At 36.4% G+C, this 115343-nt stretch carries 123 protein-coding genes, 3 rRNA genes, 2 pseudogenes and 3 riboswitches (2 of these 131 running past the window's edge); of the genes and pseudogenes, 100 read left to right on the forward strand and 28 right to left on the reverse strand.

What is annotated here, in order from left to right; translation table 11 throughout:
* The 15 genes from PSR14_RS01790 to purD form a co-directional block, all read left to right on the forward strand.
* Nucleotides 1–124 (forward strand): 16S ribosomal RNA (locus PSR14_RS01790); it begins 1428 nt to the left of the window's first position.
* Between the two features lie 145 nt (nt 125–269).
* A 23S ribosomal RNA gene (locus tag PSR14_RS01795) occupies nt 270–3192 on the forward strand.
* A gap of 49 nt (nt 3193–3241) precedes the next feature.
* A 5S ribosomal RNA gene (rrf, locus tag PSR14_RS01800) occupies nt 3242–3357 on the forward strand.
* Together the 16S, 23S and 5S rRNA genes form the textbook arrangement of a ribosomal RNA operon.
* Nucleotides 3358–3937: 580 nt before the next feature.
* Nucleotides 3938–4039: riboswitch (purine riboswitch) on the forward strand.
* Between the two features lie 110 nt (nt 4040–4149).
* Nucleotides 4150–4635, forward strand: coding sequence for a 5-(carboxyamino)imidazole ribonucleotide mutase (purE, locus tag PSR14_RS01805; RefSeq protein WP_000839371.1), 486 nt, complete (start codon nt 4150–4152; stop codon nt 4633–4635).
* The gene (purK, locus tag PSR14_RS01810) at nt 4632–5783 is read left to right on the forward strand and encodes a 5-(carboxyamino)imidazole ribonucleotide synthase (protein ID WP_098487273.1); all 1152 of its coding nucleotides are present in this window, start codon (nt 4632–4634) and stop codon (nt 5781–5783) included. The genes purE and purK overlap by 4 nt, the downstream gene beginning before the upstream one ends.
* Entirely contained in the window at nt 5780–7087 is a 1308-nt protein-coding gene (gene purB / locus PSR14_RS01815) for an adenylosuccinate lyase (protein ID WP_000625677.1), read from the forward strand. The genes purK and purB overlap by 4 nt, the downstream gene beginning before the upstream one ends.
* Before the next feature lie 88 nt (nt 7088–7175).
* Complete coding sequence (gene purC / locus PSR14_RS01820; protein WP_098487272.1) at nt 7176–7895, forward strand: phosphoribosylaminoimidazolesuccinocarboxamide synthase; 720 nt, start codon at nt 7176–7178, stop codon at nt 7893–7895.
* Entirely contained in the window at nt 7888–8142 is a 255-nt protein-coding gene (gene purS, locus PSR14_RS01825) for a phosphoribosylformylglycinamidine synthase subunit PurS (protein WP_000278826.1), read from the forward strand. The genes purC and purS overlap by 8 nt, the downstream gene beginning before the upstream one ends.
* On the forward strand, nt 8139–8822 hold the full coding sequence (gene purQ, locus PSR14_RS01830; RefSeq protein ID WP_000666779.1) for a phosphoribosylformylglycinamidine synthase subunit PurQ: 684 nt from the start codon (nt 8139–8141) through the stop codon (nt 8820–8822). Before purS ends, purQ begins: the two co-directional genes overlap by 4 nt.
* Nucleotides 8806–11025, forward strand: a complete 2220-nt coding sequence (gene purL / locus PSR14_RS01835) for a phosphoribosylformylglycinamidine synthase II (RefSeq protein WP_000055583.1) — start codon at nt 8806–8808, stop codon at nt 11023–11025. The genes purQ and purL overlap by 17 nt, the downstream gene beginning before the upstream one ends.
* Nucleotides 11010–12425 (forward strand): amidophosphoribosyltransferase, encoded by a 1416-nt coding sequence (gene purF / locus PSR14_RS01840; RefSeq protein ID WP_000879021.1) that lies wholly within the window; start codon nt 11010–11012, stop codon nt 12423–12425. Before purL ends, purF begins: the two co-directional genes overlap by 16 nt.
* A 101-nt stretch (nt 12426–12526) precedes the next feature.
* On the forward strand, nt 12527–13567 hold the full coding sequence (purM, locus tag PSR14_RS01845; RefSeq protein WP_001262431.1) for a phosphoribosylformylglycinamidine cyclo-ligase: 1041 nt from the start codon (nt 12527–12529) through the stop codon (nt 13565–13567).
* Complete coding sequence (gene purN / locus PSR14_RS01850) at nt 13564–14151, forward strand: phosphoribosylglycinamide formyltransferase (RefSeq protein ID WP_000088580.1); 588 nt, start codon at nt 13564–13566, stop codon at nt 14149–14151. Before purM ends, purN begins: the two co-directional genes overlap by 4 nt.
* A gap of 24 nt (nt 14152–14175) precedes the next feature.
* A complete protein-coding gene (gene purH / locus PSR14_RS01855; RefSeq protein WP_000745403.1) occupies nt 14176–15711 on the forward strand; it encodes a bifunctional phosphoribosylaminoimidazolecarboxamide formyltransferase/IMP cyclohydrolase in 1536 nt (511 codons plus the stop codon).
* Nucleotides 15712–15934: 223 nt separating this feature from the next.
* Nucleotides 15935–17206 (forward strand): phosphoribosylamine--glycine ligase, encoded by a 1272-nt coding sequence (gene purD, locus PSR14_RS01860; RefSeq protein ID WP_001101951.1) that lies wholly within the window; start codon nt 15935–15937, stop codon nt 17204–17206.
* Nucleotides 17207–17243: 37 nt separating this feature from the next.
* On the opposite strand, the gene PSR14_RS01865 is transcribed toward purD, so the two are convergent.
* From PSR14_RS01865 to PSR14_RS01875, 3 genes are all read right to left on the reverse strand, one after another.
* Nucleotides 17244–17408: a toxin-antitoxin system HicB family antitoxin gene (locus PSR14_RS01865; protein ID WP_001085171.1), complete on the reverse strand. Its 165-nt coding sequence runs from the start codon at nt 17406–17408 to the stop codon at nt 17244–17246.
* 16 nt (nt 17409–17424) lie between these two features.
* A complete protein-coding gene (locus PSR14_RS01870; RefSeq protein ID WP_000660683.1) occupies nt 17425–18270 on the reverse strand; it encodes an SPFH domain-containing protein in 846 nt (281 codons plus the stop codon).
* A gap of 209 nt (nt 18271–18479) precedes the next feature.
* On the reverse strand, nt 18480–18857 hold the full coding sequence (locus PSR14_RS01875; protein ID WP_000812349.1) for a DUF2892 domain-containing protein: 378 nt from the start codon (nt 18855–18857) through the stop codon (nt 18480–18482).
* Nucleotides 18858–19194: 337 nt separating this feature from the next.
* Here PSR14_RS01875 and PSR14_RS01880 point away from each other — a divergent pair, with 337 nt between their 5' ends.
* The 7 genes from PSR14_RS01880 (at nt 19195) to PSR14_RS01910 (ending at nt 28277) form a co-directional block, all read left to right on the forward strand.
* On the forward strand, nt 19195–19884 hold the full coding sequence (locus tag PSR14_RS01880; protein ID WP_000272089.1) for a heptaprenylglyceryl phosphate synthase: 690 nt from the start codon (nt 19195–19197) through the stop codon (nt 19882–19884).
* Between the two features lie 12 nt (nt 19885–19896).
* Nucleotides 19897–22140 carry a DNA helicase PcrA gene (gene pcrA / locus PSR14_RS01885; RefSeq protein ID WP_220779458.1) on the forward strand — a complete coding sequence of 748 codons (2244 nt, stop codon included), beginning with the start codon at nt 19897–19899 and terminating at the stop codon, nt 22138–22140.
* 15 nt (nt 22141–22155) lie between these two features.
* A complete protein-coding gene (ligA, locus tag PSR14_RS01890; protein WP_000031440.1) occupies nt 22156–24165 on the forward strand; it encodes an NAD-dependent DNA ligase LigA in 2010 nt (669 codons plus the stop codon).
* Nucleotides 24166–24181: 16 nt separating this feature from the next.
* On the forward strand, nt 24182–25375 hold the full coding sequence (locus PSR14_RS01895; protein WP_000717043.1) for a CamS family sex pheromone protein: 1194 nt from the start codon (nt 24182–24184) through the stop codon (nt 25373–25375).
* A 95-nt stretch (nt 25376–25470) separates the two neighbouring features.
* A complete protein-coding gene (locus PSR14_RS01900) occupies nt 25471–26241 on the forward strand; it encodes a TSUP family transporter (RefSeq protein ID WP_000343966.1) in 771 nt (256 codons plus the stop codon).
* A 153-nt stretch (nt 26242–26394) separates the two neighbouring features.
* On the forward strand, nt 26395–27942 hold the full coding sequence (gene pruA / locus PSR14_RS01905) for an L-glutamate gamma-semialdehyde dehydrogenase (protein WP_000259550.1): 1548 nt from the start codon (nt 26395–26397) through the stop codon (nt 27940–27942).
* Between the two features lie 176 nt (nt 27943–28118).
* Complete coding sequence (locus PSR14_RS01910) at nt 28119–28277, forward strand: hypothetical protein (protein WP_001045034.1); 159 nt, start codon at nt 28119–28121, stop codon at nt 28275–28277.
* 222 nt (nt 28278–28499) lie between these two features.
* Here PSR14_RS01910 and PSR14_RS01915 read toward each other — a convergent pair whose 3' ends face one another.
* Nucleotides 28500–29063, reverse strand: a complete 564-nt coding sequence (locus PSR14_RS01915) for a cysteine hydrolase family protein (protein WP_000844901.1) — start codon at nt 29061–29063, stop codon at nt 28500–28502.
* A gap of 242 nt (nt 29064–29305) precedes the next feature.
* A riboswitch (SAM riboswitch) is annotated at nt 29306–29411 on the forward strand.
* A 123-nt stretch (nt 29412–29534) separates the two neighbouring features.
* Here PSR14_RS01915 and PSR14_RS01920 point away from each other — a divergent pair.
* From PSR14_RS01920 to PSR14_RS01930, 3 genes are read left to right on the forward strand one after another with little or no spacing between them, the layout of a single operon-like run.
* Nucleotides 29535–30554: a methionine ABC transporter ATP-binding protein gene (locus PSR14_RS01920; RefSeq protein WP_000622978.1), complete on the forward strand. Its 1020-nt coding sequence runs from the start codon at nt 29535–29537 to the stop codon at nt 30552–30554.
* Nucleotides 30544–31209 carry a methionine ABC transporter permease gene (locus tag PSR14_RS01925; RefSeq protein ID WP_001261859.1) on the forward strand — a complete coding sequence of 222 codons (666 nt, stop codon included), beginning with the start codon at nt 30544–30546 and terminating at the stop codon, nt 31207–31209. Before PSR14_RS01920 ends, PSR14_RS01925 begins: the two co-directional genes overlap by 11 nt.
* A gap of 21 nt (nt 31210–31230) precedes the next feature.
* A complete protein-coding gene (locus tag PSR14_RS01930; RefSeq protein ID WP_000721603.1) occupies nt 31231–32085 on the forward strand; it encodes a MetQ/NlpA family ABC transporter substrate-binding protein in 855 nt (284 codons plus the stop codon).
* 170 nt (nt 32086–32255) lie between these two features.
* Here PSR14_RS01930 and PSR14_RS01935 read toward each other — a convergent pair whose 3' ends face one another.
* The 4 genes from PSR14_RS01935 to PSR14_RS01950 all read right to left on the reverse strand — a co-directional run bounded on the left by PSR14_RS01935 (nt 32256) and on the right by PSR14_RS01950 (nt 34709).
* Nucleotides 32256–32726: an HXXEE domain-containing protein gene (locus PSR14_RS01935; RefSeq protein ID WP_002163768.1), complete on the reverse strand. Its 471-nt coding sequence runs from the start codon at nt 32724–32726 to the stop codon at nt 32256–32258.
* A 58-nt stretch (nt 32727–32784) separates the two neighbouring features.
* On the reverse strand, nt 32785–32976 hold the full coding sequence (locus PSR14_RS01940) for a DUF3926 domain-containing protein (protein WP_000544090.1): 192 nt from the start codon (nt 32974–32976) through the stop codon (nt 32785–32787).
* Nucleotides 32969–34150, reverse strand: coding sequence for an ArsA family ATPase (locus PSR14_RS01945; RefSeq protein WP_098487271.1), 1182 nt, complete (start codon nt 34148–34150; stop codon nt 32969–32971). The genes PSR14_RS01940 and PSR14_RS01945 overlap by 8 nt, the downstream gene beginning before the upstream one ends.
* Nucleotides 34151–34226: 76 nt before the next feature.
* Nucleotides 34227–34709 (reverse strand): MarR family winged helix-turn-helix transcriptional regulator, encoded by a 483-nt coding sequence (locus PSR14_RS01950; RefSeq protein WP_000942473.1) that lies wholly within the window; start codon nt 34707–34709, stop codon nt 34227–34229.
* Nucleotides 34710–34940: 231 nt separating this feature from the next.
* Between PSR14_RS01950 and PSR14_RS01955 the strand changes: the two genes are divergently transcribed.
* The 5 genes from PSR14_RS01955 to PSR14_RS01975 all read left to right on the forward strand — a co-directional run bounded on the left by PSR14_RS01955 (nt 34941) and on the right by PSR14_RS01975 (nt 39899).
* On the forward strand, nt 34941–35177 hold the full coding sequence (locus tag PSR14_RS01955; RefSeq protein ID WP_001254393.1) for a YiaA/YiaB family inner membrane protein: 237 nt from the start codon (nt 34941–34943) through the stop codon (nt 35175–35177).
* A gap of 141 nt (nt 35178–35318) precedes the next feature.
* Nucleotides 35319–35609, forward strand: a complete 291-nt coding sequence (gene gatC / locus PSR14_RS01960) for an Asp-tRNA(Asn)/Glu-tRNA(Gln) amidotransferase subunit GatC (RefSeq protein WP_000087000.1) — start codon at nt 35319–35321, stop codon at nt 35607–35609.
* 15 nt (nt 35610–35624) lie between these two features.
* Entirely contained in the window at nt 35625–37082 is a 1458-nt protein-coding gene (gene gatA / locus PSR14_RS01965) for an Asp-tRNA(Asn)/Glu-tRNA(Gln) amidotransferase subunit GatA (RefSeq protein WP_000051445.1), read from the forward strand.
* A gap of 14 nt (nt 37083–37096) precedes the next feature.
* A complete protein-coding gene (gene gatB / locus PSR14_RS01970; RefSeq protein WP_001047674.1) occupies nt 37097–38524 on the forward strand; it encodes an Asp-tRNA(Asn)/Glu-tRNA(Gln) amidotransferase subunit GatB in 1428 nt (475 codons plus the stop codon).
* Between the two features lie 469 nt (nt 38525–38993).
* Entirely contained in the window at nt 38994–39899 is a 906-nt protein-coding gene (locus tag PSR14_RS01975; protein WP_000977677.1) for a diacylglycerol kinase, read from the forward strand.
* A gap of 12 nt (nt 39900–39911) precedes the next feature.
* Here the strand turns inward: PSR14_RS01975 and PSR14_RS01980 are convergent, their stop codons facing one another.
* Entirely contained in the window at nt 39912–41081 is a 1170-nt protein-coding gene (locus PSR14_RS01980) for a cyclopropane-fatty-acyl-phospholipid synthase family protein (RefSeq protein ID WP_061536380.1), read from the reverse strand.
* Between the two features lie 248 nt (nt 41082–41329).
* Here PSR14_RS01980 and PSR14_RS01985 point away from each other — a divergent pair, with 248 nt between their 5' ends.
* The 5 genes from PSR14_RS01985 (at nt 41330) to PSR14_RS02005 (ending at nt 46879) form a co-directional block, all read left to right on the forward strand.
* Nucleotides 41330–42073: an HAD family hydrolase gene (locus PSR14_RS01985; protein ID WP_061185503.1), complete on the forward strand. Its 744-nt coding sequence runs from the start codon at nt 41330–41332 to the stop codon at nt 42071–42073.
* A gap of 142 nt (nt 42074–42215) precedes the next feature.
* Entirely contained in the window at nt 42216–43580 is a 1365-nt protein-coding gene (gene gabT, locus PSR14_RS01990; protein ID WP_074533296.1) for a 4-aminobutyrate--2-oxoglutarate transaminase, read from the forward strand.
* 116 nt (nt 43581–43696) lie between these two features.
* Entirely contained in the window at nt 43697–45064 is a 1368-nt protein-coding gene (locus tag PSR14_RS01995) for a sigma-54-dependent Fis family transcriptional regulator (RefSeq protein WP_000225162.1), read from the forward strand.
* Entirely contained in the window at nt 45057–46508 is a 1452-nt protein-coding gene (gene gabD / locus PSR14_RS02000) for an NADP-dependent succinate-semialdehyde dehydrogenase (protein ID WP_000358101.1), read from the forward strand. Before PSR14_RS01995 ends, gabD begins: the two co-directional genes overlap by 8 nt.
* 47 nt (nt 46509–46555) lie before the next feature.
* Complete coding sequence (locus tag PSR14_RS02005; protein ID WP_000263254.1) at nt 46556–46879, forward strand: multidrug efflux SMR transporter; 324 nt, start codon at nt 46556–46558, stop codon at nt 46877–46879.
* Nucleotides 46880–46919: 40 nt separating this feature from the next.
* Here the strand turns inward: PSR14_RS02005 and PSR14_RS02010 are convergent, their stop codons facing one another.
* Nucleotides 46920–48149 carry an aminopeptidase gene (locus PSR14_RS02010; protein WP_061536379.1) on the reverse strand — a complete coding sequence of 410 codons (1230 nt, stop codon included), beginning with the start codon at nt 48147–48149 and terminating at the stop codon, nt 46920–46922.
* A 116-nt stretch (nt 48150–48265) separates the two neighbouring features.
* On the reverse strand, nt 48266–49348 hold the full coding sequence (locus PSR14_RS02015; RefSeq protein WP_073541571.1) for a polysaccharide deacetylase family protein: 1083 nt from the start codon (nt 49346–49348) through the stop codon (nt 48266–48268).
* A 536-nt stretch (nt 49349–49884) separates the two neighbouring features.
* Here PSR14_RS02015 and PSR14_RS02020 point away from each other — a divergent pair.
* Complete coding sequence (locus PSR14_RS02020) at nt 49885–50592, forward strand: hypothetical protein (RefSeq protein ID WP_000875618.1); 708 nt, start codon at nt 49885–49887, stop codon at nt 50590–50592.
* Nucleotides 50593–50644: 52 nt separating this feature from the next.
* Here PSR14_RS02020 and PSR14_RS02025 read toward each other — a convergent pair whose 3' ends face one another.
* Entirely contained in the window at nt 50645–51841 is a 1197-nt protein-coding gene (locus PSR14_RS02025) for a NupC/NupG family nucleoside CNT transporter (RefSeq protein ID WP_001200498.1), read from the reverse strand.
* Between the two features lie 201 nt (nt 51842–52042).
* Nucleotides 52043–52144: riboswitch (purine riboswitch) on the reverse strand.
* A gap of 100 nt (nt 52145–52244) precedes the next feature.
* Between PSR14_RS02025 and rlmD the strand changes: the two genes are divergently transcribed.
* Entirely contained in the window at nt 52245–53645 is a 1401-nt protein-coding gene (gene rlmD, locus PSR14_RS02030) for a 23S rRNA (uracil(1939)-C(5))-methyltransferase RlmD (protein ID WP_406644117.1), read from the forward strand.
* 58 nt (nt 53646–53703) lie between these two features.
* On the opposite strand, the gene PSR14_RS02035 is transcribed toward rlmD, so the two are convergent.
* On the reverse strand, nt 53704–54828 hold the full coding sequence (locus PSR14_RS02035) for a tyrosine-type recombinase/integrase (RefSeq protein WP_327946824.1): 1125 nt from the start codon (nt 54826–54828) through the stop codon (nt 53704–53706).
* Nucleotides 54829–55002: 174 nt separating this feature from the next.
* Between PSR14_RS02035 and PSR14_RS02040 the strand changes: the two genes are divergently transcribed.
* Nucleotides 55003–55161 carry a hypothetical protein gene (locus PSR14_RS02040; RefSeq protein WP_000970855.1) on the forward strand — a complete coding sequence of 53 codons (159 nt, stop codon included), beginning with the start codon at nt 55003–55005 and terminating at the stop codon, nt 55159–55161.
* A gap of 526 nt (nt 55162–55687) precedes the next feature.
* Here PSR14_RS02040 and PSR14_RS02045 read toward each other — a convergent pair.
* The 4 genes from PSR14_RS02045 to PSR14_RS02060 form a co-directional block, all read right to left on the reverse strand.
* Nucleotides 55688–56251 (reverse strand): DUF4352 domain-containing protein, encoded by a 564-nt coding sequence (locus PSR14_RS02045; protein ID WP_327946823.1) that lies wholly within the window; start codon nt 56249–56251, stop codon nt 55688–55690.
* A 134-nt stretch (nt 56252–56385) separates the two neighbouring features.
* Nucleotides 56386–56730 (reverse strand): DUF4064 domain-containing protein, encoded by a 345-nt coding sequence (locus tag PSR14_RS02050; RefSeq protein WP_069354838.1) that lies wholly within the window; start codon nt 56728–56730, stop codon nt 56386–56388.
* A gap of 19 nt (nt 56731–56749) precedes the next feature.
* Nucleotides 56750–57277 (reverse strand): DUF4352 domain-containing protein, encoded by a 528-nt coding sequence (locus PSR14_RS02055; RefSeq protein ID WP_327946822.1) that lies wholly within the window; start codon nt 57275–57277, stop codon nt 56750–56752.
* A 190-nt stretch (nt 57278–57467) separates the two neighbouring features.
* A complete protein-coding gene (locus PSR14_RS02060; protein ID WP_136999448.1) occupies nt 57468–57815 on the reverse strand; it encodes a helix-turn-helix transcriptional regulator in 348 nt (115 codons plus the stop codon).
* A gap of 523 nt (nt 57816–58338) precedes the next feature.
* Here PSR14_RS02060 and PSR14_RS02065 point away from each other — a divergent pair.
* Together PSR14_RS02065 and PSR14_RS02070 are read left to right on the forward strand one after the other, a co-directional pair.
* A complete protein-coding gene (locus PSR14_RS02065) occupies nt 58339–59478 on the forward strand; it encodes an AimR family lysis-lysogeny pheromone receptor (protein WP_078187260.1) in 1140 nt (379 codons plus the stop codon).
* A 285-nt stretch (nt 59479–59763) separates the two neighbouring features.
* Nucleotides 59764–59913 (forward strand): hypothetical protein, encoded by a 150-nt coding sequence (locus PSR14_RS02070; protein ID WP_170962924.1) that lies wholly within the window; start codon nt 59764–59766, stop codon nt 59911–59913.
* A 5-nt stretch (nt 59914–59918) separates the two neighbouring features.
* Here PSR14_RS02070 and PSR14_RS02075 read toward each other — a convergent pair whose 3' ends face one another.
* Nucleotides 59919–60266 carry a helix-turn-helix domain-containing protein gene (locus tag PSR14_RS02075; RefSeq protein WP_078187261.1) on the reverse strand — a complete coding sequence of 116 codons (348 nt, stop codon included), beginning with the start codon at nt 60264–60266 and terminating at the stop codon, nt 59919–59921.
* A 197-nt stretch (nt 60267–60463) separates the two neighbouring features.
* On the opposite strand from PSR14_RS02075, the gene PSR14_RS02080 reads away from it, so the two are divergent.
* The 12 genes from PSR14_RS02080 (at nt 60464) to PSR14_RS02135 (ending at nt 65156) form a co-directional block, all read left to right on the forward strand.
* Nucleotides 60464–60667: a helix-turn-helix domain-containing protein gene (locus PSR14_RS02080; RefSeq protein WP_078187262.1), complete on the forward strand. Its 204-nt coding sequence runs from the start codon at nt 60464–60466 to the stop codon at nt 60665–60667.
* 65 nt (nt 60668–60732) lie between these two features.
* On the forward strand, nt 60733–61464 hold the full coding sequence (locus PSR14_RS02085) for an ORF6C domain-containing protein (protein ID WP_327946821.1): 732 nt from the start codon (nt 60733–60735) through the stop codon (nt 61462–61464).
* Between the two features lie 44 nt (nt 61465–61508).
* Nucleotides 61509–61859: a helix-turn-helix domain-containing protein gene (locus PSR14_RS02090; protein ID WP_151619351.1), complete on the forward strand. Its 351-nt coding sequence runs from the start codon at nt 61509–61511 to the stop codon at nt 61857–61859.
* Nucleotides 61859–62023: a hypothetical protein gene (locus tag PSR14_RS02095; protein ID WP_327946820.1), complete on the forward strand. Its 165-nt coding sequence runs from the start codon at nt 61859–61861 to the stop codon at nt 62021–62023. The genes PSR14_RS02090 and PSR14_RS02095 overlap by 1 nt, the downstream gene beginning before the upstream one ends.
* Nucleotides 62024–62052: 29 nt before the next feature.
* Complete coding sequence (locus PSR14_RS02100) at nt 62053–62229, forward strand: hypothetical protein (RefSeq protein WP_192797833.1); 177 nt, start codon at nt 62053–62055, stop codon at nt 62227–62229.
* A gap of 4 nt (nt 62230–62233) precedes the next feature.
* Nucleotides 62234–63025, forward strand: a complete 792-nt coding sequence (locus PSR14_RS02105; protein WP_327946819.1) for a DnaD domain protein — start codon at nt 62234–62236, stop codon at nt 63023–63025.
* Nucleotides 62964–63839 (forward strand): ATP-binding protein, encoded by an 876-nt coding sequence (locus PSR14_RS02110; protein WP_327946818.1) that lies wholly within the window; start codon nt 62964–62966, stop codon nt 63837–63839. Before PSR14_RS02105 ends, PSR14_RS02110 begins: the two co-directional genes overlap by 62 nt.
* Nucleotides 63840–63854: 15 nt before the next feature.
* Complete coding sequence (locus tag PSR14_RS02115; protein ID WP_327946817.1) at nt 63855–64049, forward strand: hypothetical protein; 195 nt, start codon at nt 63855–63857, stop codon at nt 64047–64049.
* Nucleotides 64050–64065: 16 nt separating this feature from the next.
* On the forward strand, nt 64066–64344 hold the full coding sequence (locus tag PSR14_RS02120) for an AbrB/MazE/SpoVT family DNA-binding domain-containing protein (protein WP_327946816.1): 279 nt from the start codon (nt 64066–64068) through the stop codon (nt 64342–64344).
* Nucleotides 64337–64696 (forward strand): cell division protein SepF, encoded by a 360-nt coding sequence (locus PSR14_RS02125; RefSeq protein ID WP_327946815.1) that lies wholly within the window; start codon nt 64337–64339, stop codon nt 64694–64696. Before PSR14_RS02120 ends, PSR14_RS02125 begins: the two co-directional genes overlap by 8 nt.
* 18 nt (nt 64697–64714) lie before the next feature.
* On the forward strand, nt 64715–64882 hold the full coding sequence (locus PSR14_RS02130) for a DUF3954 domain-containing protein (RefSeq protein WP_042596972.1): 168 nt from the start codon (nt 64715–64717) through the stop codon (nt 64880–64882).
* Between the two features lie 25 nt (nt 64883–64907).
* Entirely contained in the window at nt 64908–65156 is a 249-nt protein-coding gene (locus PSR14_RS02135; RefSeq protein WP_327946814.1) for a helix-turn-helix domain containing protein, read from the forward strand.
* Nucleotides 65157–65164: 8 nt separating this feature from the next.
* Here PSR14_RS02135 and PSR14_RS02140 read toward each other — a convergent pair whose 3' ends face one another.
* The gene (locus PSR14_RS02140) at nt 65165–65431 is read right to left on the reverse strand and encodes a hypothetical protein (RefSeq protein ID WP_046940954.1); all 267 of its coding nucleotides are present in this window, start codon (nt 65429–65431) and stop codon (nt 65165–65167) included.
* 123 nt (nt 65432–65554) lie between these two features.
* Here PSR14_RS02140 and PSR14_RS02145 point away from each other — a divergent pair, with 123 nt between their 5' ends.
* From PSR14_RS02145 to PSR14_RS02330, 38 genes and pseudogenes are all read left to right on the forward strand, one after another.
* Complete coding sequence (locus tag PSR14_RS02145) at nt 65555–66064, forward strand: dUTP diphosphatase (RefSeq protein ID WP_327946813.1); 510 nt, start codon at nt 65555–65557, stop codon at nt 66062–66064.
* 39 nt (nt 66065–66103) lie between these two features.
* The gene (locus tag PSR14_RS02150) at nt 66104–66280 is read left to right on the forward strand and encodes a hypothetical protein (RefSeq protein ID WP_257147355.1); all 177 of its coding nucleotides are present in this window, start codon (nt 66104–66106) and stop codon (nt 66278–66280) included.
* A 40-nt stretch (nt 66281–66320) separates the two neighbouring features.
* Nucleotides 66321–66920 (forward strand): hypothetical protein, encoded by a 600-nt coding sequence (locus tag PSR14_RS02155; RefSeq protein ID WP_098487045.1) that lies wholly within the window; start codon nt 66321–66323, stop codon nt 66918–66920.
* 35 nt (nt 66921–66955) lie between these two features.
* Nucleotides 66956–67327, forward strand: coding sequence for a hypothetical protein (locus PSR14_RS02160; RefSeq protein ID WP_098487864.1), 372 nt, complete (start codon nt 66956–66958; stop codon nt 67325–67327).
* A gap of 293 nt (nt 67328–67620) precedes the next feature.
* The gene (locus tag PSR14_RS02165) at nt 67621–67800 is read left to right on the forward strand and encodes a hypothetical protein (RefSeq protein ID WP_046648233.1); all 180 of its coding nucleotides are present in this window, start codon (nt 67621–67623) and stop codon (nt 67798–67800) included.
* Nucleotides 67787–68188, forward strand: coding sequence for a YopX family protein (locus tag PSR14_RS02170; RefSeq protein ID WP_046648231.1), 402 nt, complete (start codon nt 67787–67789; stop codon nt 68186–68188). Before PSR14_RS02165 ends, PSR14_RS02170 begins: the two co-directional genes overlap by 14 nt.
* Nucleotides 68189–68221: 33 nt before the next feature.
* Nucleotides 68222–68443 (forward strand): hypothetical protein, encoded by a 222-nt coding sequence (locus PSR14_RS02175; RefSeq protein WP_098487860.1) that lies wholly within the window; start codon nt 68222–68224, stop codon nt 68441–68443.
* A gap of 35 nt (nt 68444–68478) precedes the next feature.
* Nucleotides 68479–68655 (forward strand): hypothetical protein, encoded by a 177-nt coding sequence (locus PSR14_RS02180; protein ID WP_169509508.1) that lies wholly within the window; start codon nt 68479–68481, stop codon nt 68653–68655.
* A gap of 178 nt (nt 68656–68833) precedes the next feature.
* Nucleotides 68834–69142 (forward strand): hypothetical protein, encoded by a 309-nt coding sequence (locus tag PSR14_RS02185; RefSeq protein ID WP_257147418.1) that lies wholly within the window; start codon nt 68834–68836, stop codon nt 69140–69142.
* 235 nt (nt 69143–69377) lie between these two features.
* Entirely contained in the window at nt 69378–69503 is a 126-nt protein-coding gene (locus PSR14_RS02190; RefSeq protein WP_257147419.1) for a hypothetical protein, read from the forward strand.
* A gap of 339 nt (nt 69504–69842) precedes the next feature.
* On the forward strand, nt 69843–69965 hold the full coding sequence (locus tag PSR14_RS02195) for a DUF3983 domain-containing protein (RefSeq protein WP_098487827.1): 123 nt from the start codon (nt 69843–69845) through the stop codon (nt 69963–69965).
* A 19-nt stretch (nt 69966–69984) separates the two neighbouring features.
* On the forward strand, nt 69985–70167 hold the full coding sequence (locus tag PSR14_RS02200; protein ID WP_098487822.1) for a hypothetical protein: 183 nt from the start codon (nt 69985–69987) through the stop codon (nt 70165–70167).
* Between the two features lie 105 nt (nt 70168–70272).
* Entirely contained in the window at nt 70273–70443 is a 171-nt protein-coding gene (locus PSR14_RS02205) for a hypothetical protein (protein ID WP_098487823.1), read from the forward strand.
* Nucleotides 70444–70470: 27 nt separating this feature from the next.
* Nucleotides 70471–70953 (forward strand): ArpU family phage packaging/lysis transcriptional regulator, encoded by a 483-nt coding sequence (locus tag PSR14_RS02210; RefSeq protein WP_098487824.1) that lies wholly within the window; start codon nt 70471–70473, stop codon nt 70951–70953.
* The gene (locus PSR14_RS02215) at nt 70953–71495 is read left to right on the forward strand and encodes a site-specific integrase (protein WP_071679576.1); all 543 of its coding nucleotides are present in this window, start codon (nt 70953–70955) and stop codon (nt 71493–71495) included. The genes PSR14_RS02210 and PSR14_RS02215 overlap by 1 nt, the downstream gene beginning before the upstream one ends.
* Before the next feature lie 566 nt (nt 71496–72061).
* On the forward strand, nt 72062–72232 hold the full coding sequence (locus tag PSR14_RS02220; RefSeq protein ID WP_000398645.1) for a hypothetical protein: 171 nt from the start codon (nt 72062–72064) through the stop codon (nt 72230–72232).
* Entirely contained in the window at nt 72232–72450 is a 219-nt protein-coding gene (locus PSR14_RS02225; RefSeq protein ID WP_000778981.1) for a hypothetical protein, read from the forward strand. Before PSR14_RS02220 ends, PSR14_RS02225 begins: the two co-directional genes overlap by 1 nt.
* 6 nt (nt 72451–72456) lie before the next feature.
* On the forward strand, nt 72457–72729 hold the full coding sequence (locus PSR14_RS02230; protein ID WP_001014577.1) for a hypothetical protein: 273 nt from the start codon (nt 72457–72459) through the stop codon (nt 72727–72729).
* Nucleotides 72725–73060 (forward strand): HNH endonuclease, encoded by a 336-nt coding sequence (locus tag PSR14_RS02235; RefSeq protein ID WP_098487828.1) that lies wholly within the window; start codon nt 72725–72727, stop codon nt 73058–73060. Before PSR14_RS02230 ends, PSR14_RS02235 begins: the two co-directional genes overlap by 5 nt.
* A 152-nt stretch (nt 73061–73212) precedes the next feature.
* A complete protein-coding gene (locus PSR14_RS02240; RefSeq protein ID WP_127814311.1) occupies nt 73213–73548 on the forward strand; it encodes a P27 family phage terminase small subunit in 336 nt (111 codons plus the stop codon).
* Entirely contained in the window at nt 73545–75203 is a 1659-nt protein-coding gene (locus PSR14_RS02245) for a terminase TerL endonuclease subunit (protein ID WP_406644120.1), read from the forward strand. Before PSR14_RS02240 ends, PSR14_RS02245 begins: the two co-directional genes overlap by 4 nt.
* A gap of 5 nt (nt 75204–75208) precedes the next feature.
* Nucleotides 75209–76354: a phage portal protein gene (locus PSR14_RS02250; RefSeq protein ID WP_406644122.1), complete on the forward strand. Its 1146-nt coding sequence runs from the start codon at nt 75209–75211 to the stop codon at nt 76352–76354.
* Complete coding sequence (locus tag PSR14_RS02255) at nt 76354–77097, forward strand: head maturation protease, ClpP-related (protein ID WP_086421921.1); 744 nt, start codon at nt 76354–76356, stop codon at nt 77095–77097. Before PSR14_RS02250 ends, PSR14_RS02255 begins: the two co-directional genes overlap by 1 nt.
* A gap of 3 nt (nt 77098–77100) precedes the next feature.
* Nucleotides 77101–78255 carry a phage major capsid protein gene (locus tag PSR14_RS02260; RefSeq protein ID WP_406644123.1) on the forward strand — a complete coding sequence of 385 codons (1155 nt, stop codon included), beginning with the start codon at nt 77101–77103 and terminating at the stop codon, nt 78253–78255.
* Nucleotides 78256–78260: 5 nt separating this feature from the next.
* Complete coding sequence (locus PSR14_RS02265; RefSeq protein WP_406644124.1) at nt 78261–78554, forward strand: hypothetical protein; 294 nt, start codon at nt 78261–78263, stop codon at nt 78552–78554.
* 1 nt (nt 78555) lies between these two features.
* Nucleotides 78556–78909: a phage head closure protein gene (locus PSR14_RS02270; RefSeq protein WP_406644125.1), complete on the forward strand. Its 354-nt coding sequence runs from the start codon at nt 78556–78558 to the stop codon at nt 78907–78909.
* Nucleotide 78910: 1 nt separating this feature from the next.
* Complete coding sequence (locus PSR14_RS02275; RefSeq protein ID WP_406644127.1) at nt 78911–79252, forward strand: HK97 gp10 family phage protein; 342 nt, start codon at nt 78911–78913, stop codon at nt 79250–79252.
* Nucleotides 79252–79581, forward strand: a complete 330-nt coding sequence (locus PSR14_RS02280) for a hypothetical protein (protein WP_406644128.1) — start codon at nt 79252–79254, stop codon at nt 79579–79581. The genes PSR14_RS02275 and PSR14_RS02280 overlap by 1 nt, the downstream gene beginning before the upstream one ends.
* Entirely contained in the window at nt 79582–80175 is a 594-nt protein-coding gene (locus PSR14_RS02285; RefSeq protein ID WP_406644129.1) for a major tail protein, read from the forward strand. It abuts the gene before it with no gap.
* 6 nt (nt 80176–80181) lie between these two features.
* Nucleotides 80182–80538, forward strand: coding sequence for a hypothetical protein (locus PSR14_RS02290; RefSeq protein WP_406644130.1), 357 nt, complete (start codon nt 80182–80184; stop codon nt 80536–80538).
* 230 nt (nt 80539–80768) lie between these two features.
* Nucleotides 80769–84401, forward strand: coding sequence for a DUF2207 domain-containing protein (locus tag PSR14_RS02295; protein ID WP_406644131.1), 3633 nt, complete (start codon nt 80769–80771; stop codon nt 84399–84401).
* Nucleotides 84402–84442: 41 nt separating this feature from the next.
* Nucleotides 84443–85924: a distal tail protein Dit gene (locus PSR14_RS02300; protein ID WP_406644133.1), complete on the forward strand. Its 1482-nt coding sequence runs from the start codon at nt 84443–84445 to the stop codon at nt 85922–85924.
* A pseudogene (locus PSR14_RS02305) lies at nt 85921–87708 on the forward strand (phage tail spike protein); the annotation flags it as partial. The gene PSR14_RS02300 and the pseudogene PSR14_RS02305, both read left to right, overlap by 4 nt.
* Before the next feature lie 215 nt (nt 87709–87923).
* On the forward strand, nt 87924–90596 hold the full coding sequence (locus PSR14_RS02310) for a tail fiber domain-containing protein (RefSeq protein WP_406644134.1): 2673 nt from the start codon (nt 87924–87926) through the stop codon (nt 90594–90596).
* A 105-nt stretch (nt 90597–90701) separates the two neighbouring features.
* Entirely contained in the window at nt 90702–91661 is a 960-nt protein-coding gene (locus tag PSR14_RS02315; RefSeq protein ID WP_406644135.1) for a tyrosine-type recombinase/integrase, read from the forward strand.
* A gap of 14 nt (nt 91662–91675) precedes the next feature.
* A complete protein-coding gene (locus PSR14_RS02320; RefSeq protein WP_406644136.1) occupies nt 91676–91957 on the forward strand; it encodes a hypothetical protein in 282 nt (93 codons plus the stop codon).
* A 2-nt stretch (nt 91958–91959) separates the two neighbouring features.
* The gene (locus PSR14_RS02325; protein WP_000159645.1) at nt 91960–92166 is read left to right on the forward strand and encodes a hypothetical protein; all 207 of its coding nucleotides are present in this window, start codon (nt 91960–91962) and stop codon (nt 92164–92166) included.
* Nucleotides 92166–92987 carry a GH25 family lysozyme gene (locus PSR14_RS02330; RefSeq protein ID WP_406644137.1) on the forward strand — a complete coding sequence of 274 codons (822 nt, stop codon included), beginning with the start codon at nt 92166–92168 and terminating at the stop codon, nt 92985–92987. The genes PSR14_RS02325 and PSR14_RS02330 overlap by 1 nt, the downstream gene beginning before the upstream one ends.
* A 551-nt stretch (nt 92988–93538) precedes the next feature.
* On the opposite strand, the gene PSR14_RS02335 is transcribed toward PSR14_RS02330, so the two are convergent.
* Complete coding sequence (locus PSR14_RS02335; RefSeq protein WP_406644138.1) at nt 93539–94174, reverse strand: hypothetical protein; 636 nt, start codon at nt 94172–94174, stop codon at nt 93539–93541.
* Between the two features lie 813 nt (nt 94175–94987).
* Here PSR14_RS02335 and PSR14_RS02340 point away from each other — a divergent pair.
* From PSR14_RS02340 to PSR14_RS02355, 4 genes and pseudogenes are all read left to right on the forward strand, one after another.
* On the forward strand, nt 94988–95977 hold the full coding sequence (locus PSR14_RS02340) for a tRNA-dihydrouridine synthase (RefSeq protein ID WP_000566689.1): 990 nt from the start codon (nt 94988–94990) through the stop codon (nt 95975–95977).
* A gap of 314 nt (nt 95978–96291) precedes the next feature.
* Nucleotides 96292–98310: a GAF domain-containing sensor histidine kinase gene (locus tag PSR14_RS02345; RefSeq protein ID WP_098487270.1), complete on the forward strand. Its 2019-nt coding sequence runs from the start codon at nt 96292–96294 to the stop codon at nt 98308–98310.
* A 77-nt stretch (nt 98311–98387) separates the two neighbouring features.
* Entirely contained in the window at nt 98388–98906 is a 519-nt protein-coding gene (locus PSR14_RS02350) for a DUF1456 family protein (RefSeq protein WP_001251709.1), read from the forward strand.
* 95 nt (nt 98907–99001) lie between these two features.
* Nucleotides 99002–99710: pseudogene (locus tag PSR14_RS02355) on the forward strand (M48 family metallopeptidase).
* Nucleotides 99711–99934: 224 nt separating this feature from the next.
* Here PSR14_RS02355 and PSR14_RS02360 read toward each other — a convergent pair.
* Both PSR14_RS02360 and PSR14_RS02365 read right to left on the reverse strand, forming a co-directional pair.
* The gene (locus tag PSR14_RS02360; RefSeq protein WP_000217514.1) at nt 99935–100630 is read right to left on the reverse strand and encodes a hypothetical protein; all 696 of its coding nucleotides are present in this window, start codon (nt 100628–100630) and stop codon (nt 99935–99937) included.
* A gap of 14 nt (nt 100631–100644) precedes the next feature.
* Nucleotides 100645–101754 (reverse strand): mandelate racemase/muconate lactonizing enzyme family protein, encoded by a 1110-nt coding sequence (locus PSR14_RS02365; protein WP_061536374.1) that lies wholly within the window; start codon nt 101752–101754, stop codon nt 100645–100647.
* Nucleotides 101755–101846: 92 nt separating this feature from the next.
* Between PSR14_RS02365 and PSR14_RS02370 the strand changes: the two genes are divergently transcribed.
* Nucleotides 101847–103118, forward strand: a complete 1272-nt coding sequence (locus tag PSR14_RS02370; protein ID WP_048557693.1) for a hypothetical protein — start codon at nt 101847–101849, stop codon at nt 103116–103118.
* Here the strand turns inward: PSR14_RS02370 and nhaC are convergent.
* The gene (gene nhaC / locus PSR14_RS02375; RefSeq protein ID WP_000711545.1) at nt 103107–104528 is read right to left on the reverse strand and encodes a Na+/H+ antiporter NhaC; all 1422 of its coding nucleotides are present in this window, start codon (nt 104526–104528) and stop codon (nt 103107–103109) included. The genes PSR14_RS02370 and nhaC overlap by 12 nt on opposite strands.
* A 293-nt stretch (nt 104529–104821) precedes the next feature.
* On the opposite strand from nhaC, the gene PSR14_RS02380 reads away from it, so the two are divergent.
* Nucleotides 104822–105937, forward strand: a complete 1116-nt coding sequence (locus tag PSR14_RS02380; RefSeq protein WP_000853529.1) for a M20 peptidase aminoacylase family protein — start codon at nt 104822–104824, stop codon at nt 105935–105937.
* Nucleotides 105938–106150: 213 nt separating this feature from the next.
* Nucleotides 106151–106759: a cyclopropane-fatty-acyl-phospholipid synthase family protein gene (locus tag PSR14_RS02385; protein WP_001005629.1), complete on the forward strand. Its 609-nt coding sequence runs from the start codon at nt 106151–106153 to the stop codon at nt 106757–106759.
* 47 nt (nt 106760–106806) lie between these two features.
* Here the strand turns inward: PSR14_RS02385 and ahpF are convergent, their stop codons facing one another.
* Both ahpF and ahpC read right to left on the reverse strand, forming a co-directional pair.
* Complete coding sequence (gene ahpF / locus PSR14_RS02390; RefSeq protein ID WP_000599492.1) at nt 106807–108333, reverse strand: alkyl hydroperoxide reductase subunit F; 1527 nt, start codon at nt 108331–108333, stop codon at nt 106807–106809.
* A 14-nt stretch (nt 108334–108347) separates the two neighbouring features.
* The gene (gene ahpC, locus PSR14_RS02395; protein ID WP_000924422.1) at nt 108348–108911 is read right to left on the reverse strand and encodes an alkyl hydroperoxide reductase subunit C; all 564 of its coding nucleotides are present in this window, start codon (nt 108909–108911) and stop codon (nt 108348–108350) included.
* Nucleotides 108912–109499: 588 nt separating this feature from the next.
* On the opposite strand from ahpC, the gene mtnK reads away from it, so the two are divergent.
* Genes mtnK through PSR14_RS02410 form a run of 3 tightly spaced genes read left to right on the forward strand, consistent with a single transcriptional unit; the run spans nt 109500 to nt 112479 of the window.
* Nucleotides 109500–110729 carry an S-methyl-5-thioribose kinase gene (mtnK, locus tag PSR14_RS02400; protein ID WP_073541575.1) on the forward strand — a complete coding sequence of 410 codons (1230 nt, stop codon included), beginning with the start codon at nt 109500–109502 and terminating at the stop codon, nt 110727–110729.
* A gap of 12 nt (nt 110730–110741) precedes the next feature.
* Nucleotides 110742–111785: an S-methyl-5-thioribose-1-phosphate isomerase gene (gene mtnA, locus PSR14_RS02405; RefSeq protein WP_000392482.1), complete on the forward strand. Its 1044-nt coding sequence runs from the start codon at nt 110742–110744 to the stop codon at nt 111783–111785.
* Nucleotides 111786–111837: 52 nt separating this feature from the next.
* Nucleotides 111838–112479: an L-fuculose-phosphate aldolase gene (locus tag PSR14_RS02410; protein ID WP_000926545.1), complete on the forward strand. Its 642-nt coding sequence runs from the start codon at nt 111838–111840 to the stop codon at nt 112477–112479.
* Nucleotides 112480–112518: 39 nt separating this feature from the next.
* Here PSR14_RS02410 and PSR14_RS02415 read toward each other — a convergent pair whose 3' ends face one another.
* The 3 genes in view from PSR14_RS02415 to PSR14_RS02425 are tightly spaced (at most 48 nt apart) and all read right to left on the reverse strand, a layout consistent with a single transcriptional unit that may run on beyond the window.
* The gene (locus PSR14_RS02415) at nt 112519–113526 is read right to left on the reverse strand and encodes an iron ABC transporter permease (protein ID WP_073541577.1); all 1008 of its coding nucleotides are present in this window, start codon (nt 113524–113526) and stop codon (nt 112519–112521) included.
* Nucleotides 113523–114563, reverse strand: a complete 1041-nt coding sequence (locus PSR14_RS02420) for an iron ABC transporter permease (protein WP_000823048.1) — start codon at nt 114561–114563, stop codon at nt 113523–113525. Before PSR14_RS02420 ends, PSR14_RS02415 begins: the two co-directional genes overlap by 4 nt.
* A gap of 48 nt (nt 114564–114611) precedes the next feature.
* Nucleotides 114612–115343 carry the 3' portion of an iron-hydroxamate ABC transporter substrate-binding protein gene (locus tag PSR14_RS02425; RefSeq protein WP_000732578.1) on the reverse strand. The gene runs 186 nt beyond the window's last position, so only the last 732 of its 918 coding nucleotides appear in the window; its start codon lies off the right edge, out of view; it ends in the stop codon at nt 114612–114614.

Consider the following 115343-nt stretch of genomic DNA (forward strand, 5'->3'; position numbering starts at 1 on the left):
TTTGTAACACCCGAAGTCGGTGGGGTAACCTTTTTGGAGCCAGCCGCCTAAGGTGGGACAGATGATTGGGGTGAAGTCGTAACAAGGTAGCCGTATCGGAAGGTGCGGCTGGATCACCTCCTTTCTATGGAGAATTGATGAACGCTGTTCATCAATATAAGTTTCCGTGTTTCGTTTTGTTCAGTTTTGAGAGAACTATCTCTCATATATAAATGTATGTTCTTTGAAAACTAGATAACAGTGTAGCTCATATTTTTTAATTTTAGTTTGGTTAAGTTAGAAAGGGCGCACGGTGGATGCCTTGACACTAGGAGTCGATGAAGGACGGGACTAACGCCGATATGCTTCGGGGAGCTGTAAGTAAGCTTTGATCCGAAGATTTCCGAATGGGGAAACCCACCATACGTAATGGTATGGTATCCTTATCTGAATACATAGGGTAAGGAAGACAGACCCAGGGAACTGAAACATCTAAGTACCTGGAGGAAGAGAAAGCAAATGCGATTTCCTGAGTAGCGGCGAGCGAAACGGAACATAGCCCAAACCAAGAGGCTTGCCTCTTGGGGTTGTAGGACATTCTATACGGAGTTACAAAGGAACGAGGTAGACGAAGCGACCTGGAAAGGTCCGTCGTAGAGGGTAACAACCCCGTAGTCGAAACTTCGTTCTCTCTTGAATGTATCCTGAGTACGGCGGAACACGTGAAATTCCGTCGGAATCTGGGAGGACCATCTCCCAAGGCTAAATACTCCCTAGTGATCGATAGTGAACCAGTACCGTGAGGGAAAGGTGAAAAGCACCCCGGAAGGGGAGTGAAAGAGATCCTGAAACCGTGTGCCTACAAATAGTCAGAGCCCGTTAACGGGTGATGGCGTGCCTTTTGTAGAATGAACCGGCGAGTTACGATCCCGTGCGAGGTTAAGCTGAAGAGGCGGAGCCGCAGCGAAAGCGAGTCTGAATAGGGCGTTTAGTACGTGGTCGTAGACCCGAAACCAGGTGATCTACCCATGTCCAGGGTGAAGTTCAGGTAACACTGAATGGAGGCCCGAACCCACGCACGTTGAAAAGTGCGGGGATGAGGTGTGGGTAGCGGAGAAATTCCAATCGAACCTGGAGATAGCTGGTTCTCCCCGAAATAGCTTTAGGGCTAGCCTTAAGTGTAAGAGTCTTGGAGGTAGAGCACTGATTGGACTAGGGGTCCTCATCGGATTACCGAATTCAGTCAAACTCCGAATGCCAATGACTTATCCTTAGGAGTCAGACTGCGAGTGATAAGATCCGTAGTCAAAAGGGAAACAGCCCAGACCGCCAGCTAAGGTCCCAAAGTGTGTATTAAGTGGAAAAGGATGTGGAGTTGCTTAGACAACTAGGATGTTGGCTTAGAAGCAGCCACCATTTAAAGAGTGCGTAATAGCTCACTAGTCGAGTGACTCTGCGCCGAAAATGTACCGGGGCTAAATACACCACCGAAGCTGCGGATTGATACCGAATGGTATCAGTGGTAGGGGAGCGTTCTAAGGACAGTGAAGTCAGACCGGAAGGACTGGTGGAGTGCTTAGAAGTGAGAATGCCGGTATGAGTAGCGAAAGACGGGTGAGAATCCCGTCCACCGAATGCCTAAGGTTTCCTGAGGAAGGCTCGTCCGCTCAGGGTTAGTCAGGACCTAAGCCGAGGCCGACAGGCGTAGGCGATGGACAACAGGTTGATATTCCTGTACCACCTCTTTATCGTTTGAGCAATGGAGGGACGCAGAAGGATAGAAGAAGCGTGCGATTGGTTGTGCACGTCCAAGCAGTTAGGCTGATAAGTAGGCAAATCCGCTTATCGTAAAGGCTGAGCTGTGATGGGGAAGCTCCTTATGGAGCGAAGTCTTTGATTCCCCGCTGCCAAGAAAAGCTTCTAGCGAGATAAAAGGTGCCTGTACCGCAAACCGACACAGGTAGGCGAGGAGAGAATCCTAAGGTGTGCGAGAGAACTCTGGTTAAGGAACTCGGCAAAATGACCCCGTAACTTCGGGAGAAGGGGTGCTTTCTTAACGGAAAGCCGCAGTGAATAGGCCCAAGCGACTGTTTAGCAAAAACACAGCTCTCTGCGAAGCCGTAAGGCGAAGTATAGGGGGTGACACCTGCCCGGTGCTGGAAGGTTAAGGAGAGGGGTTAGCGTAAGCGAAGCTCTGAACTGAAGCCCCAGTAAACGGCGGCCGTAACTATAACGGTCCTAAGGTAGCGAAATTCCTTGTCGGGTAAGTTCCGACCCGCACGAAAGGTGTAACGATTTGGGCACTGTCTCAACCAGAGACTCGGTGAAATTATAGTACCTGTGAAGATGCAGGTTACCCGCGACAGGACGGAAAGACCCCGTGGAGCTTTACTGTAGCCTGATATTGAATTTTGGTACAGTTTGTACAGGATAGGCGGGAGCCTTTGAAACCGGAGCGCTAGCTTCGGTGGAGGCGCTGGTGGGATACCGCCCTGACTGTATTGAAATTCTAACCTACGGGTCTTATCGACCCGGGAGACAGTGTCAGGTGGGCAGTTTGACTGGGGCGGTCGCCTCCTAAAGTGTAACGGAGGCGCCCAAAGGTTCCCTCAGAATGGTTGGAAATCATTCGTAGAGTGCAAAGGCATAAGGGAGCTTGACTGCGAGACCTACAAGTCGAGCAGGGACGAAAGTCGGGCTTAGTGATCCGGTGGTTCCGCATGGAAGGGCCATCGCTCAACGGATAAAAGCTACCCCGGGGATAACAGGCTTATCTCCCCCAAGAGTCCACATCGACGGGGAGGTTTGGCACCTCGATGTCGGCTCATCGCATCCTGGGGCTGTAGTCGGTCCCAAGGGTTGGGCTGTTCGCCCATTAAAGCGGTACGCGAGCTGGGTTCAGAACGTCGTGAGACAGTTCGGTCCCTATCCGTCGTGGGCGTAGGAAATTTGAGAGGAGCTGTCCTTAGTACGAGAGGACCGGGATGGACGCACCGCTGGTGTACCAGTTGTTCTGCCAAGGGCATAGCTGGGTAGCTATGTGCGGAAGGGATAAGTGCTGAAAGCATCTAAGCATGAAGCCCCCCTCAAGATGAGATTTCCCATAGCGTAAGCTAGTAAGATCCCTGAAAGATGATCAGGTTGATAGGTTCGAGGTGGAAGCATGGTGACATGTGGAGCTGACGAATACTAATAGATCGAGGACTTAACCATATAATATGTAGCAATGTTATCTAGTTTTGAAGGAATATGCCTTCAATAGTTTGGTGATGATGGCAGAGAGGTCACACCCGTTCCCATACCGAACACGGAAGTTAAGCTCTCTAGCGCCGATGGTAGTTGGGACCTTGTCCCTGTGAGAGTAGGACGTCGCCAAGCAAAAACCTAAGTCGTTTCGACTTAGGTTTTTTTGTGTTTATTTATATATATCAAATGACATAATCCGTAAATTTAGTAATCTTAATGAGAGAAAAGAATGAAAATGAGGCTATTGAGGGTAACTGTTATTTCTTACTACAAGTATATATTTTACATAATGAGAGTAAGAAAAGCGGGATGATATAAGAATGAAAATAAGTATTCAATCATTACAGTAATGAATGCGATACAAAGGAATAGAAACGATATGCTTTATTCCGCATTAACGGGCAGTAAGACCCCCACCTCAAATTTCAGCGGAAGCAAAGAAGCTAGGTGGGGGTCTTACTGCCCGTAAAAGCCCGATTGGTGAGGGTTGATTAAAGTTTCACTTTATATAAAAGCATACAGAATTAATATACAAACCGTTTTATGTATGGTAGATCTCTAGAAATATATATTCTAATTGCTTATCCTTCTTGTATATAGTTACAATTATTCTTTTGAATATAACTAAAACACGAACGTTATTGGTTAGTAATAAAAAAACATTCGATTATTTGTTGACATTGTTTATAAAATATTGTTAATATAGCCATAGAAAGAATAATATATAAGACCTCATATAATCGCGGGGATATGGCCTGCAAGTCTCTACCTAACGACCGTTATTCGTTAGACTATGAGGGAAAGTCACTCGGTATTTTTCTATTCACAAGGGATACGTATGCCTGAGTAGAGCGCTTTCTCTCATAGTAAAAGAGAAAATGTTCTATTTCAGGCTTTTTTTATTTGAATCGGGGGGATTCTAATATGAAATCACTAGTTGGAGTCATAATGGGAAGCACGTCAGACTGGGAAACAATGAAATATGCTTGTGACATTTTAGATGAATTAAATATACCGTATGAGAAAAAAGTTGTATCCGCTCATCGGACTCCGGATTATATGTTTGAATATGCAGAGACGGCTCGTGAACGTGGATTGAAGGTTATTATTGCTGGAGCTGGTGGAGCAGCGCATTTACCAGGAATGGTTGCAGCGAAGACGAATCTTCCTGTAATCGGAGTGCCAGTTCAATCAAAAGCGTTAAACGGCTTAGATTCATTATTATCCATCGTCCAAATGCCAGGAGGGGTTCCAGTTGCAACTGTTGCAATTGGTAAGGCTGGTTCAACAAATGCTGGTTTACTTGCTGCACAAATACTTGGATCATTCCATGATGACATATATGATGCATTAGAATTGAGAAGAGAAGCAATTGAAAAAGATGTGCGCGAAGGTAGTGAGCTAGTATGACGAGAATCATTTTACCTGGAAAAACAATCGGTATTATTGGAGGCGGCCAGCTAGGAAGAATGATGGCATTGGCAGCTAAGGAGATGGGATATAAAATTGCTGTTTTAGATCCTACAAAAAACTCACCATGTGCACAAGTTGCTGATATTGAAATTGTTGCATCATATGACGATTTAAAAGCAATTCAGCATTTAGCGGAGATCAGTGATGTTGTCACATATGAATTTGAGAATATTGATTATAGATGTTTACAATGGCTTGAAAAACATGCTTACTTACCGCAAGGCAGTCAGTTGTTAAGTAAAACACAAAATCGTTTTACAGAAAAGAATGCGATTGAGAAAGCAGGATTACCAGTAGCAACGTATAGATTAGTTCAAAATCAAGATCAGCTTACTGAAGCAATCGCTGAATTATCATATCCTTCCGTCTTAAAAACGACGACAGGCGGATATGATGGGAAAGGGCAAGTTGTTTTAAGAAGTGAGGATGACGTTGATACAGCGCGAGAGCTTGCGAATGCAGCAGAGTGTATTTTAGAGAAATGGGTGCCTTTTGAAAAAGAAGTATCAGTTATTGTCATTCGTAGTGTAAGTGGTGAAACGAAAGTATTTCCGGTAGCGGAAAATATTCATGTAAATAACATTTTGCATGAATCCATCGTTCCGGCTCACATTACAGAAGAACTTTCTCAAAAAGCTATTGCTTATGCAAAAGTGCTTGCGGATGAACTAGAACTTGTGGGAACACTAGCGGTAGAGATGTTTGTTACAGCTGATGGTAAGATTTACATTAATGAATTAGCACCAAGACCTCACAATTCAGGACACTATACACAGGATGCATGTGAAACGAGTCAATTCGGTCAACATATTCGAGCAATCTGTAATTTACCTCTTGGAGAAACAAATTTGTTAAAACCAGTTGTCATGGTAAACATTTTAGGCGAACATATAGAAGGGGTCCTAAGACAAGTGAATAGATTAACCGGGTGCTATTTACACTTGTATGGAAAAGAAGAAGCAAAAGCACAGCGGAAGATGGGGCATGTTAATATTTTAAATGATAATATTGAAGTCGCTCTAGAAAAAGCGAAGAGTTTGCATATTTGGGACCATCAAGAACAACTGTTGGAGGGAAAAAGATGATTAGTCGTTATACACGCCCAGAAATGGGTGCAATTTGGACGGAAGAGAACAAATTTAAAGCGTGGTTAGAAGTTGAGATTTTAGCTTGTGAAGCATGGGCTGAGCTTGGCGATATTCCGAAAGAAGATGTTAAGAAAATTCGTGAGCATGCATCATTTGATATTGATCGTATTTATGAAATTGAAAAAGAGACACGTCATGACGTAGTTGCATTCACTCGTGCTGTATCAGAAACACCAGCATTAGGCGAGGAACGTAAATGGATTCATTACGGTTTAACATCTACAGACGTAGTAGATACAGCGTTATCTTACATCTTAAAACAAGCGAATGAAATCATATTAAAAGACTTAGAAAACTTCGTAAGTATTTTAGCTAATAAAGCAAAAGAGCATAAATACACGATCATGATGGGAAGAACACACGGTGTTCATGCAGAACCAACAACATTCGGTTTAAAACTTGGTCTTTGGTATGAAGAAATGAAACGTAACGTAGAGCGTTTCAAACAAGCTGCTAATACAGTTCGTGTTGGTAAATTATCTGGTGCGGTTGGTACATATGCAAATATCGATCCATTCGTAGAAAAGTATGTTTGTGAAAACTTAGGATTAGAAGCAGCACCAATTTCAACACAAACATTGCAACGTGATCGCCATGCTCATTACATGTCAACACTTGCATTAATCGCAACATCTATTGAAAAGATGGCAGTTGAGATTCGTGGTTTACAAAAGAGTGAAACACGTGAAGTTGAAGAAGCTTTCGCAAAAGGTCAAAAAGGTTCTTCTGCAATGCCGCATAAGCGTAATCCAATTGGATCTGAAAATATGACTGGTTTAGCTCGTGTTATCCGCGGTTATATGATGACAGCTTATGAGAATGTTCCATTATGGCATGAGCGTGATATTTCTCATTCTTCAGCAGAACGCGTAATTTTACCAGATGCTACAATCGCGTTAAATTACATGCTAAATCGCTTTGGTAATATCGTTAAAAACTTAACTGTATACCCAGAGAATATGAAACGCAATATGACAAGAACATACGGCTTAATTTATTCTCAGCGCGTAATGCTTACATTAATCGATAAAGGTATGGTGCGTGAAGAAGCTTACGATATCGTACAACCTAAAGCGATGGAAGCTTGGGAAACACAAGTACAATTTAAAGAGCTTGTAGAAGCTGATGAGCGTATTACGAGCAAGTTAACACAAGAAGAAATTAATGAATGCTTCAACTATGAGCATCATATGCAACACGTTGATACAATCTTTGAACGCCTAGGATTAAACGAAGCGTAAAATTTCATATGGCACAGAATAGAGTCATTCTGTGCCATTCTTTATAAAAACATTATTCACATTTTTCAAACTACAGGGGGCTTGCGAAATGCAAAAGCTAGAATTGCTGTATGAAGGTAAGGCAAAAAGAATTTATCGTACAGAATCAGCAGATATGGTTTGGGTAGAGTACAAAGATAGTGCGACTGCTTTCAATGGGGAGAAAAAAGAGACGATTACAGGGAAAGGTCGTTTGAACAATGAGATTACAACTTTATTGTTCAGAAAGTTACAAGAAGTAGGAATTAAAACACACTTTGTTGAGAAGCTATCTGAAACAGAACAACTTGTTAAGAAAGTGAGTATTATTCCTTTAGAAGTTGTCACAAGAAATGTAATTGCAGGAAGTCTTTCAAAACGATTCGGAATGGAAGAGGGAACTGTACTTGCAGAACCAATCGTAGAATTTTACTTCAAAGATGATGATTTAGGAGATCCGCTTGTAACGGAAGATCATATTCGTGTATTAAACGTTGCATCGCCAGAGCAAGTAAGCGTATTACGAGATATGGCTCTACAAATCAATCAAGTGTTGATTGATCATTTCGCAAGCTGTCGTGTAAGATTAGTAGATTTCAAATTAGAGTTTGGTGTAACGGATGAAGGAGAAATCATTTTAGCAGATGAAATTTCACCAGATACTTGCCGTTTATGGGATGAAACGAGCAATGAGAAGTTTGATAAAGACGTATTCCGTCGTGATCTTGGAAATTTAACAGATGCTTATGAAGAGATTTTAAAACGTTTAGGGGGAATTTCACATGTATAAAGTTAAGGTATATGTAACATTAAGAGAAAGCGTATTAGATCCACAAGGAACAGCAGTAAAAGGAGCACTTCATAGCCTTTCATTCACAGAAGTACAAGATGTTCGAATTGGAAAGTACATGGAACTAACAATTGATAAATCGGTAACTGACTTAGATAGTAAGGTAAAGGAAATGTGTGAAAAACTATTAGCAAACGTTGTAATGGAAGACTTCCGTTATGAAGTTGAGGAGGTTGTCGCACAGTGAAATTTGCCGTAATAGTATTTCCAGGTTCGAACTGTGATGTCGATATGTTCCATGCAATTAAAGATGAGCTTGGCGAAGAAGTAGATTACGTTTGGCACGATACAGAGAATTTAGATGAATATGATGCAATTCTACTACCAGGTGGTTTCTCTTACGGTGACTACTTACGCTGCGGTGCTATTTCTCGCTTTGCAAATGCAATGAAAGCAGTACAAAAAGCTGCTGAGCAAGGAAAGCCAATTTTAGGTGTATGTAATGGATTCCAGATTCTTGTTGAATCAGGATTATTACCAGGAGCATTAATGAGAAATGAAAACTTAAAATTTATGTGTCGAACAGTTCAGTTACGTGTTGAAAATAATGAAACGATGTTTACATCACAATATGAAAAAGATGAAGTAATCAATATTCCAATTGCACATGGTGAGGGGAATTACTATTGTGATGAAGAGACTCTTAAACAATTAGAAGAGAATAATCAAATCGCATTCCGTTACGTAGAAAACCCGAACGGAAGCGTTTCAGATATTGCTGGTATTGTAAACGAAAAAGGAAATGTACTTGGTATGATGCCACACCCAGAGCGTGCTGTAGATGAATTACTTGGCGGTGCTGAAGGGTTAAAAGTCTTTCAATCTATCTTAAAACAGTGGAGGGAAACATATGTCGTTAATGCTTGAACCAAATCCAACACAAATTAAAGAAGAGCGCATATATGCGGAAATGGGGCTAACAGACGAAGAGTTTGCCATGGTTGAAAAGATTTTAGGCCGTCTGCCAAATTATACAGAAACAGGATTATTCTCTGTTATGTGGTCTGAACATTGTAGTTATAAAAATTCAAAACCAGTACTTCGAAAATTCCCAACAACAGGTGAGCGCGTCTTGCAAGGGCCTGGGGAAGGTGCTGGCATTGTAGACATCGGTGATAATCAAGCGGTTGTATTTAAAATGGAAAGTCATAACCACCCTTCTGCTATTGAGCCATATCAAGGAGCAGCAACAGGTGTTGGCGGTATTATTCGTGACGTATTCTCTATGGGAGCACGTCCAGTAGCTCTATTAAACTCACTTCGATTTGGAGAATTACAATCACCACGTGTGAAATACTTATTCGAAGAAGTAGTAGCAGGAATTGCAGGATACGGTAACTGTATCGGTATTCCAACGGTTGGCGGCGAAGTACAGTTTGATCCATGTTATGAAGGAAATCCACTTGTAAATGCAATGTGCGTAGGCTTAATTAACCACGAGGACATTAAAAAAGGGCAAGCGCACGGTGCTGGAAATACAGTAATGTACGTAGGAGCATCAACTGGTCGTGATGGTATCCACGGTGCAACATTCGCATCTGAAGAGTTATCTGAAAGCTCAGAAGCGAAGCGTCCAGCAGTTCAAGTAGGAGATCCATTTATGGAGAAACTTCTTATCGAAGCTTGCTTAGAACTTATTCAATCGGATGCACTTGTTGGAATTCAAGATATGGGTGCAGCTGGTTTAACATCATCTTCTGCAGAAATGGCAAGTAAAGCAGGCATGGGTATTGAAATGTACTTAGATGATGTACCACAGCGTGAAACAGGAATGACACCATATGAAATGATGCTATCTGAATCACAAGAGCGTATGTTAATTGTTGTGAAAAAAGGTAGAGAACAAGAGATAGTAGATTTATTTGAGAAGTATGGTCTTGCAGCCGTTACGATGGGGAAAGTAACGGAAGACAAAATGCTTCGTTTATTCCATAAAGGTGAAATGGTAGCTGAAGTACCAGCAGATGCTCTTGCAGAAGAAGCACCAATTTACCATAAACCATCACAAGAAGCAGCATATTTTGCTGAGTTCCAAGAAATGAAAATGGAAACGCCGAAAGTAGAAAACTATAAAGAAACGTTATTCGCTCTATTACAACAACCGACGATTGCAAGTAAAGAGTGGGTTTATGATCAATATGATTATCAAGTTCGCACAAGCACAGTTGTTACACCAGGTTCAGATGCAGCAGTTGTACGTGTACGCGGTACAGAAAAAGGATTAGCAATGACGACAGATTGTAACTCTCGCTACATTTATTTAGATCCAGAAGTGGGCGGTAAAATTGCAGTAGCAGAGGCAGCACGTAATATCGTATGTTCTGGCGGGGAGCCACTTGCAATTACAGATTGCTTAAACTTCGGTAACCCAGAAAAACCAGAAATCTTCTGGCAAATTGAGAAATCAGTAGATGGTATGAGTGAAGCTTGTCGCACATTACAAACACCAGTTATTGGCGGAAATGTATCAATGTATAACGAACGTAGTGGTGAAGCGGTATACCCAACACCGACAGTTGGGATGGTTGGACTTGTACACGATTTAAAACATGTAACAACACAAGAGTTTAAGCAAGCTGGCGATTTAGTTTATGTTATCGGAGAGACGAAAGCTGAGTTTGGTGGAAGTGAATTACAGAAAATGCTTCACGGCAAAATTTTCGGTCAATCACCAAGTATCGATCTAGACGTAGAATTAAAACGTCAAAAACAAGTATTAGCAGCCATTCAAGCTGGCCTTGTTCAATCTGCACATGACGTTGCTGAAGGTGGTTTAGCAGTTGCAATTTCAGAAAGTGCAATTGGTGCTAACGGCTTAGGTGCTACTGTGAAATTAGACGGGGAAGCAACAGCGGCATTATTTGCGGAATCACAATCCCGCTTCGTAATAACTGTAAAACGTGAAAATAAAGAAGCGTTCGAAAAAGCGGTAGAAGCAATTCAAGTTGGAGAAGTAACAAATACAAATGAAGTAACAATTCATAATGAAGAAAATGAAGTATTACTTACAGCAAATGTAGATGAAATGAGAAAGGCTTGGAAAGGGGCAATCCCATGCTTGCTGAAATAAAGGGGTTAAACGAAGAATGTGGCGTTTTCGGAATTTGGGGGCATGAAAATGCGGCACAAGTTTCATACTACGGATTGCACAGTTTACAGCACCGTGGACAAGAAGGCGCAGGCATTGTCGTAAATAATGGAGAAAAAATCGTCGGTCACAAGGGGTTAGGCTTAATATCAGAAGTGTTTTCAAGAGGAGAGCTAGAAGGATTGAACGGAAAATCAGCAATCGGACACGTACGATACGCGACGGCTGGTGGAAGTGAAGTGGCTAACGTTCAACCATTACTATTCCGTTTTTCTGATCATAGTATGGCATTAGCTCATAACGGGAATTTAATTAATGCCAAAATGCTTCGTCGTGAATTAGAGGCAGAGGGAAGTATTTTTCAAACAAGTTCAGATACAGAAGTACTTTTACATCTTATTAAACGTAGTACGAAAGATTCGTTAATTGAAAGTGTAAAAGAAGCTTTAAATAAAGTGAAAGGTGCGTTTGCATATCTTTTACTAACTGGAAATGAAATGATTGTTGCGCTAGATCCAAATGGATTCCGTCCCCTTTCAATTGGAAAGATGGGAGATGCTTACGTTGTAGCATCAGAAACATGTGCTTTTGATGTAGTAGGTGCAACATACATTCGTGATGTAGAACCGGGTGAATTACTTATCATTAATGATGATGGAATTCACGTAGATCGTTTTACAAATGATGTAGAACATGCAATTTGCAGTATGGAATACATTTACTTCGCACGCCCAGATTCAAATATCGCTGGTGTTAATGTCCATGCAGCACGTAAAAACATGGGGAAACGTCTGGCGGCAGAAGCTCCTATTGAAGCTGATGTTGTTACTGGTGTACCAGACTCTAGCATTTCAGCAGCAATTGGTTATGCGGAGGCGACAGGCATTCCATATGAGTTAGGATTAATTAAAAATCGTTACGTTGGACGTACGTTTATTCAACCTTCTCAGGAACTGCGAGAGCAAGGGGTTAAGATGAAGCTTTCAGCAGTAAGAGGTGTGGTTGAGGGGAAACGAGTTGTTATGATTGATGATTCTATCGTACGAGGAACAACGAGTAAACGAATTGTTCGTATGCTTCGCGAGGCTGGAGCGACAGAAGTTCACGTAAGAATAGCTTCACCACCTTTGAAATATCCATGTTTCTATGGCATTGATATTCAAACGAGAAAAGAATTAATTGCAGCAAATCATACGGTAGAAGAAATTCGTGAAATGATCGGTGCAGACTCATTAACATTTTTAAGTGAAGATGGATTAGTAGATGCAATTGGACGTCCATATGAAGGGAAATACGGTGGCCTTTGTATGGCGTACTTCAATGGAGATTATCCAACAGCTCTTTATGATTATGAGCAAGAGCTTTTAGAAAGTATGAAATAAGAAGAAAAAAGCTTCTACTTCTTTTGATGTAGAAGCTAGCTTCTTTCTTAAAACGGCCCGCACAGGATAGGGAGAAATTAAAAGACGAGGTGTAAATAACGATGGCGAATGCATATAAGCAAGCAGGAGTAGATATTGAAGCTGGATATGAAGCGGTATCTCGCATGAAAAAACACGTACAAACAACAATGAGAAAAGAAGTACTAGGCGGTTTAGGCGGTTTTGGAGGTATGTTTGATCTATCAAAATTTGCATTAGAAGAACCTGTATTAGTATCTGGAACAGATGGCGTGGGAACGAAATTGATGCTCGCTTTTATGGCAGATAAACATGACACAATTGGTATTGATGCAGTAGCAATGTGTGTAAATGATATTGTTGTCCAAGGAGCAGAGCCGCTTTTCTTCCTTGATTATATTGCTTGTGGTAAAGCTGAACCTAGTAAAATTGAAAACATCGTCAAAGGTATATCAGAGGGCTGTCGCCAAGCAGGTTGTGCTTTAATTGGTGGAGAAACAGCTGAAATGCCAGGAATGTATTCTACAGAAGAATACGATTTAGCTGGTTTTACAGTTGGGATCGTTGATAAAAAGAAAATTGTAACAGGTGAAAAAATTGAAGCTGGTCACGTATTAATTGGCTTGGCATCTAGCGGTATTCATAGTAACGGTTATTCTTTAGTACGAAAAGTATTACTAGAAGATGGAGAGCTATCTTTAGATCGCATTTACGGACGCTTAGAGCTACCTCTTGGTGAAGAATTATTAAAACCAACGAAAATTTATGTCAAACCTATTTTAGAACTATTGAAGAAATATGAAGTATACGGTATGGCACATATTACAGGTGGCGGATTCATTGAAAATATTCCACGTATGTTACCAGAAGAAATCGGTGCAGAAATTGAATTAGGATCTTGGGAAATTCAGCCGATCTTTAGTTTACTTCAAGAAGTTGGCAAGCTGGAAGAGAAAGAAATGTTCAATATTTTTAACATGGGTATTGGTATGGTAGTAGCGGTGAAGGAAGAAGATGCAAAAGATGTTGTTCGTCTTCTTGAAGAGCAAGGAGAAACTGCTCGTATTATTGGACGCACTGTACAAGGAGCTGGCGTTACTTTTAATGGAGGCACAGCGCTATGAGTAGATTAGCAGTTTTTGCTTCTGGAAGCGGATCTAACTTTCAATCTCTCGTTAATGCAGTAGAAGAAAAAAGATTGGATGCAGAAATTAGTTTATTAGTATGTGATAAACCAGAAGCACGCGCTGTTGGGCGAGCACATTATCATCATATCCCGTGTTTCGCTTTTTCAGCGAAAGCATATGAGTCAAAAGAAGCGTTTGAAAAAGAGATATTAAAGAAGCTAGAAGAGTATGAAATTGATTATGTTATTTTAGCTGGATATATGCGTTTAATTGGACCAACTTTACTAGAAGCTTACGGCGGAAGGATTATTAATATTCATCCATCACTATTACCGAGTTTTCCAGGGAAAGATGCTGTTGGTCAAGCGTTAGAAGCAGGTGTGAAAGTAACTGGAGTAACGATTCATTATGTAGACGCAGGTATGGATACAGGGCCAATTATTGCACAAGAAGCAGTAGTTGTTTCTGAAGGGGATACGAGAGAAAGCTTACAAAAGAAAATTCAACAAGTTGAACATAAATTATACGTAAATACAGTGAATCAAATTGTTCAATCTACGAAAGAACCAACTGTTAACTAACATACAACCAGGGGTGAAGGGTAAATGAAAAAGCGTGCATTAGTAAGTGTTTCAGATAAAACAGGAGTAGTAGAATTTGTTAAAGGTTTACTAGAACAAGGGATCGAAGTTATATCAACAGGTGGTACGAAAAAATTACTAGAAGAAAACGGCTTACAAGTAATCGGTATTTCTGAAGTAACTGGTTTCCCAGAAATTATGGATGGTCGTGTGAAAACATTACATCCAAATATTCATGGTGGTCTATTAGCAGTTCGTGATAATGAAACGCATGTAGCACAAATGAATGAGTTAGGTATAGAGCCAATTGATTTTGTTGTCGTTAACTTATACCCATTCAAAGAAACAATCGCTAAGCCTGATGTAACATTTGCTGATGCAATTGAAAATATTGATATCGGTGGCCCGACAATGATTCGCTCTGCTGCGAAAAATCATAAATTCGTATCTGTAATTGTAGATCCAGTAGATTATGATGTTGTATTAGCTGAATTAAAAGAGAACGGTGAAGTAGCAGAGGAAACAAAACGTAAACTAGCAGCAAAAGTATTCCGTCATACAGCAGCATATGATGCACTAATTTCTAATTACTTAACAGAGCAAATGGGTGAAGAAAGTCCTGAAACATTAACTGTGACATTTGAGAAAAAGCAAGACTTACGTTATGGCGAGAACCCACATCAAAAAGCAACTTTCTATAAAGCGCCATTCGCAGCAACTTCTTCTGTTGCATACGCAGAACAATTACACGGTAAGGAATTATCGTATAACAATATTAATGATGCAGACGCAGCGCTTAGCATCGTGAAAGAATTTACAGAACCAGCAGTAGTAGCGGTAAAACATATGAATCCATGTGGTGTTGGAGTAGGTACGGATATTCATGAAGCATACACACGTGCTTATGAAGCGGATCCAGTATCCATTTTTGGAGGCATTATTGCAGCGAATCGTGAAATTGATAAAGCTACAGCTGAAAAGTTACATGAAATTTTCTTAGAAATTATTATTGCACCTTCTTTCTCAAAAGAAGCTTTGGAAGTATTGCAAAGTAAGAAAAACTTACGTTTACTAACTGTAAATATTGAAAAATCGACAAGCGCGAGCAAAAAACTAACTTCTGTACAAGGTGGCCTTCTCGTTCAAGAGGAAGATACGTTATCATTAGATGAAAGTACAATTTCAATTCCAACAAAACGTGAACCTTCAGAGCAAGAATGGAAAGATTTAAAATTAGCTTGGAAAGTTGTAAAACATGTGAAGTCAAATGCAATTGTTTTAGCGAAAGATGATATGACAATTGGTGTCGGTGCGGGACAGATGAACCGTGTAGGTTCTGCAAAAATCGCAATTACACAAGCTGGTGAAAAAGCACAAGGTAGCGCGCTTGCATCTGATGCTTTCTTCCCAATGCCAGATACATTAGAAGAAGCAGCAAAAGCAGGAATTACAGCAATCATTCAACCAGGCGGATCAATCCGTGATGAAGATTCTATTAAAGTGGCGGATACATATGGGATTGCTATGGTGTTCACTGGCGTACGTCATTTCAAACACTAATAGAGGATATTTAAAAAGTCCGGTTAAGATCACCTTCGCATGTCGTCGTTGCAATGCCAGTGCGGTACTCATGTAGGAAAACTACACTCCGTGTCCTCCTGGCAAATGCGCCTCGACCTGCTCGGTTCTCTTAATCCTCCTTTTTAAACTTTGATTGATATGAAAAAACAAACTAGGAGCATAGCTTCTAGTTTGTACTTATTTAAATATTGGGGGATGAAATATGAATGTTTTAGTAATTGGCCGCGGTGGGCGTGAGCATGCTTTAGCTTGGAAGTTTGCACAATCTGAAAAAGTAGAAAAGGTATATGTAGCACCAGGTAATGAAGGTATGCGTGATGTTGCAACACCAATTGATATTGATGAAAATGATTTTGATGCATTAGTTTTATTTGCGAAAGAGAATCATGTTGAGTTAACTTTCGTTGGACCAGAAATTCCACTTATGAATGGAATTGTTGATCGTTTTAAAGAAGAGGGACTTCGCGTATTTGGTCCGAATCAAGCGGCTGCTGTTATTGAAGGTAGTAAAGCTTTTACAAAAGAGCTTATGAAAAAATATAATATTCCAACTGCAGCGTACGAAACTTTTACAGACTATGAAGAAGCAGTAAAGTACATTGAAAAGGTTGGTGCACCAATTGTTATTAAGGCAGACGGTTTAGCGGCTGGTAAAGGTGTAACGGTAGCAATGACACTTGAAGAGGCATTACAAGCTGTGAAAGAAATGCTGCAAGATGTAAAGTTCGGGGAAGCGAGTAAGAAAGTTGTTATTGAAGAGTTTTTAGATGGACAAGAATTTTCATTAATGGCATTTGTGAATGGAACAACTGTACATCCGATGGTAATTGCACAAGATCATAAACGAGCTTTTGATGGTGATAAAGGTCCAAATACTGGCGGAATGGGTGCATATTCTCCAGTACCACAAATTTCGGAGTCAGCAGTTCAAGAGGCGATTGAAACGGTGTTACATCCAACTGCTAAAGCGATGATCCAAGAAAATCGATCGTTTACAGGAATTTTATATGCGGGACTTATTTTAACAAATGATGGTCCAAAGGTAATTGAATTTAATGCACGTTTTGGCGATCCTGAAACTGAAGTTGTATTACCCCGTTTAGAAAATGATTTAGTGGATGTATGTAACGCTGTATTAGATGAAAGTGAGTTAACGTTACAATGGTCAGAGGAATCGGTAATTGGTGTTGTGCTTGCTTCGAAAGGATACCCGGAAGCATATAAAAAAGGTGAAATTATTAAAGGGCTAGATGCATTGCAAGATGTAATTGTTTTCCATGCGGGTACAGCAATGAAACATGGTGACTTTGTGACAAACGGTGGCCGTGTACTATTTGTTGCTTGTAAGGCGAATAGTTTACAAGAAGCAAAAGATAAAGTATATAAAGAAATCGGTAAAATTGAGAGTGATGGTCTATTTTACCGAAGTGATATAGGATATCGTGCAATTGGGCATGAGATGACGAGAAATTAATATGTGAAAAATCCCGCTGATTCCTCAGCGGGATTTTTTATGCATCTTTATCCTTTTTTAATTTCCCTTTTTGCTTTGCCATTTCTCGAAGTAAATATTCGATGTGTGCATTGACGCTACGAAACTCATCATTCGCCCATTTTTCGATGACTGCGTGTAATTCAGGATCAATACGTAATGGAAAGCTTTTCTTTTTAGCCATAAGGATTTACAACCTTTTAGTATAGGCTTCCTGTATTAATAACTGGTTGCGCACCTTTGTCTGAAACGATGGCAACTAATAAGTTGTTCACCATATTTGCTTTACGCTCGTCATCGAGTTCTAGTACGCCTTCTTCATCTAACATATGGATTGAATCTTTTGCCATCTTCACAGCACCTTCAACAATCTCTTTTCTAGCAGCTAATACTGCTTTTGCTTGTTGACGTTGTAGCATTGCATGGGCAATTTCTGTTGCGTAAGCTAAATGTGTTAAACGAGTTTCTAATACTTCTACGCCAGCAATTTCAAGGCGTGCTTCTAACTCGCGTTTTAATTCTTCAGAGATTTCTTCAGTGTTTCCACGTAACGTAATGCAAGTTTCATCTTGAAAATTGTCATAAGGATATTTCGTTGCAACGTGGCGGATTGCCGTTTCGCTTTGAATTTCTACAAATCGATCATAATGTTCAACGCCGAACATTGCTTTTGCAGAATCAACAACCTTATATACGATAACAGCTGCAATTTCAATTGGGTTGCCGTCGACATCATTTACTTTTAATTTTTTACTATTAAAGTTTTCAACACGTAACGATACAGTTTGACGGAACGCGAACGGAATCGTTAAAAATAAACCGTTTTGACGAATTGTTCCTAAATAATTACCGAAAAACGTAATGACTTTTGCTTGATTTGGCTGAACAATCCCGATACCTGTAGCAAGAACTGCAGCTAAAATAATAGTTAATGCTGCTCCTATGAAAATTTCTTGTACAAGGAAAAATACACCGATAGCGGCTAAAATTAAAATTCCAATAATCCCAAGAAAACCATTAACGTAAAATACTTGTTTTTCTTTCATATGATCGCCTCCTGATATAAAAATGATATCACTTTTATATCATTTTAAGCAAGGGGTTTACACCTAATTTTCTGAATTTTATTGATTATGTATATTTAAATACTTAAAATAAGAATGTATGTTCTGTTTCGTGGTAAAATAAAGAAGACTTAACCGCCCACTGCAGCAGCTAAGTCCCTTTGAGAGCATCTTACATCGTGACAAATGATTCAAAGCGGTTTTGCCAGGATTATATCTTCAATCGCTGACTCAATCTCTTTGTCAGAAGCGTCATAACTTCCATTTGACTGTGGTTTGTCGTGATTGGAGGTTTGATTCGCTTCTTCTTTAGTATGTCCCTTTTTAGCAAAATCCATGCTAGGCATTTTAAATGCCCCCATATTCATGTATTTTCCGAATTTCCACATCTCAACAATAGGGCAGAAACGAACAATTCCCTCTGCAACTTTCATTGCACCAATCCATAGCAAAATGTTAGACCAAGTGCACCAAGGTTTGCGCACGAGTTTCGTTGCACTACAACCAAAGAGGACAAGTCCGAGTGTAATTCGAATTAGGGCATTTATTGTACCGATATTTTGCTTCATTAGAAAAACACTCCTTTTTATGAAAGTTGAAATAGATAATACTATTTCTTTTATTAGTATCCCTTTTGATTTTTCGGATATGTAATCCAACATTTGACGTGGAAAAAGATGTTGGAATGTGCGTGTGTGTAAGTAACTTTTTTTGTTATAATGAAAGAATGCATAAAAGGAACTTCAAAATTAAATCCTCTAGTTTAAAAAATATGGAAGAGGTAATTCCAAACTTAATTCTCCGTTTTAAACAAATATTTAAGATGAAGTTAAAACAATAATGATGAAAATAAACTGTTATTTTAAACAGAAATATATACAACTTGAGAAAAGAAAGGGTGTTTTCATGTACGATATTTCCGGATGGAAACATGTATTTAAGCTTGATCCGAATAAGGAATTAAGTGACGAACATTTAGAAATGATTTGTGAGTCTGGAACAGATGCTGTTATTGTAGGCGGAAGTGATGGGGTGACAATTGATAATGTACTACACATGCTAGTTAGCATTCGTAGATATGCAGTTCCTTGTGTGTTAGAGGTTTCTGATGTGGAAGCAATTACACCAGGATTCGATTTTTATTATATCCCAAGCGTTTTAAATAGCCGAAAGGTGGAATGGGTAACAGGCGTTCATCATGAGGCTTTGAAAGAATTTGGGGATATTATGGATTGGGACGAAATTTTTATGGAAGGATATTGTGTTTTAAATCCTGAAGCGAAAGTAGCCCAGCTTACAGATGCAAAGTGTGATGTAACAGAAGATGATGTGATTGCATACGCGCGTTTAGCAGACAAGCTATTACGTTTACCGATATTTTATTTAGAATATAGCGGTACGTATGGAGATGTTGAACTTGTTAAAAATGTGAAAGCAGAATTGAAACAAGCTAAGTTATATTATGGCGGCGGTATTTCTAATGCTGAACAGGCGAAGGAAATGGCGCAGCATGCTGATACAGTAGTTGTCGGAAATATTATTTATGATGATATAAAAGCAGCGTTAAAAACGGTTAAAGCAGTAAAAGGAGAGTAGGTGCAGGCGTATATGAGTATGACAGATAGATTATTAAATGGTTTAAATCCGCAGCAACAAAAAGCAGTACAAACAACGAACGGACCACTTCTATTAATGGCAGGCGCAGGTAGTGGTAAAACACGCGTGTTAACACATCGTATTGCGTATTTACTCGGTGAAAAAGGAGTAGCGCCATGGAATGTACTAGCTATTACCTTTACAAATAAAGCCGCTCGTGAAATGCGCGAGCGTATTGATACACTTGTCGGACCAGAAGCTGAAGATATTTGGATTTCTACGTTCCACTCTATGTGTGTACGTATTTTACGACGTGATATCGATCGCATTGGTATTAATCGTAACTTTACAATTTTAGATTCAGGTGATCAGTTAACTGTAGTCAAAAAAATTATGAAAGAGCGCAATATTGATCCGAAGAAATTTGAACCGCGCTCTATTTTAGCTGGTATTAGTAATGCGAAAAATGAATTGTTATCTGCGGATAAATATGCGAAGAAAATTACAATTGCTGATCCGTATGAAAAATTAACGAGCGATGTATATACAGAATATCAAAAACGTCTTTTGAAAAATAACTCATTAGACTTTGATGATTTAATTATGACGACGATTCAACTATTTGAACGTGTTCCAGAAGTACTAGAGTTTTATCAGCGCAAATTCCAGTATATTCACGTGGATGAGTATCAAGATACGAACAAAGCGCAGTACCTTCTTGTTAAACATTTAGCAGCACGTTTTAAAAATTTATGTGTTGTAGGTGACTCAGATCAGTCAATTTATCGCTGGCGTGGTGCGGACATTTCCAACATTTTGTCATTCGAAAAAGACTATGAGAATGCGCAAGTTATCCTGTTAGAACAAAATTATCGTTCGTCACAAAATATTTTAAATGCAGCGAATGCGGTTATTGAAAGAAATACGAATCGTAAACCGAAGAAATTATGGACAGATAATGAAGTTGGAAACAAAATTTCGTATTATCGTGCTGCAACCGAAAAGGACGAAGCATACTTTGTTGCGAAAAAAATTCGCGACGATATTCAAATGGGAAAACGAAAATATACTGATTTTGCAGTGTTATATCGTACAAATGCGCAGTCTCGTATGGTCGAGGAGATTTTCCTGAAATCTAATATTCCTTACAAAATTGTCGGCGGTACGAAGTTCTACGACCGTAAAGAGATTAAAGACATTTTGGCGTATTTACGCTTAATTGGGAATCCAGATGATGAGATTAGTTTCGCACGTATTATTAACGTGCCAAAGCGTGGAATTGGTGCGACTTCTATCGACAAAATTATTAATTACGGTGTACAAAATGGAATTTCATTAACAGCTGTATTCGATGAGATTGAGCATGTTGGAGTAAGTGCAAAGGTTACAAAGGCAGTAAAGGAATTCGCAGGTTTATTACACAACTGGGTAAATATGCAAGAGTATTTATCTGTTACAGAATTGGTAGAAGAAGTCATTGAGAAAACAGGCTATCGCGACATGTTGAAAAACGAGCGTACGTTAGAAGCAGAAGGTCGTCTAGAGAACTTAGATGAGTTTTTATCTGTTACGCAAACATTTGAATCTCAAAGCGAAGATAAGAGTCTTGTTGCATTCTTAACAGACTTAGCACTTGTTGCAGATATTGATCGTGTAGATGAAGACCCAACTGCTGGTGAGGAAGTTATTTTAATGACGATGCATTCAGCGAAAGGACTAGAATTCCCAGTTGTCTTTATTGTTGGTTTAGAGGAAGGAATATTCCCGCATACTCGTTCTCTAATGGAAGAAGATGAAATGCAAGAAGAGCGTCGTCTTGCTTATGTCGGTATTACTCGTGCAGAAGAAGAGTTGTATTTATCCAATGCACAAATGCGTACATTATTTGGTAGAACAAGTATGAATGCCGCATCTCGATTTATTACAGAAATCCCGACAGAACTAGTGGAATCATTAAATGAAACAGCGCCGAAGCGTGAAACTTCGTTTGGTGCAAAAGGAAGAGTGGCAAGTAGCAGTAAAACGACAACTACAACACGTTCTCGTTCAGCTTTCGCGCGTCCTGCAGCTAAGACGACAGGCGGCGAACAAATCGGCTGGGCAGTAGGCGATAAAGCTTCCCACCAAAAATGGGGAATCGGTACAGTTGTAAGTGTAAAAGGTGAAGGTGATGCAAAAGAATTAGATATTGCGTTCCCAAGCCCAATTGGTGTTAAACGCTTGTTAGCAAAATTTGCACCTGTGACGAAACAATAGGAAAGGAATGAGGATATGTCAAAAGAGATAGCAAAAAAACGTATAGAAGAACTACGTGATTTGTTAAATACATTTAACTATCAATATCACGTGTTAGACAATCCTTCTGTTTCTGATGCGGAGTATGACCGTAATATGCAGGAGCTTATAAAATTAGAAGCAGAGAACCCAGAGTTTATGAGTGAAGATTCTCCCTCCGTTCGCGTTGGGGGAACGGTTCTTGATATATTTGAAAAAGTAACACACAAGTCACCGATGTTAAGTTTAGGAAATGCATTTAACGAAGGAGATTTACGTGATTTTGACCGACGAGTACGTCAAGGAATTGATGATGCGAATGTAAGATATATATGCGAATTAAAAATTGACGGACTTGCTGTTTCACTTCATTATGAAAAAGGACGCTTCATTCAAGGGGCAACACGTGGTGATGGTGTAACAGGTGAAGATATTACCCAAAATTTAAAAACGATTAAAGCAATCCCGCTTCGTTTAAATGAAGAAGTAACGTTAGAGGCACGAGGCGAAGCTTATATGCCGAAGCGTTCATTCGTTAAGTTAAATGAAGAAAAAGAGCAAAATGGTGAAGATGTATTTGCGAATCCGCGTAATGCGGCAGCAGGTTCAATCCGCCAACTTGACCCGAAAATTGCAGCGAAGCGTAACTTATCTATGTTTGTATACGGTCTTGCGAATGTAGAAGAAAAAACAATCCTATCACATAGTGAATCGCTTGATTTCTTAGGTGAACTTGGATTCAAAACAAATCCAAATCGACGCACATGTGAAACAATTGAAGAAGTTATAGCTTATGTAGAAGAATGGCAAGAAAAACGTCCGCATCTTGATTATGAAATTGATGGGATCGTTATAAAAGTAGATGATGTTGCTCTTCAAGAAAGTCTAGGCACTACAGCAAAGAGTCCAAGATGGGCAATTGCTTATAAATTCCCAGCTGAAGAAGTTGTAACAAGATTAACAGGCATTGAATTAAGTGTTGGTCGTACAGGGGTTGTAACACCGACTGCAGAGCTAGAGCCAGTGCGAGTGGCTGGTACGATCGTTCGTCGTGCTTCTTTACATAACGAAGATTTAATTCGTGAAAAAGATATTCGAATTGGTGACTACGTTGTTGTGAAGAAGGCTGGAGATATTATTCCTGAAGTTGTGAATGTTATTTTCGATAAGCGTACTGGTGAGGAAGAAGAATATCATATGCCAACGCATTGCCCAGCATGTGAGAGTGAACTAGTTCGTTTAGAAGAAGAGGTAGCACTTCGTTGTATAAATCCAACTTGTCCTGCTCAAATTCGAGAAGGGTTAATCCATTTCGTTTCAAGAAATGCAATGAATATTGATGGACTTGGAGAACGTGTCATTACACAACTCTTTGAGGCAGATTATATTCGTACATTTGCTGATTTATATTCGTTGACGAAAGAGCAATTATTACAGCTAGAACGATTTGGAGAAAAATCAGCAACGAATTTAGTACAAGCAATTGAGAATTCTAAAGAAAACTCATTAGAGCGATTATTATTCGGTCTTGGTATTCGCCATGTTGGAGCGAAAGCGGCACGTACATTTGCAGAGCATTTCGAAACGATGGATGCGCTTGTGAAGGCAACGGAAGAAGAACTAAAAGCAATTAATGAAATTGGTGAAAAAATGGCTCAATCCGTAGTAACGTATTTCGATAATGAAGACGTATTAGAGTTATTACAACAATTTAAAGAATACGGCGTGAACATGACATATAAAGGCATGAAAATTGCTGATTTACAAAACGTTGAGTCGTACTTCGCAGGAAAAACTGTCGTTTTAACAGGGAAATTAGAAGTTATGGGACGTAGTGAAGCGAAGAAAAAGATTGAGGCATTAGGTGGAAAAGTAACAGGAAGTGTTAGTAAAAGTACAGATTTAGTTGTTGCAGGTGAAGCGGCGGGTTCGAAATTAGCACAAGCGGAGAAACATAATGTCGAGGTTTGGAATGAAGAGAGGTTCTTACAAGAGCTAAATAAGTAAGAGGTGCAAACTTACCATGAAAAAAATAGCATTAGCGGTATTAAGCCTTGGCCTACTTGTAAGTGGGTGTAGTGCAGGTGCCGATAAAGATGAAAAAGTGGTTGAGAAATCGGGGAAAGCAAAAGAGCAAGCAATCGTCCCGAATTACTCTATTTCGGATGAATATTATAAGACGACTATTCCATTTGTGGGAGGAAACGCACGTGGCTTAGTTGTGCAAGGAGTAAGTAATCGTCTTGATATAGATGAATTTGAAACAGGATTAATGCGTATTGCGAAAGAATCATTTAGTACGAAAGATAATGTTTTCAAAGGTGGAAAATCCCTAACTACTCAGTATATACAGATGCTTGTTAAAAGAAAACGTACAGATGCAGAACAAAAGGAACTAGAAGATACATTAAAAAAAGATGCGGTTAAATTCCCGAACATAGGGTTAAATCCTGCATTAGGTACAGGATCCGAATCATTAGAAGTGAAAAATAAAAAAAATCCAATATATATTTCAAATATTTTAGAGCATGATTATTATGTGAACAAAGGCGAAAAAGATGAGCGTAGTGGCATTGTAGTTGGATTAGCAATGAATTCGGTTCATTATTATGAGGAAGAGCATGGGTACCCGCGTGAGGCTGCAATTTCGAATGAAAAGATGTTAGCTGAAGGGAAAAAAATGGTGCCAGAAATCTTGAAAGTTATGCATCAACAAGATCCTGAGACAAAAAACCTTCCGATAACATTTGCAATTTATCGTCAGGCTCCGAAGTCTTCGCTCGTGCCAGGTAACTTTGTTTCTTATGCGAATGTCGAAAAAGGTAGTGAAACGGTTGAGGATTGGAAACAAATTAATGAGAAATATTATTTGTTCCCATCTGAACAAGCGAAAACAGATAATAAACGTGAAGACTTGGCGAGAGTATCAAACTTCAAGGCAAAATTAAGCGATTATTTCCAAGGTGACTATACAGCTGTTATCGGTACTGGTATGTATAGAGACGATGAATTAAGAGAAATAAAGCTTGATATTCCTGTCCAGTTTAATGGGAAAGCAGAAATAATTGGCTTTACACAATATGTAGCCGGGCTTGTTATGGAATACTTCCCGAATTATATGAAAGTACAAGTAACGATTAAATCTGTAGAACGTCCAGAAGCGATTATTATACGTGAGGCGAAGCAAGATGAGCCGTATGTGAAAATTTTAGATTAAATAGAAGGGCCGTTCCTTTATGGAACGGCTTTTTTTCTTGGGTAATTTTGTTATAATTTAAAATGTTATAAATAATGGGGTAAGGGGTAAAGCGCATGGACGAATTAAGTTTTCAAGTCATTATTTTATTAATCGCATTCGGTTTTTTAGCAGCTTTTATTGATTCAGTTGTTGGCGGTGGAGGGTTAATTTCGCTTCCGGCACTTATGTTTGTTGGTTTACCGCCAGCTTCGGCAATTGCAACGAATAAATTAGCTGCAACGATGGGGACGTTTACGAGTGCGATTTACTTTATTCGATCGGGAAAGGTCGATTTTAAAATTGTAGGAAAGTTAATCCCATTAACTGTTATAGGAGCAGTAGCAGGTGCTTTAGTAGTAAAGTTTATTCCTCCAGATATTTTACGTCCGTTAGTGCTTGTAATGTTGGTATTTATTGCTATTTATATTATTGCGAAAAAGGATTGGGGAAGTGTGTCTACCTATAAGAAGATGACGAAAAGAAAAACATTAATATTTTTCTTTGTTATTTTAATGATAGGGTTTTACGATGGATTTTTTGGACCAGGGACGGGATCCTTTTTAATTTTTGCATTTTTATTAATTGGTTTGGATTTTATTCAAGCGGCAGCATCTGGAAAACTTTTGAACTTTGTTAGTAATATCGTATCGTTAATCACTTTTTTATTTTTAGACGTAATTCATTTTGAATACGGTATTATTATGGGGTTATCGATGATTTTTGGCGCTTATTTTGGATCGAAGTTTGCAGTTCAAAAAGGTGTTGGATATGTAAGGACTTTATTTTTGTTAGTAACTATTTTATTGATTAGCAAAAACGTTTTGGAATATACTCATATTTTGTAGAGTTATACATTTGTATAACTCTGTTTTTTTATTATATTTTAAAAATTAATTAATTTTTAAAATATAAGTCTAGGAATATTTGAATAAATCTAAATTATCGTGTAGAATAATGTTGTAAAATGTAAACGTTTTTCTAAGGGGAGGCTAAAAATAATGGTAGTAGCATACAAACATGAGCCATTTACAGATTTTTCAGTGGAGGCTAACAAATTAGCGTTTGAAGAAGGTTTAAAGAAAGTAGAATCTTATCTTGGGCAAGACTATCCATTAATTATTGGGGGAGAAAAAATCACTACAGAAGACAAAATTGTTTCTGTAAACCCTGCAAATAAAGAGGAACTTGTTGGTCGTGTTTCAAAAGCAAGCCGTGAGTTAGCTGAAAAAGCAATGCAAGTAGCGGATGAAACATTCCAAACTTGGAGAAAATCAAAGCCAGAAATGCGTGCAGACATTTTATTCCGTGCTGCAGCGATCGTTCGTCGTAGAAAACATGAATTCTCTGCTATTCTTGTAAAAGAAGCAGGTAAACCATGGAATGAGGCAGATGCTGATACAGCAGAAGCAATCGACTTTATGGAATATTATGGTCGTCAAATGTTGAAATTAAAAGACGGAATTCCAGTAGAAAGCCGTCCAATTGAATATAATCGTTTCTCTTACATTCCATTAGGAGTAGGTGTTATCATTTCTCCTTGGAATTTCCCATTCGCAATTATGGCAGGTATGACAACAGCTGCTTTAGTTTCTGGTAACACAGTATTACTAAAACCAGCTAGTACAACTCCTGTAGTAGCAGCGAAATTCATGGAAGTATTAGAAGAAGCTGGCTTACCAGCTGGCGTAGTAAACTTCGTACCAGGTAATGGTTCTGAAGTTGGTGACTACTTAGTAGATCACCCTCGTACACGTTTCATTAGCTTCACTGGATCTCGTGATGTAGGTATCCGTATTTATGAGCGCGCGGCGAAAGTAAACCCAGGCCAAATTTGGTTAAAACGCGTTATCGCTGAAATGGGCGGTAAAGATACAATCGTTGTTGATAAAGAAGCAGATCTTGAATTAGCAGCTAAATCTATCGTTGCATCAGCATTCGGATTCTCAGGACAAAAATGTTCTGCATGTTCTCGTGCAGTAATCCACGAAGATGTATACGATCACGTATTAAATCGTGCTGTTGAATTAACGAAAGAATTAACAGTTGCTAACCCAGCTGTATTAGGTACAAACATGGGTCCTGTTAATGACCAAGCTGCATTTGATAAAGTAATGAGCTATGTTGCAATTGGTAAAGAAGAAGGTAGAATTTTAGCAGGTGGCGAAGGAGACGATTCTAAAGGCTGGTTCATCCAACCAACAATCGTTGCTGACGTTGCAGAAGATGCTCGCTTAATGAAAGAAGAAATCTTCGGACCAGTAGTAGCATTCTGTAAAGCAAAAGACTTTGACCATGCACTTGCAATTGCAAACAATACAGAATACGGTTTAACAGGAGCAGTTATCTCTAACAACCGTGACCATATTGAAAAAGCACGTGAAGACTTCCATGTAGGTAACTTATACTTCAACCGTGGATGTACTGGTGCAATCGTAGGATACCAACCATTCGGTGGCTTTAACATGTCTGGTACAGACTCTAAAGCTGGTGGCCCTGACTACTTAGCGCTTCACATGCAAGCAAAAACTACTTCTGAAACTTTATAAGAAATAGTAGAAGAGATCTTCGCAGTCTGCGAAGATCTCTTTTTTTTGAAAAACTTTCTATATGTGGAGTAAGATAGGTGTCAGTAGAAAAACTGATTAAGTATTAAGGTTTATTTCAGTAAAATAAGGTATATTATATTTGTTGAATAGATTCTCTTTAAAGAGAAGAAAAGTAGGTGAACAAAGTGGGAAAATATCAATTGGATTACAAAGGTCAGGTAGCTGTCGCAAAGTTCCATGAAAAACAGACGCCTGTCAAATTTGATAAAAAGCAGCAAATTGAAAAATTGCGTGCGGAGTATTTGAAAAAGAAACAAAAACAAACAGATAAATAATAGGGGAAACTAGTTCGAATTTAAAATGCTATATATTACCATTAGGCAAATAGAACTAGCTAAACCCTATTCATATCGGGATAAACATGTAAATAGAAATAAAACAATGAGAAAAGTTGACTTATTAGTCACATTTTTTTGTATTCATTTTAAGGATTTCCTGTATAATACAATTTGAAAGAAAATCTATGGTTTGACAAGAAACACTCTTTTCGGTTTTGCTCACTGAAGAGAGTGTTTTTTTGTAGCTAAAAACTCCTCTGTACTCATTACATTTGCATATACGCCATTTAAACTAGCTAAAATTGTATTATGAATATAAACAGCGGGTATCGTAGCATTCTTAAAAGAAAGATCTTTTGTCGCACAAGCATCATGTATAACAGTACATTGCAAGCCGAAATCAAAGGCAGCCCTTACGGTAGCATCAATACACATATGAGTCATCATCCCGCATATGACGAGGTGCTCAATATTTAAACGTTGTAATTGCTCTAGAAGATCGGTTTCGCGAAAACTATTTGGATAATGTTTGAGTATAACGGTTTCTTCTTTAAGTGGGCGTACGCTTTCATGAATATGTACACCTTCTGTATTGGGGAGGAAAAAAGTAGCGTCCTCTTTTATTGCTACATGTTGGATATGAAAAATAGGTTCGTTTTTCGTTCTAAAGAATTGTAGTAGCTGACTAGCATATTCGCTTGCTTCTACTGGATTACGCAATTCCATTTTTCCATGTGGAAAATAATCATTTTGAATATCAACGAGTAAAAGAGCTGTTTTCATATATTTACCTTCCTCCAATTTCATATTCAAATAATGGTATTCAATTAGTAGAGAAGATTATCCTTTTAAAAAATATGCAAGAGGAGAATTTTACATAACTTTAAAGATTACTATTTTTTCTTGAATTTTTCATCTGAAAATTTTAATAAAGAAATAATTAATATTTTTCTAAAAAATGTATTGACTCTTATTATTCTGAGTTCTATAATGAGAATTAATTAAACGACAATTAAATCGATACATTCTTATCCAGAGAGGTGGAGGGACTGGCCCTACGATACCTCAGCAACGGGTTTTTTAATACCGTGCTAACTCCAGCAAGCCTATGAAAGGCTTGGAAGATGAGAAGATGTGACCGAGTACATATAAGTGCTCTCCTTCTTATCTTTATGGTTGATAAGAAGGAGAGCACTTTTTATTTTACCTCGAGAGCTCTGCTTCAAGTTTTCACAGCATATAGGAGGGGAAAAAATGATTTCTTTTAACAATGTAAGTAAAGTATATGAATCAGGTGGGCAATCTGTTCATGCGGTGGAGGATGTAACGTTATCAGTTGAGAAAGGCGAAATTTTTGGCATTATCGGTTTTAGTGGCGCTGGAAAGAGTACATTATTACGCCTAGTAAACATGTTAGAGAGACCAACGGCAGGAACGATTTCAATAGATGATAAAGATATTACATCATTATCGACGAAAGAATTACGGAAGCTAAGACAAAGAATCGGGATGATTTTTCAAAACTTTAATTTATTTAATTCAAGAACAGTGTTTGGGAATATTGCTTATCCATTAAAGTTAGCAAAAGTACCAAAGAATGAAATAAAAGAAAGAGTAAATGAATTGCTGAAGTTTGTAGGGTTAGAAGATAAAGCAAACAATTACCCAGAGCAGCTATCAGGTGGACAAAAGCAGCGTGTAGGTATCGCTAGAGCACTTGCAACATCACCAGATATTCTTATATGTGATGAGGCAACATCAGCTTTAGATCCAGAAACAACGACAGAAATTCTAAACTTATTAAAGAAAGTAAATCGAGAATATAATTTAACAATTCTTCTTATTACACATGAAATGCATGTTGTGAAAGAAATTTGTCACCGTGTAGCTGTAATGGAAAAAGGAAAAGTTATTGAAGAAGGAAAACTGTTTGATGTTTTCACACAACCAAAAACAACGACGACTCAAAACTTTGTACGTTCTGTTATTAATGATCATTTACCGGAAAGTGTTTTAGCGAAAATTCAAAATGGTGGTCAGATTTATCGCCTAACATTTACTGGTGAGGAAACAGGACAGCCGGTACTATCATATATCGCAAAAAACTATAATGTCGATGTAAATGTACTGTACGGAAATATTATTGAACTTCAAAATGTGCTATTTGGAAATCTTCTTGTAGAATTGCAAGGTGAACAGAGGGAAATTCAAAAAGCATTACAACATCTAAGACTGCAAGTGCAGCTGAAGGAGGTAGAAGCTCATGCGAGTTGATTGGAGTATATTTTGGCCGCGCATATTAGATGCGACGGGGGATACCCTCTTAATGGTAATTGTAACCCTTATATTCGCTACAATTCTTGGTATACCTCTAGGTTTACTTTTATATGTGACGAGAAAAGGAAACTTTTTAGAAAATAAATGGGTCTTTTCTATTCTTAATATTATCATTAATACAATTCGTCCAATTCCATTCATCATATTCTTAGTAGCTTTAAGCCCGCTAACAAGAAGTGTTATCGGAACGACAATTGGAACGGCGGCAGCAATTTTTCCAATGACGTTAGTTGCATCAATTGGTATCGCTAGAATGGTTGAAACAAATCTTGTTTCTGTTCCGAAAGGGGTAATTGAAGCAGCGCAAGCGATGGGTGCTTCACCAATTAGAATTGTTTTTGAAATCCTTGTACCAGAAGCGTTAGCACCATTAATTTTAGGTGTTACATTTATGACAGTTGGTTTAATTGAATTTTCTGCAGTTGCTGGGCTTGTCGGTGGTGGCGGCCTTGGTGATTTAGCAATGACATATGGTTATCAACGTTTTGATACATCAGTTATGTTCGTAACGGTCGTTTTACTTATCATTCTTGTACAGTTAGCTCAAAACTTAGGAAACTACTTTGCGAAAGTCTTTTTACGCAGATCATAAAAGGAAGAGGGGGAAAAGAGAATGAAGAAGATTTTAGCATTTGCATTATCAGCGATTGTAGGGGTTTCAGCATTAAGCGGCTGCTCAAGTGGAGACACAGGGGCAGGAGCGAAAGAAAAAGTAGTTCGCGTCGGTGTAACTGGAACGGATGGAGACGCTTGGGAAATTTTGAAGAGGAAAGCTGAAAAAGAAGGAATTAAAATTAAACTGGTTGAGTTCTCTGATTACACAACGCCAAATAAAGCGTTAGCTGATGGAGATATTGAATTAAATTCATTCCAGCATATTGCATTCTTAGAGCAATTTAAAAAGGAGCATAAGCTAGATATTACAGCTGTTGGTACAACGCAAATTGCACCAATGGGTTTATACTCTGAAAAACATAAGAAAGCAAATGAAATTCCAGATGGTTCAGAAATTGCGATTCCAAATGATCCGACGAACCAAGCACGTGCATTAAAACTTCTTGATGCAGCTGGGTTATTAAAGCTTAAAAAAGACTTTGGTCTATTTGGAGATCCAAGCGGCATTGCTGAAAATCCGAAGAAGTTAAAAATTACACCGGTTATCGCACAGCAAACACCTCGTGTATTAAAAGATGTAGCAGCTTCAGTTATTAATAACGGTGTTGCTGGTCAAGCTGGATTAGATCCAGCGAAGGATCCAATTTTCTTAGAAGATCCAAAGAATGAAAATGCGAAGCCATATATTAATATTTTCGCAGCTCGTACGAAAGATAAAGATGATCCAACACTGAAAAAAGTAATTGAATTATATCATTCAAAAGAAGTAACAGATGCAATTAAGAAAGAAACAAATGATGGTTCAATTTCAGTAGATCTTTCACTTGATGAGCTTGAAAAAATCGTAAAATAATGATTGGGTTTAATGGACTAACAGAAGGAACCCCTCCGCTGTTAGTTCGTTCAACATATAATCTACTTAACAAACAAAACAACCCTAATTCTGTACCTTCCAATTCTGTATAACATAGAATCCAATGTTTGTTAAGTAGAGTAATGGACCAGGAGTTTTCCTGGTCTTTTTTATGAATGAAAGTAGCTAGCGAATAGTAAGGTAATCCAAATTATAATAGGATAAGAAAATAAGCTGAAAGCGAGTGTAATTAAGAATTTATTTTTATGAATTAAGTGTTTTTGGGATAAAAAAAAGAAAATAGAAAAGATGGCAATGAAAACTGCGGATATTACGCCAGGGTTATAAGAACGGTAAATGAAAAACAAAATAATATGTTGAACAGAGTTGAAGAAAATTGCCCCTTGTATAAAAATAATCCAGTATATAGAAGACAAGATGTTTATTTGATATAGAAAGACGATAAGTAAAACAAAGAGAGTCAATATAGAAATCGCAATGGAAAATTGTTGACTAGTTATAAAAGTAATTGAAAATTGATTAGCAAGATATTGTGGCATTTGGAAAGATTCTTCAAGGTTATGAATGAGAAATAACAAGGGAATCTTCCAAAGCATAATAGTGGAATGTTTTTTAAACAACTTACATCACTCCAATATAGAGATAGAAAGCCTAGAAAGGCCCTCTATCCAGAGATATTCATTCAATTATAATACTTTTCAAATTATCTTCACGATGCCCTTGTTCTTTCGGATAAGCAGCTAGCTCCTCTTGTAAAATATTTAGTATTTGCTTAGCTGATTGCTGGATTGGGGCAGGTAACTCTTCTAATATATGCATACCTACTTTTATTTTTGTACGGATGACTTTCCTTAGTAGTTCTTCATGCATGTACGACACCTCCAAAACGAATGTTTAGTACATCATCTTCAAATTTTGCTCCTTGAATAGAAAGGTGTGTTAACGTTTTGGGTAATGTGATGTTTCGTTTAACAGAACCAGCACGAATGATAAGCTCGTCACCTTTTTGATTTAATGCAAGTTCACTTTTGTTAGAGAAGGGAATGGACAGAACGAAAATATACTCATCGCCATCTTTTTTTACATATTGAGTGCGACCGTTAAATTTTACTTCAGTAGGACAATAATCTTTTTTAAATAAAGCATCTCCAACGCGTTCTAACATAGGTAAGCCAACAACTTCTTGTTCAAACATTGGAGCTTCGTAAATAGGAAGTGGATCAAAACTATTTTGAATTAATGTTTTATATTTCTTTTGGGTATCTTTCCAAGCTTGAAAATAAGGATCGATGACAGTGTTAGGGATGACGCGGTTAATCATAATCGCATCTACGTTATAATCGTATAAATTTAAATACGTAAAGCTACGCTGAGCCTCTTTAATAACCATTTTTTCGGGATTTACAACGATGCGGATACTTGTTACGTCTCGGTTTGATAAAATATCTCTCATTTCTCCAAGTTGTTCAAGTGTATTTGTTAATTCGTCCATAATATCATCGGTTGGAAGGGGGACACCAAGAAGTGGTTGCGCTACAGGACGAACAACTTTTAAAACTTTTCTTTTAATAGGGAAGAGTTTTTCCATCCACCAGCCGAGCATGTCTGGAAAACTGAGCATGGCTAATGTTTCTCCTGTTGGGGCACAATCAATGATAATAACATCATATGTGTTTTGTTTATAATAATCGAGTACACGAAGTAAGCTAATTAAATCTTCCATACCAGGAAACATCGTTAACTCTTCTGTTGTAATATCATCAGCTGCTTTGGAAGTGAAGAGTAGTGTAATATATTTCTGTAATTTCCCCCAGCCTTTTTCCATTTCATAAATCGTATTAATTTCTTGTCCCCATAGGTTTTCACGAATTTCTAATGGTTCAGAAGATAGTTTTATACCAAATGAATCTCCTAAACTATGAGCTGGGTCTGTGCTCATTACTAAAGTTTTTAATCCTTGTTTTGCGCTTTGAAGTGCAGTTGCCGCTGAAATGCTAGTTTTTCCTACGCCGCCTTTACCTGTATACAAAATAATTCTCATCATTCATATCCCCTTTGTTTCGAGTATCGAATATTACGAGTGGCGAAATAAACGATTGAATAAAAACCCAGCTAGGGTTTTATTCAATCGGAATGTTTTTCATTTTAGGTGTAGAAACTTTTTCTTCTGTTTTTTGTTGTGATGTAGCAATGTGATTCATAATCTTTTGGAAGATCTGTAGTAAAAATGCTTTTTCTTCTTCCGATAATGCTTCTGTTACTAGGCTAAAGTAATGGGCTGCATTTTGTTTTACTTCTTGAACGAGTATTACGCCGTTTTCTGTTAAACGAATTAATACAATACGTCGGTCATTTTCATCACGGTAGCGTTCAATATATCCCTTTTTTACAAGGCGATTTACAACACCTGTCGTTGTACTCATTGGTATATCAAGAAGATCAGCAATTTTCGTCATTGTAATATCTGTATTTCGTTCCATCCAAAGTAAACAAAATACTTCTGTTTTAGAAAGTGTTAAATCTAGGCTTACCCATTCTTCAGGATAGAAAAGTTTCTTGGCGTTATCTAGCAGTAAGTCTAAAAAATGTTCATATTGCAACAATTAATTCCACTCCCGTATATTTCGAGGTTCGTAATATTTATTTTTATTTTATGTAGAATAGAAATAATTGTCAATGATTTTAATTGTTTTTTCAGATTAGGCAGAAAACTTTCTTTAAAATAGTATTCTTTTATGATAGATTTATAAATATAAAACTAGAATTTACATAAAAATCCATCATGGTAAATATACTTATCTATAATGGATGTACTGCTAACGAGGGGGAGAACGATGAGAAGACGTAATACGCAAGCGTTCACGTTTTTAGCATGGACTTCATTTGTTTGTGCGCTTTCAGGTATGCTAATTGGTATTTATACGCTAGATGAAACGCTTAGTGTAAAAGGATACTATTTAATTGGAACATTATTTTTAACGATGTCTTGTTTTGTATTACAAAAAACAATTCGTGATAATGAAGAAGATAACGAGAGATTTCCGAAAAATAAACCGTTAGATAAAGAGTAAATCGTAAAGAAAGGCGTTTGCCTTTCTTTTTTTATGTAAAAATGGTGTAAGTACCGTGTGTTGACTTGCTTGAAGTACTGAAAATTTGGTATCATCAATAGTATTGTAGATTGAACGATATATTATGGAGGTGGCCTAGCCGTGTCAAGAATTTCCGTTGAGAATGTAAAGCACGTAGCACATTTAGCACGTCTTGCAATTACTGATCAAGAAGCAGAAAAATTTCAAAAACAACTAGATGCAATTGTTACTTTTGCAGAACAGTTAAATGAATTAGATACAACAAACGTAAAACCAACAACTCATGTATTAACTATGAAAAATGTTATGCGTGAAGATGTACCAGAAAAAGGTTTACCAGTAGAAGAAGTATTAAAAAATGCACCGGATCACAAAGATAATCAAATCCGTGTTCCAGCAGTATTAGAATAGAGGAGGGGAATTTCGATGTCATTATTTGATCATTCAGTATCAGAGTTACATAAGAAGTTAAACAACAAAGAAATTTCCGTTACGGATTTAGTAGAAGAATCTTATAAACGTATTGCGGATGTTGAAGATAACGTAAAAGCTTTTCTTACATTAGATGAAGAAAATGCACGCGCGAAAGCGAAAGAATTAGATGCAAAGATTGGTGCTGAAGATAATGGTTTATTATTCGGTATGCCAATCGGTGTAAAAGATAACATTGTAACTAACGGTCTTCGTACAACTTGTGCGAGCAAAATGTTAGCAAACTTCGATCCAATTTATGATGCGACAGTTGTGCAAAAGCTAAAAGCTGCTGACACAATTACAATCGGTAAATTAAATATGGACGAGTTCGCAATGGGTTCTTCAAATGAAAACTCAGGTTTCTACGCTACGAAAAATCCATGGAACTTAGATTACGTTCCAGGCGGATCTAGTGGTGGTTCTGCAGCAGCTGTAGCAGCAGGAGAAGTATTATTCTCTCTAGGTTCTGATACGGGTGGTTCTATCCGTCAACCAGCTGCATATTGCGGCGTTGTAGGTTTAAAACCAACCTACGGACGCGTATCTCGTTACGGATTAGTAGCATTTGCATCTTCACTTGACCAAATCGGACCGATTACACGTACAGTAGAAGACAATGCATACTTATTACAAGCTATTTCAGGTCTTGACCGTATGGATGCAACTTCTGCTAACGTTGAAGTAGGAAACTACTTAGCTGGTTTAACAGGCGACGTTAAAGGTTTACGCATTGCTGTACCGAAAGAATACTTAGGAGAAGGTGTTGGCGAAGAAGCTCGTGAGTCAGTACTAGCTGCTTTAAAAGTATTAGAAGGTATGGGCGCAACTTGGGAGGAAGTGTCTCTTCCACACTCTAAATACGCTCTAGCAACGTATTACTTATTATCTTCTTCTGAAGCATCAGCTAACCTTTCACGCTTTGATGGCGTACGTTATGGTGTTCGTTCTGATAATGTGAATAACTTAATGGATCTTTACAAAAACACACGTAGCGAAGGCTTCGGTGATGAAGTAAAACGTCGTATTATGCTTGGTACATTTGCTCTTAGCTCTGGTTACTATGATGCATATTACAAAAAAGCACAACAAGTACGTACATTAATTAAAAACGACTTTGAAAATGTATTTGCTAACTACGATGTTATTATTGGACCAACAACGCCAACTCCGGCATTTAAAGTGGGCGAAAAAGTTGATGATCCAATGACAATGTATGCAAATGACATTTTAACAATCCCAGTAAACTTAGCAGGCGTTCCAGCGATTTCTGTTCCATGTGGATTCGGTGCTAACAACATGCCACTTGGTTTACAAATTATTGGTAAACACTTCGATGAAGCGACAATTTACCGCGTTGCACATGCGTTTGAGCAAGCAACAGACCATCATACAAAAAAAGCAAGTCTGTAAGGAGGCGAGCATAGATGAATTTAGAAACAATTATTGGTTTAGAGGTTCACGTTGAGTTAAAAACAAATTCGAAAATTTTCTCTGCGAGTCCAACAGAATTCGGAGCGGAACCAAATACACAAACAAGTGTAATTGACTTAGGATACCCAGGAGTACTTCCTACTTTAAATAAAGAAGCAGTTAACTTTGCAATGAAAGCTGCAATGGCATTAAACTGTGAAATCGCAACAGAAACAAAGTTTGACCGTAAAAACTATTTCTATCCAGATAATCCGAAAGCTTACCAAATCTCTCAGTTTGATAAGCCAATTGGTGAAAATGGTTGGATTGAAATCGAAGTAGACGGTAAAAAGAAACGTATCGGTATTACACGTCTTCATTTAGAAGAAGATGCTGGTAAATCAACGCATACAGCTGACGGCTCATTAGTAGACTACAACCGTCAAGGTATGCCTTTAATTGAGATCGTATCTGAGCCAGATATGCGTACGCCAGAAGAAGCATATGCATACTTAGAGAAGTTAAAATCAATCATTCAATACACTGGCGTATCTGATTGTAAGATGGAAGAAGGTTCCTTGCGTTGTGATGCGAACATTTCCCTTCGTCCAGTTGGACAAGAGAAGTTCGGTACAAAAGCGGAACTGAAAAACTTAAACTCTTTCACTTACGTACAAAAAGGTCTTGAGTTTGAGCAAGCTCGCCAAGAAAAAGAATTATTATCTGGTGGTATCATCCAACAAGAAACACGTCGTTATGATGAAGCAACGAAGAAAACAATCTTAATGCGTGTGAAAGAAGGATCTGATGATTACCGTTACTTCCCAGAGCCGGACTTAGTTGAACTTTACATCGACGATGAGTGGAAAGAAGCAGTTCGTGCTTCTATTCCAGAACTTCCAGATGCACGTAAAGCTCGCTATGTTGCAGAATTAGGCTTACCAGCTTATGATGCACACGTATTAACATTAACGAAAGAAATGTCTGATTTCTTTGAAGCAACTGTTGCAGACGGTGCTGATGCGAAATTAACATCAAACTGGTTAATGGGTGAAGTACTTGCATACCTAAACAAACAACAAAAAGAATTAAAAGACGTTGCATTAACGCCTGCTGGTTTATCTAAAATGGTTCAATTAATTGAAAAAGGTACAATTTCTTCTAAAATTGCGAAGAAAGTATTTAACGAATTAATTGAAAAAGGTGGAGACCCAGAAGAAATCGTTAAAGCGAAAGGCCTTGTTCAAATTTCTGACGAGGGTACACTTCGTAAAGTTGTAACAGAAATTCTTGATAATAATGAGCAATCTATCGAAGACTTTAAAAACGGTAAAGACCGTGCAATTGGCTTCTTAGTTGGTCAAATTATGAAAGCTACAAAAGGGCAAGCAAATCCACCGCTTGTTAACAAAATCTTACTTGAAGAGATTAATAAGCGATAATAGTAGTAACTTTTAAAGATTAAGCAGAAAAACACCCGTACATGGGTGTTTTTCTAGGTTAATCAAACGTTTGTTTAAATGAGAGAAAATTATTTAAACAAACGTTTGATTAACTGTCAAAAGTGGAAAAATGTTTGTATAGCAACTATGGTATGATAGTTGCAAAAAGGTGGGAATAATGATAAATCTAGAAATAGAGGTTTTTTCATCTCATGAAATAATAGATAATTATTATTCGTTATATGTAAATTGTTGTGAGGAAATAGATGGACATAAATTTTTTGTCAAATAAAACAAAACCATTGAAATGAATATTTACTTTTGATGGGCTACACGAATCGGGTTCTTACTGCCTGTTTGAGCGAGATAAAAGAAGGATAGGAAGATGAGAGGAGGTAGGCACGGGAATACTGAATAGAAGTTCGGTATGTTCTTTTTTGATACATAAAGAAATTTCCTGTGCTAATAAATGATGAAGCGAGCAAGAATTATTTATAATCCTACTTCTGGGCGTGAGCTATTTAAGAAGAGCTTACCAGAAGTATTACAAAAATTAGAACAAGCTGGATATGAAGCATCTTGTCATGCGACAACGGGTCCTGGAGACGCAACTGTGGCGGCGAGGCAAGCTGTAGAGCGTAAATTTGATGTTGTTATTGCGGCTGGTGGTGACGGCACGTTAAATGAAGTCGTAAACGGTCTAGTTGGTCATGAATTCCGTCCGAAATTTGGAATTATTCCAGTTGGAACGACAAATGACTTTGCACGTGCAATCGGTGTACCTCGTTCTATTGAAGAGGCAGCGGATATTATTTGTGAAGGAAAAACTGTGCCATTAGACCTTGGTAGAGCAAACGATACATATTTTATTAACATCGCTGGTGGCGGTCGTATTACAGAATTAACATATGAAGTACCAAGTAAGCTAAAGACTGTATTAGGACAACTTGCTTATTATTTAAAAGGTATCGAAATGCTACCATCACTACATCCAACATACGTTGAAATTGAGTATGATGGAAAATTACTACAAGAAGAAATTACGATGTTTTTAATTACGAATACTCGTTCAGTGGGTGGCTTTGAAAAGGTAGCACCATATGCATCGATTAACGATGGCTTATTTGATTTATTAGTGCTGAAAAAAGGTTCGATTGCCGACTTAATTAAAGCTGCAACACAAGCGCAGCGTGGTGAACATATTAACAATCCAAAAGTACTATACACACAAGCGAACCGAATTAAAGTGCATTCACCAGATAAACTAATGATTAATTTAGATGGTGAATATGGTGGAGATGCACCGATGGAATTCGAAAATATGTATCATTGTCTGGAACTATTTGTTCCTGAACATCAAGAGGATGCCCTGTAAAGGCATCCTTTTTTATTTATACATATATGAACGTGTCCAAGGAATGGAATCACTAATCCCTTTTGTAAATACAAATTGATGTAAATCAATGTTACCAGTATAAAACGAAGCTGCACAAGCATTTAAATACAAGCGCCACATACGAATAAATCGCTCATCTTTTGTTTTACGTATTTCATCTAGTGTATTTTCAAAGTTTTCTGCCCAGTGTTGAAGTGTTTTACCGTAATGTCTGCGCAAACTTTCAACATCAACTATAAAGAAATGCTGATTAGTTATGTTAGTAATTAATTCATTAACGGCGGGGACGTATCCACCAGGAAATATATATTTCTCAATCCAACTATTAGTAGCGCCCTCTGTAGGAGAAGTAATACAGTGAAGAACGGAAATACCACCATCATTGAGTAATGCATTGACCGTTTCAAAGTACTCTGTAATGTGATCTTTCCCGACATGTTCAATCATACCTACACTAACAATTTTATCAAACTTTCGCTCGTGAATATCACGATAATCGAGTAAATTTACTTCAACTAAATCTGTGAGATTTTCTTTTTCGATTCTTTCTAGAGTTTTTGCATATTGTTCTTCACTTAATGTGACTCCCGTTGCTTTCACACCATATTGTTTTGCGGCAGCTGTAATGAGTTCACCCCATCCGCAACCAATGTCTAGCAAAGTATCTCCTTTTTGAAGGTTTAACTTTTTTAAAATATGATTTACTTTATTATGTTGAGCAGCTGTTAAGGAATCGGTTTCATTTTGGAAATATGCACAAGAGTATGTCATTGTTTCATCTAGCCATAATTTATAAAAATCGTTCCCAATATCATAATGATGGGCGATATCTTCTTTATTTTTTCGTTTTGAAAAATTCCATTTGCTTGTAAAGTATTGTAATTTGCTATTACCTAAAAAACTGTCTTTGTTTTTATAAATAGACTCAATCGCTTTTTCAAGGTTACCCTCTATTTCAATATCTCCATTCATATAAGCTTCACCAAATGCGATGGAGGGATCTTTTATTATCTCTTTTTTGGCAAGAGGTTTGTGGAATGTAATATGAAATTGAGGATTTCCTTCACCGTACTGTACAGTGTTTCCATCCCAAAGTGTAATTTGAACAGGATCTAAAAACAGATTTTCTAATGTTTTCTTATAAAATATTTCTTCAACCATATATAAACATCTCCTACTTAAAAAAAGAATTAGGAAACTATCATGATAGTTAATGAGGTTAAGTAATTAGCTAATTTTCAATAAGATGAGAGTAATTTTACGCTTCTGTTACGTAATAGTCAAACAATCCGATTTGTATTGTAAATTGGAAGTTAGTTTGATTTTCATGGTATTTTTACAATTCGTTTATTTTATATCCATACTTTATTGATACACTGGAGGAGATAAGAGACGAGAGGTGGGGTGTTATGGAGAAAGTAAAAGCAATACTATTTGATAAAGATGGGACATTAATGGATTTTCATTCAATTTGGATAAAAGTGGCTGAAGAACTTGTGGCTGAATGTATAAAATTATACCAACTGCCACAATCAATGCAGCCGACTTTATTAAAAGAAATCGGTGTGGATGGGGTATTTGTTCACCCACGTAGCGCAATAGCGGCAGGAACAAGCCTTGATGTGGCAAAGGGGCTTTGTAAGTATATTACGTCATCTAAAGAAGAGGAAATGCATGAATGGGTAAGTGAAAAACTGTTTGCCCTTATGTACGAGCATCGTTCTTACATGAAAATGACGGCAGATTTACCGAGAATTTTACAAAGCTTAAAGGATAGAGGATTTATTTTAGGTGTTGTCACGGCGGATGATTTTGCACCGACAGAATTATTTTTAAAACAGTATCAATTAGAGACCTTTTTTGATTATGTTGTAGCTTCAGATACATTTGCGGTACAAAAACCCGATAAAAGAATTATAGAATCCTTCTGTGAGAAATTTCATTTAAAGGCATGTGAAGTAGCGGTCGTTGGGGATACACCGACTGATTTATATTTAGCGAAAAATGGTGATTGCTATGCAATTGGAGTACTATCTGGTACAGGAGATCGTCAAACATTAGAACCACTTGCTGATTTAGTAGTACAGTCTGTTGGGGACCTTATTTCTCATTCAGGTGAGTTTGTTTGGGAAAAAGGAAAGTCTAATGTGTAAGAAAAATAAGTCTATAAAGACTCTTAATGAGTCTTTATAGACTTATTTTTTATGGCGAAATAGATGAATACTAGAAAAGAATATTGGCATACATTTTGCAATGAAAAGAGAAAACAATGTAAAGAAAAGGATGGGGTACGTAATGAATATAAAAAAATTTGCTAAAGTAAATGAACAAATTCCTGGACCGAAAGCAGCGTCTTTACTAGAACGCCGCCAAAATATAGTACCAAAAGGAGTAAGTAACGGCATCCCAACGTTTGTACAATCTGCAAATGGTGCTCTTGTTACTGATGTTGATGGTAATCAGTACATTGATTTCGCTGGAGCGATAGGAACAATTAACGTAGGACATTGTCACCCAGCTGTTAAAGAAGCGCTCCATAAACAAGTAGATCAATACATTCATACTGGCTTTAATGTCATGATGTATGAGCCATATATTGAATTAGCAGAAAAGCTTGCGGCATTAGCGCCGGGAAGTTTTGATAAGCAAGTACTATTTTTAAATAGTGGTGCAGAAGCAGTTGAGAATGCGGTGAAAATCGCTCGTAAATATACAAAAAGACCTGGTATTATTGCATTTTCTAAAGGTTTCCATGGACGTACATTAATGACAATGACGATGACAAGTAAAGTAAAACCATATAAGTTTGGATTTGGTCCATTTGCGCCTGAAGTCTATAAAGCACCATTCCCGTACGAATATCGCCGCCCAGAAGGATTAACGGAAGAGCAGTACGATAACTTTATGATTGAAGAGTTTAAGAATTTCTTCGTATCAGAAGTAGCACCAGAAACGATTGCAGCCGTTGTAATGGAACCTGTTCAAGGGGAAGGTGGATTTATCGTCCCAAGTAAGAAGTTTGTGCAAGAAGTACGCAATATTTGTTCAGAACACGGCATCTTATTTGTAGCGGATGAAATTCAAACTGGATTTAGCCGTACAGGAAAATATTTCGCCATTGATCATTATGATGTCGTTCCGGATTTAATTACGGTATCTAAATCATTAGGTGCTGGTGTACCGATTAGTGGTGTTATTGGGCGCAAAGAAATTATGAATGAGTCTGCACCAGGAGAACTTGGTGGAACGTATGCAGGAAGTCCGCTAGGATGTGCGGCAGCATTAGCAGTACTTGATGTAATAGAAAAAGAGAATTTAAATGATAGAGCGATAGAATTAGGAAAAGTCGTAATGAACCGATTCGAAGAGATGAAAAATAAATATAATTGCATCGGTGATGTGCGCGGTTTAGGAGCAATGTGTGCATTTGAGCTCGTTCAAGATCGTAAGACGAAAGCACCTGATAAAACGTTAACAGCTAATTTATGCACAGAAGCAAATAAACGCGGCTTACTTCTACTATCAGCAGGAACATACGGTAATGTTATTCGTGTGCTAATGCCATTAGTGATTACAGATGAGCAACTGGAAGAAGGATTAACAATCATTGAAGAATCGTTGCAAGTCTGTTATGAGAAAGCAAATATTGCTCGTGTTTAAAAGTTAAATAATAAAACAGCAAACATTCTAGCTGACTCTATATAAAATGCAGAAAATTCGATTTATAATAAAGGTAGTGAAGTGAATCGACGGATTGGAAGTTAGGGGTGGCTAGGATGGTTGCAGAAAAGGAACGAGTGTTAATGGATTTACAAGATGTATTTGAATATGCGTTTGACGAAATTTTTGTGACTGACGAAAAGGGAATCGTTGTACGTGTAAATAGTACATGTGAAAGGCACTATCAATTGGCTGCAAAAGAGTTAGTAGGTAAACATGTAAAAGAATTGCAGAAAGATGGTATCTTTTATCCATCAGCAACGTTAGAAGTAATTGAAAAAAAGAGGCCAATCGAACTCGTTCAGACGACAAAATCAGGAGAGTATTTACACGTTCGTACAAGACCTGTTTTTGATGAAGAGGGCAATTTAAGAAGAGTAATTAGTTACTCTCGTGATCTTACAGAACTCTATCAATTACGTCAAAAGGTAGAAGAAATGGATAATCAGTTAAAAACATATAAAAAAGAATTAAGAGAAACATATGAACATGAAGGACTTATTTTTAAAAGTATCGCTATGCAAAAAATAGTCGAGACAATCAAGAAAGTATCCGCGGTAGATAGTACGGTTCTCGTTTTAGGTGAGACAGGAGTAGGAAAGAGTCGATTGGTGCGTCATTTACATGAAGTGAGTAACCGGAAGAATGAAAGTTTCTATGAAATTAACTGTGCGGCATTGCCGACAAATTTAATTGAATCAGAGCTTTTTGGATACTCAGGCGGATCCTTTACAGGTGCGAATCGTGAAGGGAAAAAGGGACTATTAGAATCAGCGCATAAAGGAACGCTATTCTTAGATGAAATTGGCGAAATGCCGCTTGAAACTCAAGCAAAGCTTTTGCAAGTGTTGCAAGAAAAAACGTTTCGCCCTATAGGCGGAAGAGAATTAAAAAAGGTGGATGTTAGAATTGTAGCGGCAACAAATAGAGATTTAAGTATGATGGTGAAACAAGGAACATTTCGGAAAGATTTATATTATCGTCTGAATGTCATTCCCATTGTAATCCCGCCACTACGGGAAAGAACAGAAGACATTTTGCCACTTATTTATCATTATTTACAACACTTTAACGAGAAATATGGTAGAAATGTAAAATTAGCGCCTAGCACATTACAAATGTTTGTTGGTTACCCGTGGGAAGGAAATAATAGAGAGATTGAAAATGTGATTGAGCGAATTGTTATAACTGCCGATGATATCGTTACGATAGAAGATTTACCAATAGCGATGCAAGAATCAACGGTTGAACAGTCCGGTCAAAGTCTCTATAAAATGTTAGAAGAAGTAGAACGGAATATTATTTTGAAAGCATATAAAACATATGGATCGAGTTATAAAGTAGCGGAGTTTTTAAAAATAAGTCAATCTGCTGCGACTAGGAAAATAAAGAAACTTATAGAGGAGGAAGAGAATATTGGATAAAAAAGCGACGTTTGTAAATGTAGAGAAAAAGGCGATGTATATAAATGGTGAGTGGATTACATTGCAAGAGCAAATCGAAGTAAATAATCCAGCAACGAAGGAAATATTTGCGACTGTACCAAAGGGCGGGGTAACAGAGGCAAAGCAAGCTGTTGATGCTGCGCATGAAGCTTTTAAATTATGGTCTAAGTTAACAGCGGCAGATCGTGCAGCGAAATTAAAAAAATGGTTCACACTTATTGAGGAAAATAAAGAAGAGATTGCAGCGATCATGACGAAAGAACAAGGAAAGCCCTTTGCAGAAGCGCTTGGTGAAGTGAATTATGCAAATAGTTTTGTTGAATGGTATGCAGAAGAAGGAAAACGCGTATATGGTGAAATGATTCCTGCTTCTCATCCGAATAAACGTATTTTAGTCATGAAGCAACCAGTTGGTGTTATGGCAGCTATTACGCCTTGGAACTTCCCGGCTGCTATGATTACGAGAAAGGTAGCTCCGGCGCTTGCAGCAGGATGTACAGCGGTTGTAAAACCTGCAAGTCAAACGCCGTTAACTGCGTTAAAATTAGCTGAATTAGCTCATGAAGCAGACATTCCAAAAGGCGTAATAAATATTGTAACAGGTAGTGCGAAAGCAATTGCTGATACGTGGATGGAAGATGGGCGTGTTCGAAAAGTGTCCTTTACAGGATCAACGGAAATTGGGAAAGAGTTAATGGCTAGTGCGGCACAAACGATGAAAAAGGTTTCACTTGAGTTAGGTGGTCACGCACCGTTTATTGTTATGAATGATGCAGACTTAGATAAAGCAGTAGAGGCAGTAATCGGTTCGAAATTCCGTAACGCAGGACAAACGTGTATATGTACAAACCGAGTATTTGTTCAGGAAGAAGTGTATGAAGCGTTTGTAGAGAAGTTTCAAAAGGCAGTAGGGCAGTTAAAAGTAGGGGACGGTTTCAGTGACGGAACGACTGTAGGACCACTTATTGACGAGAATGCAGTTTCAAAAGTACAAGAACATATTGAAGATGCTATTCAAAAAGGTGGAACAGTTTTATATGGTGGCCAAAAGGTTACAGAGCTAGATGGACACTTTATTCAACCAACTGTAATTGGATTAGCGAATGATACGATGCTTTGTATGAATGAAGAAACATTTGGACCAGTTGCACCTGTTGCGAAATTTAAAACGGTTGAAGAAGTAATTGAACGGGCAAACAATACGCCATACGGTTTAGCAGCGTACATTTTCACGAAAGACATTAGCCAAGCATTCCAAATTAGTGAAGCACTAGAGTATGGTATTATCGGTTTAAATGATGGCCTCCCATCAGTTGCACAAGCGCCGTTCGGTGGCTTTAAAGAGAGTGGCATTGGTCGTGAAGGAGGTCATTTCGGTATCGAGGAATATTTAGAAATTAAATATATTTCATTAGGACTATAAGTAGTATACTAGAATCTCTATAAGGTAACAGAGAAGGAGATTCTAGTATGGTATATTGGTTATTATTACTTGTAACAATTATTTTTGAAGTAGCTGGAACAATTGCGATGAAGTTATCAAACGGTTTAACAAAGCTCATTCCAAGTGTACTTATTTTTGTATTTTACGGAATTTGTTTCAGCGTGTTCGCCATCGTTGTAAAAAAGATTCATTTAAGTATTGCTTATGCAATTTGGTCTGGTGTTGGGACGTTACTTATTACGATTATTAGTGTGTACTTTTTTAAAGAGCACATTAGCCTATTCCAAGCATTTTGTATTCTTTTCATCGTGTTAGGAGTAATTGGGCTTAAGGTTTCATCTGCATCATAAAAGGCTATCTTCCAGTGTGGAAGATAGCCTTTTGCTTTTATTAAAACGCCCAATTACCTTTACGGAAGATTGGTTCATGTCTGCCATCAGCTGTAATGCCGTCGATATCAAGCTCAGCTGATCCAATCATGAAATCTTCGTGTGTAATACTAGCGTTTGCGCCATTTTCAGCAAGTTCTTCTTTAGACATCGTTTTTCCGCCAACTAAGTTAAATGCATAAGCATTTCCGATTGCAAGGTGGCAAGATGCGTTTTCATCAAATAGCGTGTTGTAGAATAAAATATTTGTGTTTGAAATTGGTGAATCATGAGGTACTAAAGCTACTTCTCCTAAGAAGTGAGAACCTTCATCTGTTTCTACTAAATGTTTTAAAGCTTCTTCTCCAACTTCAGCTTTATAATCTACGATACGTCCGTTTTCAAATGTTAACGTGAAGTTATCGATAATGTTACCTGCAAATGCTAACGGTTTTGTACTAGATACTTGGCCATTTACACCTGTTTTAAGTGGCATTGTAAACACTTCTTCAGTTGGAATGTTCGCCATAAATGGTACGTTCTTTTCATTTAAGCTACCAGCACCAGCCCATACATGTTTTTCTGGAAGTTCGATCGTTAAATCTGTTCCAGGACCTGTATAGTGAAGAGCTTTATAATGCTTTTCGTTTAAATAATCAACTTTTGTATGTAATGTTTTATCGTGTTCTTTCCATGCTTCCACAGGATTTTCTAAATCAGCACGAGTAGCTTTGAAAATAGCATCCCATAGTTTTGCTTCTTGTTCTTCTGGTGCAACGTCAGGGAATACTTTCGCAGCCCATTCTTTCGTAGGAACAGAAATGACACACCAGCTTACTTTATCAGCTTGTACGTAATCACGGTATACTTTCATTGCTTCACCAGCTACTTTATGAGCTGTTGAGATACGCGTTGGTTCTACACCTTTTAATAAATCAGGGTTTTCTGCATAAATAGACATAAATGCAGCGCCTTCTTTTGCTAATTCTTCACGAGCGTGTGCTTTCCAAGATGGGAACTCAGCGAATGCTTCTTCAGGAGCTAGATCGAACTTTAAGCGTGTTAACGTCTCATCATTCCAATCCACATATACGTGTTTTGCACCAGATTTATATGCTTTTTCTGTAACGAGGCGTACAAATTGTACAGCTTCAAGAGGTGCGCTAATTGATAATGTTTGTCCTGGTTGAATATTAACACCAACATTGACTGCAAGGGCAGCATATTTCTCTAACGTTTGTTCAAATGACATATGTATAATCTCCTTTAATTTGAAAGATTTCTTACTATATATAATACAAGAAAATTCAAAAAATATATATAAATATAGCGTAAAAAGAGAGCTCAAAATATATTGAGCCCTCATCGTTATTTAATCGAAGAAGCAAACTGTTCTACGGTCGTCGTATGGTGTATGCGAACACGCTTCATTTTTAACAATTCATCGGGTTCACCTTTTGTAATGAATTTTCCGGGTTTTGTTGTCGTCGCAAATTGATAATATTTCTTCGTTTCTGCAACGACTTTATCATCTACATGACCGAATGGATAAGCAACTGCGATAACGGGCTTACCTGTTATTTTTTCTAACTTTTCTTTTGATCCTTTTAATTCCTCTTCATAGTTTGTAATTTTCGGTAAGTCTGCATGCGTCGCTGTATGAGATTGCACTGAGAAAATGCCGGAATTGACCATTTCTTTTATTTCAGAAGTAGACAGTGATCCTTCTACATCAACGTTATCAACAATCATATATTCTGTTGCCGCCGGTTTAAATGTATCGTCTTTTAGCTTTTGTAAAACATGGAATGCATTCATATTATTTTTCATACCGTCATCAAATGTAACAAAGATAGGTTTATTTACTTTATTAATATCACCCCAACGTTCAAAAGTTAGTAATGTATAGCCGTTGTCTTTTAAATATTTCATTTGGGCTTCAAAGTTAGCAGGTGAGACGAATAAATCTTTAATGCCTTGTCCGTGATAATCATCGATTGCATGATACATAAGAACGGGAACCTTTTGTTCGAAAGTAATAGCAGCTTTTGTGAGTGGGATGCTTTTCCCATCTTCTTTTATGCCTATTGCTTCAATTTGGAACTCACCACGTTTTCCTTCAAATTCTTTTATATCAAAAGGAAGTGTAAACTGTTTCTCTTTTTCTTTAGAAGAAAAAGATTTAGTGTGTTCCTTTCCATCAGCAGTACGCCAAATTTTATATTGTACTTCAGTTAAAGTATCTTTTATATCTGTTATATGAATAGTAGTATTTGTAGATTCGTGTGTAATGGGCTGATAAGAAATTTTACCTTGTTCTTGCACAGTTTCTGTTTGTTTCTTAACTTCTTGAACCCTTTTCTCTTTTTTAGGTTCCTGGTTTACATTGCTAGTATTACAACCTGCTAGAATGGCAGATGTGCATAAAGCGATTGCTGCATATTTTCTCATAAAATCACCTTCTATTGTGTATTATGTTACATATTTATATTTAAAATCCCCACCGCTGTAAGAGAGGTGGGGACATACCCTTGTTCATCATAGCATTTGGAGAAAATGAGGGGAATATGAATTTTAGGAGGCTATTAAGGTAATAGATTAGTGACTTTGAATAGAGGTATTTTTTTGTTTCTTATTAGAATTAATAATAATATAACCTACTACAAAGATAAGAGGAATAATGAAGACATAGATAGGCATTCCCCATACATAATAGCTTTTTAGGGTTAAGACTAGTAAATGTAATAAATCGGCAAGTGCGTGAATTTTCATAAGGTCCTCCAATTAGTTTTTTTACAAATTATAACATTCGAAGTTTATTATTTGTATAATTTGGAAAGTAATTTAAGCTAATTTTAAAGTAATAAGACTTATGAATATGCAATTTTGTATATTGTTAATGAATTTTATTGAAATATAAGAATTTTAGACTATAATAAGAACGCTATAAAATTAAGTAAGAATGATGTACGGAGTGGAGAACAGAAATGAAATATAAAAAAATAGTATATATCCTTTTCATATCGCTATTTATAGTCGGTTGTCAAAGTGAAGTAAGTAAAGCAAACAGTGTGGAAGAGTATATTCCAGCGCATCTTATGAACGCGGAAGTTACGGCGGATATTATGACGCTAGAGATGGATCCAGATACTTTTAAAAAGGTAGGGAATATTGGTCAAAGAATGAGAGAGCATCTAGTGAATAATATGGAATGGTATTTAAAATACGTAGAAGAGCATGCAGAGAAAAAAAGTTTTCCATATCATCCTAATTTCGGTGTTACAAAAGAAGAGTATGAGTTTGTACTGAATGCAATTGATCAAAGTAAATTGGTTAATACAAAGGATGGAAAGCTGAAATTCAAGAAAAAAAGTGATCATGAAGTAGAGATTTTCTCAAATGAAAGTATAAAGCTTCTTAAATATATAGTTATTGATATGGAGAAGAATACAGTAAAAACATCTCTAGGCGAATGTGAATATTTTGGAGAAATATTGGCATCGCCAGAACAGAAGTTAACTGGTCCTTGGCACGGAAAACAATGGATGTTAAAAAAAGATGACTTAATATATATTTTTTCTTTAGGGAAAATGGAGACAAGAAATAAATCCATTATTGATATTTCGGTGAAAGGTAAATATAAGGGAGAAATTATTAATAAGGAAGAGGCATTAGAGTTTTCTTCAGTTTCTTAAATGATGATAATAAAAAATCACCTTGCTGTCTAAGCGAAGGTGATTTTTTTTATTAAATAAACAATCCAGCGATTGTCGCAGATAAAATAGAAGCAAGTGTTGATGCAAATAGCATTTTCCAACCAAATTTAGAAACAACGCTTCCTTGTTTTTCAGAAAGGGCACGGATTGTACCAACGATTGCACCAATTTGGCTAATACTTGCGAAGCTAATTAAGAATACTGTAACGATTCCAACTGTACGTGGAGATAATGTTGCTGCAACACCTTTTAAATCAAGTATTGCTACAAACTCGTTTAATACAATCTTCGTACCCATAATACCACCAGCTGGGATAATATCTTGAGTTGGAATACCCATTAAGAACGCGAATGGAGCAAGTATATAACCGAAGATTTGTTGTAACGTAACAGCATATCCCATTGCACCTGAAGCGGCACTAATTACGTAGTTTACAACTTCCATCACACCGATGAAGGCGATCATTAATGCGGCAACGATACCAGCTACTTTTAAACCGTCAAGTGCACCGTTAATCATTGCACCGATAAAGCTGTCTCCGAATAAAGTACGATCAAATTTCTGAACTACTTCGTCTTCTTTTTTCGTATCAACAGGTGTTAATAACGAACAAACGATTAAGCTTGAGAATAAGTTTAACGGAAGAGCTGCTAGTACATATTTCGCATCTAACATCATTACGTATGATGCTGTAACAGAGGCAGAAACTGAACTCATTGCAGAACAACAAATGATAAACATACGGTTTTTATTGAAATGTTGTAAATCATTTTTAATAACGATTAACGCTTCACTTGAACCAAAGAATACAGAGTTTACTGCGTGGAATGATTCAACGCGTGGTAAACCAGTGATTTTTGAAATGGCACCGCCGACAACGCGAACGATGAATGGTAAAACCCCTAAGTAACTAAAGATAGAAAGTAGTGCTGAGAAAAATACGATAATTAATAGTACGTTTAAGAAAAAGACAAAATCTCTTTGAATCCCATTAAAGAGAAAATCGACACCTGTCGTACCAAGTTTAATTAGTTTGTTGAAAACTTTACCAATGAAAATAATGATTTGTTGACCAATCTTTGTGCCAAACATAAACCAACCGATTAAAATTTGAAAACCAATCATAATAGCAATTGCACGGAAGTTGATTTTACTTTTGTTGTTTGACAAAGCAAAACATAAACCTAAAACGACAAGAATACCGATAATGCTCATTACATATTGCATGTAGTTGCCCCTTTCAGAAGTTCGTATAAAGTTTGTACATAAAACGCTCGTTATATTACTAAAAATAAAACAAGGAGGTTTTATGTCATACGTAAGATGTCTGACCTTTTAGAAAAATAAAAATAAAAAAAGACCCATATGGATTCACTTTCATCTATGAGAGAAAGCTAATCAATATGAGTCCTTTTTGCACATGGGCTAATATTCATTAGTTTTCCCCATAGTCCAGCAATTTAAGGTTGCCGGGTAGAAACTCTCGATCCATATTATCGAGTATATATGAGGTAACATCGTCCGTATTAAATTAGTAGTAGCGTAACATTAACGGAGAACTATCGTCAATAGCTTTTTTTCTTCCAATAGAAATAGACCATATAAGTATGATAAAATGTAACGCAGTGTTATGAAAAAGAGAGGTCGGAAAATGAGTACAAAAATGACGCCACCAGTTGAAAAAAACGAGTTTATAGATGTAGTATTTGAAGATTTAACACATGATGGTGCCGGTGTTGCGAAAGTAAAAGGCTATCCTATTTTCGTTAAAAACGGATTACCAGGTGAAGAAGCACAAATTAAAATTATTAAAGTAAAGAAAAACTTCGCATTCGGTCGTTTAATGAAGCTTCATACAAAGAGCCCATATCGTAAAGATGCAGAATGCCCAGTGTACAATCAGTGCGGCGGTTGTCAGCTTCAGCATTTAACATATGAAGGACAATTACAAGCGAAAGAAAAACAAGTACGCGACGTTATGCAGCGCATCGGCGGATTAAGTGATGTTCCTGTTCATCCTGTACTTGGCATGAAGAATCCGTGGGTATACCGTAACAAAGCACAAGTACCAATTGGAGAACGTGAAGGTGGACTTGTAGCTGGATTCTATCGTCAAGGAACGCATGACATCATTAATATGGAATCGTGTTTAATTCAAGCAGAAGAAAACGATACATTAATTCAAGAAGTAAAACGTATTTGTGAAAAACACGGGATTTCAGCGTACAATGAAGAGCGTAACAAAGGAACACTTCGCCACGTAATGGCTCGTTACGGACAAGTAACAGGGGAAATTATGCTTGTCTTCATTACTCGTACAGCAGAATTGCCAAACAAGAAAGCAATCATTGAAGAAATTGCAGCGAAATTCCCTGAAGTAAAATCGATTGTTCAAAACGTAAACACGAAACGTACAAACGTAATCTTCGGAGACAAAACGACAGTACTGTACGGATCAGAATATATTTATGACTTTATCGGTGACATTAAATTTGCGATTTCAGCACGTTCATTCTATCAAGTAAACCCAGAACAAACGAAAGTGCTGTACGATAAAACGTTAGAATACGCAAAATTAGATGGTAACGAAACAGTAATTGATGCCTATTGTGGAATTGGATCAATCTCCTTATTCCTAGCACAAAAAGCGAAAAAAGTGTACGGCGTTGAAATCGTCCCAGAAGCGATCGAAGACGCAAAGCGTAACGCAGCACTAAACAACATGACAAACGCTGAATTTGGTGTAGGAGAAGCAGAAGTAGTTATTCCAAAATGGTATAAAGAAGGCGTAATCGCTGACACAATGGTCGTAGATCCACCGCGTAAAGGTTGCGATGAGGCACTATTAAACACAATCATCGACATGAAACCAAAACGCGTCGTATACGTATCATGTAACCCAGCAACATTAGCACGTGATTTAAAAGTACTAGAAGAAGGCGGATATAAAACACAGGAAGTACAACCTGTTGATATGTTCCCACATACGACTCATGTGGAGTGTGTAGCTTGGTTAAGCCTTGAAGTATAGGGGTTTTATAATAATTGTTGATGGGTTTGACCACATTCTGACCACATCAACAATTATTTTATGATTTTAACGCCTCACTTAGCGCTATAGTGGCACTTTCTTGCATATCTAACGTAACATGACTATAGGTGTCCAATGTGGTCTTAATAGAATTATGTCCTAATCGTTCACTTACGATTTTCGGATTAATACCTAATTTAAGAAGAAGTGTGGCATGAGTATGTCGTAAGTCATGGAATCTAATTTTGGGAACTTGTGCTGTCTTTATAAATCTTTCAAAGACAGTAGTTAATGTTCTTGGATAGATTGGTCTACCATCTTCTCTACTGAAAACTAAGTCATTATCTTCATAAGCTTTACCGATAGCTAATTTAAATTCATTTTGTTTTGCTTTATAACTTTTCAACTCTTTACATAAGCTTTGATCAATCGCAATTAAGCGTTTAGAACCCGATGTTTTCGGTTCTGTAAATCGAAATCCTAATTCATCATAAATTAGAGTTTCAGTCACACTAACCTTACCTTCAACTAAATCTACATTTTTCCACTTTAAGCCTAGCAATTCACCTCTACGCATACCGGTATTAAGTGCAAGTAAAAATAAATGATAGTAAATAGGATTGTCAAATTTAGCGTATGTTAAGAAGGTTTTCGTCTCCTCAATTGACCACGTATTATTGACCACTTTTCGTGGACGAGGGATTTCTACATGTTCAAACGGGTTTTTATATAAAAGTTCCCATTTAACAGCATCTTCTAATGCCCCTTTTAAAATGATAAAAATGTACTCAATATATTTAGGAGATAACTCTTCATCAATTAGCGATTTAACAAATCGTTGTCCATGTAGAGGTTTTAAATCTTTCAGTTTATGTGAGCCAACTATAGGAATAATCCTACCGTTAACAGCTCGTCTATAATTAATGAATGTAGTATCTCTCACTCGTTGCTTAGCTGTGTTTTCAAGCCACTCCTGTAAATATTCACTGAGAGTAAGATTTTTATCATCAACTAGACTCCCAATATTAAACTGATGAATAAGTTCATTACACGCTCTTTCGGCTTCTTTCTTTGTTTTCAAGCCTGATACTGTTTTTTGTTTTCTTTTTCCAGTAAGAGGATCTCTTCCAATATCAATTGTAAATGACCACTTTTCACCGCGTTTTCTAAAATATCCTTTCATTATCCATACCTCCTTGAACTAATAGTATTCGAATAGTACAAATAATTCCAGTATTAGAAAAAGGAAAAAGTAACTCAGATGAGTTACTTTATGGTAAACTATATTCAACTGTATACGTCGGGTGGCTGGTTGCTATCCTTTCTCTTTATTTTAGAGAGAAAGGAGGTGACCCTTATGATGGAATATTTACTTTCTTTGTCTCAGGATTTACTCAAGGTATTCCTAACTATAGTTGTTACAGCTTATGCAAATAAGTTTGCTAACAATTTGTTTAAGAAAAGTAAAAGAGCCACCCCTCGCCGTCAGAAGCAGGGTAGCTCTAGAAGAAAATAAATAGCAACCTTACCACCTGATGGCGGCAGTTACTGAAGAGATGTTACAGCATCTCTTCTTTTATTCTATGCAATTCAGATAAGTGTCATACTCAATATATAGTAAATATATATTCACTATACAATGGTGATTCTAGTGCCTATATTACCATAGTCATATTTTTTGGTCAACGCAAATAGCGGGGATTGAGAATAAATTTATAATGGTCCACAAAATAAAGTTTCATGGTAAAATATATGTATCCATACTTCTAAGTCCGCACATGTTGCGGGCTTTTTTATTGATATAAAATCAGTATTTTAATCAAAAAGAAAAGACACCCTAGGGTGCCTTCCTCCGACTTGATAACCACTTTAATTTTAATAATATGTATTGGACGTCAATCCGAATATTATTTTACCATGTTAATTTGTTTTGTACATTGAGAAAAAAGAAAAAGAACCATACATAGGAGATTTTCATGTTATATTGAAATCACCTAGATTATTGTTGCACATGGAATCCCCTTTTCATGTGCTTTTTTATTTTAAAGATTAATGATGATTTTCTTCTTACTCCAGAAATTAGGTGTGAATTGTAATTTTAATTTCTCTCCTATAGGTTGTTCAAATACAATAGTTCCTGCTACTTGTCCATTAGGTGCAAGTTGACCAGCGCTTAATTGTGTATTCTGGTTAATTATAGACGGTACAGCTCTGGTGATATTGCCTTGACTATTCCTCATTTCAAAATCAAATGGATTGTATGAGATATCATCTTTACCGCCATTATAGATATTTACTGCTACCAATACGTATTCATAGCCTTGTTTTGGTTTAACAAATTCTCCGCCAGAAGATTTTTTCACATCAGTTACAGTCAATCTGTGATCACCCATTTTAATAGTCTCGCCAATCGAATATTCCTTTTTAGTATCTTTTTCAGCATCTTTAACTTTTTGCCCTTCAGTTGTAACCTCTTGAGCTTGGTGTTTAGTTTTCGGATCTCCAAATACTAGTATCAAAGCACAAAAAAATAAGAAAGAACCGACTAAAATGAAACTCCCCCATCCGATATACTCCCAAACCTTTGATTTCTTTTCAACTTCCACCCGTATTTCTCCCCTTATATATTAGATTTTAATAATAAAATAGTATCAAAATTTCCAGTATTTGAGTACAAGATATTTAGAATATACAAAAAAAGAGAGCTTCGCCCTCTAATTTTGGTTAACATAATGTGTAATTAAGCTGATACAGCAGCTTTATCTTTACGGAAGATACCCATTAATCCGCCGATTAATAATAATACTCCTGGTAATAAGTAAACGATAGAGATACAGATGAACCCGCCAATAGCAGCAATTGTCATCATGATACCGCCAGTTTTAGCATTCTTCTTAACTACTACACAGCCAACAATCCCTAAGATAGATAGAGCGACAGCTCCCCATCCTAAACCGATGATACTGTCCGCACCTTCAGCTTCAAACGCAGCTCCCATACCACCAATCATTAAAGCGATAAATGCACAAATAATACCAAAAATACCGCCAATAAGTCCTAATACAAATTCAGTTGTTCTTTTCAAAATTAACACTCCTATGTAATTATTGTAGATTAATTCTTACTTCTTTTTTAGATAAGAAATTAGGTTTGAAGATTAATTGGAGCTTTGGGTCATCTTTCTTTGTTTCGAAAGCGATAGTTCCAGTGATTTTTCCGTTTGGAGCTAATTTTCCAGAATTCAATTGAGTATCTTGATTAACCATTGTAAATGCTTGATCTACGATATTCCCATCACTATTTTGCAGGTTAAAATCGAATGGGTTGTAACTGATTTCTTTCTTCCCGCCATTCTCTATAGTTAAGTTAGCAATTACAAACTCTTGTCCTTCTTTAGGTTTGTCGAATTCGCCACCTTGAGATTTTTCAACATTAGAAACCGTTAACTTATGGTCTCCTAGTTGAATCGTTTCACCAACTTTAAACTCTTTACTATCTTCTTTTTTAGTATCTGTTTGTTCAGTTTTTTGATTGTTAGATACTTTTTTTGCAGTTTCTTCAGTTTCGCTACATGCAGCTAAACTCAAAGCTAATGCTCCTGTTAAAGCGATTGTACCTAGTTTCTTATACATGTTCTTTCCTCCAATTATGTAAAATGTAAGATTTCCGAGCTTATCATAGCAAACAATCTATCATAATATTGTCATATTTTGTCGAAGGAAAATAAAAAAAGAGAGCAAATAGCTCCCTTACTCAAATTGTAAAAAGATGAATATTTTACAATTTGAAATTGGAAATGATTTCTTTTATGATGAAATCAAATCATAGTATGTCTTTATTGTTTTGTAACATTTTCACGTATAAGGAAACCTGTTTTGCAAAACGACCTTGTTGACGCCCGTCAAGCTCCTCATAAGCTCTTTGGATATCATTGAATAATAATTCTAATAACGCATCTTCTTTTCTGTTCTCAAAATTAAGAAGAGCGTCTGTGGAGGTGTTGAAATACGACGCAAGTATCTTTAAACTTTCAAGGTCAGGTTCATGACGGTCGGTTTCCCAATTCTTGATTTGTCCGCGCGATAAACCTGTTCGCTCAGATAATTGCTCTTGCGTTAAATCAAAAGACCTTCGTAAACGTTTAATGTTTTGTCCGACTGTAGTTTTCATAGTTTGAGTATAATAATCGCCTTATTACTATACCATAATTGGTCGATATTCTGACTTTTAAATTTATAATCGGTATTTTTACAGACTTTTAAAAAATACATAGACAAACATTTGTTTGGTGGTAAAATATTCATATAGGGGGATTTGTTTGATGTTATACAAAATTACATATTTCATTCTGTCGAACATGAAAAACGTTGCTACAGAACAGTTTCTCAACTTTCTCAATATTTTTCAGATAACATTTCGCCTGAATTTTGGGAAATTTATGTTATTATGATAATAAAATACACGGAACGAAAAAAAGACTCACAGCGTGTGTAAGAGTGATTTGGCCCACTCTTACACCGTTCGCCCGACTCACAAGGGGGAACATCTGCCATAAGTCTCTTTTCGGTTACTACACGAGTAACACTTACATTATAACATGCCGATATTACTAAATCATTACTATGGTATGATTTTCCTGTTATTAGATTTGAGAAAAAGCGAAGCGTCTTTGTTCCAAATAGGAGGAGCAAAAATGAAGAAGTTAATGAAAGAGGTACGAGATTTTATTGATTCCAACAATATGGTTAGAAATGATTTAGCTACAAAAGTAGGGGTTAGTAATACAACACTCGGCAATGGACTAAACGGAAAATTCGAAATGAAATTTGAGAATTTTTTAAAGTTATTAAATGAAGTCTATGATAACCAAAAAGAAATTAGATTGAAAATAAAAAAATTCGCAATGAAATGCACAAGCGATTTAAATGTAAAAAAATCTCTTTTTTATTGTCAAGCAGCTGGGGAATATGACACTATTCAATATTTAATTAGAAAATATAAAGAAAACGAAAATTTACAAAGATATATTGATGTGTATGAACTTTTCAATAAGAGGAATCGTAATGAAGCACGTGGACAAGAATTAAGCAATTTGGTTAATGAACTGACGAAAATAGAAGATGTGGATCGTCAAATACTTATCGAAATGTTATTAACGGTGTGCATGTATGACCATGGGAATTATAGCGCAATGCTTCCACATGCTGATAATGCTAGAAACGCAATACCAAAAGTAAAAAATAAGTTTATAAAACAATGTGTAGAATTATATTTTTATGAGCGTCAAGCCTACATACAGCTTTTAAATAATAATATTAGTGAAAGCCGTAGAATAGCTAATAAAGTCGTAGAATCAAGTTTTAACGCTTTAATCACAAAAGCCACAGCATTATGTTGTATTGGAGAGTCTTATATATTTTCGGGAGAAATTTTTAAAGCTGAAAAGTACATCTTAGAATCTATTAGTTTATTAAAAGAAGTATCTTCTGCACAGAAAACAAGAAAATACAAATCGTTTCATACAACATTAGCTTTCCTTTACATAGAACATAACTTCAATCTCGATAAAATTGATTTTACAAAAATAGATAAAGCTGAAATTGCTTTTTTTGAGGCGAAATATGGTGATCGAACCCTTGCTATTAAGTTGTTAAATGAGTTATTAGAAGAGAATGGTAAATTAACTGGTTTCCAATGGTATTATTACGCTTACGCTAGACCAGAAAAAAGGACAGAATATCTTAATAATGCGTTGCTAGAACTTGCTAGAAATGGTAATATATATTATATGCAGGCTATTCGTGAAGCCTTAACGAAAGAGCAGGTGAGTTAAATGAAAAAAATTATTGCGACAATAATCTGTACTTTTGCCTTGTGCACATTAGTATACAAAACGGATACAAAAGTTAGTGCTAATTCAAATGTTACACCTACAATTCAATATATGATGACTGATCCCGGTGGGCTTTGAGCTTAAAATGGGTGATTTTAAAAAAGACGCTACTTCGGTAGCGTCTTTCGTGCATTATAGGCTATAAAACTTTTTAAGGAAGTAGTTAAAAGTTTTACATTTGTGAATTATTCACAAACTACACAGATAAAAACGGGGGTTTTAGGGATGAAAAAAGAGAACCTAGAAAATGTAACAGCAATAGAAGTATTGGAATTCGAATCACAATTATTAGATATTATGAAAGCGGCGCATGAAGGTGATGAAAAAGCACTAGAAATTATGTCGAGAATGAAACAGGCGATCGTTAGCTTCTAAAGCTATCAATCGCCTGTTATTTTCATTAAGTCTTTAAATAGTTTCATAATTTCTTTTTGTTTTTCTGGGTCTTTTTCTCTAAATTGAGTTATTAATTCTTCGAATTCATCTTGAGCACTTGCGTTAGGATTTTTTTCATCAGATTCTCCAAGTACGTAAGCTACAGATACATTTGCTAATCTAGCCACTTTAATTGCCATCTCTTTAGATGGTCCTTTTTCATTATTAATATTTTCCCACATAGATATAAGAGGTTTACTTACTCCTAATGCTTCAGAAAATTCTCTTTGACTCATTTTTAATATCTCAGTCCTAATTTCTTTTACCCTTCGACTAATCAATTCGTGATTCATTTTAAAATTCTCCCCCTCTACAAAATATAGACACTCCGCTATTGTAAGTTACTGTATTAGTAATACAGTAACTTTCTATATAAAATGTAACAGAAAAGTTAACTCTAAGACAACCTTTTGAAAAAATAAAAATTAGGGTTTACTTTAAGTTAACCTTTGTGTATACTCAAATTAACGAATTAAACAAAGGTGATGACATGATAAAACTTAATACAGAGAAGGTGAAAGCCTTAAGAGAACAACACGGTTATAGTCAACATTTTGTAGCCAAATACCTAGGTTATACACATAAAGGTGCTTATTCCCTACTGGAATCTGGTGATAGACAACCTAGTGTATCTAAATTAGGAATGTTAGCTAAGTTATATGAAATAAAAGTGGATGATTTACTAGTTGGTTAACTAATAGTTATCTTATTTTTTTAGCTAAAGGTTAACTTTAATTTAACCTAGGGAGGGAAACAAAAATGAATCAATCACAATTTCTACAGCATCCAGTAAGTGAGTTTGTTTTTATGGAAGGAAATCAAGTGGTTACAGATAGTTTAACAATGGCCCAAATGTTTGGAAAAGAACATAAAAATGTAATTCGAGATATTGAGGTCCAGATAGAAAAATTGATTGAAGCAAACGAAACAGAATGGGGGCAGCTCAACTTTGAGCATACCCAATACCAGCATTATCAAAATAAACAATGGTATCCAAAGTTCAATCTTACGGAAGATGCATTTGCAATTGTTGCAATGAGTTACATAACACCAGAGGCAATGAAAATGAAAATTAAATTCTTACAAGAGTTCAAGCGAATGAAAGAACACATCCAAAAATTACAGCAACAACCTAAAAGTGTTGAGGATGCGATTATCTACAGTATGACTGAACTAAAACAAATAAAATCACGACAAGATCATACGGAAGAAGAAATGAACAAAATGAAACTTTTAGTAGATAACGAGCTATGGCTTACCGAACAAAACAAAGGTGCTGTTCAACGAAAAGTGAAACAACGTGTTTTTGAACTAAGAAAAGAAGGCTACGATAATGCATCTTATCAAGGGGTATATGGAGCATTAAAAAGGCATTTCGGGGTAGCTAAATACGATAAGATACCACGAAAATACTATCAAAATGCAATGAAATTCATTTCTGGATGGTATCCGCCCGAAAGACCTAATTTATTAGATGATCATGTTTCTTAATTGAAAAATTTAAATTTTATAAAAAGAAAGGAAGATATAAAAAAATGAAAAATTCAACAGTTCAAATAGCGTTGGCGATTACAAAATTTTCAGCTCAAAAAGGATGGAGCGATGAAGAATTTTGGGAGGCGATTGAGTTACTTCGCTTCAATAAAGAAGATGCAAGACAAACAGCAATAGAAAAATTAGATGCTATCCCGATCACTTACGATAGTACAAATGATTACCCAATTATGTTGAAAGTAGATCATGTAGCAGAAGTATTAGGGATTTCACAAAGAAAAGCATACGACATTATGGATCAAAAAGGATTCCCGTTAGTGAAAATAGGGCGTAAGAAGGTAGTTCCAAGGGATGCATTCTTTAATTGGCTAGAAAAAGGGGTGTCAGCATGATGGAAGATACAACATCATTAGTCATATTTGCAATGTTAATCGCATGTGGTTCATTGTTGCTTTACATCACTTATGAGCCAATAAAAAAGTGGGCTTGGAGTGATGTAAAACCAAATAAAAAGACCCATGGCAGTGGGTCCCTTGCAAAAAATAAGTTGCTATAAGTATATCACGGAAAGTAGGGAAATAGTACATGGATTTAATTGAATATCAAGTGCTATTACCTAGTAAGTTCTGGGACTTAGCAAGAAGCGAAGATAAATTAAAAGAAATGATCCAAAAGTATTTCAAGATTGGTTATCCGCATTATGAAATACAACGCATTATCCAAAGTGGACAAGCATATGTGGCGATTTGTACGAGGAGGTAAAACGATGGGGATTTTTAGAGTTAAGAAAGATGTTAATTATTCAGTTATTCATAATACACCATTGCGCGATGAGAAATTAAGCTGGAGAGCAAAAGGGTTATTAGCATACATGCTTTCTTTACCAGATGATTGGACGTTTCATGCAACTGAACTCAGCCAACACGCCAAAGACGGAAAAGAAATAACCACCAAAACTATACAAGAATTAAAAAAAGCGGGGTATTTAAAAAGGTATCCTGTTCAAGATCCAAAAACAGGGAAAATATCACATTGGGAAACAGCAGTTTACGAAGTCCCATCCACAGAGTCCGCAAACCAGTCAGTGGAAAAACCAGTCAGTGGAAAAACCAGTCGACGGGAATCCAATGACAGGGAAACCAGTGATATGGAAAACCATCCTATGGAAAAACAGACACTACTAAGTACTGATAATTTACTAAGTACTAATAAACAAAATACTAATATACAAAGTAGTAGTAGCATCTTCTCTTTCTACGAAAATAATTTCGGGATTTTAAATTCATTCATAGCCGAAAGTATTTCGCAATGGGTAGACGATACAAGCGAAGAACTTGTACAAGCAGCTATGGAACGTGCTCTGAAACATCAGAAGAAGTGGAATTATGCTGAGGGTATTTTAAAACAGTGGGTTAATAAAAACATTCGTACTTTAGCTGATGTTAATGCGGCAGAAATAGAGTTTAAAAACAAAGGTAAAAAAGGAGCGAATAGAAATGGCAACACCAATGAAAAAAATGGCAGAATCCCTGGAATTGAAGGTGAATTACCATTCTGATCAATGTATGAATCACTCTTATGAAATAGGCGGACAAAAAATCATTAAGCCGGTTCAAATGATTGAATACAAAGGACAAGTTGTTTGTCCAAGATGTGTAGTTGAGCAAAACAATAAGGTTTTGGAAGAACAAGCTAACGCTCATTATAAGAAGATTAGCCGTTTACAGAAATTCAACATGCTGGAAAAGGCTAGTGTTATTACAAATAAGAAAATTCCTCTTTCAAGATTATCTGATTACAGAACCGGGTGTGATGAAACGACTAGTCACAAGAAAGCTGTAGAAGAAACCTTGGAGGATTTAAAGAACGGAGAAATTAGAAAAGTTGTATTTACAGGAAATCAAGGGACGGCCAAAAGTTTCCTAGCATACAGCATGCTCCATGAATTGAATCAGTATTTCTGGGATATCAGTCAAGGAGAAGAAAACTATCACCTTATGAAAAGTTGCTTGTACGTTGAATTAGAAGCAATAACAAGGATGATTATGGATTCTTTCGATGATAAGAGTAGTAAATATACAATGCAATATTTCGTTCAATTAATTGGACAAGCTGATTTCGTGGTATTAGATGATCTTGGGGCAGAAAGTGGTTCAACAGACTCCAATAGACAAGCTTCAGATTTCATACAACGTCTTTTATATGCTGTATCAAATGCTAGACAAGGAATGAGCACATTTACTACAACAAACTTTACTGGAAAACAACTTTTCAATAAATATGATGCTAAAACAGTCAGTCGTTTATTAGGGGATTCAAAGGTTTTAAAATTCACCACAGCGGATCAAAGGCTTGCAAATTTAGGTTTCTAAGAAGGAGGAATAAGTATGTGTGCATTATGTCGTGATACAGGAATTATTCGTAAAGAAACTTATCCGGGTGTAATTGAAACGAACGGTTGTAATTGTGAAGTGGCAATACAACAGCAAGAAGAAAATGAAAAGCGTTGGAAAGCGTACTTAATTAAATTTGAGTTAATGAAACAAGAGTTACGACGTAAACAGCAACAAAAAGTAAGTTAACAAGGGGGAGCAAGATATGAGAAACACAGGTATTGCTAGAAAAGTAGACGAGCTAGGGCGCGTGGTAATTCCTGTTGAGTTACACAGAACTTTGGGGATTGCTGAAGGAACAGCATTAAACTTTCATGTTGATGGGGAAAACATCGTTTTAAGAAAACAAGAAAAGTCATGTTTTGTAACGGGTGAAGTTTCTGAATCTAACATTGAATTGCTAGAAGGGCGAATGTTTTTGAGTAAAGAAGGAGCAACTGAATTACTGGATCTTCTTGAAAAGAGTGGGATGGCAAATGCCTAAGCAACTAAATATTTTTGATGTAGAGCCAGCGATTTGCGAGTTTGACATAATGAAAGCAAATGTGAAAAGAGGAACAGGACGCACTACATATGCAGATGTACGCGTTCATGTTCCAAAGAACGCAAAGTGCACAGATGAGTTACCACGCACAACAAAACAAGATGATCGCTACGACATCTTTGAAGAATATGTAATGGCAATTTGGAGATTTCAACGCGCTGTAGATAAGTTTTTTAGTTGGGATACAGCGGAAGAGTTATGTAAGGCAGCAAGGGATAAAAAAGAAATAGTTCCGGTAAGGATTTATTTAGGAAGTGGTTTTAAGCCTGATGTTGTCGAGTACATGAGGTAGTAAAAGGGAGATGGACATATGAAAAAAATAGAAATTGATGTTAGTAGCAACAAACTTTTAATAGTGAAGGACGGAAATGTTACAACAGTAAATCCACCAATGAGCGGATTTGGTGAGCAAGTTGCGGTTTGGGTCAACGGTAAAGTTGATCGTGTGGATACTAAGTTTACTGAAAAGATAAAATAATTATTTTTAGAAAGTAGGTTCGCTTATGAGTGTAGCAAGAAATCATGAAGCGATGAAAGAATCAAGGTTGAAAATTTACATCGCTTTAGAAGAGGCTAACTTCATTTGGGATGAAAGAGATGTAGTGCGTTTTCGTGAAATGTGGAGTCAAGGTATGAGTTTACCGAAGATGGCAAAAGTGTTAAGGAGACACCAAGCGGAGGTTGCACTCCTTGTAATAGATCAGGCTGATAAGTATTTGATTGAGAATCGTTCAATCGGGTTGGGCACATAAGAGGTGAACTACTTCCCTCTTATGTACTCTTCAGCGTAATCTGTTGTATCAGTTTGACACATTTCAGCAGAAACTTTTAATAAAAATGTTTCGCCGCCGCAAGACTCACAATAGAAAGCGTCGGGTGGATTTATGTTTAAACAAGTATCTTCAGAATCATTACAACTATTGTATAAAGAAGTACCGCAACGTTTGCAGAAATGCGCATCTGGTGAAAAATCTTCATTTTCACAGTAAATACATTTAGAAAACCTTAATTTAGGATCATCTTTCATTAGTGATTACACCTCCTTTTCTAAATATAGTTTATAACAAAATGTAGAGGTTAGCACGTGTGAAATAAATCAGTCCGATAAGTATATGATTGAACATTTGGCAAATAGGAAGGGGAAAATAAAATGAATTTAACTAAAATATTCGGAATGCAAAAGGCATTAGATACAAGAATCATTAAGGAGCATGGATTGGAAGGGCAAAGTTTATTTTACAACATGATCCTTGCTTTACAAGTTGAAATTGGAGAACTCGCAAATGAAACAAGATGCTTTAAGCATTGGAGCAATAAAGGTCCTAGTGAAAAAGAAGTTGTTTTAATGGAGTATGTAGATGGATTTCATTTTATAGCTTCATTTGGGAATGGTATCGGATTTAAAACTAATCAATATAGTCTGGAATTATTAGAACATAATGCAAACGTTTATACTGCAAGCACGTTAATAAATCAATTTAACAATGTATATGAAGCTGTGTCGGAATTTCGTGCAACTCAAGATATTGAGCTTTATGAAGAATTATTGTACTCGTTTTTAGGGTTAGGTAAGAAATTAGGATTCACCTTTGAAGAAATTGAACAAGGTTATTACAAAAAGAATGAAGTGAACCACCAGCGCCAGGATAACGGATATTAAGACCAAATTTGAATTTTATTAAGAAATGGGTGATAAGAAATGAAATTATATAGCAACGTGTTAGACATTATTTATTGTCATACGCAAGAGCAAGCCGATGAACTATATGATTTTTATGTAAAGAAAGGACACACAGTCGGAGTTTCTACTGTAGAAATCGACACAGGAACGCTCGGGAAGTGTGTAGTTAAGAAAATAGATATCTATAAAAACTAAACAAAAGCATTATTTGAATACAAAGAGGGGGAAATAGAAAATGGAATACGTTGAAAAAGCAACTAAAGATATTAGGGAGAATTGGTTTGGAGATCATGTAGCTGAAATTCAAGGTGAAGAAGGATTACAGGTTATTTATTGGGGCAAGCCCGGAACAAATATGTATCGTACTAAATTTGTTCTTGCAGGATATAACGTATTTATTTCAGGTGATATTGGCGAAGCGGTGTATAACCTTACATGTCCAGCAACATTAGAAAATATTAAAGGATTCAATTTAGGGTGTTTCACTGAAAAGTTAACGGCTTTTTGTGAAGAACGTTGGAATTTCGATGAAGAAAAGGCAAAAAGGGAACTTGATGAATATTGGAAGGAATACGATATAAATGAAACAAGAGAAGACGGACGGGAAGTATATGATCGTATTATTTCAGCAATTGATGAGAGTTCATCTATGGAAGGTTACCATTTTTGGTTAAGTGATGTTTATCATAGCAGCTCACTAGATTCTGACGCTTTGGAAGACATTTGGAATTTCGGTAAAAGGTTGCCACGTCGTTTAATTAGTTACTGGTTAGGATTGCAAATGGTAATTGAACAATTAGAGAAAAGCAAACCAGCAGCAGTAGTGACTTTATAACAAAATAGTTATTTGGGAGAAAGGGCGGATGAAAAATGAATTATGTAGCATTTGATGTTTTGTTAGGAAAAGTATTAACAGAAATTAAGAAAGATGTTCCGGATGAGCTAACATTCTATACTTCCGATGGTGAAGTTTACAAAATGTACCACGAGCAAGAGTGCTGTGAGGGAGTTGGAATTGAAGAAATTATTGGAGATTTAGATGATCTTATCGGTTCACCTATAACTATGGCGGAAGAAGTTAATCAAGATGGACCAGATAACGATTGGGGAAGTAGTACATGGACGTTTTATAAATTAGCAACAATCAAGGGATATGTAACATTACGTTGGTTAGGTGAATCAAACGGATATTATTCTGAATCGGTTGATTTTGTGCAGCTAGAAAACGAAGATGAAATTTAAACAAAATTCTTATTTTGTAGAAAGGAAGAATGAATATGGCATCCGGTTGTATTTTAGGGGAATGTCCAATATGTGATGAATTAATTTTTGAAGATGAGATTGATTTTGACTAGTACAACAACATGGTTCATAGAAGGTGCCTTAATTTACGAAATCACAATAGCAAGACGATCCATCTCTTACACCAAGAAATACAAAGGCTTGAGAAAAGAATAAAAGAATTGGAAAAGCAGAATAAGAGCGGACAGATGACGCTATTTTAATAAAGTTATTATTTGATTGGAGGAGACAAAATGGGCTGGGAAAAAATAATTGAGCAAAAGGAAATGACAACAAAAGAAAAGTTACAACTGATATGTGACGCTAGTTTGGTACAAGCGAAATCCGTATTAGTTGAAGCGAACAGTTTTGCTTGGATGGTTCGAACTATTATGGAACTGAGTAAGGAGGAAGTTAAAAATGAAAGAGATTAAGTTCAAGGCTCATGATGGAGAAAAGTGGATTTTTAGTGAATGTGTATCAAGAGATGAAGAAGATGATTGGTGGATCTTAGATAACGAAAATGACAGTTGGCTTATGTGTACAGAACCAAAGCAGTGTACGGGTTTAATAGATAAGAACGGAAACGATATTTATCTTGGTGATTTTGTAAGGTGGATAAGAGTGATATATACGGATTGTAGTCGGGAAGAAATTGAAAGTACAGAAGTAATTGAAGGAACTATTGATTGGTTATATTCAGTTTTAACCCTTAGGACTGAGGAATTTGCTAGGTTATTGTTGCCACATTTAGTTGAAGATCAGAATGAGTTTGAAGTGATTGGAAATGGTTATGACAATCTAAAGACATTAAAAAACTAAACCAAATCTTTATTTGAGAGGGGAATGAATCGGATGAGACATACAAGGAATAGACAAATGACAAAAATAGGTGAAGAAAATTTTATGGGAATGAAGAATTTCAAAATCTCAACCATACGAAAGTTTGATGGGAGGTTTCCTAATAGATTAGATCCAACTTTCCGTTGGCACAGAGATTATCATGGTATGAATATTGTATCTTTTAACCGTAAGGGTGAAGCATTTAAAACTAATGTAATAAAAGTTAGAAATTAAACAAAATCGTTATTTGAGAGAAAGGAAGAATGAAAATGGAACGATATAAAGAAATTTCACTAGCTGATGTATTTGAGTTAATTCTGAAGGGTGAGATTAGCGATATCTATTACCAAAATGGAAATAAAGAACTTTCGAAAGCGACTGATACCCATTGGTACTTAAAGACGATTGCGAAATATAAATTCTTTAAACGTGAGGTAATTGAATAGAGGAAATCTTAACAAAAACGCTATTTGGTATGTAAATGTAAGAGCACTTCGGGAAGTGCCCTTCTGTAATGACTATCCACTCTAAAAAGAAAGGATGCAATATATCATATGAAATTATGTAGGTTTAGTTGTGTGTATTTTGTATAAAAATTTCATTTTGTAGAAAAGGAGAATGGATATGAAAGCATATCAAGTAAGCGATGGTGAGTATTCACGAATAGCATTTGCTGAGACAGCAGGACAAGCTAGAAATTATGGGAAGTGTGAATTCGGTATTGATTTCGTTGATGTAGAAGTAAGAAGAGCTAAATGGGCAGATCAATATAAACATGAACATTTAATTCCAAAACAAGCTTATTTAGAGAATGGTTGGTGGTGGGAATGCAGATGCGGAACGCCACAATACGAAGAAACCGCAATTGTCATTGGTGATATGGTTTATTGCGAAGATTGCAAGGAAAAAGCTGATATTAAAAAGAGCAGATAGCAAAAGCTAACTGCTCCTTTTGACAAAAGATTCCGGGCTGCCAACACTGTTAAGAAAGCAGCTTATAGATAGTATGCACAAAGTTGTGCTAATTATTCAAATGAATAAAGGACAGCTAGTGAAAGCTAACTGTCCAGCCTTTAGAGAAAGGGAGGAATAAAAATGGGTATATAAAAATTCCTCCATCTACAGTATTGACGGAATATTGAGCTTTATTCAAGGGAGGAAGAGAGAAATGGTTCAAATTTGTCCGATGTGCAATAAGGAAACGGTTGATCCAAATAATGAAGGAATTGATATGGATTTCTGTAATGAATGTGAAACGAAAATAATATTTGATGGTACAGGTGGTGAAGCGTGAAAAAGTTTATTTCTTAATAAAATAATCCTTTGAATAGAAAGTGAGATTAGGAGAATGAATGAGGAAATGCAAGATCTTAAAAAACGAATGGAAGCAGCGGTAAATGAACCTGATAAGGATAAGCAAAGAGAAATGGTGCAACAAATTGTTGATAGTCCAGAAATGCTGCAATTTAAAGAAATGATTCAAAATGTATTTAATCGTATTTGTGAAATAATTACTGATTTTATAGAAACACTTTGTGAAGTATTGAAGCCAATAGTACGAGTGGTTAAAAAGTATCAACGTATTAATTCATTTAGAAGGCAACGAATTCAACATAAAGGGGGAATGATTCTGATGAATAATCATAAGAAAAAGAAATTAAAGAAACGTCTTGCTCGCCGTGCTAAAGAGGTTGATAAATATCAAGTCAATAACGCTTGGAGAAACATCTTTGTACAAGCTGGAATTATAAAATAACAATATTGGAGGAATAAAAATGAATGGTAAACAGTTTTTTGGAATGTATTTGGCTCTTTACTTAATCATCATGTTTGTGACCTTCAGTAATGCAAAAAGTTTTGTACAAGCTGGAATCATTATGGCACTTGTAATTTTGATTTCAGAAGTTGATCATAAATATGGATTTTATAAGGGAAGCAAGAAGGTTAAAAGCAAATAAATATAGTCCGGCTAGAAAACTAGAGGACACCAATTCATTAAAGCAGCAATTACAGCTGTTTTAGGAATAGGTGTCCTTTTTATTTTGAAAAGGGGAGATGGGAAAATGAAGGTGCTAAGAGATCAATTACGTGAGTGGAAAAAGCAATCAAAACAAGGAAAGAAGAAAAATAAGAAAAGAAAAAAAGAGAAGTTAAGTACGCGTGATATAGAGGATTTAATGGGGATTCATGGACCTCGTTATGAACGCAGACGTGGAGCGTTAAGACAAAAGTAATTTAAAAATAAAAAGGAGTGGTCTTACATGACTAAACAATTATCTTTCTTACCAAAAATTGATAGAGTAGCAACACAAGAGGAATTAGAAGGTGTGTTGGAAAGCGTGCGTATACATAGACAATTCGGGATGATGCGTAAAGAAATGAAAGTCACTCCTTCTTATGAAATACGTGAGCATGGTCCTACACATACAGTCGGAAAACCGTTAGAAGATGTTGCTATAGCAAATATTCAACAAAGTAAACGAGAAGAATGGCTGGAGAGAATGTCATTACGTATTGATCAGTTTCTAACTCGATTAGGAAACGGACGCGCAGGAACTATTCAAAGGGATATTATTTATAAACGTTATTTAGAAGAAGAGGACGTATGTGATTACATGGTTTACAACGAAATAGGGATGTCAGAGCGTACTTATCGACGTTGGAAGTCTAAAGCGTTTTATAAACTTGCTTTTGCACTTGGATTAGAAATTTACGAGACAGAAGAAACGGGAGGTAATGAATAATGAATTTTGTTCAACCAATACGTGATCCAGAGCAAATACAGCAGCTAAAAGATTATTTTAAGGAGAAGAGCTTACGTAATTACATTCTCTTCATTATGGGAATCAATACAGGCTTAAGAATCTCGGACATTTTGAAATTGAAGGTAGGAGATGTCAAAGGTAGTCATATATCTATGAGAGAAAAGAAGACAGGGAAACAGAAACGAATACAAATTACTGCAGCATTGAAAAGAGAGCTCAAATGGTTTATTGAAGAAAGAGAAGATAATGAGTACCTATTGAAAAGTAGACAAGGTAGAAATCGTCCAATCGGTCGTAGCATGGCATATAAGATATTAAGTGGAGCAGCGGCAGAGTTTGGATTAGATGAAATAGGAACGCATACACTGAGAAAGACGTACGGCTATCATATGTACATGCAAACAAAAAACATAGCATTACTCATGGAGATATTCAATCACTCGTCAGAGAAGGTCACGTTGCGTTATATAGGTGTAAACCAAGATGCAATGGATAAAGCAATGACTAGATTTAAAATCTAAGCATTGCTTTTTCTTTTTAAATCTATACAGTTACTCATAAATTTCATACTGTGTAACTCAAAAGGGAAAGTATAATTAAGTCAATGATATCAAGGGATTTGGCGAAGGGGTCAGTTACACACAATATAAGATATGGGTAAGTCATTAAGATAAAATACATAAGAGAAGAATATAAAAATAAGTGGCAGAGTCGTGACCGCTTTTTGGCAGGAAATGTGCCGGTTGTTTTTGAATCAACGTGATATATTTGTATTGTGAGAAGTGGCGGAAAACATTTCTCACAAAATTCCTGATAATGAAAATGGATCGTCATGACCGGTGGCGATGGTTGCAGATTGGATGAATAGTTGTTTCTTGATTTCATATTCAACTGCAATTTATGTTATTCAAGCGAAGAAGGGCTTTTGCTCTTCTTCCAGTTACTTAATATTGTTGATGCATATCAGCAGAACATCATTAGGTGATTGGAAGAAGTGTGAAACTTCACGTACCGTAATCAAAATACAAATTAATAACTTATTTCAAGCATCCATTTGGATGCTTTTTATTTTGGAGGAGGATGAATGATGGAAGGTAAAACAATGACATTTAAACCTTTAAAGCAATATAAGATTGATCCGAATAAAATCCAATCATTAGATGATGTAATTTCAATATTAAAAAATGTAACGATATATGTGAATGGTGAACAAGCATTAAAAGGTCTTGAGCATTTAATTGAAAAGGATGATGAGTAATGAAACTAACTAAACAAGAACAAGCTGTTGTAATTGGTACATTCATTTCAATGTTAGGACAGGACCTTGTAAATGAGCGTATCGATAAACAGAAGTTAGAAGGTGCAATCCCTATATTTAATGAGTTAGAAGATAACACAACACCAAAGCAAAAGAGAGAAGCAATGGTTAGTTTGCTTGGTAAGGCAATGGATGAATTCATTAATAGTAAGGAGTGAGGATAGATGAATGGAACGCTTGTAGAAAAAATTGTACATAAAGATGCGGTAGAGGTTCTATCTAAGTTTTCTACAAAGGAACTAATTGAAGCATTAAAGCTAAAAGAAGATGTGCAAATCACTGATACAAGTGAAGATGTATATCGTGTGCAATATGATTTAACCAAGGCAAAGAAGTATTGCTTATTAATTAATAACTGTGATGTTGAGTCAGTTCAAGGTATTTTGAGATTACAAGAAGCTGAGCGACAATTATATGCTGGTGGTTGTTGTGATTAAAGAATACAAGACCAAACAACAGAAGCGTAAGTTCTATGACAGTGGTGAATGGAAGAGTATACGAGAGCAAGTAAAGAAGCGTGATAACTATGAGTGCCAGGAATGCAAACGTAATGGAAGAGTACAAACAGACACGAATGAATACAGCGAGAGTGCGAAGCGTAAGAAGATACAACTCGTTGTCCATCATATAAAAGAACTTGAACATCATCCTGAGCTTGCATTAGAAATGGATAACTTAGAAACAGTCTGTGTGGATTGCCATAATAAAGAACACGGTAGAGTATTTGTTAAAAAGATAAACAAATGGGAACACGATGAAAAGTGGTAAAAAAGAATCAAATATAACACCCCCCCTTAAAAAATTTCATCAAAAATTGCTCTAAGGGGCACCGGAGGAGGGGGTCGATTTTCCAAATTTATCACCATTTTCGCGCGTTATATTAAATTGGAAAACGATGTAAATCAGAAGGGAGGGATATTGTGGCTAGAGTTAAGCGTGAAACAATGAGAAAAAGGATTGAAAAGGATCTAACAAATCAATTGAAAGAAAAAAAGATTGTAGGTAATCATTATACTGACTTAATTCAAGACTATTTATCATTGTGGGATTTAAAGTGTATTCTTGTTGATGATATTGAAGAAACAGGAATAAAAGTATCTGGCATGCACGGTCCGAAATCCAATCCTTCAATTAATGATTTACACAAAACCAATGATCGAATGATAAAGATTTTAGATGCACTTGGCTTGGAAGCATCGGCTGAAGAACAGAAAACAACTTCAAAACCTAAGCGCTCTGTGAAAGATCTGACATGATTCAAAATCAATATGTTACCGAATATATTGAGATGTATCGAACAGGGAAAATTAAGCTAAATAAAGAGCGCATAATGCTAATTGAGTACCTGGAGAAATACATTTTTATACGTGATGATTTGTATTTTGATAATGAGATGCATGATGATTATATAAAGTTTACAGAGAAGTGGTATTTCGAATTACAACCATTTCAGAAGTTTTTAACCGCATTTGTTTTTCTTTTTTATGAAGAAGACAATTCAGTTTTTTACGAGCAATTTCTTATTATGATGGCTCGTGGTGGCGGTAAAAATGGTTTGATTTCATCATTATGTCATTTTTTTATTAGCCCGTTGCATGGGATAGATCGATACAATGTTTCAATTGTAGCCAATAATGAGAAGCAAGCAAAAGTTTCATTTCGTGAAGTTTATGATGCTATTAAAGGGAAAGAAATATTAGAAGATATGTTTTATCGAACTAAAGTTGAAATCCTTAGTAATGATACCCAAAGTATTATGCAATATCATACATCTAATGCAAGTTCGAAAGATGGTCTTCGTGATGGTTGTGTTATTTATGATGAAATACATCAATATGAAAATTTTGATGTTGTAAATGTATTCTCTAGCGGACTTGGAAAAGTACCGAATGCTAGAGAATTTTTTATTGGTACGGATGGTTTTGTTCGTGATGGATTCTTGGATAAGACGAAAGAAAGAGCAATGAATATTTTAAAAGGTGAAGAGTTAGATGATCCTTTATTTCCGTTTATTTGCAAGATTGATAATCCAGAAGAGATTGATAATCCTGATGTGTGGGAAAAAGCGAATCCTATGTTTAGTGAACCGAGAAGTTCTTATGCAAAAGGTTTATTTAAAAAGGTATTAACTCAATATAAACAATTAGCGAATAATCCATCAAATCGTGAAGAATTCATTACTAAACGTATGAATTATCCTGAAACAGATTTAACAAAATCTGTTGCTACCTGGGAAGAAATTATGCGTACTAGTTTTGAAGAAGATGGAAAAACACTTAGAAAGATTCCGGATTTAAAACATAAAGTAGCTGTGGGAGGACTCGATTTCGCCAGTATTAAAGACTTCGCGGCTGTTGGTTTACTATTTAAACATGGTGAAGATTATATTTGGAAAGGTCATTCATTTGTACGTAAAGGTTTTTTAGACAAGGTTAAATTAAAAGCACCTATTTTTGAGTGGGCTGAAAATGGATTATTAACAATTGTTGATGAACCTGTAATTAATATTTCTCACATTGTGGATTGGTTCGTAAGAATGCGTGAAATGTATGGCGTGAATACGATTGTTGCAGATACATTCCGTTTAGATCTTGTTAAAACAGCACTTGAAGCAGAAGGGTTTACATTGTTGTATATTCGTAATCCAAAAGCTATTCATTCATTATTAGCGCCAAGAGTCGAAACTTTATTTGCGAACAACCGTATTATCTTTGGTGATAATCCGTTAATGCGTTGGTACACAAATAATGTCTATGTTCATATTAAAAAAGATGGCAATAAAGAATATTTGAAAAAAGATGAATTCAGACGGAAAACGGATGGATTTCAAGCTTTTATCCATGCATTATGGCAAGCGGATAACATTCTTGAAGAAGAAGTTGAGTTTATGCTCGATAATATCAAATTTTAAAGGGGGTGATAATCATTGGATGGTTAGGTTCAGTGTTTAGAAGAAATAAAGAACTAGAATTTATGCTGGATCTGGATGCATTAACCGATACAGCAAATAGGCTTCATATGAAACGCTTGGCGATTGATACATGTGTATCATTTTTAGGAAGGACGATTAGTCAATCTGAATTCAGAGTAAGGAATGGTAAAGCATTTGAGAAGAATGAACTTTATTATCGCTTAAATATTAGACCAAATAAGAATATGACGGCCAGTACCTTCTGGGAAAGATTTATCCGCAAACTTATTTATGATAATGAGTGTTTAGTCATACAAGCAGATGATGGTGATTTACTTATTGCAGATGGATTTCAACATAATGAGTATGCTGTGTTTGAAGATACTTTTACTGATGTAAGGGTAAAAGATTATACGTTTAAGAGAAGTTTTAAGCAAAGCGAAGTTATTCATTTGAAGTATCGTAATGATAAATTATCTCCACTTATTGATGGATTGTTTGCAGATTATGGTGATTTATTTGGTAGGATACTAAACTCACAGAAACGTAAAAATCAAGTTCGTGGCACTGTTGATATGGATATGATTGGTGCTAAAACTGAGGAACAAATAGCAAAGCTACAAGAGTTTATAGACAATATGTATAAGTCAATTGGTTCAAAAGATATAGCTATTGTTCCACAGCAAAAAGGTATTAATTATAACGAGATATACAATGGTGTTGCAAATGGCCCAAGTGTGGAAGAAATCAATAAAGTAACAAATGGTTTCTTAAATCAAGTAGCTATGGCAATCGGTATTCCTATAGCTTTGATATATGGAGAAATGGCTGATGTAGAGAAGCAAACGAAAAATTATATGCTTTTCACAGTACGACCATTATTAAAAAAACTATCTGATGAAGCGAACGTTAAATTCTTTGAAATGAGTGAATATCTTTTGGGACAAAAAATTGAGGTTAAAGCTGTTTCCTATCAAAGTATATTTGATCTTGCGACAAGTATTGATAAGCTTATTTCTTCAAGTGCATTTACAGGAAATGAAATTCGTTCAGAAGTAGATTATGAAGAGTCAGATGATCCGAATCTAAATATCCATCATATTACGAAGAACTATACAAAATTAAATGAATCTGAAGGGGGTGAGAAATGATGGAACATGTGAATATGAATAAGCTTTTGAATTTAAAGCGAGATATTCGTTTTGAAGCTAAAGGTGAAAATGAATACAAATTAACTGTTTATGGGTCAATTGGTGGATGGTTTAGTGAGAACAATGCTGAAGCAGTAAGAAGAAAAATTCAAGATGTTAAAGCAGAAAAAATTCACGTTCATATTAATTCCGGTGGAGGTTCCGCTTTTGATGGTGTAGCAATTTGTAATCAGTTAAAGCAGCATAGTGCAGAAATTATAGTTCATATTGATGGTTGGGCAGCTAGTGCGGCGTCTGTAATTGCAATGGCAGGTGATAAGATCATTATGCCTAGTAATACTATGATGATGATTCATCAAGCAAGTACCTTTGAATATGGAAATGCAGATTTATTTGAAAAAACAGCACGAGATTTACGAAAGATCGATTCAGCTTTAGCAGCATCTTATAAAAAACGTTTTGTTGGGACAGACGAAGAATTAAAACAACTTTTAAAAGATGAAACTTGGCTAACAGCAGAAGAAGCGGTTGCTCTTGGTTTAGCTGATGAAATTGCTGATGAAATTGAAATCGATGATACGCAAGAAGATGAAGAAGTGGAAGTTGTAGAAAATTTTAAAGAAGATTTAGTAGCTAAGTATATGAAACAACCAAATAATCAAAATCCAAAAGAGCCTATTCAAGAGCCTGTTAATACCAAACAGAATCTGAGTACGCTCTTTTTAACTTTAGGAGGAAAATAAAATATGGTTATTAAGTTTAATAATTTCGAAGAGAAGAAACTGGCTTTTGCGAAAGCAACACAGGAAGGTACAGCAGAAGAACAATCAGCAGCGTTAAATTCCATGATTGAAGCACTTGCTACAGATGTTCGTTCAGATATTTTAAATCAAGTGAATGAATCAATGGTAGATCGTTCTATTATGCAATCTCGCGGTGCTAATGTACTAACAAGTGAGGAAATGAAATTCTTTAATGCAGTTGTTGAAGATGGTGGGTTTAAATCTACTGAGACTTTACCTAAAACAACACAAGAGAGAATTTTTGATGATTTAGTTCAGGGTCATCCGTTGCTAGAGCATATCGGTTTAGAGAATTTAGGAGCCGTGACAGAATTTATATATGGAGATCCAGATGGTGCAGCTGTATGGGGACCGTTATTTGGTGATATTAAAGGGCAATTAAATGCTGCATTCCGAAAAGAATCAATTACTCAACTGAAATTAACAGCATTTATTCCATTAGCAAATGATATGTTGAAGCTTGGTCCAGTATGGGTGGAACGATATGTTCGTACTATGATTATGGAAGCAATGTCAGTAGGTTTAGAACGTGGTTTTGTAGCTGGTACGGGTAAAAATGAACCTATTGGATTATTAAAAGACCCTAGCGGAAGTGTCACGAATGGAGTATATCCAGATAAAAAAGTTGCTGGGACTTTAACGTTTGAACCAGGTCGCAAAACAATTAATGAATTAAAAGGCGTGGTCAAATTATTGGCTAAAAAATTAAATCCTGATGGTAAAACAGATGCAAATCGACCAAAAAATATTGCTGGTAAAGTAGTTATGGTAACAAATCCATTCGATACTTTTGACATTCAAGCAAATGCTACAATTCAAAATGCGGCGGGTGTATATGTAACGAGCTTACCTTTTAACCCAATCCCAACAGAATCTGTATTTGTACCTCAAGGACAAGTGGTGTTCTTTGTTAAAGGGGAATACATTGCAGCGATGGGTGGAACAGAGCCAATCAAAAAATATGAAGAAACACTAGCTTTAGAAGATGCGACAGTTTATATTGCTAAACAATATGCTACAGGTAAACCAAAGGATAAATACACTTCGCAAGTTTATACATTGAAACTTGAAGAAGTAACACCACCGACACAAGGATGATGTGAATGGATACAATCATTTCAGATGTAATTATACAGGAGTTTAAAGAGAGGATGCACTTAGGTGATGAGGAAGATGATAACCTAAAGCGCATCCTTTCTACGTCTAACAAGGCGTTACTTAGGGTTTGTGGAGATTATGATTTAAATAATGACGAGGAGTTCAAAGAATTAGTCTTTGAACGCTCTCGTTATGTTTATAACGATGCATTAGAGTATTTTGACAAGAATTTTTTAAGTCAGATTAATAGTTTAGGCATCGATAAAGCATTAGAAGAAATTAAATTGGACGGTGAGTAATATGCGTCCTTTCCAATACAAGAAACCACTGAATACTGGCGATTGTAGAAATCGAATTATCATTGAACAACCTGAAGTAATAAAAGATGAACTAAATCAAGAAGTTGAAACAGGTAATTGGCAAGAAGTAAAAAAAGCGTGGGCAATGATAAAAACGGTAAAAGGTTCGGAGTATATTGAAGCTTCGGCTTCACAGTCTACACGAATTTATCGTTTTGTAATTCCTTATATAACAGGTATTACAGAATTAATGCGAATTAAAATGAAGGATCGTATCTTTGATATTATCGAACCACCAATGAATGATGATGAAATGTATCAAACATTGACTATTATCGCAAAGGAGCATGTTTAATATGAACGATTTTGCGAGCGAACTTGCTAGAGAATTACAAAGATATGCCCATGTTGTGGAAGAAGAATTGTTGACAGCGCAAGAAGAAGTTGCTGATATTGCTGTAGATAAATTAAAGCAAGATAGTCCAAAAAAAACAGGTGGTTATCGTAAAGGGTGGCGTAAGAAAAAAGAAGGTAATAGCGTTATCGTCCACAATACAAAAGGACAACTAACGCATCTTTTGGAAAACGGCCATGCAAAGGCTGGTGGTGGGCGTGTTCCAGCTCAAGTGCATATTCGTCCAGTGGAAGAGTATGTAATTAATGAATTACCAAGACGGATTGAAAGGGCGCTTGAATAATGACATTAGGTGAATTAACAAAAATCCTTGAAGCTACAGGTTATCCTGTGGCTTATTCGCATTTCACAGCAACACCAACGAAGCCAGTACCAGCACCACCTTATATTTGTTTTCTTGTGGATGGATCAGCAAATTTAATGGCTGATAATAAAGTTTATCACAAGATAGACGATGCAAATATTGAGCTTTACACAGCTAAAAAAGATTTAGTTGCAGAAGCAAAACTTGAAAAAGTCCTAGACGATCATGAAATTCCTTATGACTCGTATGGGACTTTTATTGAATCTGAAAAAATGTATCAAAAAATATATGAAACGAGGTTGATGTAAATGCCAGAAAATAAAGTATCTTATGGTTTAAAAAATGTTCATTATGTACCATACAACGTAATTGATGGGGTCGTTACATTTAAAACGCCAATTCCAATGCCTGGTGCAGTTGAACTAACAAATGAGCCACGCGGTGATTTAATTGAATTCTACGCAGACGATATGCTTTATTATTCAGCAGATAATAACCAAGGTTACGAAGGGACTCTGAATATCGCTACTATTCCAGAACAATTTGCTATCGATGCATTGGGTGAGCAGTTAGATGAAACGGATGGTGTATTAAATGAGTTAGCTGATGCAAAAGGTCAACCATTCGCACTATTATTTGAATTTGATGGCGATGTAAAAGCAACCCGACATGTTATGTATAACTGTTCAGCGAGTCGTCCTAACATTTCATCTAAATCAAAAACGAATTCCGCTGAACCAAATACGAATGAATTGAAATTCGTTGCTAGCCCACTGATTTTAGCGCCTGGCGGAAGACCAATGGTTAAAACGAAGACAACATCTAAAACAACTCAAGCTATTTATGATAATTGGTACAAAGAAGTGTACGTTAAAAAACCAGCAGCACCAAAAGGAGCGTAATAGTAAATGGAAAAGACAATTACAATAGACGGAAAACAAGTCAGATTAAAAAGTACAGCAGCAACAGTTAAACGATATAAAGCACAATTTAGACGTGATTTATTTGCAGATATGCTCAAATTAGGAGTTATTGCTCCTTCAAATCCTCAAGCTGGAGCAACTATTGATTTAGCAAACATAGATTTTAGTAAAGTAGATTTTGAGGTTGTTTATGATCTAGTTTGGTTATATGCAAAAACAGCAAACTCAGAAATTGCTGATCCAATTACGTGGTTAGATGGTTTTGATGAGTTCCCTATCTCTGAGATTCTTCCAGAAATTATGGACATGATTCAAAGTACGATGGGCGCAAAAAAAAAATAAAGAAAAGTAATGGAGAGCAAGGGACTTTCAGTGATGAAGAATTAACCACTGATACGTTCCTTGCACTTTGTTATAAAGCAAAACTAACAAGTTGGGATTTAGAAGATATGACAATCGGTGATTGCTTTGATTACATTGCTGAATTTGCTGAAATGGAGAATCCAGACAAAGAAAAAACACGTAAAGCAGGTCAAAAAGACTTCGATTCGTTCTAAGAAAGGGGTGAGAAAATGGCAGGGAGAATCAAAGGAATTACAATTGAAATTGGTGGCGAAACCACAGGTCTTCAAAATGCTTTAAAAGACGTAAATAAACGTAGTAATGATTTAACAAAAGAGTTGAAAGATGTTGAACGGTTGCTAAAGTTTGATCCTGGTAATGTGGAAGCATTAGCACAAAAACAACAGTTGCTCACACAACAAATAGAAAATACAACGCAGAAATTAGATAAATTAAAGGCAGCGGAACAACAAGTACAAGCCCAATTTCAAAACGGTAAAATTTCTGAAGAACAATATCGTGCTTTTAGGCGTGAGATTGAATTTACAGAAGGGTCTCTTAATGGTCTGAAAAATAAGCTTGGAAATATGAAGGCTGAACAAGATAATGTAGCGAGTTCCACAAGGCAATTAGAAACATTATTTAGCGCAACTGGGAAAAGTGTTGATGATTTTGCAGGAGCATTAGGAAATCGTCTTGTGAATGCAATTAAAAGCGGCGCAGCAACAAGTAGACAATTAGACCAAGCGATTGGTCTTATTGGTCGTGAGGCGTTAGGAGCGGAAGGTGATATTGAAAAATTACAGCGAGCGCTACGATCTGTAGATTCTGGTAATTCTATTCAACAAGTACGAAATGAATTAAGGGACTTACAGCAAGAGGCTAGCAGAACAGAGAAGAAATTCGAGGGCTTAAAAATAGGATTAGAAAATGTCATTGGTGGTATGGCAGCAGGTGGTGGAATTTCAACCGCAATTGAAAAAGCAATGGATATGTCAAAATTACAAACAAAGATTGATATTGCTTTTGATGTTCCGGAGTCATCGAAAAAATCAGTTGAGGAAGCTGTAAGGGGTATTTCTGCTTATGGATTAGACGCCGAGGAATCTCTTGCAGGCGTGCGTAGACAGTGGGCTTTAAATAAAGATGTCAGTGATGAAGCGAATGCAGCGATAGTAAAAGGTGCAGCGGCAATTGCTCAATCTTATGAAGGGATAGATTTTACTGAATTAATCCAAGAAACGAATGAAATTGGGAATGAATTAGGGATTTCGCAAGATGGTGCTCTCAGTATGGCTGATGCTTTACTTAGAATAGGATTTCCACCAGAACAATTAGATATTATTGCTGAATATGGTGGGCAACTGACGCGTGCAGGATATAACGCTGAAGAAGTACAAACGATTATGGAAGCTGGGGTTGAAACTGGAACATGGAATATCGATAATCTCTTAGATGGACTGAAAGAAGGTCGTATCAAAGCGGCTGAATTTGGCCAAGGCGTTGATAAAGCTATGACAGAAGCTCTTGAGGGTACAAAAATTTCAGCAGAACAAGTTGAAAAGTGGGGAAAAGCTGTAGCTAACGGTGGTAAAGAAGGTTCCGCAGCTATGACTGAAATTGCACAGGCTTTATCAGAGGTCGATGACGAAACAAAACGTAATGAACTAGGTGTTAAATTTTTTGGTACGATGTATGAAGATCAAGGGCAAAATATCATTAACACTTTACTAGGTGCAAAAGATAAAACAATTGATTTTGGGAAGCAACAAGATAAATTGAATGATTCCATTAAGAAAATGGATGCAAATCCAGCAGTTAAGTTTCAAAAAGCGATGCAAGATTTACAAATGGCTCTCAAACCTGTTCTCGGAGTTATAGCTGATGTTATTGCTAAAATTGCGGATTGGATTTCTAATAATCCAAAGTTAGCAGCTACATTAGCAGCTATAGCAGTAGCTATAGGTGTAATTTCAGGAGCGTTTATGGCGTTAGCGCCAATAGTTGTCGTCATATCGAGTATAGGGGCTGCAATGATGGGATGGGTAGCATTAATCGCAATTGTTGTAGCCGCAGTTGTCGCTTTAGCTGTAGCAATTTATCAAAATTGGGATTCTATAACGAAATGGACCGTGGATACATGGAATGCAATTGGAGAGTTCTTAGTAGGAATATGGGATAGCATAGTACAATGGGCAAGTGAAACATGGAATAGTATTAGTGAAACTACGTCGGAAGTTTGGAACTCAATTAAGGAGTTTTTAATAGGCTTATGGAATGGAATAGTTGAGTTTGTTGTAACTTGGGGAACCGCCATTTTAGAAGCATACATTGGTATTTGGACTTCTATTTTTAATTTCTGTATGGAAATTTGGAATGGAATTGTGGAATACCTTACTTCTGTTTTACAAGGAATAGCAACTTTATTCACCGAAGTATGGACTTCTATTTCAACCTTCTTCCAAGAGACATGGAATGGTTTAGTTGCCTTTTTAACTCCTATTTTACAAGGGATTGCTGATTTCTTCTCTATGATTTGGAATGGTATTTCTACAGTGATTCAAACTGTATGGAATTTCATTACTCAATACTTACAAGCGATTTGGACGGCTATTTTATACTTTGCTACACCAGTATTTGAAGGTATAAAGAATTTTATTTCTGAATGCTGGAATACCGTTAGTTCTACTACAAGTTTTGTATGGGAAACGATTAAGAATTTCTTAGTTTCTTGTTGGAATGGGCTTGTAGCATTTGTTATGCCGATTTTCGAACAAATCAAGTCTTGGATCATTATCGTGTGGGATACAATCAGTTCCGCAACAATGACTGTATGGAATGCTATTAAGAGCTTCTTACAATCGTGTTGGAATGGAATAGTTGCATTTGTGGTACCAATTTTTAATTCGATAAAAGGATGGATTATAAATACATGGAACACGATTAGTTCTACTACAAGTGCGGTATGGAACGCTGTAACAAACTACTTATCTAGTTTATGGAATTCAATCGTTTCTATAGCAAGGTCTATTTTTAATAACATTAAAGAGGCTATTTCAACAGTTTGGAATAGGATTAGTAGTGCAAGCGTCAGTGTATGGAATGGTATTAAATCTACTCTTGCAAGTATTTGGGATGGGATTAGATATACAGCAGCATCAATATGGAGTGGATTGACAGATGCAATTATGACACCTGTAAACTGGGTAACAAGGGCTGTTATTGGCGCGTTCCAAGGTATGCAATCAGCTATACTGGCTGTGTGGAGTGGAATTAAAAGTGGTATAAAAGCGGCTATTAACGGACTTATTTATATGATAAATAAATTCATTTATGCATTTAATACACCAGCACAATTATTGAATAGAATCCCTGGTGTGAGCGCTCCTACGATTCCATATGTACCGATGCTTGCTAAGGGCGGAAAGCCTGTAGGTGATGGTTCATTTATTACTGGAGAAGCTGGACCAGAATTATTTACTAAGAAAGGTAATTCCATTACGGTTACACCTTTATCATCAAAAGAAAAATCACTTGGTATTACTGGAACTATGAATCAATTAATGGGTGATATGAGTCGTATGATGGCTAGTTCTATGAATCAATTATCAGGCTTGAAAACTGTTATGAGTGGTGTATATGGAAATATGTCTAATAGCAGACAAGCTATGACAAGCAGCATATCGAATCAAGTAGTTAATTATTCGTCTGAATCGTCTGGCGGTGGAGTAATTCCAATGCTTGGTGGTGATTTAGTTGTGGAAGTTCCTGTTATTTTAGAGGGAAGAGATGTGGCGCGCGGTACTTATCGATATACGAAAGAATATCAAGAAAGAGAAGAACAAAGAAACTCAGCCTTTTAGGTTTGGGTTTCTTTTGTTTTATAAAGAAATGAGGTGTCAACATGAGTTCTTTTACATTTAATAACGAACGAAAAGACTTTATTCAAATCGCAAAAGGATGGAAAAGACCAACTTGGGCGCCATTAAAAAGGAATTTTTTAAGTGTTCCTGGTTATCCAGGCGCGAGACTATTAAACACACAAACGGAAATGCGTGTTCTATCTATTCCTGTAGGAATTATCGTTCCTGATGGAGCTGATTTAGAAATCATAAAAGAAGAAATTGCGGATTGGTTAATTACAGATCAACCAACAGAGCTTACTTTCGATGTAGAACAAAATAGAACATATTTAGCTGTTGTAGATGATAGCTTTGATCCAGATGAATTTGTAACACTTGGAATTGGTACAATTAAATTTATTTGTCCGATGCCTTATAAATTAGGAAAAGTACAAACTCACACTTTCAAACAAAGTTGGTCTACTGAGATTACTTCTTATTTCACGAATAAAGGAAGCGTAGAAGCTCCAGCATTAATTGAAATGACTGTAAAAAAACCAAGCACCTTTTTAGATGTATGGTTTGGTAAATATCCTTCAGAACGAAACTATTTCCGTATTGGTTATCCCCTTACTGTGGAGGAAACAACGGTACAAGAGCGTGAGCGTGTGTTATGGGATGAAATGGCTTCACCTATAGGGTGGACTCCTGTTACGGGGCAAGTTGAAGAAATGAAAGGTACAGGTAGTTTTAAATCAAGGGATGGTTACGCATTATATTGTGAAGATTACGGACAAGAGAAAGGATTCCACGGAGCAATAGCTAAGAAAAACATTCCAGGCGGCCCTATTCAAGATTTCGAAATGGAAGCATGGATGCGTTTGAAATCTAAAAGTATTGGGGAAATGGGGCGTGTCGAGGTATTGCTTTTGGATGATGCAAGTAATATTGTCGCACGAATCAACATGAGCGATTTATATTGGGATGCTGAAATCACAAAAGCTTACATGCGAATTGGAAATGCCGGAACACCCAATAGTATACGAAAACTAGTAGACACAAGTGGAGCGCACCCTAATACATTTAATCAATTTTACGGTAGGTTACGTATTGCGAGACGAGGTAAAGAGTGGACTGTTTATGTAGCTCGTTTCAGAGATGGGACAGAAATCGATGATGCTTCAATTGTTGAGCGTTGGATCGATGAAACGGGAAATCCGATGACTAACCGAAAAATTGCACAAGTTATGATTGCAGTATGTAAGTGGGATAACAACCAACCAGTTGATGTAATACAAATAGATGATTTAAAGATTTGGAAAATAAATAAAGTTCCTTCTAATACAAAGCCTTATATTTTCGATGCAGGAGACAAAGTGATAATTGATACAGAAAGAAGTCTTGTTACGATTAATGGGAAAGACGCTATCAATATTAAAGATATATTCAGCGAGTTTCCTAAAATCATACGTGGAGATAATCGTATTGATATTATGCCACCAGATGTTGCAGCTACAATCAGTTACAGGGAGAGATATAGATGAAAACGCCAAGTGGTGAATTGCATGTTGTTGATTTTAAAACAGAACAAATTGTAGCATCTATTCAGCCTATAGATTATTGGGATGATAAAAGACATTGGGAAATCAAGAATAACATCGATACATTAGAGTTTCATGTATTTGATAATACAAGGCATTCATCCACACTTATGCAGCAAAACCTAGTGTTAAAAGAAGTGCGCGATGGTCGTATCGTTCCTTATGTAATTACTGAAATTGAAAAGAAATCCGATGATAGATCAGTGATTGCTTATGCATCAGGAGAATGGATTCAACTTGCTAAATCTGGAATTATCCCTCCACAAAAATTAGAAGGTAAGACAGTAATTGAAATGGTTGATATCGCTCTTGCAGGTACGAAGTGGAAAAAAGGAAATTTAGAATATGCTAGTTTCCGTTCTATGACTATTGATGAATTTATTGATCCATTAAGCTTTCTAAAAAAGATAGCATCATTATTTGAACTAGAAATACAATACCGTGCTGAAGTTGTAGGCTCTCAAATCGTTGGACGTTATGTAGATATGGTGAAAAGGCGTGGTCAAGAAACAGGGAAAGAAATAACCCTTGGTAAAGACTTGCTAGGAATTAAACGGATTGAAAACTCCCAAAACATTTGTACAGCCTTACTAGGTTTCGTAAAAAAAGAAGGCGGAGAATTTATTACTATTACAGAAATAAATAACGGTGTTCCTTATCTTGTGGACAATGATGCTTTTCAAAGATGGAACGAGAAAGGGAATCATAAATTTGGTTTCTATAGTCCGGAGACAGAAAATGATGATATGGATGCCAAACGTTTGATGACTCTTATGAATACAGAGTTAAAAAAACGTGTAAATGCATCTGTTTTATACGAAGTTGAAGCACAATCAATTGGTCGTGTGTTCGGACTAGCCCATGAGTTAATTAATGAGGGCGATACAATTCGAATTAAAGATACGGGATTTACGCCTAAATTGTATCTAGAAGCAAGGGCGATTGCTGGTGATGAATCATATAAAAATCCATTGCAAGATAAATATGTATTTGGAGATTATCATGAGATTATTGATCCGAATGAGGAATTAAGAAAAATTTACAATCGTATTCTTAGTTCACTAGGTAATAAACAAGACATGATAGATCAGCTAGATAAATTAGTGAAAGAAGCTAATGAAACGGCTAGTAATGCAAAGAAGGAGTCAGAAGCAGCAAAAATACTGGCTGAAAAAGTGCAGGAGAATATTAAAAATAATACCGTTGAAATCATTGAATCTAAGTATCCACCAACAACAGGGCTTAAAGATAGAAAAACATTATGGTTAGATATTTCTAATGGTAAGCCGGGCATTTTAAAGCTCTGGAAAGATGGTATTTGGGAACCGGTAGTTCCTGATGTGGAATCGGTCAAGAAAGAAACACTTGAACAGGTTAATAAAGATATTGAGTCGACAAAAACAGAGTTAAATCAAAAAGTACAAGAAGCGCAAAATCAAGCAACAGGACAAGTCAATGAAGTGAAGGAAACTTTACAAGGTGTCAGTCGTACAATTTCTGATGTGCAAAACGAACAAGGTAATATTAATAAAAAAGTGACTCAAATAGAACAAACCTCAGCTGGATTTAAAACTTCTATTGAGACTTTAACGAAAAAAGATACTGAAATTAGTAATAAATTAAATACAGTTGAACAAGATGCTAATGGAACGAAACAAACAATCGAACGTATTGAAACGAATATGAATGATTTACAAGTTGGTACAACTAACCTATATTACAATACAGAGTTTGATGGTAAAAAAATCCTTTTGGTTGGGCTACACTAAACGCAGATCTTACTTTCTCAGAAGAAAACGATCATGGTGTATTGGTAGTAACGCCTAAAGTTGATACCGCTTGTGGTTTTTATCAAAGAATTGGCGGAAAAGGCATTAATACAATAGTTCCGTTACCTTTAGGTTTTTACACAGTTAGTTTGTGGGTAAAGGGTGTACCAGGGATGAAGGTTAATATTACAGCCGAAGCCGCTACTAATCTACCTAAATCAATAACTATGGAACTTACAGATGAGTGGATTAGGCACAGATATACATTTGAGGTTACAACTAAAAACAACAATGGAACTGTAACTTTTTATTGCCAAGATGGTAATAAAGGTAAAGTGTTCTATGCTATGAAACCACAAATTGAAAGAGGAAAAATACTTAGTGATTATAAAAAGTCTGATGATAATTACGCAGATACAAATACGTTCACTAAAGTTACATCTGAAATAAAGACAGAAGCAGGGAAGATTAGCGAGAAATTAACAGAAGTTACAGGGAAAGTTACTAACTTAAAACCTGGCGGTCGTAACTTCCTACTTAATACAGATTTTAAAAGATATATCACTAACGATAAAAGAGGATGGGACAACGCATTAAACGGAACGTTACAACTTTCGAATTGGCAGGGTGAATTTAACGGTGGTGTTCAACAACCTGAAAAGGGGTATCACGCTCACTTAGATGTGAAAAAATTCGGATACCCTGTACTAGCTATGATAAGTAAGAATAGCTTTATTGGTCTTCCTGGTCGTTGGTTAGGACTGAATCAACCTATTATAGATGATTTCGAAAAAGGAGACATCGCAGGAAAAGAAATAACTATTAGTATGGATATTTGGACAGAAAGTGGATCAAATAATATTACTGGTGGTCTATACCATTTCATTGAAGGTAATTCAAATCAAACGTTTCATAGTGGTCAATTCTCAATAGGTGTAGATAAGATGAAGAAGTGGGTTAGATACTCACAAACTTTAAAACTACATGATAAGTATGATGTTTCTAAAGGGGCTCATTTTTATATATATGGACACACCGGAAACGAAGGTGAAAGATATATTAAGAATGTTCAAATTGAAATAGGTAACATTGCTACTGAATGGCAGCCGGCACCTGAAGAGAATGTCTCTACAGATGAATTCAGTAAGAAAACAACTGAGATTGAAAAAAGTGTAGATGGTGTAAAAACCAATGTAACAAATGTCCAAAATAGCCAAGCTGGATTTGAGAAACGCATGAGTACCGTGGAGCAAACAGCAAGTGGATTATCTTCCACAGTTAGTAATTTAAATAATGTAGTATCAGATCAAGGGAAGAAGCTTACTGAAGCTAATACGAAACTTGAACAGCAGGCAACCGCAATCAATGCAAAAGTCGAGCTAAAACAAGTAGAGGACTATGTTGCTGGGTTTAAGATACCTGAGTTGAAGCAGACTGTTGATCAAAATAAAGAAGTTTTATTAGATGAATTAGCTAATAAACTTGCAACTGAGCAATTTAATCAGAAAATGACTATGATTGATAACCGTTTCACTATTAATGAACAGGGTATCAATGCCGCAGCAAAAAGGACAGAAGTATATACGAGGATACAAGCAGATGGACAATTTGCTAAGGATTCCTATGTAAGAGATTTAGAAGGACGTATTCACATTACTGAGACCAATATCCTTAGTACTGTGAAAAAAGGCGATATTATTTCAGCTATTAATCAAACAGCAGAAACTATTAAAATTCAAGCGGGTAAAATAGAGTTAGATGGAACAACTATAGCAAAGTATCTAGAAGCGCAGGAACTTAAAGGGACTACAATACGAACAGACAATAGTTCGAATTACGTTCATATTCAAAAGCAATTTATCCGTTTAATGGAGTCGGCTTTATGTAGGGTTTACCTCGGGTACTATAATGATCGCGCAGGTCAAATTCAACCAACAGTTGTATTGGGAGGAGATTCTAGTTTTCAAGACGGTTCGGTTGTCCTAAGTAAACAGTCAACACAAGGATTTTTAGGAATAATAAACGGAAAAGATTCTAACGGAGACCCTTATTTTGTAAGCTCAGTTGCTTTCAAAAGATCAGGTGATTTGAATCTTAGTGCCGGAATGAATGGGAATGTAACTATTAACTCCGGTAAAGGTATAGGACATTATGCGAAAGGTGGTTCGTTCTGGGCAGAAGCAACAGACGGAGTCACATTAAAAGGCGGGGCTAAATCTGTATGGATGGACTGTCAGTCTTCTATTGTTTTCAACTTAAAGGGTAAAAATATGCTTGATATAGTTGCAACATCCAACTCCGAAACGGATCTTCGCTTTCAAACAGTAACTTTGCGTAACGGTAACGTTGATGGATACAAAACACTACAAGTTAAAGATGGAACAGGGAACGCTTTTAATGCTGTTACAGCATCTTCATTTCAAACAGCATCGAAACGCGAGTACAAAACAAATATTCGTGATGTACAGTTTGATGCAATAGAAAAAATTATGGCGCTCCAAATTCGACAATACAACTTGAAAACAGATATAGAAGACCTGTACGAGAAACGAATGAATCGTATTGAGAGTGATCCAATCCTAACAACCAACGATATAGAAACTCACTATGGGTGGATTGCAGATGATAAAAATACTCCTGGGTGTTTTGTTACAAAAGAAAAAAATGCAGCTGAAATATATTCTTCTTTAGCAATTCAAATAAAAGCATTCCAAGAAGAGAAACTTGCTAAAGATGCTGAAATTGAAGAGCTAAAAGAAGAGAATAAACAAATGAACCGTAGAATTGAAGTGTTAGAACAATTGTTAGTTCAAAATTTAATTGATAAGAAACCAGAGCAGCCATAAGCTGGTCTTTTTATTTTGCACAAAATACGGCTTTGAGTAAAAATTCAATTCATAGATCAAGAGGAGCGATTTCGCTTCTCTTTTTATTTTGAGGAGATGATCATTGTGAAACGAATAGTAGACCAAGCAATTTATGAAAAGCATGTTAGCCAAGAAAACAAAAACCTAGTCAAAGATTTTCTAATCGAAAAGAAAGCACAAGGGAAAGCGGCAAGCACTTTAAAACAATACAATTGGGATTTACGAATTATTTTGTTTCTAATATATGAACACTTCGAAAATAAAAATCTAACTGAATTAACACGTAAAGATATTCGAAACTTATCTATTATTTTTCAAGAGCTGGGAATGTCTAATGCACGTGTGAATGGATTAATGAGTGCATTGCGTTCAGCACTTGAATTTTGTGCGGACGATGATGACTATGAGTATGAATTTAATGTAGGTTCACGGGTCCGTGGATTACCTAAAAATCCAGTCAGAGAAATTACTTTTATTAGTGAAGAACAAATTGAGTGGTTAATCGATGAATTACTTAAACAAGAAAAATATATGTTAGCGACTTATTTGGCACTTTCTTACTACAGTGCGGCAAGGAAGAATGAAGTTTACCAAGTTCAAAAAGAAGAACTAACAGAACGTTATTTTACGAATGTAGTACGTGGTAAGCGAGGTAAGAAATTCAGATTGTATTATAATCCCCGAGTACAGAAATGTATTCGTTTATATATAAATCAACGAGGTAAAGATACTATTCCAGATTTGTTTGTAAGAGTTTATAAGAATGGTGAACGAAGAACGTTAAATAAGAGCGTATTTAATTATTGGTGCAAGATATTTGCTAAGATGCTGTACGAAAAAGAAGGGAAGGAATTTAAAATTAATCCTCACTGTTTCCGTCATAGCAGATTAGATAATTTGAAAGTACAAGGAGTACCACTAGAAAAGTTAAAATCGCTTGCTAACCATTCTGATATTTCAACGACCGAATCTTATCTGAAGGATAGAAGTGAAGAAGATATTGCAGAGATATTTGGAATGGATCCAAGTTTCTTTGCAGCATAAAAAGGAGTGAAGAAATGACTATTGAAATTGGTTTACTTATTGCAGTGTTATCACTTGCCGTTAGCTATTTTGGCTATTCATTGAATAGAACAAAGGCTGTAAAGTCTGATGGACAAGAAAGTGCAGAAATGAGAGCAGAATTAGGTTATATCAGGAAAGGGGTTGATGATATTCGGATTGATCAAAAGGCAAGTGAAAAACAAATGATTTTATTTGGAGAAAGAATTACAAGGGTAGAGGAAAGTTCTAAACAAGCACACAAACGCATTGATACTTTAGAAAAGGAGATAAATTAATTATGACAAAAGAGAATATCAAAAAACGATTCCGCAACTGGAAAACATGGGTTGCGGTTTTTTCTTTGCTTGGATTTTTATTTACGAAATTTGGTGTACCAGAAGCTAAGAGCTTTTTGGATGAATTAGCACCTTATTTGCTGTCAGTTGGTATTGCATTAGGTATTTGGTCTGATCATGATGTAAATAGCGAAGGAGACGATAAATAATGGGTTACATTGTAGATATTTCAAAATGGAATGGTAATATTAATTGGCCTGTAGCAAAGCAATACGTAGATTTTATTATTGCTCGTGTACAAGATGGTTCGAATTATGTAGATCCTTTATACAAAGGTTATGTACAAGCTATGAAACAACATGGTATCCCTTTTGGTAATTATGCGTTTTGTCGTTTTGTTTCAGAAAATGATGCGCGTATAGAAGCTCGTGACTTCTGGAATCGTGGAGACAAGAATGCAACAGTCTGGGTTGCAGATGTAGAAGTAAAAACGATGGGAGATATGAGAGCAGGCGCACAAGCATTTATTGATGAATTACGCCGTTTAGGAGCTAAGAAAGTTGGTTTATATGTCGGTCATCACATGTACGCTCCTTTTGGCATGGCAAATGTAAAAGCGGACTTTGTATGGATTCCTCGTTATGGTGGTAATAAACCAGCTTATCCATGCGATATCTGGCAATACACTGAAACAGGAAATGTACCTGGTATAGGTAAGTGTGATTTAAACCAATTGATTGGCAGCAAGCCATTATCTTGGTTTACAGAAGAGAATCAATCAGAACAAACTATTTCTAATGGGGGCTATCAATATGTTAAATCTGGAGGGTTTGGCGTTTCATTAGTTCCAGAAGTCTTAAACGCTATGGCCGAACGTGGAACTAAAGGACAAGTTATTTCTGATCCATCAACTGGTATAGCGTACTTACAAACTGAAGTTTTACCAAATGATGAGCTCGATAAGATTACAGCTTGGATGGACGAAAGACCTGAAGGAAAATGGTTTTACGAGTATTTTAAAGTTAAATAAAAGAATAGTTTGATTAAAAAATAAAATCCGTCCTTTTTGATATGCAACATAATTTAAAATAAGACACTAACAGGCAAACTAATTTCGGCCTATATAAATTAAGATTGATTTTTTAACAGGTGATTAAAGTAGCTAATCAATAAAAGGTGATGGGGATGAATAAGGCAGTTTTCTCTCTTAACTAATTTTCTCAATATTGGTAAGTATCAGTCGTGTTATAATAAATACTGACATTATTTATAAAAATGATATATTGACTAATAATACTAAGAGAGTTCTTTGATGGGGAGTGTATTTATGGGGAAAAAAGAGAAGAAATACATAAACATAGTAATCTTTTTTTCACTCGTTTTTTTTCTGGGGTATAATTCTATAATTTGGATTTATATAATGGGTATATTAATATTTTTAGCACCTTTTATTTTTAAAAGAGCTACTAAGAAAATAGTATTTTATAATACATTATCACTTATTGCTTTTATATCATTTGTGTATCTAACTAATTCTTGGTTTACATAAAAAGGTTGCTCCAAATGGGAACAACCTTTTTATTATGTTCTGTGAATTTCTTCATAGAATTTTATAATACTACTTCTTTCTCTAGATGGACTAGAATAAACCCAAACACGATACTTGACATATACATTAACAGCATCGTAATCATAAAACTTATGAACAGTAAACCAAACTTTTTCATTTGCATTCTTGTGTATATTATTAATAAGTTGACCAGTAATGTAACCAGCAACACCTTTGGCAAAAGTATTAACTATTATACCTGCAATACTTCCACCTAGTCCAGCCATTAAAGCGCTTGACATATGTTTGTCAAATGTGCTCCAGGCTACATTGTCTCCATCGTAACTGCCTAACCATCTCCAATTATAGGTTCCTTCACTTATAATTACTTTTTCACCACCATCTTGAATCATCAATGTTCCATTTTGATCCATAGACATGTCAGGATCCTTAAATGGAGATTTTGATTCACCTTCAATAATTTGTGGTTGAATAGGCTCCTTGTATGGGACCTTTGATTCATTTGAAATGAATTGTGGTTGTATTGCTTCTGAATGATTTGCTACAGTTTTTTTTGTGTTTTCCGATGCTTGTACATCGGAAAAAGGAACCAAAACTGTGGAGAATAGTGCGCCTGTAACAGTTAGCATTGCAATTTGCTTTCTCAATATAACCCATCCTTTTTCTGAATATTTTAAACTCTATTCTATTATCTTGCTTTTCAAAAGAAATACAACATGTTCTAGCAAGAAAAAAACTTTCTCAATATTAAACGACAGTACAGCACAAATAGTTTTATATGATTGATTTAAAATAGAAATACAGAATAAGTTTAAAAAAAGTGAAACTAATCGGGTACTCACGGGCAGCGCGACCCCCACCTAACTTTTTTTGCCCAAGCTAAATTTTGAGGTGGGAGTTTTACTTCCTGTTAATGCGGGATAAAATCATCGTTATCCAGTTGAGAGATAGTATCTTAGAGCCTGTTTATAGTCTCGTAAACATGTTAGGATGTTGCAAAAACAGGAGATGAGTGTATGTCTTATCCAAGTGATATCAACCGTGAAAAATTCGAAATCATTTGTGAGGAACTAGAAACATTTAGCAAACGAACGAGTCCGCGAAAATATAATAAATGTTTTTTACAAAAGTCTATTTTTATGACCAAAAAAAGAGTAAAGTATAAACTCGGCTCTTTTTTGACCACTGCCCACAAAAATGACCACACACTTAAAATAAACTAAATTAATTCAAGATAAAAAGAAGACATTTTAATTTATTTTTTTAGCGAAAGAATGCACTATAGTAATATAGGGTACACCAAAAGATATGATATACTTTATACGACTCACGTAGAGTGTGTAGCTTGGCTTAAGTTGGTATAATAGGAAAGCAGTTGATATAGGAAAATCTATACCATCTGCTTTTTGGTTTATTGAGAGTTTGAAATTGTATTCATAGTGAGAGGATTTGAATTTGAAATGATAGATAATTTTTGGCGTGATTTACCACGACCATTTTTCGTACTTGCACCAATGGAAGATGTGACAGACGTTGTTTTCCGTCACGTAGTAAGTGAAGCTGGTCGTCCAGATGTATTCTTCACAGAGTTCACAAACTCAGATAGCTATTGTCATCCAGAAGGTATGAAAAGCGTACGTGGTCGTTTAATTTTTACAGAAGATGAACAGCCAATGGTGGCACATATTTGGGGAGATAATCCTGAATATTTCCGTCAAATGAGTATTGGTATGGCAGAGTTAGGATTTAAAGGCATCGATATTAATATGGGTTGCCCTGTGCCAAACGTAGCATCAAGAGGAAAAGGTAGTGGCCTTATCTTGCGTCCAGACGTTGCGGCAGAACTTATTCAAGCTGCAAAAGCGGGCGGATTACCTGTCAGCGTAAAAACAAGACTTGGCTTTAAAGAGTTAAGCGAGTGGGAAGATTGGTTAACGCACATTTTTAAACAAGATATTGCAAACCTTTCTATTCACTTACGTACAAGAGAAGAGATGAGCCAAGTAGATGCACACTGGGAGCTAATTCCGGAGATTAAAAAATTACGTGATCGTATTGCACCAAATACGCTCCTAACGATAAACGGAGACATTCCTGACCGTAAAACTGGGCTGGAACTTGCTGAAAAATACGGCATTGATGGCGTAATGATTGGACGAGGAATCTTTAAAAATCCATTTGCTTTCGAAAAAGAACCAAGAGAGCATAGCAGTAAAGAACATCTAGATCTTTTAAGACTACAACTTGATCTTCAAGATCAATATGCAGAAGTATTACCAAGATCCATAACAGGATTACATCGCTTCTTCAAAATTTATGTAAAAGGCTTCCCTGGGGCTGCTGAACTACGAAATCAATTGATGAGCACGAAGTCAACGGATGAAGTACGCGCATTGCTTAATAAGTTTGAGGCGAGTGTTAGTGAGACACAGGGTAGTGAAACGGTGTAACTTTTGAAAGTTAGAGGGATGGAGTGTAGTAATTTTATTAGTGTAAGGTGAACCGTATCAGAAGTAAGTGAGGTATTCTATATAAAACAAGGGTAAGAAAAGAATACAGGAGAAAATGGTAGGTTGATCTTGATTTTCACTGATATTAGCATGTTTATTTTATCCCGCTATTTGCAGGCAGTAAAACTCCCACCTCAAAATTCTGCTAGTGCAAAGGGGTTAGGTTGGATTCAGGCTGATAATAAGTGGGGGATGAATCACCCCTCACTTATTAAAGTTGCACTTTATTACGCCTATAATTGGAGGCTATGCAAATGTTAAGTGATCAAACGAGATATTCTAGGCTCGCGAATATAACCAAAATAATAAATACAAAATTAGAACTACGTGAAGTATTGCAGCGTGTAACAATGGCGATATCAGAGGAGATTGTTAGGTGTGACGCTGTTGGAATTTATTTACCTGAAGAAGATGGAACATTTAGAGGGTTTGCAGGAAAACCAGAGACCATAAATGGCGTAATGCTCGATACTCAAGTAATTGACCCTGAAGTAGACTTACTGGCAAAAGAAGTTATTGAAACTAAAAAAACCATCTATATTCCTGATACCTCAAAGGATCATCGACCGGATCCGAGACCAGTCGATGCGTTCAAAATTAAGTCTTTATTAGCTCTGCCTATCTCATTTGGGCAAGAGTTATTTGGTCTTGTTTTTTTATTTGATTATGGAGTTCCAATGAACTTAACAGATTCAGAAATTCAAAGTGTTGAAGCTTATGTAAACATGGCGGCGGTCGCCATTCAAAACGCAAAAAATTTAACCCAAAAAGAAAATCTTATTGCCGAGAAGCAGCTGTTACTAAATGTTACCCGTGATTTATCAATGTGTTCCTCAATACAGGAGAGTTTTGATAAATGCTTTTTTTACTTAGGACAGATTTTAGAGAGTAAAAACATGGCTACCCACCTTTTAGATCCGCTAGACAAAACAACGATTAAGACAACGAAGTTAAGCTCGGGCTGTGATTGGATAGAAGCAGATTGGATGGAGAAAAGCTATGAAGCCAAGATTCAAGAGATTATTCGAACAAAACATATAGATAGTAAGGGTTTACTGATGATGCCATTGGTTTCAATGGGAGAAGTATTAGGGGTAATCGTCGTTGGCAAAGAGGAAAAAACTCATAATTACGATGATTCCCGAATTCAACTGGCAAAATCTATCGTTGATGCCACAGCTCCTACGTTTTCAAACTTGTTATATATGGATCAACTTGAAAGCATGGTGGAAGAACGAACGAGAGAACTGGCTGCTGCTAATGAAAAAGTCACAAGTGTGATTGAAAGTATTACGGATGGATTCTTGACTTTGAATAATAAATGGGAATTTACTTATGTAAATAAACATCAACATTTCCCACAAAGAAAAACAGCAAAAGACGTATTAGGTAAGAATATATGGGAGGTCTTCCCAAGTAGCGTAGATACAGTTATATATAAGGAGCTTCATCGTGTAATGTCAGAGCGAACTACAGTTCATTTTGAATTTTTTTCTACCTCTGATGAATATTGGCATGAAGTTATTGCATATCCGTATGATGATGGTATTTGTTGTATTTGTAAAAACATAACAGAAAAAAAACAATATGAGCAGGAATTGAAAAGGTTATCCAACATAGAGTTAATAGGGCAAATGGCAGCAGGTATCAGCCACGAGATTAGAAATCCAATGACAACAATACGAGGATTTTTGCAGTTATTAAAAGAAGAGAATAACTATGAGAAACATAATAACTACTTTAATTTAATGGTTGAAGAACTTGACCGTGCCAATTCTATTATTACTGAATTTCTCTCAATAGGTAATACAAAGAAATCAGATTTGCAGATGTTAGATTTAAACTCAATTATCCACGATATTATTCCTTTAATAAAGATAGATACGCATAATCAAAATAAATATATTCAAGTCGATACAAATGACGTTCCAGCATTACTTTTAAATCGTAATGAGATACGGCAATTATTAATGAACCTATACCGTAATGGCTTAGAAGCGATGAGTACAGGGAAAACTCTAACCATTAGCACCTATAAGGAAGGGCAAAATTGTGTGGTGCTTGCAGTGCGGGATGAAGGGAAAGGTATCAGCCCTGAAGTATTAGAGAAACTGGGGACTCCATTTTACACAACCAAAGATAATGGAACTGGATTGGGATTAGGCGTATGTTATGCCATTGCTACCCGTCATAATGCAAAAATAGAAATTCAAACAGGATCGGAAGGCACTACCTTTTTTGTTAAATTTAATTATGAAAATAATAAAAACTAATCTTATTTAGATTAGTTACGGTAAACTGTATTACAAATAAAAAGTTAAAAATAATCAACATTTCAGGAGGAAACCCAATGGCAATGAGCAACAACGATATATTAAAAAGAGTAAGATATGCTTTAGATATAAAAGATATAGATATGGTAGAAATTTTTAAACTTGGCGGAATGGAAGTAACGAAAGAAGACGTAGTTGATATGCTTACAAAAATAAAGAGAGCGCCTCAGCATGAACCTGAAAACCCTGATGTGGAAGAAGATGAGTACGTAAAAACATGCGATATGATGATGTTAGAGGCATTTTTAAATGGATTTATTACTTTAAAAAGAGGTAAGCAAGATCCGAAACCAGGGCAACCGGCACCTGTACAAAGCAAAGAAAGTGCGAATAACCTTCTTCTAAAGAAAATGAAAATAGCACTATCTTTAACGAGTGAGGATGTACTTGATATATTAGATAGCGTAGGCGTTACGGTGACTAAGGGAGAACTAGGCGCTCTATTAAGAAAAAAAGGCCATAAAAATTACAAAGAGTGCGGCGATAGATACGCAAGGAATTTCATTAAAGGATTAGCTGTAAAGTATAGAGGATAATGATTCCGTTAAAGCGGTAAATGATATAATAGGTAGAGTAGGACGTTTGTATCCTACTCCTTTTTATTTGTAAAAATAATATGCTAGGTGAGGAAATGGTACATACATATTTAGGCGAAACAATTAATTTTCATATAACTTATAAAAAGAAAAAATCGGTGCGTTTTTTGGTGGATTCTTACGGGAATGTTGAGGTGCAAGCTCCAAAAGGGACACCTGTTGAATATTTAGTCCAGTTGCTAGAAGAGAAGTGGGATTGGATTCAGACAACACGTAAGGAAATGGCGGAGCGAGCGCGTGGACCACAGGAAAAGGATTATGATCAAGGAGAAGGCTTTTTGTATTTAGGAAGTACGTATCCGATACAGATTTCCCAAGATGCAAGCATTGAGCAAGACAATGCAATTTTTGAAGGGGATAAGCTACATATTTATGTGAAAGAGCTAAAGGATGAGAAAATACAACAAGCTTTAAAGCGATTTTACTATAAACAGTGTAAGTCATTAGTAGAGAAGAGTATTAAAGCACATCAAAGTAACTTTAAAACAAAACCGCGTTCTATTCGTATTACAGATAGTAGTCGTACGTGGGGGCACTTGCGATTCAAATTTACAGCTAACATTCAATTGGAAGCTAGCGATGGCACCACAGCGAGTAATTGATTATGTAGTTGTTCATGAAATGTGTCATATGGTTCATTTAAATCATGATCGCTCTTTTTGGCGTCTTGTCGGGAAAATCATGCCTGATTATAAGGAAATGGAGAACTGGTTAGCGTTATCTAGTTGGAAGATGACGGTTTAGTGGTGCACTTATTGTCAATCTTTGTCGGTAAGTCGATATATTTTGGAAATCGCTGATATATTTGGAGTTGCGCCGATATATTTTGGAAATCGCTGATATATTTGGAGTTGCGCCGATATATTTTGGAAATCGCTGATATATTTGAAGTTGCAATCGATATGTTCAAGGAAGAGAAAGCAAAAGGAGATGTCACAGCAGACATCTCCTTTTTTCTAGCGTAGCAATTATCGCCCAAACTTCACAACAAAATCTCCATCCACCTTCTCCATCTCATACCCGCGATACCCCTCTGAAAGCAACGCCTGCTGTCCACCAGCATTGGTCATTGGAATGCTCTTAATATCGGTCCAATCCCTTTCATTGTTCCCACTCAATTCCTTCACAAAAACATACCGCATACTACCACCATATTTCTCCTTCAGCGCAGCAATCTTCATCCCTTGTGAGAACTTATCCTTCAAACTTGGAATGTTAAAAGGGGCAACGGTGCAGCAAACGTAGTCGTATTTGCTATCTTCTTTTTGTAATTCATCCATGATGACTGTCGCTAATATTTTTTGCATACCATTTCCACGCCAGTTCGGATGCACGTTTGAGATTTCTTGATAGATGACGCGGTACAGTTCCCTTTCTGGTAAGCCGATATCGAGTCCTAAATGTTCATCGTCGATAGGAGGGACGAGCAGGGCGCGAAATGCGATGAGTTCGTTTTCGATAAAAGCACCGATCATCATACCGTTTCCTTCTAGAATGTATTGAAATTCTTCTAATGAGAGTGGTTGTAAGCGACTTTTATCTTCTAGTGCTTCAACTACAACGTTCTGTAGTAATAAAATTTGTTCGATGTGCTCTAGTGATAGTAATGTAACGTGAAATAGCTCGTTATTTTGTTTTAATCTGCCCTCGTATAGAACTGTCATGCGTTAGCCCTCCTTTAGCGTACACTGTCTTGAAAGACGGTGAGTTCTCGTAGTGTATCTTCATTTATTTCGATACCTAGTCCTGGCTGTTCGTTTAAGCGAATAAATGGTACGTCGTAATGTAAGTTTCCGATGTCCTTCGTGAATTTTAATGGACCTGTAAGTTCAACGCTCGTAATAATTTTTTTCGAGAAAGCGACATGGAATCCCGCGGAAGAGGCAACGGATGATTCGACCATGGATCCAACTTGGCATTCAATACCTGCCATTTCAGCTTGATGAGCAAGTTTTACAGCTGGATATATGCCGCCGCATTTCATTAGTTTTATGTTTACTTTATCAGCAGCGTCTAATTTAATAATTTGGCGCATTTCACGAGAGCTCTTTAATCCTTCATCAATCATAAGCGGAAGGTCTGTTTTCGAACGAATGTGAGCCATTGCGTCAATATCGTCTGCAATGACAGGCTGTTCAATCCAGTCGATGTTTAAATGACTTAATGAACGAAGTGCTGTTAATGTGTTGGCGCTATTTTTCCAACCTTGGTTTACATCAACACGAATCGCAATATCATTTCCTACACGTTCACGTACCGCCTCAATTCTTTTTACATCTTCTTTTACATTTGTACCGACTTTCATTTTGAAAGATTGGTAACCTTTTTGAATCATGGAAGCAGCTTCTTTTGCCATGGCTTCAGGTTCGGCGATACTTAAGACGTGAGTGACAGGAAATTCCTCATGATATCGTCCGCCAATTAATTGATATACAGGTTGATTTAATTTTTTACCCATTATATCAAAACAAGCAATATCAATCGCAGCTTTTACAGTAGGAACACCGTAAATTGTATTGTCCATCATATCGTGTATTTTCTCGATATTCATTGGATTTTTCCCGATAAGAGCAGGAGCTAGTGTATGCTTTAAAGTATGGAAAGTACTTTCCCAAGATTCGCCTGTAACGTGATCATCAGCGACGCCTTCACCGTAACCGATAATGCCTTCGTCTGTTTCCATTTTGACAATAATAGAAGGCATATCAGAATAAGAACCGTAACTAATAACAAACGGATCGCGAAGCGGTAAACGAATTGCATAAAGATGAATAGCTGTAATTTTCATTAGGTAGAGACCCCTTCCTGTTTACAATGGTTTTGTACATTTGATATAGTTGACGTTAAATAGTCGTTAATTAATGATAAGGAGTTAGAGAAATGATGATAAAAATTGCAGTTGTCGGTTCAAAAGAGTTTATGGAGACACTTTTACCTATTGCTCATAAACTAGAAGAAATAGAAATTGATCCATATGTTTACCTTCATCCGGCAGAATCTTCTGAACTATTAAAGCGTTTAAAGCCTTGTGATTTCATCTTTTTCTCAGGTGCTTTACCTTATTATATGGCAAAAGAAATAAGAGAACAATTACGAATTCCAAGTACGTACTTACAGCAAGACGAGACGACTGTCGCATCTTCTATTCTTTCTGTCATGTATCACCAAGGGGTTCAACCACATAACATTTCAATTGATTTAGTAGACCGTTCATTCATTATAAATGTGTTCCATGATATTGGCATAAAAGAAAGTCCACAAGTGTTTGATTATGAAAATATGCTGTGGAGTAAAGATGAAATAAATAGAGTTATTGATTTTCATGTAGCTAAATATCAATCTGGAGAAGCTCATTTAGCTTTAACTAGTATTCACGCTGTCTATGATGAACTTCAAAAAATAGGTATTCCTTCAGAACGTATGATAGATCCGAAGCAATCTATTATACATGGGCTAAAAGATGCAAAAATAAAAGCTGAGTTAGCAAGAAGCCATTCAGCTACTGTTGGTGCTTGTATTATTTCTTCTTTAGAATTACGAGATGGTTTGCTTGAGCAATTAGATGTTATTTCAAAAGAACTACGTGGTTCATTTAAAACAATTGATGAAATGACGTTCATTTTATATACGACTCGTGGTGATATTGAATCCATTATAAAAACAAATACGATGAATAATTTATTTGCGAGTATAGAAGGAACGATAGCTATTGGATTTGGTTACGGAAAAACTGTGAAAGAAGCGGAGCAAAATGCTAAAATCGCCCAAGGTTTCGCGAAGAATAATCCAATAGACCACTGTTTTTATATACTAACAAGTGATAAAGAACTATTTGGTCCGTTCCCGAAAGAACAGAGAGTACAAAGTTTGAAGAATGAAAATCCGGAACTAATGAAAATAGCGAAGGAAACGAAACTTAGCCCAGCAAATTTATCAAAAATTATTCAATTTAGTCAATCACATCCGTCATTAAAGTTTACAGCAGCAGATCTTTCTGAATACTTACAAGTGACTCGGCGATCAACAGAAAGGTTATTAAAGAAACTAGTTGATTATGGGTATGTTCATATTTGCGGCGAGGAAATGCCTTATCAACAAGGGCGTCCTCGCGCAATATATGAACTGAATTTACCGTTATCTTTAAGCTTCTAATTGAGTGTTTTGTTTTTTTAGTAGTTCTGCTTTTTCAATGTCAGATAGTTTCGTAATTGTGAGACCAGTTATACCGTAAATGATCGAGATAATAGGTACGATGAAATTCAATATAGCATAAGGAGCATATTCGAAGGCACCTACGCCAAGTGTTGCGAGTATAAATACGCCGCATGTATTCCAAGGTACGAAAACAGAAGTTAATGTTCCGCCATCTTCTAATGCTCTGGATAAATTTTTAGAATGTAGTCCTTTTTCTGTGTATGCATTCGCGTACATTCTTGAAGGAACAACAATCGAAATATATTGTTCAGAGCAAGTAAGATTTGTTGCAAAGCAAGATGCGATAGTTGAAGCGATAAGTCCTTTTGCTGATGTCGCTAATTTTAAAATTTGATTTACAATGGAGCGAAGAATACCTGTATGTTCTAATACTCCTCCGAAAGTCATAGCGACAATTGTCATAGAGACGGTATTCATCATAGAGCTTAAACCACCACGATTAAATAGCTCGTCTACTAGCTTGTTGCCAGTGTCTATGACAAATCCACTTTGGAGTGCAGCGACAGCTGATGAGACAGAACCACCTTGAATAAAGACTTGTGATAAAAATCCTAAAATAATACCTACGAGAATAGCTGGTATAGCAGGAACTTTTTTAGCGACCAATACCATAACAACTACAGGTATGATTAATAGGAAAGGTGAGATAACAAAGTTTTGTTGCAATACTTGTAATGTTTGCTCGATGCTTTTTGCATCGATATTGTTAGCACCGAAGCTTCTTCCTAAGAACGCGTAAACGATAAGAGTAATAATTAAACCTGGAATTGTAGTAAATAACATATGACGAATATGTGTGAATAAATCTGTATTTGTTAATCCTGCGGCTAAGTTTGTTGTGTCTGAAAGCGGTGACATTTTATCGCCGAAATAAGAACCGGAAATGATAGCACCGGCAACCATCGGAGCTGGGATTCCCATACTTAGGCCAATACCCATTCCTGCAACACCAATTGTTCCCATTGTAGACCAAGAGCTACCAATAGCTAATGCAACAATAGAACAAATAATTGTAATTGAAACTAAAAATAGTGATGGTGTTAATAGATTTAAACCGTAATAAATCATTGTTGCGACGATTCCACCACCAATCCAAGCACCGATCGTTAAACCTACTAGAATAATGATAACGATAGCGGGTAATGCGAGGCGAATTCCTTTATACATTGCTTCTTCAATGTCGTTCCATTTGTAACCGTAACGCCAAGCGACGATGGAAGCAACGGTTGTACCGATAATAAGTGGGACGTGAGGGCTTTGTTTTAATACAACAATTGTGACCATCATAACTGCAACTGTAATGATAATAGGGATCATGGCTACACCAAAAGGTATTTCTTTTTTCATAAATGTCCTCCTTGTTATGTATGTTTGTTTGTATTTTTAGAATTGTCGTAAAATAGACGTTTATTAGGTTATGATAACTAAAAATATATGTAAGCGTCAACATAAAAGACAGAAAATAAGTAATATTCTAGTTGTTTGTTTAGTTTGTAATATAGATGCAGAGTAAGCTTTTTTAGTGTTTAAAAATAAACAATTGACTTTTTTCTTAAAATTCAATATGTTCATAAAAACATCTGTTTTTCATAAGTATAATTAACCTGAATGGTTTGGAATTTGGGAAGGAGAATGTAGCTTTGAAAACATTAGAACTACAAGAGCGTTTAACTGAAATTTTTCAGCATTTACATGAAAACCCTGAAGTGAGTTGGAAAGAGTATGAAACGACAGCGTATATTACTAACTTTTTAAAAGAAGAAGGAATTTCATATAAAATATTTGATGATTGCCCAGGGGTGATTGCTGAAATTGGAAGCGGAAATCCTGTTATTGCAATTCGCGCTGATATGGATGCACTTTGGCAAGAAGTGAATGGAGAATTTAAAGCGAATCATTCGTGTGGTCACGATGCTCATATGACGATTGTAATGGGACTTATTTTACAATTAAAGAATATGAGATGGAAAAGTGGTACAGTTAGATTTATTTTTCAGCCAGCAGAAGAGAAAGGGAATGGCGCTTTAAAAATGGTAGAGAAAGGTGCTGTGGATGATGCGGATTTCCTATTCGGTGTTCATTTGCGCCCGATTGAAGAACTATCTTTGAAACAAGCTGCCCCATCAATTCGTCACGGAGCAGCAGGATTTTTAGAGGGTACGATTCATGGAGAAGATGCACATGGAGCACGCCCACATCAAGGGATAAATGCGATTGATGTTATTTCCATGATTAATATCGGTTTGAAAAACATATGGCTACCACCGCAAAGTTCCTATTCAGTAAAGATGACGAGGTGCCAAGCTGGTGGTGATAATTTAAATATTATTCCGGGTAACGGGCATTTTAGTTTAGATGTCAGAGCGGAGAGTAATACATTATTAGAAGAATTGAAGAAAAAAATAGAGCATGTCATAGAATCAGCTGCATCGATGGGATCGAAAACTTCATATGAGTGGATTGATCTCGCGCCAGGAGCTGAAGTTTCAGAAGAAGCTGAGCGATTTATGCGTAAAGGCATTCTTGAAGTGTATGGGGAAGATAAATGTACGGGACCACTTTATACGACAGGAAGCGATGATTTCCATTACTACACAGTGAAGAGACCACATTTAAAAGCTGTCATGCTTGGATTAGGAGCAGACCTACAACCTGGATTACACCATCCGTATATGAAGTTCGATCATAGTTGCATTATGGATGGGGTAGAAATATTAAAACAAACTGTATTGAAAGTGTTAGAAGACAGGGGCTAGGGAGCTCCTGTTTTTTGTAGAAATTTGTCGTTAAGTCGATATCCTTTGTCGAAACGTCGATATATTGAAAAAATCGTTGATATATTTGAAATTACGATAGATATATTGAGAAAATCGTCGATATAATTTCACGTACCTATTAATTTGATGAAAAATGAGCATCCAGTACATGGTGTATAATAATAAGTACCATTTCTTAATAGGAGAAAACGAATGAACGAACAATATTACGATGCAGTTTTACATATAAAAACAGTCGGTGAGCAAAAAGGATTTAACAAGTCTATGCATTATCATCGTTATGAACCGACGCCGTATAGCGGATTAGATGAGTTATTGAATCAATATGAAATACGAAGTAGCGACCGAATTGTAGACTTTGGATGCGGAAAAGGGCGATTAAACTTTTATATGCATCATAAATGTGGTGCTTCAGCAGTTGGAATTGAAATGAATGAAGAGTTTTATAAAGAAGCGATGGATAATCGAGATCGTTATGCACGAAAGGCACGAAACAGTAAGGGGAAAATTCAATTCCAATGTTGTTTAGCGCAGGAATATGAAATTGATCCACGCGATAACCGTTTTTATTTCTTTAATCCATTTTCTGTACAAGTGTTTATGAATGTAGTAAATAACATTTTGCTTTCAGTAGAAGAAACGGGGAGAGAAGTGGATATTATTTTGTATTATCCTTCTGAGGACTATATTTTCTTCTTAGAAAATCAGACTGCGTTTGAGCTGAAGAAAGAAGTTAGATTGCCAGGTGCTTATGAGAAGAATGGGAATGAGAGATTTTTAATTTATACATTAAGATTATAAAAAAGCAGGTGCCAAGGCACCCGCTTTTTTTACTCACGTCTATATAATTAGTTACGGATTAAGTAATCAAATGCACCTAAAGCTGCGTTTGCACCTGAACCCATAGAGATGATGATTTGTTTGTACGGATTATTTGTACAGTCACCTGCAGCAAACACTCCTGGTACGTTTGTAGCGCCGTGCTTGTCTGTTACGATTTCACCGCGAACGCGTTCAACTGTTTCGCCTAACCAGTCTGTGTTTGGAACAAGACCGATTTGTACGAATACACCTTGTAATTCAACGTGATGAACTTCTTCAGTTTCACGATCGATGTAAGAAATACCGTTTACTTTATCAGTACCAGTAATTTCTTTTGTTTGAACGTTTTTCAGAACAGTTACGTTTGGTAAGCTGTTAAGACGTTCTTGTAATACAGCATCAGCTTTTAATTCTGGCATGAATTCAAGAACAGTTACGTGCTTAACAATACCTGCTAAGTCGATAGCTGCTTCAATACCAGAGTTACCTCCACCGATAACTGCTACGTCTTTTCCAGTGAATAATGGACCGTCACAGTGTGGGCAGTATGCTACACCTTTATTTTTGAACTCAGCTTCACCTGGTACGCCAACATTACGCCAGCGAGCACCTGTTGAAACGATTACGCTCTTACTTTTCAGAATAGCGCCGTTTTCAAGTTCCACTTCAATAAGTTCTTTTTTCTCTAAACGTTTCGCACGTTGTAGATTCATTACATCGATGTCGTATTCTTTAACGTGCTCTTCAAGACTTGCTACTAGCTTAGGACCTTCAGTGCGTTTTACGCTGATGAAGTTCTCAATGCCCATAGTATCCATTACTTGACCGCCGAAGCGCTCAGCAACGATACCAGTGCGGATTCCTTTACGTGCTGCATAAATTGCTGCACTTGCACCAGCAGGGCCGCCACCAACAACAAGAACATCGTATGGATCTTTATCAGAAAGCTCTGATGCATCTGGACCGTTACCCATTTTAGCTAAAATTTCTTCAAGTGTCATACGACCGCTGCCGAAAGATTCGCCGTTTAGGAAAACTGTTGGTACTGCCATGATGTCTTTGCTTTCTACTTCCTCTTTGAATGCAGCGCCATCAATCATAGTATGTGTAATACCAGAGTTAAGAACGCTCATTACGTTAAGAGCTTGTACAACATCAGGACAGTTATGACAACTTAGGCTGATATAAGATTCAAAATGATATTCGCCTTGAATGTTTTTAATTTGATCGATTAATTTTTGTTCAACTTTTGGAGCGCGTCCACTTACTTGTAGTAAAGCTAACACTAATGAAGTAAATTCGTGTCCTAATGGAATACCAGCGAATACGACACCAGTGTCTTCACCAGGGCGGTTTACGCTAAAGCTTGGTGTTCTCTCTAATTCAACTTTTTCTACTGTAATCTTAGATGACATAGTAGCTAATTCGTCTACTAGAGCTAACATATCTTTAGATACGTCATCGTCTCCTGCGCTTACTTTAAGTAAAATATCGTTCTCCATTAATTGAAGATATTGGGATAGTTGTGTTTTTATATCTGCATCTAGTATCATTTTGATCGAACTCCTTAGATTTTGCCTACAAGGTCAAGGCTTGGTTTAAGTGTAGCAGAACCCTCTTGCCATTTAGCTGGGCAAACTTCACCTGGGTTGTTACGTACGTATTGAGCTGCTTTAATTTTGTTAACAAGAATGCTTGCGTCACGGCCGATACCGTCAGCATTGATTTCCATAGATTGGATAACGCCGTCTGGATCGATGATGAATGTACCACGAGCAGCAAGACCTTCTTCTTCCATTAAAACGTTGAAGTTTGTAGTGATTGTGCGAGTTGGGTCACCAATCATGATGTACTCGATTTTACCGATAGTTTCTGAGCTATCATGCCATGCTTTGTGAGTGAAGTGAGTGTCTGTAGATACAGAGTATACTTCAACGCCTAACTCTTTAAGAGTTGCATATTGGTTTTGTAAGTCTTCAAGTTCAGTTGGGCAAACGAATGTGAAGTCAGCTGGGTAGAAACAAACTACACTCCATTTTCCTTTTAAACTTTCGTCAGTAACTTGGATAAATTCTCCATTATGGTAAGCATTAGCTTTAAACGGTTTTACTTCTGTGCCGATTAATAACATATTAAAATTCCTCCTAAATGTTGGTTTTGAGCATCAAAAAATAGTGTGCTCATAAAATATATTTTTTAATTAACTATAATAATTCTAATTCGATATTAATTATCATATAGAAGTGGTTATTTTGTCAAGCGAATAAACGAACTTTATATCAATTTAATTAATATTTATTCTCAATTAAGGATAACAGGGAATGGAAAGGTAATTTTAAGTTTATAAATTTTCAATGAGTGCTTGAATGAGTAGTGTGTATGTTAGAGATATGATGTAAGTATAAATTCTTAGGAAGGAAATATTTCTTAGAAGTTGTCTTTTTGAAAAGGAACTGCGTATTTCTATTTTACAAAGAATTGTGTGATAAATAAAATAAAATGAACTAGAATCTTTTTGAACAATTTTTGTCCTCTCAAATATATAATTAGGAAGCATATTGCAATGATATAGAAACATTGACTCAAGATATTAACAAGATATAATAAAACCTAGATATACATTTCAAAAAGAAGAACATATATTATAGGATGAAAGATTTAATCCTATTATTTTTTATAGCTTTTAGAAAACGCTTACAATTAGTGTGGAGGGGAAACCATGTCTAAGTTCACGAAGTATTTTTTAATGGAAGCTAGCGATGTGATTGTATATGTGAAAGAGAAATTATGTAAGTTTGAACATGCAAAGGGGTTACAGTGTAAAGAAATAGGCGATGGTAATTTAAATTATGTATTCCGCGTTTGGGATGAACAGAAGAACATTTCTGTCATTGTAAAGCAAGCTGGGGATACAGCACGTATTTCAGATGAGTTTAAGTTGTCGACGAATCGTATTCGTATAGAATCAGATGTTTTGCAGTTAGAGGAAGAGTTAGCACCTGGACTTGTTCCGAAGGTGTATTTGTTTGATAGTGTGATGAATTGTTGCGTAATGGAGGATTTATCGGATCACACAATATTACGTACAGCACTTATAAATCATGAAATATTTCCGAGGCTTGCGGATGATTTAACTACCTTTATGGTAAATACACTCTTATTAACATCGGATGTTGTAATGAATCATAAAGAGAAGAAGGAGCTTGTGAAGAATTATATAAATCCTGAGTTATGTGAGATTACAGAAGAACTCGTATACGCTGAGCCATTTACAAATCATAATAAGCGTAATGAGTTATTTCCGTTAAATGATGGATGGATTAGAGAACATATTTATAGTGATAAAGAGCTCCGTATAGAAGTAGCTAAACTTAAGTTTTCTTTTATGACGAATGCACAGGCGCTTATTCACGGTGATTTGCATACTGGTTCTGTTTTTGTAAAAAATGATTCTACAAAGGTAATTGATCCTGAGTTTGCTTTTTATGGACCAATGGGCTATGACATTGGGAATGTAATGGCGAATTTAATGTTTGCTTGGGTAAATGCAGATGCAATGATGTCAGCTGGAGCTGAGAAAGATACGTATATGGATTGGTTACAATCGACAATAATAGAGGTAATTGATTTATTTAAGAAGAAGTTTTTAGACGCTTGGGATATTCATGTGACAGAGATTATGGCGAAGGAAGAAGGCTTTAACGAAGTATATTTACAATCTGTATTAGAGGATACAGCTGCAGTGACAGGTCTTGAGTTAATTCGTCGTATTGTTGGGCTAGCGAAAGTAAAAGACATTACTTGTATTGAGAATGAGGAAGCACGTGCTAGAGCGGAACGCATTTGTCTTCAAGTAGCGAAGAAATTTATTTTACGAGCGAATCAATATAAAACAGGTACAAGCTTTGTAGAAACGTTAAAAGAACAGTCAATGCACTACGCGAAGTAAGGGGAGAAGATGATGGAAGAGCAATTAATACCAATCCAGTGGAAAGATGATGCTTTAGTTTTATTAGATCAAACATTATTACCGAATGAGGTTGTCTATGAATCTTTTAAAACAGCTGAAGGTGTGTGGGATGCCATTCAAGTAATGAAAGTAAGAGGTGCGCCAGCGATTGGTGTTTCAGCAGCTTACGGGGTGTATTTAGGAGCCAAGGAAGTTACTCAAAATACGGTGGAAGAATTGATAGAGGAAGTAAAAAAGGTATGTGCATACTTAGCAACATCAAGACCGACAGCAGTAAACTTATTTTGGGCACTTGAAAGAATGGAGGCAGTCGCGACAGAGAACGCACACTTATCAATCGCCCAGTTGAAAGATAGATTACTAGAAGAGGCAAAAGAGATTCATAGAGAAGATGAAGAAATTAACCGTCACATTGGAGAACATGCACTAACATTATTCCATGATGGAATGGGAGTATTAACACATTGTAATGCAGGTGCGTTAGCGACGACTAAGTATGGTACTGCGACAGCTCCAATGTACTTAGCGAAAGAAAAAGGATGGGACTTGAAAATCTATTCAGATGAGACACGTCCTAGATTACAAGGTTCAACGTTAACAGCATTAGAATTGCAGCGAGCGGGAATTGACGTCACTGTCATTACAGATAATATGGCAGCTATGGTTATGTCACAAGGGAAGATTGATGCGGTAATCGTTGGATGCGACCGTGTGGCAGCAAATGGTGATATAGCAAATAAAATTGGGACATTAGGCGTATCTATTTTAGCGAAATACTACAACATTCCGTTTTATGTAGCAGCACCAACACCGACAATCGACTTAAAAACACCGACAGGAAAAGAAATTCCGATCGAGGAAAGGGATGCTTCTGAAGTGATTAATCGCTTTGGGCAATATTCTGCTCCGAAAGAAAGTAAAGTATATAATCCAGCATTTGACGTCACGCCACATGAAAATGTAACAGCGATTATTACGGAAAAAGGGATTGTAAAAGCACCGTTTACGGAAAACTTAAAAAAGCTATTTCAATAAGTAGATAGATACAAAGTCAGTCATCATAAGCTTCATACTTAGGGGGATGTATATGTTATTACAAAAAGAGAGAGAAGAAATTGTAGCGTATGGAAAGAAAATGATTTCTAGCGGTTTAACAAAGGGGACAGGCGGTAATATTAGTATTTTCAATCGGGAGCAAGGTCTTGTTGCCATTAGCCCAAGTGGTTTAGATTATTATGAAACGAAGCCTGAAGATGTAGTTATATTAAACTTAGATGGCGATGTAGTAGAGGGAGAGAGAAAACCATCAAGCGAACTTGATATGCATCTTATTTATTATAGAAAGCGTGAAGATATAAATGCGCTTGTGCATACACATTCTCCTTATGCAAAGACGATTGCATCATTAGGATGGGAACTGCCCGCAGTATCGTATTTAATTGCTTTCGCAGGCCCAAATGTTCGTTGTGCACCGTATGAAACATTTGGTACGAAGCAATTAGCAGAGGCTGCTTTTGAAGGGATGATTGATCGCCGTGCCGTTTTACTTGCGAACCACGGTTTAATTGCAGGTGCAAATCATATAAAAATGGCATTTACCGTTGCGGAAGAAATTGAGTTTTGTGCGCAAATTTATTATCAAACGAAAAGCATTGGGGAACCGAAGCTATTGCCAGAAGACGAGATGGAGAATTTGGCGAAGAAGTTTGAAGGGTATGGGCAGCAGTAGAATAAAAACACCCTCAAGAAAAGATCTTGAGGGTGTTTTTTACGCCTTCTTAAGCAACAAATACATAAAGTAAGGAGCACCAATTAAAGCGACAACAATACCTGCTGGGATACCGTTAGGTTCAACGATATTTCGTCCAATTGTGTCTGCTAATAGTAATAGCCATCCGCCGATTAAAAGGGCGATAGGCATGAAGATTTGATGCCTTGGACCTACTAAAGATTTCGCGATATGAGGAGCCATCAGTCCGATAAAGCTAATTCCTCCTGTTACGGAAACTGCAGCAGCTGCAAGCGCAACGGCTGCCACTAATAAGTATCTGCGTTCTTTTTCAATTTCAATTCCAACGCCAATTGCGACCGGTTCGTTTAATGCTAGAATGTTTAATCGGTTTGCTTTATAGAAAACGAACGGAATGAATACGATTAACCATGGAAGCATTGCTAAAACGAAGATCCAGTCATCTCCCCAAATGTTACCGGCAATCCATTTGGAAATAAAATCCACTTTTATACGATCTGCGGATGAAATAAGGACGATCATCATTCCAGATAGTGCAAATGCAAAACCGATACCGGTTAATGTTAATCGCACCGGCTGAAGTCCAGTTGATTTACTATATGAAAATACGTAGATTAGAACAGCTGTCAGAAACGCTCCGATAAATCCAACGATAGGTAGTAAGTAAAGAAATGAACCTACATCTATTGGAAAGTATAAAAAGAAAATAGCAACAGCAACACCGGCCCCAGAGTTGATTCCGAGAATACCAGGTTCAGCTAAATCATTTCGGGTAATTCCTTGCAGAATAGCTCCTGATAAAGCGAGAGCCATACCAGCTAATAATGTAATGATAATTCTAGGTAGTCTTAAAGAGTATAAAACGAACTCCTCTTTAAAAGTTCCTTGTCCCATTAACGTTGGGAGTAGTCGATCATAAGATAAAGATGCTGAACCGAGCCCCATTCCAATTACAATAGTTGTAATGGTTAGTATAAGTAAAGCGAGTATGATAAGACGTTGTTTTCTTAGAATAGATGGTATCATGAGAACATTTTTCCTCCTTTACGTACAATGAATAGGAAGAATGGTAATCCTACAATTGCGACAATAGCAGCAACTGGTGTTTCGTACGGAGCGTTAATGGTACGTCCGATTGTATCTGCAAGTAGCATAAAGGAAGCCCCAGCAATTGCTGACATCGGTATAACAAATCGGTAATCTGGACCGACAATTGGGCGTACCATGTGAGGTACCATTAAACCGATAAATGCCATATTTCCGACAAGTGCTACAGACGCACCTGCAAGTAAGATAATAATGATAAATAGAATGGTTTTAATAACAATAATTTTTTGACCGAGTCCAATAGCCACTTCTTCACTGAAACTAAGAACTGTCAATTTTTTTGCTAGTAAGATAGCGATAAAGATACTAATTGAAATGACTGGAATAATAACTTTCAATTGGCTCCAAGTAGTTCCAATTACGCCTCCAGCAGTCCAAAGTGATACATCTTGTGAAATTTTGAAGTAAATGCCGACTCCTTCTGAAATTGCGAGTAGAAATGCTGAAACGGCAGCACCAGCTAATACAATTCGAAGAGGGGAGAGACCGCCTTTTTTCACCATACCAATTCCAAATACCATAATTGCACCAACGGCAGCACCGATAAAGCAAGCTAATGTTAAGTAAAGATAGCTGATGGAAGGATTGAAAGCAAGTGTTAGTGCAAGCGCAGCATTTGCTCCACCAGATAGCCCGAGTAATCCAGGATCTGCAAGTGGATTTCTTGTTAATCCTTGCATAATTGCTCCAGAAACAGCAAGTCCAGCTCCTACAAAAATAGCGGCAACTTCACGGGGCAAACGTATTTCGCGAATGATAGATATTTTATCCCCTTTAGCGGAGGAAGTGAGTGCTGACCATACGTCTTTTATTGAAGTATCTGCAGCACCTAATACCATTGCTACCATAAAAATAAGAAAGAATGCAATTATGCTTAAAATTAATTTGTATGTAAAAGCTATAGAACGTGTATTGTCATGTTCTTTTGTCATTCGTTTCACATCTTTTCTTTTCATAGAATAAAGGAAGAGGAATTCTTAAAATAAGAATTCCTCATGTTTGTATTATTTACCAAGAAAGCTCTTCTTGAAGAAGTCTAGTTGGAAATCTAATGTAAGTGGATCGTTGAAATAGAATTCCATCATGTTTGCTTCGTATACACGATTATTTTTTACTGCTGGGATGTTTTTATATGATTCTGTCTCTTGGAATGAGTTATCAGTATCTTTGTTTTTACTTACGATTAAGTAATCACCAGCAAACTCAGGTAATACCTCAGTAGATAATGCGTAGTAACCTTCTTTTAATGCTTTTTCTTTTACTTTTTCAGGCATTTTTAATTTCATTTCTTGGTACAGAATTTCTGTTCCGCGGCCCCAGTTCTCGCCGTATACATAAAGCTGTTTGTTGAAGTTTTCTACAACAGAAACTGTAGCATCTTCACCGATTTTTGCTTTAATTTCTTTACCAGCTTCTTGTGCACGTTTCTTGAAGTCATCAACCCAAGTTTTTGCTTCTTTTTCTTTGTTTAATAACTTACCAATTTCTAAATGCTGTGTTAAGTAATCAACTTTTCCGTAAGTGTATGTTACAGTAGGAGCGATTTTCTTTAACTTATCAACATTTTTAATATTTGATAAACCGATGATTAAATCTGGATTTAGTTCAGCGATTTTTTCAACATTTTCATCTGATACTTCAGCAACGTCTTTAAGTTTGCTATCAAAACGTGGGTTTTGTTTAGACCATGAATCTACCCCAACAAGATTTACACCTAATGACATTACGTTACCAGC

Origin of the sequence: Bacillus sp. A01H (assembly GCF_045277205.1) — a bacterium.
GTDB classification, from domain to species: Bacteria; Bacillota; Bacilli; order Bacillales; family Bacillaceae_G; genus Bacillus_A; species Bacillus_A paranthracis.

What these genes read in the sequence shown, in the direction of transcription:
- PSR14_RS02345 (WP_098487270.1), top strand. Translation starts at nt 96,292, where the DNA reads ATGTTAAGTGATCAAACGAGATATTCTAGGCTCGCGAATATAACCAAA.
- PSR14_RS02410 (WP_000926545.1), top strand. Translation starts at nt 111,838, where the DNA reads ATGTTATTACAAAAAGAGAGAGAAGAAATTGTAGCGTATGGAAAGAAA.
- PSR14_RS02360 (WP_000217514.1), bottom strand. Translation starts at nt 100,630, where the DNA reads ATGACAGTTCTATACGAGGGCAGATTAAAACAAAATAACGAGCTATTT.
- PSR14_RS01920 (WP_000622978.1), top strand. Translation starts at nt 29,535, where the DNA reads ATGATTTCTTTTAACAATGTAAGTAAAGTATATGAATCAGGTGGGCAA.
- gatA (WP_000051445.1), top strand. Translation starts at nt 35,625, where the DNA reads ATGTCATTATTTGATCATTCAGTATCAGAGTTACATAAGAAGTTAAAC.
- PSR14_RS02055 (WP_327946822.1), bottom strand. Translation starts at nt 57,277, where the DNA reads ATGTATAAGAAACTAGGTACAATCGCTTTAACAGGAGCATTAGCTTTG.
- PSR14_RS01945 (WP_098487271.1), bottom strand. Translation starts at nt 34,150, where the DNA reads ATGATGAGAATTATTTTGTATACAGGTAAAGGCGGCGTAGGAAAAACT.
- PSR14_RS02180 (WP_169509508.1), top strand. Translation starts at nt 68,479, where the DNA reads ATGGAACGATATAAAGAAATTTCACTAGCTGATGTATTTGAGTTAATT.
- purM (WP_001262431.1), top strand. Translation starts at nt 12,527, where the DNA reads ATGGCGAATGCATATAAGCAAGCAGGAGTAGATATTGAAGCTGGATAT.
- purL (WP_000055583.1), top strand. Translation starts at nt 8,806, where the DNA reads ATGTCGTTAATGCTTGAACCAAATCCAACACAAATTAAAGAAGAGCGC.
- mtnA (WP_000392482.1), top strand. Translation starts at nt 110,742, where the DNA reads ATGGAAGAGCAATTAATACCAATCCAGTGGAAAGATGATGCTTTAGTT.
- PSR14_RS02060 (WP_136999448.1), bottom strand. Translation starts at nt 57,815, where the DNA reads ATGAAAACTACAGTCGGACAAAACATTAAACGTTTACGAAGGTCTTTT.
- PSR14_RS02290 (WP_406644130.1), top strand. Translation starts at nt 80,182, where the DNA reads ATGGAAAAGACAATTACAATAGACGGAAAACAAGTCAGATTAAAAAGT.
- PSR14_RS02385 (WP_001005629.1), top strand. Translation starts at nt 106,151, where the DNA reads ATGAACGAACAATATTACGATGCAGTTTTACATATAAAAACAGTCGGT.
- PSR14_RS01895 (WP_000717043.1), top strand. Translation starts at nt 24,182, where the DNA reads ATGAAAAAAATAGCATTAGCGGTATTAAGCCTTGGCCTACTTGTAAGT.
- PSR14_RS02160 (WP_098487864.1), top strand. Translation starts at nt 66,956, where the DNA reads ATGAATTATGTAGCATTTGATGTTTTGTTAGGAAAAGTATTAACAGAA.
- PSR14_RS02095 (WP_327946820.1), top strand. Translation starts at nt 61,859, where the DNA reads ATGGAAGATACAACATCATTAGTCATATTTGCAATGTTAATCGCATGT.
- PSR14_RS01975 (WP_000977677.1), top strand. Translation starts at nt 38,994, where the DNA reads ATGATGAAGCGAGCAAGAATTATTTATAATCCTACTTCTGGGCGTGAG.
- purD (WP_001101951.1), top strand. Translation starts at nt 15,935, where the DNA reads ATGAATGTTTTAGTAATTGGCCGCGGTGGGCGTGAGCATGCTTTAGCT.
- PSR14_RS02245 (WP_406644120.1), top strand. Translation starts at nt 73,545, where the DNA reads ATGATTCAAAATCAATATGTTACCGAATATATTGAGATGTATCGAACA.
- PSR14_RS02080 (WP_078187262.1), top strand. Translation starts at nt 60,464, where the DNA reads ATGATAAAACTTAATACAGAGAAGGTGAAAGCCTTAAGAGAACAACAC.
- pcrA (WP_220779458.1), top strand. Translation starts at nt 19,897, where the DNA reads ATGAGTATGACAGATAGATTATTAAATGGTTTAAATCCGCAGCAACAA.
- PSR14_RS02135 (WP_327946814.1), top strand. Translation starts at nt 64,908, where the DNA reads ATGAGTGTAGCAAGAAATCATGAAGCGATGAAAGAATCAAGGTTGAAA.
- PSR14_RS02090 (WP_151619351.1), top strand. Translation starts at nt 61,509, where the DNA reads ATGAAAAATTCAACAGTTCAAATAGCGTTGGCGATTACAAAATTTTCA.
- rlmD (WP_406644117.1), top strand. Translation starts at nt 52,245, where the DNA reads ATGAAAAAGAGAGGTCGGAAAATGAGTACAAAAATGACGCCACCAGTT.
- PSR14_RS02120 (WP_327946816.1), top strand. Translation starts at nt 64,066, where the DNA reads ATGAGAAACACAGGTATTGCTAGAAAAGTAGACGAGCTAGGGCGCGTG.
- PSR14_RS02270 (WP_406644125.1), top strand. Translation starts at nt 78,556, where the DNA reads ATGCGTCCTTTCCAATACAAGAAACCACTGAATACTGGCGATTGTAGA.
- gatB (WP_001047674.1), top strand. Translation starts at nt 37,097, where the DNA reads ATGAATTTAGAAACAATTATTGGTTTAGAGGTTCACGTTGAGTTAAAA.
- PSR14_RS02005 (WP_000263254.1), top strand. Translation starts at nt 46,556, where the DNA reads ATGGTATATTGGTTATTATTACTTGTAACAATTATTTTTGAAGTAGCT.
- PSR14_RS01875 (WP_000812349.1), bottom strand. Translation starts at nt 18,857, where the DNA reads ATGAAGCAAAATATCGGTACAATAAATGCCCTAATTCGAATTACACTC.
- PSR14_RS02295 (WP_406644131.1), top strand. Translation starts at nt 80,769, where the DNA reads ATGGCAGGGAGAATCAAAGGAATTACAATTGAAATTGGTGGCGAAACC.
- PSR14_RS02155 (WP_098487045.1), top strand. Translation starts at nt 66,321, where the DNA reads ATGGAATACGTTGAAAAAGCAACTAAAGATATTAGGGAGAATTGGTTT.
- PSR14_RS02220 (WP_000398645.1), top strand. Translation starts at nt 72,062, where the DNA reads ATGGAAGGTAAAACAATGACATTTAAACCTTTAAAGCAATATAAGATT.
- PSR14_RS02300 (WP_406644133.1), top strand. Translation starts at nt 84,443, where the DNA reads ATGAGTTCTTTTACATTTAATAACGAACGAAAAGACTTTATTCAAATC.
- PSR14_RS01915 (WP_000844901.1), bottom strand. Translation starts at nt 29,063, where the DNA reads ATGAAAACAGCTCTTTTACTCGTTGATATTCAAAATGATTATTTTCCA.
- PSR14_RS02025 (WP_001200498.1), bottom strand. Translation starts at nt 51,841, where the DNA reads ATGCAATATGTAATGAGCATTATCGGTATTCTTGTCGTTTTAGGTTTA.
- purE (WP_000839371.1), top strand. Translation starts at nt 4,150, where the DNA reads ATGAAATCACTAGTTGGAGTCATAATGGGAAGCACGTCAGACTGGGAA.
- PSR14_RS02065 (WP_078187260.1), top strand. Translation starts at nt 58,339, where the DNA reads ATGAAGAAGTTAATGAAAGAGGTACGAGATTTTATTGATTCCAACAAT.
- PSR14_RS02175 (WP_098487860.1), top strand. Translation starts at nt 68,222, where the DNA reads ATGAGACATACAAGGAATAGACAAATGACAAAAATAGGTGAAGAAAAT.
- PSR14_RS02040 (WP_000970855.1), top strand. Translation starts at nt 55,003, where the DNA reads ATGATGGAATATTTACTTTCTTTGTCTCAGGATTTACTCAAGGTATTC.
- PSR14_RS02280 (WP_406644128.1), top strand. Translation starts at nt 79,252, where the DNA reads ATGACATTAGGTGAATTAACAAAAATCCTTGAAGCTACAGGTTATCCT.
- PSR14_RS02130 (WP_042596972.1), top strand. Translation starts at nt 64,715, where the DNA reads ATGAAAAAAATAGAAATTGATGTTAGTAGCAACAAACTTTTAATAGTG.
- PSR14_RS02415 (WP_073541577.1), bottom strand. Translation starts at nt 113,526, where the DNA reads ATGATACCATCTATTCTAAGAAAACAACGTCTTATCATACTCGCTTTA.
- PSR14_RS02035 (WP_327946824.1), bottom strand. Translation starts at nt 54,828, where the DNA reads ATGAAAGGATATTTTAGAAAACGCGGTGAAAAGTGGTCATTTACAATT.
- PSR14_RS02420 (WP_000823048.1), bottom strand. Translation starts at nt 114,563, where the DNA reads ATGAAAAGAAAAGATGTGAAACGAATGACAAAAGAACATGACAATACA.
- PSR14_RS01995 (WP_000225162.1), top strand. Translation starts at nt 43,697, where the DNA reads ATGGTTGCAGAAAAGGAACGAGTGTTAATGGATTTACAAGATGTATTT.
- PSR14_RS02075 (WP_078187261.1), bottom strand. Translation starts at nt 60,266, where the DNA reads ATGAATCACGAATTGATTAGTCGAAGGGTAAAAGAAATTAGGACTGAG.
- PSR14_RS02105 (WP_327946819.1), top strand. Translation starts at nt 62,234, where the DNA reads ATGGGGATTTTTAGAGTTAAGAAAGATGTTAATTATTCAGTTATTCAT.
- PSR14_RS02085 (WP_327946821.1), top strand. Translation starts at nt 60,733, where the DNA reads ATGAATCAATCACAATTTCTACAGCATCCAGTAAGTGAGTTTGTTTTT.
- PSR14_RS01870 (WP_000660683.1), bottom strand. Translation starts at nt 18,270, where the DNA reads ATGAAAGAAAAACAAGTATTTTACGTTAATGGTTTTCTTGGGATTATT.
- PSR14_RS02115 (WP_327946817.1), top strand. Translation starts at nt 63,855, where the DNA reads ATGTGTGCATTATGTCGTGATACAGGAATTATTCGTAAAGAAACTTAT.
- PSR14_RS02320 (WP_406644136.1), top strand. Translation starts at nt 91,676, where the DNA reads ATGACTATTGAAATTGGTTTACTTATTGCAGTGTTATCACTTGCCGTT.
- PSR14_RS01900 (WP_000343966.1), top strand. Translation starts at nt 25,471, where the DNA reads ATGGACGAATTAAGTTTTCAAGTCATTATTTTATTAATCGCATTCGGT.
- purF (WP_000879021.1), top strand. Translation starts at nt 11,010, where the DNA reads ATGCTTGCTGAAATAAAGGGGTTAAACGAAGAATGTGGCGTTTTCGGA.
- ahpC (WP_000924422.1), bottom strand. Translation starts at nt 108,911, where the DNA reads ATGTTATTAATCGGCACAGAAGTAAAACCGTTTAAAGCTAATGCTTAC.
- PSR14_RS02110 (WP_327946818.1), top strand. Translation starts at nt 62,964, where the DNA reads ATGGCAACACCAATGAAAAAAATGGCAGAATCCCTGGAATTGAAGGTG.
- PSR14_RS02205 (WP_098487823.1), top strand. Translation starts at nt 70,273, where the DNA reads ATGAAGGTGCTAAGAGATCAATTACGTGAGTGGAAAAAGCAATCAAAA.
- PSR14_RS02260 (WP_406644123.1), top strand. Translation starts at nt 77,101, where the DNA reads ATGGTTATTAAGTTTAATAATTTCGAAGAGAAGAAACTGGCTTTTGCG.
- PSR14_RS02285 (WP_406644129.1), top strand. Translation starts at nt 79,582, where the DNA reads ATGCCAGAAAATAAAGTATCTTATGGTTTAAAAAATGTTCATTATGTA.
- PSR14_RS02310 (WP_406644134.1), top strand. Translation starts at nt 87,924, where the DNA reads ATGAAGGTTAATATTACAGCCGAAGCCGCTACTAATCTACCTAAATCA.
- PSR14_RS02125 (WP_327946815.1), top strand. Translation starts at nt 64,337, where the DNA reads ATGCCTAAGCAACTAAATATTTTTGATGTAGAGCCAGCGATTTGCGAG.
- pruA (WP_000259550.1), top strand. Translation starts at nt 26,395, where the DNA reads ATGGTAGTAGCATACAAACATGAGCCATTTACAGATTTTTCAGTGGAG.
- PSR14_RS02365 (WP_061536374.1), bottom strand. Translation starts at nt 101,754, where the DNA reads ATGAAAATTACAGCTATTCATCTTTATGCAATTCGTTTACCGCTTCGC.
- PSR14_RS01955 (WP_001254393.1), top strand. Translation starts at nt 34,941, where the DNA reads ATGAGAAGACGTAATACGCAAGCGTTCACGTTTTTAGCATGGACTTCA.
- PSR14_RS01925 (WP_001261859.1), top strand. Translation starts at nt 30,544, where the DNA reads ATGCGAGTTGATTGGAGTATATTTTGGCCGCGCATATTAGATGCGACG.
- PSR14_RS02165 (WP_046648233.1), top strand. Translation starts at nt 67,621, where the DNA reads ATGGGCTGGGAAAAAATAATTGAGCAAAAGGAAATGACAACAAAAGAA.
- PSR14_RS02010 (WP_061536379.1), bottom strand. Translation starts at nt 48,149, where the DNA reads ATGTCATTTGAACAAACGTTAGAGAAATATGCTGCCCTTGCAGTCAAT.
- PSR14_RS02200 (WP_098487822.1), top strand. Translation starts at nt 69,985, where the DNA reads ATGAATGGTAAACAGTTTTTTGGAATGTATTTGGCTCTTTACTTAATC.
- PSR14_RS02255 (WP_086421921.1), top strand. Translation starts at nt 76,354, where the DNA reads ATGGAACATGTGAATATGAATAAGCTTTTGAATTTAAAGCGAGATATT.
- PSR14_RS02325 (WP_000159645.1), top strand. Translation starts at nt 91,960, where the DNA reads ATGACAAAAGAGAATATCAAAAAACGATTCCGCAACTGGAAAACATGG.
- PSR14_RS02145 (WP_327946813.1), top strand. Translation starts at nt 65,555, where the DNA reads ATGAATTTAACTAAAATATTCGGAATGCAAAAGGCATTAGATACAAGA.
- PSR14_RS02265 (WP_406644124.1), top strand. Translation starts at nt 78,261, where the DNA reads ATGGATACAATCATTTCAGATGTAATTATACAGGAGTTTAAAGAGAGG.
- purB (WP_000625677.1), top strand. Translation starts at nt 5,780, where the DNA reads ATGATTAGTCGTTATACACGCCCAGAAATGGGTGCAATTTGGACGGAA.
- PSR14_RS02230 (WP_001014577.1), top strand. Translation starts at nt 72,457, where the DNA reads ATGAATGGAACGCTTGTAGAAAAAATTGTACATAAAGATGCGGTAGAG.
- PSR14_RS02330 (WP_406644137.1), top strand. Translation starts at nt 92,166, where the DNA reads ATGGGTTACATTGTAGATATTTCAAAATGGAATGGTAATATTAATTGG.
- PSR14_RS02350 (WP_001251709.1), top strand. Translation starts at nt 98,388, where the DNA reads ATGGCAATGAGCAACAACGATATATTAAAAAGAGTAAGATATGCTTTA.
- purC (WP_098487272.1), top strand. Translation starts at nt 7,176, where the DNA reads ATGCAAAAGCTAGAATTGCTGTATGAAGGTAAGGCAAAAAGAATTTAT.
- PSR14_RS02185 (WP_257147418.1), top strand. Translation starts at nt 68,834, where the DNA reads ATGAAAGCATATCAAGTAAGCGATGGTGAGTATTCACGAATAGCATTT.
- purH (WP_000745403.1), top strand. Translation starts at nt 14,176, where the DNA reads ATGAAAAAGCGTGCATTAGTAAGTGTTTCAGATAAAACAGGAGTAGTA.
- PSR14_RS01980 (WP_061536380.1), bottom strand. Translation starts at nt 41,081, where the DNA reads ATGGTTGAAGAAATATTTTATAAGAAAACATTAGAAAATCTGTTTTTA.
- PSR14_RS02190 (WP_257147419.1), top strand. Translation starts at nt 69,378, where the DNA reads ATGGTTCAAATTTGTCCGATGTGCAATAAGGAAACGGTTGATCCAAAT.
- nhaC (WP_000711545.1), bottom strand. Translation starts at nt 104,528, where the DNA reads ATGAAAAAAGAAATACCTTTTGGTGTAGCCATGATCCCTATTATCATT.
- PSR14_RS02340 (WP_000566689.1), top strand. Translation starts at nt 94,988, where the DNA reads ATGATAGATAATTTTTGGCGTGATTTACCACGACCATTTTTCGTACTT.
- PSR14_RS01865 (WP_001085171.1), bottom strand. Translation starts at nt 17,408, where the DNA reads ATGGCTAAAAAGAAAAGCTTTCCATTACGTATTGATCCTGAATTACAC.
- PSR14_RS01880 (WP_000272089.1), top strand. Translation starts at nt 19,195, where the DNA reads ATGTACGATATTTCCGGATGGAAACATGTATTTAAGCTTGATCCGAAT.
- PSR14_RS02215 (WP_071679576.1), top strand. Translation starts at nt 70,953, where the DNA reads ATGAATTTTGTTCAACCAATACGTGATCCAGAGCAAATACAGCAGCTA.
- PSR14_RS02020 (WP_000875618.1), top strand. Translation starts at nt 49,885, where the DNA reads ATGAAATATAAAAAAATAGTATATATCCTTTTCATATCGCTATTTATA.
- PSR14_RS02140 (WP_046940954.1), bottom strand. Translation starts at nt 65,431, where the DNA reads ATGAAAGATGATCCTAAATTAAGGTTTTCTAAATGTATTTACTGTGAA.
- PSR14_RS02195 (WP_098487827.1), top strand. Translation starts at nt 69,843, where the DNA reads ATGAATAATCATAAGAAAAAGAAATTAAAGAAACGTCTTGCTCGCCGT.
- PSR14_RS02170 (WP_046648231.1), top strand. Translation starts at nt 67,787, where the DNA reads ATGAAAGAGATTAAGTTCAAGGCTCATGATGGAGAAAAGTGGATTTTT.
- PSR14_RS02210 (WP_098487824.1), top strand. Translation starts at nt 70,471, where the DNA reads ATGACTAAACAATTATCTTTCTTACCAAAAATTGATAGAGTAGCAACA.
- PSR14_RS02100 (WP_192797833.1), top strand. Translation starts at nt 62,053, where the DNA reads ATGGATTTAATTGAATATCAAGTGCTATTACCTAGTAAGTTCTGGGAC.
- PSR14_RS02150 (WP_257147355.1), top strand. Translation starts at nt 66,104, where the DNA reads ATGAAATTATATAGCAACGTGTTAGACATTATTTATTGTCATACGCAA.
- purN (WP_000088580.1), top strand. Translation starts at nt 13,564, where the DNA reads ATGAGTAGATTAGCAGTTTTTGCTTCTGGAAGCGGATCTAACTTTCAA.
- gabT (WP_074533296.1), top strand. Translation starts at nt 42,216, where the DNA reads ATGAATATAAAAAAATTTGCTAAAGTAAATGAACAAATTCCTGGACCG.
- PSR14_RS02275 (WP_406644127.1), top strand. Translation starts at nt 78,911, where the DNA reads ATGAACGATTTTGCGAGCGAACTTGCTAGAGAATTACAAAGATATGCC.
- PSR14_RS02370 (WP_048557693.1), top strand. Translation starts at nt 101,847, where the DNA reads ATGATGATAAAAATTGCAGTTGTCGGTTCAAAAGAGTTTATGGAGACA.
- PSR14_RS01985 (WP_061185503.1), top strand. Translation starts at nt 41,330, where the DNA reads ATGGAGAAAGTAAAAGCAATACTATTTGATAAAGATGGGACATTAATG.
- purK (WP_098487273.1), top strand. Translation starts at nt 4,632, where the DNA reads ATGACGAGAATCATTTTACCTGGAAAAACAATCGGTATTATTGGAGGC.
- PSR14_RS01930 (WP_000721603.1), top strand. Translation starts at nt 31,231, where the DNA reads ATGAAGAAGATTTTAGCATTTGCATTATCAGCGATTGTAGGGGTTTCA.
- PSR14_RS02225 (WP_000778981.1), top strand. Translation starts at nt 72,232, where the DNA reads ATGAAACTAACTAAACAAGAACAAGCTGTTGTAATTGGTACATTCATT.
- PSR14_RS02070 (WP_170962924.1), top strand. Translation starts at nt 59,764, where the DNA reads ATGAAAAAAGAGAACCTAGAAAATGTAACAGCAATAGAAGTATTGGAA.
- ahpF (WP_000599492.1), bottom strand. Translation starts at nt 108,333, where the DNA reads ATGATACTAGATGCAGATATAAAAACACAACTATCCCAATATCTTCAA.
- ligA (WP_000031440.1), top strand. Translation starts at nt 22,156, where the DNA reads ATGTCAAAAGAGATAGCAAAAAAACGTATAGAAGAACTACGTGATTTG.
- PSR14_RS02015 (WP_073541571.1), bottom strand. Translation starts at nt 49,348, where the DNA reads ATGAGAAAATATGCAGCAATCGCTTTATGCACATCTGCCATTCTAGCA.
- purS (WP_000278826.1), top strand. Translation starts at nt 7,888, where the DNA reads ATGTATAAAGTTAAGGTATATGTAACATTAAGAGAAAGCGTATTAGAT.
- PSR14_RS01940 (WP_000544090.1), bottom strand. Translation starts at nt 32,976, where the DNA reads ATGCATGAAGAACTACTAAGGAAAGTCATCCGTACAAAAATAAAAGTA.
- mtnK (WP_073541575.1), top strand. Translation starts at nt 109,500, where the DNA reads ATGTCTAAGTTCACGAAGTATTTTTTAATGGAAGCTAGCGATGTGATT.